The following is a 115,343-nucleotide window of genomic DNA, read 5'->3' on the forward strand; positions in this document are numbered from 1 at the left end:
TATTCATGAATTTATCAAACAGTGCCTGGTCATCCCCGTTGACTGTGGTGTAGGTCTGCGGCACAAACTGTATTTCGTCCACGTCGAAATCGATTTCGCCAAACGCGTCCAGCAGCGCCTGCTTGGCTTTGAAGTAGTCGGTGTGCGGTGCAAATACCGATAGCTTGCCGTCTTCATTTTCGATATCGGTGACATCGACATCGGCTTCCATCAGCGCTTCGAGCACCGCTTCTTCGTCATCGTGGTTGAAGACCAGGATGGCCAAGTGGTCGAACATATGGCTGACGCTGCCCTGGGTACCGATCTTGCAGTTGGTTTTGGTAAATGCCTGGCGCACATCACCAAAGGTGCGATTCGGGTTGTCCGTGAGGCAATCGATAATGGCCATGCTGCCGCCGGGGGCAAAACCCTCATAGCGCGCCCGAGCGAAATCTTCGCCGGCGCCGCCCTTGGCCTTGTCGATGGCCTTTTCGATCACATGGGAGGGGACCTGTTCTTTTTTGGCGCGCTCGATCAGGCTGCGCAGTGCCAGGTTGCCGTTGGGGTCGATGCCTCCAGATTTGGCGCAGACGTAGATTTCGCGGCCGTAGCGGCTGTAAATCCTGGCCTTCATATTCGAGGTCTTGGCCATTGAATCTTTGCGGTTCTGATAGGCTCTGCCCATGGGCTGGTGCTCCGAAAAAACTGGAAAGGGCGATTCTACTGGCAGGTGTCAGGGAAATAAAACATTTCGGCCCCGGTTCTTGTGACCGCTGAGGGTTTTACTGTGCGCGGCCGGCGCCCGTCGGTGTCCTCAGTGGGGCCATTGGTTAGGGAGAGAGGGGTGGTCAGTAGTGATGCGGGCAGCAGGCCCCGTGCCGGATGTCACGGGGCCTTGGTGAAGGGAGTAGGGTGGGGTCAGGCTTTGGCCGGAATGGCCTCGACCACTTTCAGGAAGTAGTCCCAGAAATTCCCCACGCTCTCGATATGAACCCGCTCTTCCGGTGAGTGCGCGCGGCGGATGGTGGGGCCGAAGGAAACCATGTCCCAGTTGGGGTAGGGCTTGGCCAGCAGACCGCATTCCAGGCCAGCATGGATGATTTTGACTTCCGGCTCCTTGCCTTCCATGTCTTTGTACACGGCCTTCATCAGTGCCAGCAGAGGGGACGCCATGTTTGGTGTCCAGCCGGGGTAGGCGTTATCCAGAGATGCCTGGGCGCCGGCCAGTTCGAAGGCGGCAGCAACGTTGCGGCCGTGCTGGTCGCGGGCGCTGTCGGAGAGACTGCGCACCAGGCACTGGATGCGCACCTGGTGCTGTCCGTCCACCTCTTCGGTGACGACGCGGGCCAGGTTGTTGGAGGTATCGGCGATGCCCTCCAGCGCCGTGCTCATGCGCTCGACGCCGCTGGGGCAGGCGCGGATCATGCGGATCACTTTCTGCTGAGTGTCGGAGTCCATTACCGAGGCTGGCGCATCAGCGGATTCCAGCGCGATATCGAGCTTGGCTTCGTTATCCAGCTCGCGGGCGATCAGGTCGCTCTCGCTGGCGACAATTTCTTTCAGTTGCGCTTCCGCGCCGGCGGGTACTGTGATGGTACTGAAGGATTCCCTCGGTATGGCGTTTCGCAGGGTGCCGCCGTCGAGGCCGGCGATACGGAGCTCGGGAATCGCCTGGTTGGCGGCATCGATGACGCGGTTGGCGATCTTGTTGGCGTTGCCGCGACCCTTGTCGATATCCAGGCCGGAATGTCCGCCGCGCAGCCCGCGCACCGTCAGTTTGAAGGCCTTGTGGTCCGCCGGCACCGCTTCCGCGGAATAGGGCAGCTGCGCATTGACGTCGACACCGCCGGCGCAGCCGACATACAGCTCGCCCTCGTCCTCGGTATCCAGGTTCAGCAGCAGATCGGCATCAAAGTAGCCCGGCTGCAGATTCTTGGCACCGGTCATGCCCGCTTCCTCGTCGATGGTCAGCAGCGCTTCCAGAGCGGGGTGGGGAATGTCTGTGCTCTCCAGCAGCGCGAGAATCGCGGCCACGCCGATGCCGTTGTCCGCGCCCAGGGTAGTGCCGGTGGCGGTGACCCACTCGCCGTCGATTTGCGGGCGGATCGGGTCGGTGAGGAAATCGTGGTCGGTGTCGGCATTCTTCTGCGGCACCATATCCACGTGGCTCTGCAGAGCGAGTATCTTGCGATCTTCCATACCGGCAGTCGCGGGCTTCTTGATGATGACGTTGCCGATATCGTCGAGCTGTACGTCGAGACCGCGCTGTTTGGCGAAGTCGACGATATATTCCACGACCTTCTGTTCGTGCTTGGACGGGCGGGGAATCTCGCACAGCCTGGCGAAGTGTTTCCACAGTGGAACGGGGTTCAATTCGGCAATATTGCTCATCGGGGGCCTCTAGTTGGTTATTGGCAGAGCTCGCACTGGCAGTGCGGTTTTGCCGCAGCGACAGTGCCGGCCGGAGGCCCAGGGATATCTGGGCTCCGACCTGTGCCGGAATGACGAGACTGTCTTTCCGGCGTCACCCCGGCGCGGGCCGGGGCATTGGGAGCAGAAGGCTCCCGGTAGATGAAGATTATTACGCTTTGGCGGCGTCAACCAGATCCTGTTCGCCGACCAGCTCCAGCGCAATGCGGCGCTTGTCCACGTCCACGGAGGCGACCTTGACGGTCACCGGCTGTTCCAGCTGGTAGCTCCGCTCGTTGTGGGTGAGGATCAGGTGCTTGCCATCGAATTCCGGCAGGTTCTTCTTGTTGCCATTCAGGCGTACAAATCCATCGATCCCGTTGTCGTCCAGGCGCACACCGAGGCCGGCACCATTGACGAGGGTAATCTTGCCCGTAAAAGTCTCGCCGACCTTGTTCTGCATGAACTGGGCGTAGAGCCACTGTTCCAGTGCGCGGTTGGCCTGGCGGCCGCGGATCAGGCTGTCCTGCAGCGCTGCGATCTGCTCGTCGCTGAGCGTATCGGGTTGCTGGCTTTCGCTGGCGGCGCGGAGTACGCGGTGGTTGTGCAGGTCGTTGTATTTGCGGATTGGCGAGGTGACGGTCGCATAAGCATCGAGGCCGAGCCCCAGGTGGGCGCCGGCGGTGTTGCTCAGCTGGCCAGGGCGCAGCATGCGCTTCAGCACTGCGAGCAGGTTGCGCATCGCCGGCTCGTCGTGGGTCTCGAGGTATTTCACCAGCGCCAGGTAGTTGTCCAGCTGCAGCAGGTCCTTGTCGGCGTGCTCGGCGAGTTTTTCCTTCAGCAGGCTTTTTACTTCGCCCATGCGTTCTTCGCGGAAACCCAGGTGTACCGAGAAACAGCCCTGATGCAATTCAGCCAGTTGGCGGCCGATGCAGATATTGGTGGCGAGCATGGCTTCCTCCACCATGCGCTGGGCGGCGTTGCGCTCTTGTTTCTCGATACTGGCAATCTTGCGCTGCTCGTCCAGGGTAATGGCGTAGTCGGGGCGGTCTTCCATGATCAGCGAGTGGCTGGCGCGGTAGGTGGTGCGGGCTTCACTCAGGGCGGCCAGGTTGCGCAGGCTTTCCTTTTGTTCGTCCGGTACGGCAGTCTCGTCGCCGTCAATAAAGCGGGATACCTGCTCGTAGCTCAGTTTATGCCGGGAACGGATGGCGCCGAACTCGTAGTTGCTCTCGCCGATTTTTCCGTCGCTGTCGATATCGACGTGCACCACTAATGCCGGGCGCAGCTCGTCGGCCACCAGGGAAAACAGGTTTTCGCACAGGTCGCGGGGCAGCATCGGCAGGGTCTCGCCGGGCAGGTACTGGCTGTGGGCGCGCTTGAATGCCTCTTTGTCCAGCGGGCTGCCGGGCTCGATCAGGCTGGAGGGGTCGGCGATGGCGATGTGCAGTCTCCAGCCGCCGTCGCGGGCGCTGACGGCGATGGCGTCGTCCATATCGCGGGTGCTTTCCGCGTCGATAGTGGCGAAACCGTATTCGGACAGGTCCTTGCGCTCGGCGGTGAGTGCGTCCAGCTTGCCTTTGATTTCTTCCGCCTGCTTGATGGCCGCGTCGCCGAACTGGTCGGAGAGCCGGTGCTGGGCGACCACAAAGGCGTGTTCGATACCCGGCATGTCCGGCTTGCCGATTACCCCGGTTACCTTGGCCTGGGCCTTGCCGTCCTTGAACGGGTGGCGATTGACGCTGGCAGCGATAAATTCGCCCGGCTGGGCTTTGCCGCGGGCCTTGGGCGGCAGAAAGATCCAGCGGGTGAGCCCCGGTTGGCTGGGCTGGATAAAGTGGCCCTGGCCACGCTGTACATATTGTCCCACCAGGTGCTTGAGATCGCTCTCGACCAGCGCATCCAGCTCGGCGGAGAGCTTCTTGCCCTTGTCTTCTTCACTCAGGCTTACGCGCACGCGGTCGCCGGGGAAGACGCGTTCCATTTCCGGCGGCGGCAGGAAGGCCTCGCGGCCGTCATCCAGCACGACGAAACCAAACTTGCCGTTGCTGCCGCGCACCCGGCCCTCTGCAAACTCCTTGGTGGAGCGGATATCTGATTTCAGTTGGTTGAGTTGTTTGAGCGCGTCGGCATTCAGCATCGGGGTTCTCTGTTGAGTTTACTGGCGGGTCAAATTTGGGCGCGGATTCTACCAGACCCGTGTTGCGCGGGGTAACGAACTTGCCCCCGATGTGATTATCGCCGCCTTCGGGAGTCGGCGGAAAGCCGTGGAGGATCGGAATGGCTGGTCACGGCCTGTCTGTCATCAAATCAATGACCGTACTGTCCTTGGAGTTCCTGGATGACCCGCTGTCCTAATATTTGGGAAATGATATGATGATTTAGCTGCTAATCGACAGAACCGTGCAAAAAATGCAAACCCCATATCCCAATGCTGGATATAATCTTATCTTTCGAATAATTAACAAGGGCTGTGGTTGTTCCCCAGCTGTAGAACCGGTCACCGGAGAGGAACAGTAAATGAGCATATTTTCCCATCCCGCCTACGATAAGCACGAACAAGTGGCTTTTTATCAGGATGCCAAAAGCGGACTGAAGGCGATTATTGCGGTGCACAACACCAATCTGGGACCCTCACTGGGCGGCTGCCGCATGTGGCCCTACGCGGATGACGGCGAGGCACTGAACGACGTACTGCGCCTGTCTCGCGGCATGACATACAAGTCCGCGATGGCCGGCCTGAAGCTGGGCGGAGGCAAGTCCGTGATTATCGGCGATCCGCGCAAAGAGAAGACTCCGGAACTGCTCCGCGCGATGGGAGACTTCCTCAATACTCTCGGCGGCCGCTATATCACTGCCGAGGACTCCGGTACCAGCGTTGCCGATATGCATATCATCGGCGAGCGCACCAAATTCGTTTCCGGCCTGAATGAGAGCTCCGAGCACGGTGGCGACCCGTCCCCGTCCACTGCTTATGGCGTATTTGTCGGCCTGAAAGCCGCTGTCGAACACCGCTGGGGCAAAACTGACCTGAATGGCCTGAAAGTGTCCATCCAGGGCGTGGGCAACGTCGGTTTCCGCCTGGCCAAGCTGCTGAAAGAGGCTGGTGCCGAGCTGTTTGTTACCGACATCTTCCAGGACAACGTCGATCGCGCCGTTACCGAGCTGGGCGCAACCGCCGTTGGCGCTGACGAAATTTTTGACCTGGATGTAGACCTGTTCGCGCCGTGCGCCATGGGAGCCATCCTGAATGATGACACCATCTCCCGCCTGAAAGTGGGCGCCATCGCCGGTGCTGCCAACAACCAGCTGGCGGAAGAGCGCCACGCGGCGGTACTGCGCGAGGAAGGCGTGCTGTATGCGCCGGACTACGTGATCAATGCCGGCGGCATCATCGACGTTTACTACCAGCAGCAAGAGGGCGAATACAGCCCGGCGCAGGTTAAAGAGCACATCGAATCCATCGGCACCACCCTGCAGGAAGTTTTCCAGCGTGCCGACGAGACCGGTGAGACTACCGCGCATGTAGCGGATCGTGTGGCGGAAGAGCGCTTCGGCCACGAGGATGCGCTAAAAAAAACTGACACCGCCGCTGCCTGAATCTTGAGTGGGGAGCCATTACCTCCCCGCGAGTCAGTTCTCTCCTAGTAACGATGGCATCGTCGTTATTCCTCTGTGATGTATAGTTTGGGGCACTTCGGTGCCCCTTTTTTTTGTCCGCAAATTGCCCCTGTGCCTCCCTTGTCTATTACGGCCTGATCGGTGGTCCGCTGCGCCGCTTCAAATGCCGTCGCAGCGCGCCACGCATTCGACGATTCCCGTGCATTCTCCGCGTCAATTTTGCCTACACTTCACCTTTTGGAACTGCGCATGGATATATATTCATGTCGCACATGTCCTATATAAGTACCCGCACAATCTCTGGAAATAACTATATGAAGTTGCGCCATGCCATTTTCAGTCTCTTTCTGCTCACGCTGTTTCTCAGCGGATGTGGCGAGGGTGAAGAGACGCACCGCGCCCTGTCCGTGGACAGGGAGGCGGCGGCCAGCAGCCGCGCGGCGGCCGCGGACAAGCAGGCCTATGTAGAGCCTCCCAAGCTCGAAATACCATTCCACAAGGAAAAGCTGGATAACGGCCTCACGGTGATCGTGCACGAGGATCACAAGGCTCCGGTGGTGGCGCTCAACATCTGGTACAAGGTGGGTTCCAAGGATGAAGTGGCCGGGAAAACCGGGTTTGCACACCTGTTTGAACACCTGATGTTCAACGGGACGGAGAATTACCCCGGCGAGTATTTCGAACCGTTCCAGCGGTCTGGTGCCACGAACATGAACGGGACGACCAATAACGACCGCACCAACTATTTCGAGACGGTACCCAAGGGCGCACTCGATATGGCCATGTGGATGGAGTCCGACCGCATGGGCCATTTCAGCGGTGCCATTACCCAGGATGTCCTGGACGAACAGCGTGGCGTGGTGAAAAACGAAAAGCGCCAGGGAGAGAATGCCCCCTACGGCCGCGCAATGGAGACCATCGCCGCAGGCACCTTTCCGCCGTACCACCCCTATTCATGGACACCGATCGGTTCCATGGCGGATCTCGACCAGGCCAGTCTCGCCGATGTCAAGAAGTGGTTTGCCGACTACTACCAGCCGGCCAATGCCATTCTGGTGATAGCCGGCGATATCACCGTCGAGGACGCCATGGCCATGGCGCGAAAGTACTTTGGTGATATTCCCAGCAGCGCGGTGCAGCCGCGGGTAAAAAACTGGGAACTGCCCGCCCAGGTCAACAAACGCGAAGTCATGTTCGACCAGGTGCCGCAGACGCGCATTTACAAGGTCTGGAATGTGCCGGCGATCGGCAGCGAAGAGGAGGATGCGCTTGACTTGATGACTTCGCTGCTGGCCAATCGCAAAAACTCGCTGCTGTATCGGCGACTGGTGCGCGAAGAAAAGGTCGCTACCAGTGTCAGCGCGTTTTATTACGGCCGCCAGCTGGCTGGCCAGGTGATGGTGATTGTCGACGTGAAGCCGGGCCAGCCTCTGGAAAAGGTGGAGGCCTTGCTGGACAAGGAACTGCGCCAGTTTGCCAAGCATGGCGTCAGTGCGGAGGAGTTGCGCCGGGTCAAGCAAAGTGAATTTGCCAGCCTGGTCAAGGGCCTGGAAAAAATCGGCGGTTCCGGCGGCAAGAGCGATATTCTCGCGCGGTCTGAATTCTACTACGGCGACCCCGGCGCCCTGATCAACGGGCTGGATCACTACGCCAAGGTGTCCGCATTGGATGTGCAGGAGGTCGCCAGTCGCTGGCTGACCCCCAACAGTTATACGCTGATTATCAAGCCGAAGGGCAAGTACTCGGTCACGGGAGCCGATGTCGATCGCAGCAAACTGCCGGCGGTGGACAAGAACGTGGAACTGGAACTGCCCAAGCAACAGGCGTTTACCCTCAACAATGGTCTGCGCGTGGTGCTGGCCGAGCGGCACGATACCCCTGTGGTGTTTATGAACCTGCAATTCCATAGCGGCGCAGCAGCCGACGGCAAAAAGCCGGGTCTGGCGTCAGTGGCGGCGCGAATGCTGAGCGAAGGCGCTGGGGATTACGACAGCCTGCAGTTCAGCTCCCGGGAGGAGGAGCTGGGAGCCAGCATTGGTGCCGGCAGCGGGCTGGATTACAACAATATTACGTTCAGTGCACTGAAGACTGAACTGCAGCCCTCACTGGAGCTGTTCGCCGATGTCATTACACAGCCGCGTTTTCCGGAGGAAGACCTGGCGCGGGTGAAATCCAACTGGATCGACAATATCGCCCAGGAAAAGGCGCAGCCGCAGGGGCTGGCGCTGCGCGCGTTGCCGCCGCTGCTGTTTGGCAAAGACCATCCCTATGGTTCACCGCTCACCGGTTCCGGCACCGTGGCAAGTATCGAGTCGATCACCCGCGATGATCTGGTCAAATTCCACGACACCTGGGTGCGTCCGGACAATGCGACCCTGACTATTGTCGGGGACGTTACCAAAGAAGAAATCCAGTCCCTGCTAAACAAGACGCTGGCCAACTGGAAGGCGCCGAAGGAAAAGCCGGATGTCGTCAAGATTCCGCCAGTAGAGCGTCCTAAATCGGCGAAAGTGTATCTGCTCGACCGTCCCGGCGCGCAGCAGAGTTTTATTATGGCCGGGTTGGTGATGCCGCCGTGGAAACCGGAAGGCGCCGAGGCCTACGATGCAATGGAAACCGTTATTGCGGGCAAGTTTACTTCCCGGGTCAATATGAACCTGCGTGAAGATAAACATTGGAGCTATGGTGCCAGTGCCATTTCCCTGGATACCGAGGGACAGCGGCCTTACATCCTCTTTGCACCAGTGCAGACCGACAAGACCGCGCCGGCAATGCAAGAGATCCTCAAGGAGTACCGGGATTTCCTCGGCAGCAAGCCGGTGAAGGAAAAAGAGCTGGCCGATTACCGCGACGATGAAGTGCTGAAACAGAGTGCGCGCTTCCAGACCAAGGGCCAGCTGCTTTCCAGCATTTCCTGGCAGGTGGAAAAAGGGCTGCCGCCAGAGTATATCGCCGAGTATCCGCAGCGGATCGCCGCGCTGACCAAGGATGAGGTGGAATCTGCCGCCCGGGCATTCCTTGCCCCGGACCAGTTCACCTGGGTTATCGTCGGAGACCTGGACAAGATCCAGAAGGATGTCGAAGCGCTGGATATCGGCCCGGTAACGGTGCTGCCGTCAAATAAATAGTGCGGTGTGATCCCGTTTTCCCCGTGGTTTGTGCTGCGGGGAGGGCTTCGGCTCGACCCGCAGCGGCGCCGAATTCCGCCACTGCGCTGGCGCTGAAACTGGTATTTTCACGGTATTCAGCTAGTCTTGTTCCCCAAATAAATGATTTTTGACGTCACCTCGCGGCAACTTGCCCGAAGATCTGCGATTCACTATTCAGGCAGGAAGCCCGGAATGCCGGTACAGGTTTGCACTGTCGGTCCGCCAGCACGATAACAAGGATAGCGCCATGAAACTTGCGATTCTCTCCCGCTCCCCGAAGTGTTACAGCACCTTGCGCCTCCTGGAGGCCGCGCAGAATCGCGGGCATGAAGTCAGGGTTCTGGATACGATCAAATTCGCCATCGACCTGCAGCGCGGTGCGCCGGATCTCTATTTTCGACAAAAGCAGATCGAGGATTTCGATGCGGTACTGCCGCGTATCGGCGCATCCATTACCTATTACGGCACGGCCGTAGTGCGGCAGTTCCAGGAGATGGACGTGTTCTGTGCAAATTCCGCACACGGTATCAATAACTCCCGGGACAAACTGCGCAGTCTGCAACATCTCAGTCGCCACCATATCGGTATTCCCCGCACCACGTTTGTACACAACAAGAAAGACGTGTTGCCGGCAATTGAGCGTGTGGGTGGCGCTCCGGTGGTGATCAAGCTGATCGAGGGGACGCAGGGCATCGGCGTTCTGTTGGCGGATACCGTGAAACAGGCGGAAGCCATTATCGAACTGTTGCAGGCGCAGAAACAGAATGTGCTGATCCAGAAATTTGTCGCCGAGAGCAAGGGGCGGGATATCCGCGCTTTCGTCGTTGGTGATCGAGTCGTAGCCGCGATGCGCCGCGTTGCGCAAGGGCAGGAATTTCGCAGCAATGTGCATCGCGGCGGGATTGCCGAGGCGGTCACGCTTTCGGATGAATATATCGAAACTGCGGTGCGCGCCACCCAGATTATGGGTTTACAGATTGCCGGCGTGGATATGCTGGAGGGTGCGAAAGGGCCGCAGATCATGGAGGTCAATTCCTCTCCGGGGCTCGAGGGCATTGAAACCTGTACTGGCCTGGATGTCGCCGGTGCCGTGGTGGAATACATTGCCGCGCAAGTGGATTTCCCCGAAATCGACGTGCGTCAGCGGCTGACGGTCAGCAAGGGGTATGGTGTCAGCGAAATCTATGTGCCGGAGGGATCCAAATTCGTCGGCCAGACCATCGCCGATATCCGCTCCGAGGAGCACGACATCAATGTGCTTACCCTATACCGGAACAGCAAGGCAATTCCCAATCCGAAGTCCTCGCGAGTACTCGAACCCAATGACAAGTTGCTCTGTTTTGGCAAGCTGGAGGTCATGCGCGGCATGATTCCGGTCAAAACCCGCCGCCGGCGCCAGCCGGATGTAGCCAGTCTGCCCACCGATGCCATATCCGCATCGGACGTGGAATCGGTGGAATAGGGCGGTCGGCGGCAATATCGCGGAGCGGGTTCCCGTGGTTTAATTGACGCGTATGGCGGGGAGCGGCTGCGGTCATCTGGCCAAGTCGTGTACCCCGTTAGCGTCGGGAATTATCCGGCGTGTCCGGGAGCTGGCTGGGAAAGGATATGAAGACCGAAGAATTACTGGAAAAGCTTTCTGGGCAGGCGAGAGAGCTGCTGGCGTCCACCAGCGAAGTCACGGTGCTGAGCCAGGTCGGTATCATCATCCTGATCTACGCGATTGCCTTTTTCGTTACCCTCCGATTACAGAAATTGATTCCCGCACTGGCAGAGCCTCCGGCGTCGCCGGAACTGCATCCGCTGCGCACGCTGGTTTACCGCTTTGGCAGATTGCTGTTCCCGCTGCTCGCGATTGTCCTGCTGAAAATTGCCGCGGCCTTTATTCCACAGTTCATCGGCGCAACCTGGGTAGTGCAGGCGGCGCTGGCAGTCGCCATTATCCTGCTGTTCAATTCCTTCGTGCGTGTGGTGGTTGCCAATCCTGCGGTAGCACAGGTCTTTCGCTGGGTGGGGATGCCGATCTTGTTTCTCTATGTAATCGGTGCTCTGGATGATGTGGTTCAGATTCTGGATTCCATGGCAGTACAGATAGGTAATATCCATCTATCCGCCTATGGGATTGCCCGCACGGTTATTTTTGGTTCCCTGCTGTTCTGGCTGGGCAGGGTGTCAAACTCCACTGCGCAGAACATTATCCGCAGGCAGGAAACCCTGGATTTCCGCACCCGCGAGGTAGCGGCCAAGCTGTTTGAGATCGCCCTGTTTGCCGTTGTTTTCCTGCTAATCCTGCAGTTGATGGGCATCAACCTGACGGCGCTGGCGGTATTTGGTGGCGCTGTCGGTGTCGGTGTTGGCTTTGGCCTGCAGACAATTGCGTCTAACTTTATTTCCGGGATCATCATTCTACTCGACCGTTCAGTGACGGTGGGGGACTACATCGAACTGGAAGACGGCCGCACCGGCTTGGTGACACGATTGAATATGCGCTCCACAACCCTGGAGACTTTCGACGGCAAGGATATCGTGGTTCCCAACGAAAAATTTGTCTCGAATTCTTTTATCAACTGGACCCACAAAAATAAGAAACAGCGCTATCGGGTCGATTTCTTGGTGAGCTACAGCACCAATATCCGCGCGATGGTAGAAATTATCAAAGAAGCAGTGGGCTCTCATCCGCAGGTATTGAGCGGAAGCGAGCTGCCCATCGAGGAGCGGCCGGATTGTGAAATCGACAGCTTTGGCGACAACGGCGTCAATATGTTTGTGGAGTTCTGGATGTTGGGCATTGACGATGGTCGCAATCGTGTCGGCGGTGACTTGCTACTGATTATTTTCGAGACGTTACAGAAGCACGGTATCGAGATTCCGTTTCCGCAGCGGGATGTCCGCCTCGTGGATGTCGGAGGGAGCAAGTCCACCAAAACCGAAGTTTTCGGCACTGAATTATGAGTGGTGGGGGGAAACCCTCGCGCAATGCTGCACGAGGGCCTTAGCTACAGGTCTTTATCGATAGGGCGTTGATCAGGCCTTGGCGCTTGGGCGCGCTTTCAGCTGTTCGCGCCAGCGGACCAGGTTGGGGTGTTTTTCCGCATCCGGGCGCAGGTTGACCACTTTGCCGAAGTCCATGCTACACAGCATGCCGATATCGGCCGCCGAAAAATAATCGCCCGCGAGGTATTCGTGATCCGACAGGTGCTGGTCGAGCACGTCGAAAAACTTCAGGGCTTTCCTGCCGGCGTCCTCGCCAAAATCTGCAAAGACATTCATGCGGTCCTTGAAAACGCCTGACGTGTGCTGAAAGCACATACCGACATTGAACATCATGTTGAAGTCTGCGCGGCGGGTCCACATTTCCACCACGGCCTTTTCCTTTGCATCGCGACCGAACAGGGCCGGTTCCGGGTGCAGTTCCTCGAAGTAGCGCTGGATCGCCACGGATTCGGCGATGCACTGGCCATCTTCCAGTTCCAGTACCGGCACCTTTGCATTGACGTCCTTGGTGCGGAACTCGGCGCTCAGGTTTTCACCCTTGGCGATATCCACCGGAACGTACTCTACTTCCAGTCCCTTTTCAGCCAGGAACATGCGCACACGGCGGCAATTGGGGGCACTGGCATACTCGTAGATTTTCATCAGGGCTTCCTCTCATCTCCGCGAATGGGGTAGATTGTGTAACTTTTATGGAGTTGCGGCTCTCTGCTTGCAGTATGTCAGTCGCACTGGGGAGAACAATGACAACAAATACCAAACGGCGCAACTTCTTCCGCGGGCGCATCGCCGGGCTATGGCTGGGTTTTATGGCCGCATTGGCCAGTACGTCGTCACTGGCGGAAGAGCTGGCAATCTACGCGGGGCACCTGTTCGACAGCGAGAGTGGCAGGTTGCTGGCCAACCACACCATACATGTGGTGGATGGCCGCGTAGATTCTGTGCAGGCCGGTTACGCCAAGCGCGATCGTGAGACCCTGGTGGACCTGCGCGATTACACGGTACTTCCGGGATTGATGGACATGCATACGCACCTGTCTTACGAATTCGGTCCGCGCACCTATATGGAGACGTTTACCTGGAACCCCGCCGACTACGCCCTGCGCGGGGTGGACACAGCCAAGCGGACCCTGGAGGCGGGGTTTACCACCGTGCGGGACCTCGGCGATACCGATAATGTAACCATCAGCCTGCGCAATGCCATCAACCGCGGCACGATAGAGGGCCCGCGTATCTACACCGCCGGCAAGGCCATTGCCACCACCGGCGGACATGCAGACCCCACCAACGGCTACCGCTATGACCTGATGGGCTCGCCGGGTCCGGCAGAGGGCGTGATCAATGGCGCGGACAGTGCGCGACAGGCCGTGCGCCAGCGCTATAAAGACGGCGCCGACCTGATCAAGATTACCGCCACCGGCGGCGTATTGAGCGTGGCCAAAAATGGCCAGAACCCCCAGTTTATGCCCGACGAGCTGGAGGCCATTGTCGCCACCGCCAGGGATTACGGTTTTACCGTGGCCGTGCACGCGCACGGTAAAGAGGGCATTGAGCGGGCGGTGCGCGCGGGTGTGGATTCCATCGAGCACGGCACCTATATGGACAGTGAAACCATGGACCTGATGCGTCGCCACAACACCTGGTATGTCCCGACCCTGATGGCAGGAGAGTGGGCTGCACAGAAAGCTCAGGTGGAGGGATTCTTTCCCGACATGGTGCGCACCAAAGCCGCGACCATCGGGCCTCTGCTGCAGAAGACCTTTGCTGAAGCCTACCGGCGCGGGGTGAAAATTGCCTTCGGGACCGACAGCGGGGTAAGTCGCCACGGGGATAATGCGCGGGAGTTCGCGCTGATGGTGGCCGCCGGCATGACACCGGCCGACGCGATCCGCAGCGCAACCTGGAACGCTGCCGACCTGCTCAACGTGCAGGACGAGCTGGGCAGCCTGAGTGAAGGCAAATGGGCAGACCTGATCGCCGTCTCCGGCAATCCGCTGGAGGATATCTCCGAGCTGCAGCGGGTCAAGTTCGTCATGAAAGGTGGCAAGATATTCAAGCAGCCGGCGGCGGTGAAAGCCGGCAATTGAATACGCGCAACCAAAAAGGGGCCCTCTGGGGCCCCTTTTTTTTACGGTGCTGTGGCGTATCAGTCTTCCAGTTCAAACACCAGGTCCAGGTTCACCGACAGGGTGGTTTCCCCCGGAGCGACCGGCGTTGCCGTATCCGCTTTGGCCATGGCCATTTCCGAGCGCATCATCGGGCGTGGTCCGCCGACGCTGCCGCTTTCGGAAATGCTGACAATGCGCCGCACTTTCATGCCCAGTGACTCGGCATAGGTCTTGGCGCGCGCCTGTGCCTTATCCAGTGCCTGCTGGCGCGCTTCGGCCATGGCCGGCTCCGGTTCGCCAATCTCCAGTGTGGGGCCGTTGATCTGGTTGGCGCCGGCAGCGGCCAGTGCATCGAGTACCTTGCCCAGCTCCTTGATCTCGCGCACCTTGATGCTGACGGTATTGCGGGCCACGTATCCGGTGATCTGTGGCTTCTGGTTCTGCTCGTAGTGATAGCGCGGCGACAGGCTGATACCGCTGGTCTGTACATCTTTCTTGTCGATGCCGGCCTTATCAATGGCTTTCATCAGCTTGTCCATCTGCTCGGCGTTATCGCGCATGGCCTTTTCGCTGTCTTCCGCCTCGGTGACCACACCGGCGGAGAGGTTGGCCGTATCCGGCACGCGACTGGCTTCGCCGGTGGCGGAAATGGAAACCAGTGTCCCCCGTTCGGCCGCGCTGTGCCCGCCGCCACAGGCAGTGACCAGCAGCGCGAGCATGGCGACCAGAGAAAACTTTGCAAACTTCATAACACTTTCCTTTGTTGTCTTTGATCCGGGAAGCCCGGCTTCGTCAGTGGCGGCCATATTAACCGCCGGAATCTGAACCGAAGCTGAGCGAAGCGATGGCTGTCGGCGTGTCAGCCGAACACCTGACGGTAATTTTCATCGGCCTTGTGGTAGATGGCAAAGCCCAGGCGCAGCAGTTGTTGACGCCGGTCACATAATACACCGCGGGAGCGCAATTCCTGTTGCAGCTGTTCCGATTGCGCAGCGGTGCCACAGCGGAAAGTGAAAAAGTGGCCGTGGCCGTTCTGCAGGTCGTGCTGAATCAGGTTGTCACGATTGAGCAATGGGTGGGCGGCGGTGTCCATCGTCCGCAGGAAGCGCTCTTGTGCGGCGAGCACATAGTTGTGGATCTTCTCCACGGTGATACCCTCGCGCTCGAACAGGTCGAACACGGCGAGCCCTTTGTACAGCGGACTGTAGTCCATAGTAGCGCCGGCGAAACGCAGCCAGTTGTCGGCAAAGCCCACACGGTCTGCGCGGTTTTCCAGTTCGGCGAGTTCAGCGAACCATCCGGTGTTCAGTGGCCGCAGGCTGCAGTTGGCGGGAATGCTCATGAAGCACATGCCTTCTCCGGCGCCGAGATACTTGTAGGAGCCGGCGGTGAAGAAAACCTTGTCCGCAACGGCGCCGAGATCCACTGGACGGGCGAAAAAGGCGTGATACCCGTCGATGACAAATTCTGTGCGTTTGGGTTTGCCCTCCGCGATCTCCAGCAGTCGCGGAAAGACCACACCGGAATCGAAAAATACCAGACTCGCATAGGCCAGTTGGTAGTCACCCCGGTGCAGTTCCTGTTCGAAACGTTCCGCCAGTGTTGCGTAGGGTTCCGTGGCAATGCGGGTGACTTCGACGTTGGGTTCTTCCTCGAGGCGATGCAGCTGACGGGCGAAACTGTAGAATTCGCCGTCCGTGGTGAGGATGCACAACGGCCGCGAGGGATCGAAGGCGCTCAGTAGGCGATAGACGAGTTCGTGGGTGTTGGGAGCAATCGCAATGCGATCGGCATCGGGCAGATTCAGTGTGCGCGCCACCGCGCGCTGCCAGGCGGGAATCTTTTCCTCGAAGATGGGGCCCCATTTGTCGTCCGCCAGGGTGGCGGATTCCCGCCAATACTGCTGCACCGCGTCCAGGGTGACGTCGGGCCAGTAGTGGTGTGAGTGGCACGCCATATGCAGCATGGAGGAGGGCGCGCCGCTGGGTGCCAGCAGGAATTGTGAATAATACTTTTGATACATTGTGTTCTGGTGTCTTCAGTCCGGATCTTTTATGTTGTCCGCGATTGTAGATGGTGACAAAAGGAAGGAATAGTACAGTGGAATATTTGCATACGATGGTGCGCGTAGCGGATCTAGAGGAGTCGCTGAAGTTTTATTGCGAAAAGCTGGGTCTGCAGCAGGTAAGCCGCAAGGATTACGACAAGGGGCGCTTCACACTGGTGTTTCTTGCCGCACCGGGCGACGCCGACAGCGCGCGAGAAAACATGACACCCTGCCTGGAGCTGACCCACAACTGGGATCCCGAGACCTATAGCGGCGGGCGCAATTTTGGTCATCTCGCCTACCGTGTGGATAATATCTACGCAACCTGCCAGCGCCTGATGGACGAAGGGGTCACCATCAACCGTCCCCCGCGCGACGGACATATGGCGTTTGTGCGCTCGCCGGACAACATTTCCATCGAACTGCTGCAGAAGGGCGACGCGCTGGAACCGCAGGAACCCTGGGCTTCCATGGAGAATACCGGCGAGTGGTAGCGGGTTCGCGCGGGGTGTGAGCGGTTCAGTGGCTGCCAGCAGGGCTGGTCACGCCGCCGGGTGACGGCCCGGTTTGTGGATCCGATTTGGCGGATCCGGTTTGGTTAAGAGTACAGCAGTGAAAAAATCGAATTGTGTGTTGCTGGCTGGTGCCGGCGCGGCGCGGCGCCTCCGCGACGAGGGCCTGGGCCAGGAACAGTTTTCCACCCTGGTGGGGGCTTCCGGTGGCCCCAAATGGCTGGTTATCAGTCAGCTGGACCGGGTGCTGATGGGCGAGTTCTTTCGCGACCGCGCGGCGCCGATCGCGACCCTCGGTTCCTCCATCGGCAGTTTCCGTAACATGTGTTACGCCATGGATGAGCCGCTGGGTGCGCTGGAGCGCCTCGAGTACGGTTACATCAACCAGACCTACGCGTCCGGTAAACCCACGCCGGCGGAGATTACCGATACCGCGGGGGATATCCTGACCAATGTGCTGGGCGAAGACGGTGCGCGCCAGGTGGCGGAAAACCCGGTGTGGCACAGTCATTTCGTCACCGTGCGCGGCCGCGGCCCGCTGGCCAGTGAGCGCCGGGCGCTGCTGGCCCCTTCGCTGTTCGCCTCGGCGCTGGCGAACGCTGTATCCCGCAGCTCCCTGAGCGCATTCTGGGATCGGGTGGTGTTCCATTCCGGCTCTGCCCCCGGCGTGCAGTTCAGCTCCCTGCACACTACCAACACGCCGCTGACGCCTGATAACGTGCGCGCTGCGGTGTTGGCCAGCGGCTCGATTCCACTGGTAATGGCCGGTGTACCCACGCCCCAAGGGGCTCCGGCCGGCAATTACCGGGATGGCGGCATCACCGATTACCACTTTGACCTGCGTTTCCAGCACCCGCAGGGGCTGGCGCTGTACCCCCACTTCTTCCCCTATATGGTGCCCGGTTGGTTCGACAAGAGCCTGACCTGGCGCTGGGTACGGGGCGGCGCCATGCAGAACACCCTCCTGGTGGCTCCGGCACCGGGCTTTGTCGCCGGGCTGCCCTATGGCAAGATTCCCGACCGCAATGACTTCTACAAGCTCAGCAACGATGAGCGCCTGAAGTACTGGAACACGGTAGTGGATATGAGCAAACGGGTGGCAGAGGACTTTTTCGAGATCTGGCAGACCGGCACGATCGCCGATCACCTGATCGAGGTGGGCGCGGACGATATTCCGCACAAGCTGCCGCGGGTGGCCGCTGCATGAGTGAATCGCAGGAATTCAATGCCCCCCAGGAAGAGTACCGCACGACCCAGGAACGGGTTTACTACCAGGTGCGCGATGCCATCCTGCGCGGAAAATTTCTGCCCGGGCACGCGATCACCATACGCGGGCTCGCCGCAGATCTGGACTGCAGCCCGATGCCGGTGCGTGAGGCATTGCGCCGGCTCACCTCGGAGAGGGCACTCGAACTCTCAGACACCCGGCGGGTAACCGTGCCCACCATGACGCCGGAGAAGCTGGCGGAAATTTGTGCCGCGCGGGTTGCGCTGGAATGTCAGGCCGCCGAGCAGGCGCTGCCCCGTGTGGGGCCGGAACAACTGGAGCAGTTACGCAAACTGGACGAGCGCGTGACCAGGGCGCTGGCAGACAAGGATATCGAGGAGTACGTCACCGCCAACCTGGAATTCCACTTTACTCTGTATCGCCTCGGCGATCCCCATATCATCCTGTCGCTGATCGAGAGCCTGTGGCTGCAGACGGCGCCGCTGCAGCACCTGGTCTTCCAGCGCTTTGGCGTGCAGGAATTGCCGGACCGTCACCAGGACCTGATCGACGCGATTGCCTCCGGCGAGCCGGATCGGGTGCGCACCGCCATCCGCCAGGATATCGAAGAGGGCCTCGGCTCCATTTCCGCAGAAGAATTACTTTAATGTTCAGTTATCTCCATATTGCATTGCACTTTATCGTGCCCGTGGCCATCGCTTGGTTTTTCTTTCGCTCGGACTGGAAGCGCGCCGCGCTGATCATGCTGGCGGCGAACCTGGTCGACCTGGATCACCTTTGGGCGGACCCGATTTACGATCCCAACCGCTGCAGTATCAATACCCATCCGCTGCACAAGATGCTGCCGATCTCCCTGTTCGGCGCCATGATGTTCCTGCCCTGGAAGCCGGTGCGCTACCTGGGCATTGGCCTTGTTGCCCATATGCTGCTGGATGCGGTGGACTGCGGTATCTGAATTGCTGTAGATTTTTTTGAGTTGGCTGCCGCACAGCTTCCCCGGCTGTGCGGCTGAGCTATAAATGTTTTGCGGTTTTTCCTGTTGCAAATAGCCGTGCCTTAAAGATATTTCGCTATTTGCTTGGGTTGCGACTTGAAAATCTTCTGTGCGCGATTTCCCGCGCGCAATAGCGAAAAAACTCTGGCAACCGAAACTGAAAGTTTCAGACCAATCACCGCTGTTTCGTTCATAAAGTTCTGCTGTCCCTAGCTCAGCTAGCTGTTACCATCCGCGGGTAATTTTACGGATGCCGCCCAGGTGCCCGTATTCCCTCCCCAATTTAAATTTTCGGAAACAGCCATGAGTGATTCCGCCCGTTTTCGCGTGGAAAAAGATCTGTTGGGCGAGCGCCGCGTGCCGGCGCAGGCCTATTACGGTGTGCAGACACTGCGCGCATTGGAGAACTTCAGTATCAGCGGTATTCCCGTCAGTCACTTCCCGGACCTGGTTATCTCGCTGGCGATGGTGAAGAAGGCCTGTGCCGAGGCCAACCGCAAGCTTGGCAAATTGCAGTCAAACCAAGCAGATGTAATCGCCGCGGCCTGTGATGAGGTCATTCGTGGCGAATGGCACGGTGAGTTCTGCGTCGACATGATTCAGGGTGGCGCGGGCACCTCTACCAACATGAATGCCAATGAGGTCATCGCCAACCGCGCGCTGGAGCTGCTCGGTCATGAGCGTGGCGACTACGAGCATCTGCACCCGAACATTCACGTGAACATGTCCCAGTCCACCAACGACGTCTACCCGACGGCGCTACGCCTGGCGATGATATTCGGCCTGCGCCAGCTGGCTGCGGCAACCGAGGCGCTACGCGGCGCGCTGGCGGAGAAGGGTGCTGAATTCCAGCCGATCCTGAAGATGGGGCGCACCCAGCTGCAGGATGCGGTGCCAATGTCTTTGGGGCAGGAGTTCAACGCTTTCGCCACGACGATCGGCGAAGAGGTGGCGCGCTTGCGTGAATTGGCTGCTCTGCTCAGTGAGGTCAACCTGGGCGGTACCGCCATCGGCACCGGACTAAATACCGAGAGCGAGTACCGCGATATCGCCCTTGAGCAGCTGCGCACCATTGCCGGTGTGCCGGTGACCGCAGCGGCGGACTTGGTGGAGGCGACCTCCGACATGGGCGGTTTCGTGCTGCTATCCGGCATGCTCAAACGCACGGCGATCAAACTGTCGAAAATCTGTAACGATCTGCGCCTGCTGTCCTCCGGCCCGCGCTGTGGCCTGAACGAAATCAACCTGCCGCAGAAACAGCCAGGTTCGTCGATTATGCCGGGCAAGGTAAATCCGGTAATCCCGGAGGCGGTCAACCAGGTCGCTTTCAATGTGATCGGCAACGACACGGCGGTGACCATGGCCGCGGAAGCGGGCCAGCTGCAGCTGAACGTTATGGAGCCGCTGATTGGCTTCAAGCTGCTGGAGTCTATCCGTTACCTGGGGGCGGCTATGGAGGCGCTGCGGCGCGACTGCATTGAGGGGATCACCGCCAACGAGGAGGTGTGCCGCTCGTATCTGCAGCGCAGTATCGGATTGGTGACCGCGCTGAACCCATATCTGGGCTACGGCAAAACGTCGCAGATAGCGCAGAAAGCGCTGCAGACCGGCCGCAGCGTTGCCGAGCTGGTGCTGGAGGAGAAACTGCTGTCGCCGGAAGAGCTGGAGCGGCTGCTGAGCCCTGAGTCCATGACGGCACCCCGTCCCGGCGGGCTCGACGCGGCGGTCTGACGGTTACCACGACTATAGTGGAAGCTCCGTGTGGCGATAGCTGTTGCACTTCGCCCCGAGTCGCCCCTAAAATGTGATCACAAATTTGCAGGAAGCAAGTTTGGGCGCTACAGGCGCCCGAAGGGTGAGTGCCACGGATGGCGCGAGCGACTAATTTGGAGAGGCAAATTCCCTGTTGCCGGTCCCGGCCGGGCGGAGGAATGGATCTCGATGTATTGAGCCAGGAGCGAGACCATGAACAAGAGTCAACTGCAACAACACGACCGCGAGCACCTGCTGCACCCCTTTACCGACTTCCACGACCTCGGCAAACAGGGCACCCGCGTGATCACCAGCGCTGAGGGCGCCTATATCTCGGACATCGATGGCAACCGGATGCTGGACGGCATGTCCGGCCTCTGGTGCTGTAACCTGGGTTATAGCCGCAAGGAAATTTCCGACGCCATCTACGAGCAGCTGAACAAACTGCCGTTCTACAACAGCTTCTTCCAGTGCACCACCGTGCCGTCTATCGAGCTGGCGGACGCGCTGGCGGAAGTGACCCCGGCGCACATGAATAACGTGTTCTTCACCGGTTCCGGCAGTGAAGCCAACGACACCAACCTGCGTATCATCCGCCGCTACTGGGATCTGAAAGAGCAGCCCGAGAAGCGCATCGTGATCTCCCGCAAGAACGCCTATCACGGCTCCACCATCGGCGGCGCCAGCCTCGGTGGCATGAGCGGCATGCACAAGCAGTTCCAGGCGCTGGACTATATCGAACACATCCAGCAGCCCTACTGGTTTGCCGAGGGCGGCGACATGTCCCCGGAGGAGTTCGGTGTCTACGCCGCGCGCTGCCTGGACGAGAAAATTCAGGAGCTGGGTCCGGAAAAAGTGGCTGCCTTTATTGCCGAACCGATTCAGGGTGCCGGTGGTGTGATCATCCCGCCGGAAACCTACTGGCCGGAAGTGAAAAAGGTACTGGATCAGTACGACATCCTGCTGGTGATGGACGAAGTGATTTTCGGCTTCGGTCGTACCGGCGAGTGGTTCGGCGCCGACTACTACGGCATGCAGCCGGATCTGATGACCTTTGCCAAGGCGGTTACCAATGGCTATTTCCCGCTCGGCGGCACCATGGTCAGCGACCGCGTAGCGGACGTCATGAAGTCCAAGGGCGGTGAGTTCACCCACGGTTACACCTATTCGGCTCACCCGGCCGCGTGTATGGCGGGCCTGGCGACCATCAACATCCTGCGCAACGAAAAGATCATCGAAAATGTGCGTGACAATACCGGTCCTTACCTGGCCAAGCGCTGGGCGGAGCTGGCGGAGCACCCGATCGTGGGTGAGGCGCGCAGCCTGGGTCTGGTAGGCGCGCTGGAACTGGTCAAGGACAAGGGCAGTCGCGCGCGCTTTGACGACAACTGCACTGCCGGCGGTATCTGCCGCGATATGAGCATCAAGAATGGCCTGGTCATGCGTGCCACCGGCGATACCATGATCATTGCGCCGCCGCTGATCATCAACACTGAGCAGGTGGACGAGCTGGTAGAAAAAGCCCGTCGCGCGCTGGACGACACCGCCAAAGCATTGGCGTAGTATCGCAGGCGACGTATACCGGAATTGCAGGAGCGGCCGCCGGCCGCTCCTGTCGGTAACCAAACTCAAACAGGCAAATTATGTCTTCAGAAAAAGAATACTCGGCGCCGCCTGAACTGCTGGAGCAGTCGCGGGAATTTCTGCGCAAGCACCCCGATCTCAAGTGGATCGAGGGCTTCATGTTCGATATCAACGGCATTCCCCGCGGTAAGTGGCTGCCGGCTGACTCGGCGGAGAAACTGCTCAAGGGCAGTCTGCAGATGCCGCGCAGCGCAGTCAGTCTGGATGTCTGGGGTCGGGATATCGAAAACAGCCCACTGGTGTTCGCCAGTGGCGACAGCGATGGTATCTGCCTGCCAGTGTCGCCGATCTGCCGCGCAGGCTGGCACCGGGAAGAGACGGCCCAGCTGCATATGCAATTGCACGAAGCAGACGGTTCGCCGCTCTACGCCGATCCGCGCACACAGTTGCAGCGCGTGGTCGCTCGCCTGAAAGAGCTGGGCTACACCGCAGTTTGCGCCACTGAGCTGGAATTCTACCTGCTGCGCGAAGAGGTGGATCATCTCGAGCGTCCGCGCCCGGTCAGCGACAACGACGCCGAGCTGGTGCCTTCCACCGATGTTTACGACCTGTCGGAGCTGGATGCACAGCGGCACTTTTTTGCCGATGTGCGCGCGGCCTGTGAGGAGCAGGGTATTCCGGCCGACTCGGTACTGTCCGAATGCGCGCCGGGGCAGTTTGAAATCAATCTGCTGCACAGCGCCGACCCGGTCGCAGTGGCGGACCAGACGCTGTTGTTCAAGCGCTTGCTCAAAGGCGTTGCGCGCAGCCACGGCCTGCGTGTCAGCACCATGGCCAAGCCGTTTGGCGACCAGGCTGGCAACGGCATGCATGTACACATGAGCCTGATCGACGACAGCGGCAAAAATGTTTTCGACAACGGCACAGATGAGGGCTCGGAGCTGTTGCGTCACGCGGCGGCGGGCATGCTGGCGACCGCCAATGATGCGATGGCCTTTTTTGCGCCGCACAGCAATTCCTACCGCCGTTTCCAGGAGAGCTCACACGCACCGCTGAACCTTTGCTGGGGTTACGACAACCGCACGACAACGCTGCGGGTCCCCGCCAGCGATCCGGCGGCGCGGCGTATCGAGCACCGCATTGCCGGAGCCGACGTCAATCCTTATCTGGTGTTGGCGGCTATCCTTGCGGGTGTCTGCCACGGACTGGAAAACCGCCTCGAGCCGCCGGCGCCGGTGGAAGGTGACGCCTATCAGGTAGAGAGCGAGCAATTGATCAATACCTGGGGCGCGGCATTGCAGCGCTTTGAGCAGAGCGAACTCTGGCAGTCCTATCTGGATCCCCGTTTCGTGGAGCTGTTCCTGTTGCTGAAACGCCAGGAGCTGGCGGAAATCGGCGCTCGCGTGACCGATGTGGAATACCAGAGCTATCTGCACCGCGTATAGCTTTTCCTCGGGAGGGAGTAGGGTCAGAGCAACTCGATGGCTTTGACGACAGTACAGACTGTCACGGGCAAACTTTTGCTATACCTAGTCTAAGCGCGCAGTGCGCTTTTACTCTCCTCCTGAAAGTGTGTTCGAGAAACCTGGCCCGCCAATTGGCGGGCATTTTTTTTGCGGCAAAAAAGAATGACGGAATATCTTCCCTATAAAGCCGTACAAATTAGGTAACCCTTACTGCAGGTTGATAAACCCCTCCTATACTGTGAAGTAACCGCGACTGCGGCGAAGGAGCTTTTCAGCGTTAAAAGGAGTTACCCATGAGATTTAAGCCCCTCCTCATTCCCCTGGCTGTGGCGGGTTGCGCCGGCCTCGCCGCGCAGTCGGCGGTTGCTGGTCCCTCCGGTTATCCGATTCAGGCCGCCCCGGTTTTCAACGGCGCTTTGATGATTCGCGTCGGTGCCGCGTATGTGGAACCGGATAGCAGTGCCTTGTCCACCGTGCAGAGATTCAGTGTGGATGATCCGACGATTGAGGACGACAATCCGATCCCGGTGGATGTGGGGGTGAAGCTGGATCTGGATAACGATACCACCTGGTATCTCAGCGCTGTGTATATGCCGATGGAGCACTGGGGTATTGAGTTGTACCACTACAACAGCGCCAGCCACGACGCCAAGCTGTTTTCCAACGCCTACACCCGCAGTACATTCATCGGGGATTTTCGCGAGGATATAGGTGATTTTGACAGTTACACCACCAGCTTGTTGGCCAACTGGTATCCACTGGGCGCCAACTGCCTGATCCAGCCCTACGTCGGACTCGGTGTGGCCTACGTGGATATCGAAGAGGATTTTCTGCGGCCAGTATTCAGAGATGGTCCCGCCAACCGCCACGGCCTGATCACTGTCGGCAGTGATTTCAGCTGGACGGCCCAGATTGGGGTCGATTTCAATTTCGGCCCGGGCAGCGCCTGGCAGGTTAACGCGTCGGCGATGTATGTGGATGCCAGCCCGCATATCAACCTCGGCTTCGATACCGATACCTTGCCCCCGGGCTTTGGCGCGCCGGTAACGCTGCCAGTGCGTGTGCGCGATGACTTTGATCTGGATCCCTGGATGTTCAATCTGGGTATCGGATACAAGTTCAGTTTTTAATCGGCAACTATTCAATCTCGAGGCGGGTCGGCGCTCTTGGTAGTGCTCACCCGCCTCGTGTTTTTCTATCCCGGCTATCCTTTCCATATCGCCACGAAAGTGGACAGTTTCTGTCTGGCGGTCATTTCCATGCCAGTGTATTCTTCGCTTTCACTCCGGTAGTAGAACAACGTAAATGGGGAAGCCATGACCGCCTTGGGGCATTGTGCAGACGGTCCATCGCGCGCGCAGCCGCGGCCACTCAAAATTTGCCTGCTGGGGTACCGGAGCCATCCGTACTGTGGCGGGCAGGGGGTTTACCTGCACTACCTGAGCAAGGCACTGGTAGAAGCCGGTCACTCCGTGGATGTTATTTCCGGCCAGCCCTATCCCGATCTGGATCCCCGGGTCAAACTGATCAAGATGCCAGGGCTCAACCTCTTTGAATCCGAGAATCCGACCCGGGCCCTGCGGTTCCGCCACCTGCTGTCGTGGACGGACTTTTTCGAGTGGTGGGGTAAACTCAGTGGCGGCTTTGTAGAACCCTATACGTTTGGCCGTCGCGCGGCCCGGTACCTGCGTCAGCACGGGCAGCACTACGACATAGTGCATGACAACCAGTCCCTCTGTTACGGATTACTGGATATCGAAAAATCCGGGATCCCGGTAGTGGCGACGATTCATCACCCCATTACCCGTGACCGCCAACTGGCGCTGGATGCTGCGCCCGACTGGCGCTTCAGGCTGCTGGTGCGCCGCTGGCACAGTTTCCTGCGAATGCAGATCAAGGTGGCGCGACGGCTGCGGCATATCGTTACCGTATCGCGCCAGTCAGAGCGGGATATTGTCGAACAGTTTGGCGTTGCGCCGGAGCAGATCCGGCTGATTTACAACGGTATCGACACCGGCGTTTTTCGACCAATGCCCCAGATAGCGCGCAATCCACTGCGCATCATGACCACGGCTTCCGCCGATCAGCCCCTCAAGGGTTTGCGATTCCTGTTGCATGCGCTGGCGCAGCTGCGGCCACAGTATCCGCAGCTGGAACTGCTGGTCGTGGGCTCGTTGCAGGAGGGTGGTGCCACCGAGCAGTTGCTCAATGAGCTGGACCTGCAGTCCTCGGTGCACTTTGTCTCCGGAATTTCCAACGACGAGCTGGTTGCCCACTACGCAAGCGCCGGTGTTGTGGTCTGTCCCTCTCTCTATGAAGGCTTCGGATTGCCGGCGGGCGAGGCTATGGCCTGTGGCGTACCGGTGATTTCCAGCGATGGTGGCGCGCTGCCGGAAGTGGTCGGTGATGCCGGTATTGTTGTGCCGGCCGGCGACAGCGCGGCCCTGGCCTTGGCCCTCGGTGCGCTTCTGGCCGATCCTTCACAATGCGCGACGCTCAGTGCAACAGGGCGCGCGCGGATAGAGCAGGCATTTTCCTGGCAGCTGGCCGCCGAACGGCTGGTCGAATATTACCGAGAGATCCTGGGCGAAACCGCAGAACGACCAACGACTATGGAGGCTCAGCTGGAAGCTCAGATCGACAAAAGTGCGGAGGCGGCCTGATGATTACCGTAGATCCGCAAACATTAAATCTGCAGCCTGGACAGAAGGTGCTCGACCTTGGGTGTGGTGAGGGGCGTCACGCCATCCATTTTGCGATTACCGACAATGTCGATGTTGTCGGCGTCGATTTGAATCCCGCGGATATCTGCACCGCACAGGAGCGCGCGCAGCCGTTTGTCGAGCAGGAGCAGCTCTCCGGCAGGTTGCTGTTGAGTGTTGCCGACGGGCAGCGGCTGCCATTCGCCGATCAAACTTTTGACGTGGTGATCTGCTCGGAAGTGCTTGAGCATATCGAGGATTACGCCGGTGTACTGGCAGAAATCGATCGCGTGCTGAAGCCATCCGGTATTTTCGCAGCGAGCGTGCCGGCGTTTTTTCCGGAGTGGATCTGCTGGAAACTCAGCGATGAGTATCACCAGGTCGAAGGTGGCCATATCCGGATTTTCCGCGAGCGCCAGCTGCGCCGCAGTATCGAGCAGCTCGGGCACAGGTATTTTTCCCGTCACAAGGCTCACGCACTGCACGCGCCCTATTGGTGGCTGAAGTGTTTTCTGTGGCACAGGCCGGAGTCGCGGATTTTATCGGGATATCACCGCCTGCTGGTCTGGGACATGATGCGCAAACCATGGTTGACGCGCTGGTTGGAAAAACTGCTGAATCCGCTGCTGGGAAAAAGTATCGTGCTGTATTTTGTAAAGCCTCCCCGGGCGAATGTTGTTGAGAGCGTTGAGGCCGGCAGTCCCGCAGTGGAGGTTTCGGTTTGAGCGAAAGTGCAGCAGCGATTTCAAGCCCGGTTGTCCCGGAGGGTTTTCTCCGTGCCAGTGCCGACTATATTCTCGGCCGTCAACGGCCAGATGGGGCTATTCCCTGGTTTGATGGTGGTTACGCCGATCCCTGGGATCATGTGGAAGCTGCCATGGGGCTCAGCATAGCGGGTGAGTTTGCCGCGGCGGAGAGCGCCTATCGCTGGCTGGCCGATATACAGTTGGACGATGGCAGCTGGTGGGCCGCATACAAAGACGGGGAAGTGCACAATGGTGAGCGGCGCGAAAGCAATTTCGTGGCCTACTTTGCCACCGGCATCTGGCATCATTTTCTGATTACTGGCAATACCGCGTTTCTCCGCGACTACTGGCCGGCGGTTGAACGCGCAGTGGAGTTTGTGCTGGCGCTGCAGTCGGAATACGGCGAGATCCAGTGGGCGGTCGCAGCGGATGGATCGGTAATGAATGACGCGCTGATTACCGGGTGTTCCTCGATTTTCAAAAGCCTGGAGTGCGCGAGCAATATCGCCCACACCCTGGGGCATGCACGACCGCATTGGGCTGCGGCGCGGAATGAATTGGGCCGTGCATTGCGGGACAGACCCGAGCGATTCGATCGTACCTGGGAGAGCAAGGCGCGTTTCTCGATGGACTGGTTTTACCCGGTGCTGACCGGTGTATTCAGTGGTGCGGCCGCGCGCGCGCGATTGCAGCAGAAATGGGGTGAGTTTGTCGTGGCGGGGCTCGGTTGCCGCTGCGTCAATGATGAGCCCTGGGTGACGGTTGCGGAATCCTGCGAGCTGACCATGGCGTTAATCGCCGCTGGCGACCGCGGTCGAGCGGAAAAGCTCTATCGGGGTTTGCACCGCTGGCAGGACAGCGACGGCGGCTACTGGACCGGATACGTCTACCGGGACAGTGCCATCTGGCCCGAAGAAAAAACCACCTGGACCGTCGGTGCCATGCTGCTCGCTGCCGATGCGCTCGCCAAGCTGACACCGGCCAGCGACCTGTTTACTTCAGTTGATTTGCGCTCAGAGGCGGCGCAGAACCCCGAGGGTATCGACCATCTCGACCAGCTCGAATTGGCCGGAAGCCAGGGCTAGCTTGTAGATATCGTAGGGCGCCTGCCCGCCGTCGGCGGGATCGGGGAAAATATCGTGAATGGCCAGATAGCCACCGGGCACAATGTGCCGTGTCCAGCTGCGGTAATCGGTTGTGGCGGCTTCCAGGGAGTGGCCGCCGTCGATAAAGACAAGCCCCAGTGGCGTGTTCCAGTGGCGCGCCGCAACCGCTGACGGCGCGACGACCGGTACCACCCAGTTCTCCAATTCCGCAGCGCGGATATTGCGACGGAAGGTGCGGAAACTGTCCATCAACTGCGCGCCGTCATCATACAGTTCGGGATCGTGATACTCCTCGCCCGGTTGGTGCTCTTCCGATCCGCGGTGATGATCGACGGCAAAAAGGACGCTGTCGACCAGTTTGCAGGCAGCGGCGAGGTAAACAGAGGATTTACCGCAATAACTGCCCACTTCGAGAACCGGGCCGAGGGTGCTGGCCTCTGCGGCCAGGTGGTAAAGTGCTTCGCCCTCGTGAGGCGCGAGAAATCCTTTGACGTTGCGAATGTCGATGGGCAGTTTGATGGACATGGAATATCACTGTTTTTTACTGTGGCGGAAACAGTAAACCGGCGATTGTCGAAAAGCAATTGAAGATGTTTTTTTTCGCAGTGGTTTCCACGGCTAATTCCGCACGGATAAATTGAATACAATTAATGCGCAAAGATCACCGACCCTATTGGCTCAAACACTGGCTGCTGCGTCTGCGCAGGTGGCGTTGCCGCCATTTTTTACTGCCGCAGTTCGATGGTGTCGGACGCGATCCGGAAATCATGCACCCACCATCTGTCCAGGTATTCGGTCGCAATATCCGCCTGGGGGATTTCCCGCACCTGATTTCCACACCGGATAACTGCATCCGCTTTACAACGCTCGGCCATCGCGGTGGCGATGCGTTTATCAACGTCGGCAACTATGTATTGATTTCACCGGGTGTGCGTATTTCCGCGGCGGAGTCGATCACAATTGGCAATGCCTGCATGATTGCCGCGAATGTCTATATCTCGGACTCGGACTGGCACGGCCTGTACAATCGCACCCGGCCTTTTCGCTGCACCGCGCCGATCACCCTGGGCAACAATGTCTGGATCGGTGACAGTGCCATCATCTGTAAAGGTGTCAGCATCGGCGATAACTCCGTCGTCGGGGCGGGTAGTGTGGTGACCAGGGATGTGCCGGAAAATACCGTGGTGGCCGGCAATCCGGCCCGGGAAATCAAAAAGATTAATCCTGCGCGCCGCATGATTACCCGTGAAGCACTGTTTGCCGATGCCTTTCGCCAGGCACACAATATGGACGCGCTGGATAGGATGTTGCTGCAGGGGAACAGTCTCCGCGGGTGGCTGCGTTCGCTGATTTTCCCGCGACAGGGGGATTAGGTTGCGGATTGGAGTTGGCGGAGCTGAGAGAGATTGCGAGTGAGCGGTTTTGGGGAATAGTGATTTACAATGAAAAAATATAAAAGCGTTGTCCTGATCGGGATGCCGGGGGCGGGCAAGAGCACGCTGGGAGTATTGCTGGCCAAAGAGCTGGCCTTGGATTTTGTCGATACCGATGTGCTGATTCAGTTGCGGGAAGGGAAAACCCTGCAGGAAATCATGAACGAAAGTGATTATTTGAATCTGCGCCGGATCGAGGGCGAGGTGATCGCCGCTGCGGACCTGCCCAATCACGTGATTGCCACCGGTGGCAGCGCCGTTTACAGCGAGGAAGGCATGGCGAACCTGCGACGGTTCGGCCCCGTGGTATTCCTGAACTGTTCCGCGGATGAATTGCGCCGGCGCATACACAACTATGAAAGTCGCGGCATAGCCAAGGCGCCGGGACAGTCATTTGCGGAACTGTTTGCGGAGCGCCAGGCGTTGTACCGCCAGTATGCAGATATCAGCGTGGATTGCGACGGCCGCAATCTGCAGCAGGTGCTGGACCAGGTGTTGGGTCAGCTCCCTAACAGCTAGCGCGGCCAGTTGCCGGGGCGAACTCTGTGTTTCGCCCCGGCAACTGGCCGGAAATACCCGCTGGCTTACAGCGGCAGCTGCGTGGTGTACTTCACCTGTTTCAGTGCAAAGGTGGAATTCACCGAGGCCACGTTGGGCAGGTGCACCAGCGAGCGTTTTAACAGCTGCTCGTAGTGCTCCACGCTGTCGACCACTACACGCAGGACATAGTCTTTATCGCCACTGGTGGAGTAACATTCCACAACTTCCTGCACATCCTGAACCGCTGATTCGAAACTATTCAGTGAATCCTCGTCGTGGTTGTGTATAGTGACATAGCAGTATACTGTGACTCCCAGGTCGAGTTTTCGGGGGTCGAGTAGGGTCACGCGTCCGCGGATAATGCCTTCGGCCTCGAGGCGTTTGATGCGGCGCCAGCAGGGGGTGTGGGATAATCCCACTTTGTCTCCGAGTTCCGCCATGGAATAATCGGCGTTCTCCTGCAGCGCTCGCAGAATCTTGCGGTCAAAATCGTCCAGGTCTGTCGAACGCTTCATATAAACTCCTATCCTACAAAAATTGTTCCAGTCGAGATAACTATCATAATTTTATGCGCAATTGCGTTAATAAAGCAATGCTCTATTGCGCTTAACGCACTAGTATGACCTGACCAGTTCGTCGCGGAACAAATGAATTTTGTGATTGCCCGCCACACCCACTTCTAATTGGGTGAATGGCGCGCCGGCGAACGGTGGCAGTGACGCCGGAACAATAATGACCAATTGCACGAATCGAGCCCTCTCAGGGGCCCGGTTTGAACTGGAACGATAACCGGAAGTAGGTGTATGAGTGAGCAAGTGACCCGTCCGCAGCAAGCGGCCGCATCCCCGCAGAAAGTCCAGGCCAAACAGATTTCCCTGGACGACCGTTACACCACCCTGAAGGGGCGCGTGTTGCTGTCCGGGATTCAGGCGCTGGTGCGGTTACCCATCGACCAGATGCGCATGGACCGCGAACGTGGACTCAATACAGCTACCTTTATTTCCGGTTACCGCGGCTCCCCCCTGGGCGGTTACGACCAGCAGTTGACCCGCGCGAAAAAACACCTCGACGAATACAAGATCCGTTTTCTCCCCGGCGTCAACGAAGAATTGGCCGCGACATCCGTTTGGGGCTCCCAGCAGGTGGGCCTGTTTGACGGTGCCGAAGTGGATGGCGTCTGCGGTATCTGGTACGGCAAGACCCCGGGTGTCGACCGTTGTGGCGACGCCTTCCGCCACGCCAACGCCGCCGGTTCCTCGCCGAAGGGCGGGGCGCTGATCATTGCCGGCGACGATCACGGCTGTAAATCCTCCTCCTATCCCGGCCAGTCCGAATTCGCCTTCGTCGACATGCACATCCCGGTCCTGAACCCGGCCACGGTGCAGGAAGTACTGGACTACGGCCACTACGGACTGGAGCTTTCCCGTTTCAGCGGTTGCTGGGTGGCAATGATCACGCTGGCGGAAAATATGGACAGCTCGGCTACCGTTGAGGTGGATCCGCAGCGCGTGCAGTTTTCTTACCCGGAAGTGGAGCGCCCCGAGGGCGGCCTGAATATCCGCAAGCAGGACAATCCGCTGGAGCAGGAAGAGCGCCTGTGGCGTTACAAGCGTCCGGCGGCGCTGGCGTTTGCCCGCGCCAACAAACTGAACAAAGTGGTGCTGGAAAACCCCGAGGCAACCCTCGGGATTGTCAGTACCGGTAAGGCCCACCTCGACCTGATGCAGGCCTTTGAGGATATGGGCATCGACGAGGCGCAGGCGAAGGCCCTGGGCATCCGTATCCTCAAGGTGGGCATGACCTATCCGCTCGACGTCCCGGGTATCCAGGAATTTGCCCGCGGCCTCGACTATCTCCTCGTGCTTGAGGAGAAGCGCAGCCTGATGGAGGTACAGCTGAAAGAGGAGCTGTACAACGTCCACCTGAAAGATCCGCACTTCCCGCGTATTATCGGTAAGGTCGATGAAAATGACCGCCCGCTGATGCCCATGTACGGCGAACTGTCGCCGGCGATTGTGGCGCAGGTGCTGGGCAAGGTCCTGTCGGACAAGGCCTACAACGGCCGCCAGCTTGGCGAGCGCGCCGAGCACCGCCTGATGCGCCTGAGCGCACTGGCGGAACGTATTTCCCAGCAGGCCGGCTCCAGCGTTTCGCGACTGCCGATGTTCTGTGCGGGCTGCCCGCACAACCGCTCTACCAAGGTGCCTGAAGGCAGCCGCGCACTCGCCGGGATCGGTTGTCACTATATGGCCCAGTGGCTCGATCGCGAGACTTATACCTTTACCCAGATGGGTGCCGAGGGTGTGAACTGGGTCGGCCAGGCGCCATTCACCAGTGAAAAGCACGTATTCGTGAACCTCGGTGACGGTACCTATTTCCACTCCGGTATCCTCGCCATTCGCGCCTCTGTGGCCGCGAAGGTGAATATCACTTACAAGATCCTGTTTAACGACGCCGTCGCCATGACCGGCGGTCAGCCCCACGACGGCGAACTGGCACCGGACATGATCTGCCGCCAGGTACTGTCCGAGGGCGTGCAGAAAGTCGTGCTGGTGATGGACAACCCGGACAAGTACAAGGGCGCGCTGACCTTCCCGAGCGAAGTGGAAATCCGCCACCGCGACCATATGCCGGTGGTGATGGAAGAGCTCCGCGAGACCGAAGGCTGCACCGTCATCATCTACGACCAGACCTGCGCCACCGAGCTGCGCCGCAAGCGCAAGCGCGGCCTGTTGCCGAAAGCGGAAGGGCGCCCGTTTATCAACGAGCTGGTGTGCGAAGGCTGTGGCGACTGTGTGAAGCAGTCCAGCTGTATCGCCGTGGAGAAAGTCGATACGGCCCTGGGCGACAAGCGCCGGATCAACCAGACTGGCTGTAACCAGGATATGTCCTGTGTGAATGGCTTCTGTCCGTCTTTTGTCACCATCAAGGGCGGCAAGCTGGCCAAGCGCGCCGGTGTCGGCGATGTGCTGCGCACCGAGGCCGCAAAGCTGCCGGATCCGCAATTGCCGCAACTGGATGAACCTTACAACCTGCTGGTGACCGGTGTCGGCGGCACCGGCGTGGTGACGATCGGCGCGCTGCTGGCGATGGCTGCGCACATTGAAGGCAAGGCCAGCAGCACCCTGGATCAGACCGGTCTGGCGCAGAAGGGCGGGGCGGTCTATTCCCATGTGCGCTTTGCGCAGCAGCCGGAGGCGCTGCAGGCAGTACGCATCTCCGACGGCCGCGCCGACGCCCTGGTGGCCTGCGACCTGATCGCTGCAGGTAACTTGGCCGCCTGTCTGGCCAAGCTGGATGAAACCCACAGCCGCGCAGTGGTCAACACGCACCTGAGCCCTACGGCTGCGTCGGTACTGGGCCGCGAGGATACCCACTCGCCGCAGGCGGTGCTGGATACCATCAACAGCGCGGTCAAAGAGCTGGACTCTGTCGAGGGGCACAAGCTCACCAGTGCGGCCCTGGGGGATACCCTGGCTGCCAATATCTTCATGCTCGGCTTTGCCTGGCAGAAAGGCCTGTTGCCGCTGGGGCAGGACTCACTGTTGCAGGCCATCGAGCTGAATGGCGTGGCGGTAGAGGGCAACCTGCAAGGCTTTGCCGCCGGTCGACTGGCCGCCGCCAATCGCAGCGGCCTGGACGCCTTGCTGAAAGGTGGTATCGAGGAAAAATCCCTGCCGCGCACACTGGCAGAGATCGTTGCCCACCGCAGCGAACACCTGACCGGATACCAGAATGCCGAATTGGCGCAGCGCTATCGTGCACTGGTGGACAAGGTGAAGGCGGCCGAGAGCCTCAAGGTTCCCGGCAGCGAAGCGCTGGCGGAAGTGGTTGCGCGCAACTACGCGAAACTGCTGGCGTACAAAGATGAGTACGAGGTTGCGCGTCTGTACACCGATGGACGCTTCGTCAAAGCTCTGGAAGAAAACTTCGCCGGCGACTTCGAGCTGGAATTCAATCTGGCTCCGCCGCTGATCGCACCGTTCGACAAGGCGCTGGGCCGTCCGCGCAAACTCAAGTTCGGCGGCTGGATGTACAAGGCGTTTGGCCTGCTGGCCAAACTGAAGGGACTGCGCGGCACCGCGTTTGACGTATTTGGCTACACCACCGAGCGGAAAATGGAGCGCGCCCTGATCGGCGAATACGAACAGGCGGTGAACAAGGCGATCGACGAACTCAAGGCCGAGAACCACGCCGCGGCCATCGAGTTGCTGAGCTACCCGGATGCAATCCGCGGATACGGCCTGGTAAAAGAGGCCAGCCTGGAAAAGGCACAGCAACTGCGGGAGGCCGCGCTGGAGCGCTTCCGCAATCCGCGCGCGGACCTGGACGGTAAGGCGACGCGGGTCGAGGTCTTCGATCCGTCCAAGGCGCAGCAGGTCGGCTGATCTGCCAGAATAAAAAAACCGGGGCCAGTCCCCGGTTTTTTTTGCCCTGAATTTTGCCGCCGGCCGGTTACCAGCTCATCTGTGCGCGAATCCCGAACTGGTTGGTTCCATCACCGGTAAAGTCGTCGTCCCCGAAGCGATAATTGAACATAAAACGCACCTTGGGATTGTGGTAGTAATTGACGCCCACGATCCAGCTGTCCGCTTTCAGGTGAGAGATATCATCGTTTTTGAAGGATTCGTAGCGCGCGGTTAGCTCCCAGGCGCCCCAGGGACTGTTGGGTTTGGCTGACTTGAATACACCCTTTTTGCTGTTGTAGGGCTTGTGCTCACCGGTGATCAGCCAGCTTCCCTGGATATACCATGCGCGGACATCCTGGTCGCCAATGAAACAGCCGAAATCGGGGTCACAATCGAAGGTGGGCGGGGCGTCGAAGAAGTCTTCGAAGACTTGTTCGGAGACATAGTAATCGCCGTCATAGTTCCCGTAGGCGTATTCCATCTGCGCATAGAGCGGTCCCCAGCTGCCCGCCAATTCCAGGTCGGCAACGCCGACAGAGCCGCCCTGGCGTCCGAGGAAAAAGTCTTCATCACCGAATTCGCCGAAGAAAAACTCTTCGTCGCCCGGGGTCAAGGCGATCAGCTGGCTGGGTCCGCGACGTCCGGCGTAGTCTGCATCGGCTTCCAGTGGTTCGGAATTCCGGTTGGCGTCCTCATAGCTGTAAGAGATGCCGAAATGAATGGTGCTGAGATCGTTATTGATCGGCGCCCAGGTAAATCGCGCTGCAGTACCGACCCCTTCGTTGCGCGGAGTTTCAGCGTTGCGCAGGTTGAACGCCATAACGCCGGCGGTATAGCAGCCCCAGTGGTTGTTCCAGCCGATGCCCTGCTGAAACTGCCGCCCGTCATAGATACCTGTGGCGGTAGTGAAGGGACGCTCCAGCATGAGAATTTCATTGGAGCTGGTCAGCTCTTCCATCGCGCGGGGAGGCTTGAACTGCCCGATCTTGATACTGCCACCCCAAAATTCGTGGCCGATCCAGACCTCCCTGAACCCCGCCAGGGTGCTGCCGGCGGCGAAGTCCTGCTCCAGTTTGTACTCCCAGGTGTAGGCTTCTCCCTCAAGCGTGATGCGAGCGCGCCGGAATTCCGTCGTACTGACCGGATCTTCGATATCTCCGTCAAACAGGTAGGTGTCAAAGTGAATGCGCCCGCCAAGCTCGGCGGAAAAGTTTCCGTCATCGGAAGTAATTTTCAGCCCGCCCTTGGTTTCTGCCTGGTCGGCCAAAGCGGGAAAGGCCAGTATGGCGCCCGCCAGTACCCCAACTGTCGCCAGCCTACTCATCGATACCTCCGTGTATTTAATCTGCGTACCAATTTCCGTATTGGACGCTTTCGAGCATAGCAGGGACTAGCGAACTCTTTTTATGGGGGAGCTGATTTCAGAGAGAATTCATTATTCGCCCAGAGATTAATTGTGTTCTCCGGGCGTTTTTATTGTTCGGTGAAGGCTATTTCCATCGTCGGCGTTAAAGTTGTTGCACGCTGAAGCCCTTCGATTTCAATTCCCGCAGTACGCTTTCGTCGCCCACCAGGTGGCCGGCGCCGACAATGACAAAGAGGGATTTGCTGGAAGTGCTCGCCTTGAGGATGCCCGAGGCCATTTCGGCGTTGCGGCTGAAGAACAGCTTGTCGTAGAGAGGCCGGTATTCCGGGTGCTCTGCCAGGTCGTCGGCGATGATCAGCCGGTAGAGGGAGTTGCTGTCGCCGGATTTCCAGGCGCCGGTCAGCCTGGGAATGAAGGTGTCGATATCCTGCAGCTGTTCGAGCGTCTGCTCTAGCAGCAGGTTCGGGTTGTCGAGCTCGTTGAGCATCTTCAGCTGTTCGAGGATGCCCTCCAGTTCCACAATCCGTTTGCCGTCGCCTTTGGCCTGCTTCAGGAAGTGGCGGTCGATACCCAGGCTTGGGTCCAGGCCGTGGGCTTTCATTTCCACCATGCTCAGCGTGATCATGGCAAATGCAGGGCGCTGGCGGATAAACAGCGGTTCCGGTAATTGGCGTTGCTGCAGCCACTGCTGCAGCTTCTGGTAGACTGCGGGGGATAGGTCGTCGCGCAGGCTGCGCCCGCCGGTGTAGAGCGATTCCTGCATGACTTTTTTCTGCAGGTCCATATCGCCTTCTGCGGCCATGACATCGGCTTCAACTACCAGCGTGTCGGCATTTTGATAGGCCTGCTGAATGGTGTCGCGCAGGGGGTAGAAGTCGGCGGTCGCCATATGTACGGAGCCGAGTAGATAAATCTCGTGCCCACCTTTCTCGGCTTTCCAGAACAGCCCCTTGTCTCCCGCCGCATTGGCGGCCGCGCATAACAGCAGGAGTAGTGCGGCAATTCCGCCGCTCAAATAACGTGAAAACCTGAAGAAAGACATGCTGGTCTCCGGCAATTGGATCGGCCGCTGATGGTAGCACGGGATTTTCGCGGAGGGGCTAATTGGCTATGTGCTTCGGCTGTGCGACCAGTCACGGAATATTTCCGGCATTGTTCACGTTTTTCGCTGGAGCGGTGAACAGAAGCCGCACGACGATATTCCGTCGTAAAAAGTGGTGGTTCGCGCGGCAGAAAAAGTGTCACAATTCTCAACATTGAATATGTACCAATTGGCACTTGGCTGGAACTATGCGGATCGTACAAATTTTGCCCGAGCTGAATGGCGGCGCGGTAGAAAAGGGCGTTTTGGACTTTGCTCACGAACTAGTGCGCAATGGGCATGAATCCGTTGTGATTTCCAATGGCGGTGAGCTGGTATCACGCCTGACCCTGCGAGGTAGCCGCCATATTCAGCTGCCAGTGCACAAAAAGCCGTTTTGGTCGTTGCGACTGGTACGGCGCCTGCGTCGGGTGCTGCTTGAGTTGCAGCCGGACATCATTCAAGTCGGAGCGCGGGTGCCGGCCCGGCTCACCTGGCTCGCCTGGCGTGGGCTGTCGGAGCAGCAGAGGCCGCGACTGGTCACCACTGTACACAATACCAGCGGCGTAGGTTTTTACGCCGGTCTGGCGGCTTCAGTAGAGCAGGTGATTGCCGCCTCCCGGCCGGTGGCAGATTATCTGCAATCGCAATTCGGTAAAAAGCTGCGTCGTCCGCCTCTGGTTATTCACCGCGGCGTCAATACACGTGAGTTCGATCGCAGTGCGCCGATTTCAGGGCACTGGCAGTTGCGCCTGCTGAATGACTATCCGCAACTGGAAGGAAAAAACTGGTTGCTGATGCCGGCGCGTCTCACCCCCGCGCAAGGGCAGCGCACTTTCCTGCAGATGTTGGCGGCGCTGGCGCAGGAGCGCCAGGACGTCTTCGGCCTGATTGTCGGTAGTGGCGATCCGGGACGTGAGAAGTACGCGCGGCAGCTTGAGCAGCTGGCGCTGGATCTGGGGTTGTCGGACAAGGTACTGTTTCTCGGCGAGCGGCGCGATATGCGCGAACTCTATGCGAGTGCGCAGATTACCTATCACCTGGCAGAAGCGGCAGAACCCGGCGGGGATACGGTCGCCGAGGCGCTGGCAATGAACTGCCCCGCCATCGCCTATCGGGATAGCGCGCCGGCGGAAGTTCTGCAGCAATGTTTTCCGCAGGGACTGGTGGAGCGCGACGGTATCGACGCGCTGCTGGCTGCCAGCCTGGAGATATTGCAGCGTCCCCGGGCCATCGACTTCACCGGCTTCAGTCTCGAGGAGACAACAGCACAGACGCTGACTGTCTACGAGGATTTGTGTCAGTCGGCATGACGGACACATCCGACTGCCTTTCCGCTTGCCTCTCGACCAGATCTGCATACACCCGCCAGGTCTCTTTGGCCATATGCTCGAGGGTCAGTTCGCGGGTCGCACGGGCGAAGACAGGTTCGAAATCCGTTTGCAGCCGAGCCCGGTTTTCCAGTATCTGATCAAGTCTTTCCGCCATATGCGATGGTTCAGTACTGTGGAGCAGGTAGTCGGCTGGCAGGTAGTCGCCGATATCACCGATGGGACCGGACAGCACCGGGCAACCCTGCAACAGCGCTTCCACCGCCGTATACCAGCTTCCATCGGCGTGTGAACAGCTGATCAACAGGTCGGCGCTGCGCATCAGGGCTCTGCGCCGTTCCGGCGCCAGGTTACCGGCGATCTGCACCCGTTGAACCAGCTGCAGTGCCTCCGCGGTTTTTTGTAGATTCTCTTTCTCCGGGCCGTCACCGATCACAGTCAACTGGGTATCCGGCAGCAATTGCATCGCCTGCAGGAGCCGATCCAGGCACTCGACTTTTACCAGGCGCGCAACGACCAGTATCTGTGGCGGACGGTTCATATACTTCGCTGCCGGGGACGGTATCGTCGCGGCGTCGACGCCATTGGGAATGATGTGCCAGTTCAGGCGGGAGTTGGCCACGGCAGCGCGACTGATCGCGATGCGCGCATCAAATGCGCTGGCGAGCTTGTCGCGGGGATGACGTACATTGTGGCGAGTAATGATCTGCAGGGTATCGGTATATTGCTGGACTGCTGCCAGCAATTGCGCCGACTTGCTACCGTGCCCGTGCACCAGCTGGAAAGCACCGGCACGGATCTGGTTGGCTAGCCGCCAGGTCAGGTTGGGGTGGTGACGATTGCGATCGGTATTGAGCGGGATAAACCGCACCGCTTCATCCAGGGTGGTCTGGAAACGCGGATGGCCGATCACGGAGACGCGTGCGCCGCTATGGTGCGCCTGCCAGCGCGATAGATCGGCAACATGCTTTTCCAGGTCGCCGTGCTCGCGGCTGGCCATCAGGTGGCAAATATTTTGAATCATAGAACCGTTGCAACCCTGCCTGTCCTTTGGCGGCTGGCAGTTGCCTGTCAGAGTTTGCGTGACGCCGGGGTGGCTGCGACAAAATCCGCTTTGCGCACTACCCGTCTTTTTATTGGGATTATTCTGTGGGGTGGGTGTTACAGAATTTTGATCGAATTGTGAAGGTTGCCGGGGCGCAGGAAGAAAGCAGCATTACTGGAAATTGAAATTCCAGTTGACCGAGGCGAAATCGAAACCCGGATTCGGGGTGTTGGTATAGGCGTTGGAAAAATGGCTGTAGCGCAGTGACAGCACATTGCCCGTACCGAGGCGATAACCAGCGGCAAAGTGCAGAGCGAAATTCGGCTTGGTGGTGAGTTCGATATCGCCGAAGTTCTTCCGGGTTAGATAGGCGCCACCGACACCGAATTCGCCGAACAGCCCGCGGGCCACATTACACGGATACCAGCGCACGACTGGCTTCAGTTCGAAGATGTTCTGGTCCTGTTGTTCATCGCGATGATCTAGAGTCAGATGGGAATAACTGGCCTGTCCCCACCACTGCCAGAGACCCGTGGCCGTGGGGTATTCCACAAAGCGGTAGCTGTAACTGATGCCGGCCATTTTGGCGCTGGAAATGGATTTCTGCTGTATGAGCGCGTCACCAAGCCCTTTACCCGCACCAATAATTACTTCCTGTTCGGCCTGCACTGCGGGTGTTGTAAATAGGCAACACAGTAGCGGGACAGCGGACAATCGGCGCATGGCTTATCACTATTGACTTGGTTATTCGGTGGTCAAAAGACTAGACGGATCTCCGTCATTGGCAAGGTGTATGGCCTTCCCGGTACCGGAGTTTAACCGCTGAGTATGACGATAAGAATATCCGCGCGGCTCCGCTAATCAATTGGAACCGCGCGGACAGGAGGTCGGATACGGTGTCAGCGCCACTGCCGTTTGAGTTGACGCAGCGCGTCGGAGTGCAACTGGCGCGCCCGTTCCTGGCTGAGCCCCAGCTGTTCGCCGATGACACGAAACGAGCAGTCGCGATCGGAAATCAGCCCGTAACGCAGACTCAACACCGTGCGCTGACGCGGAGGTAGCCGCGCTACGGCTTCGCGCAGGCGCTCCGCGAGTTCCTGGTTGGTGACCAGCTCATCGGTGTTGTAGACCTCGTCCGCCGGCGCGTAATCCAGTCGCGTGCTGCTCTGGTCGTCCGCCACCGGGTCGTCGAGGGATCCAGTGGGGCCGGGCAGTTTGAGCAGGCTCTGGATACGCTCCAGGTCGAGGCCGGTGTGCTTGGCCAGGTTCTCGTCAGAGGCCGGCAAGCCCGCGGCGCGCACTTCACTGATTGCACGGTAGATTGCCCGCAGATCATCCTGCACATTGGCGGGCTGGCGCACGAGATCGTCATTGCGACGCAAAGCCAGCTGTATCTCCTGTTGAATCCACCAGTAGGCATAGGTGGAAAAACGGTAACCCATCTGCGGCTTGAAACGCTCGATGGCTTTCATCAGGCCGACATTACCCTCCTGGATCAGGTCGATAAAGGGCACCGCCGGGTTGCGGAAGCGTTTGGCAATTGCGATGACCAGCCGCAGGTTACACTGGATCAATTTTTTGCGCTGTGCGCGGAAACGCCGCAGCAGGCTTTGCATCGCACTGCGGTCACGTTTTGAAAGCTTGCCTTCGGCGAGCAACTCTTCAGCCCGGGCGATAATCAGTCCGTGATCATAGGCACCGGTACTGCCCCGCTGTTCCACGCCCTCACTGCGCAGTTCCACCAGTTCCAGGCCGCGTTTCTGCAGCAGTGCGATCAGTTTATCTTCCAGTTCCCGCAACATGCAGGTGGTCGTGTGCTCTTCCTCCGGAGACAGCAGTTCCAGTCGATACAGATGCTTGAGGTAGTTCTGCATCGGCGTACTGCTGCTTTCTGCCGACTCCGCTGCTGCCGAAACATCCTCGGGTTCAGTTTCGGGGTCAGTCGTGGGCGGGCTCTCGGCGGCATCTTCGGCGGGTATTGCCGCGGAGAGCGGTTCGTCTGTGTCCTTCAGCCATGCATCATCCCTTGAGTAAAAGTTTTCTCGGGACAAGTGTCTAAACCTTCTGTTGGCTGTGTGGCTCTGCGCCGGGTGGTTAGGCGTAAATGCTGCAACTGCCCGACGCGTGATGTGGCGCCTGATTCCTTCTTGAATATAGATGAGTGTGGAAAAGTGCGCCGCATAATTGCTGACTATCGGGTCTTGCTACTTCGTTCGGCATGCAGCGTTGGAGCGCCATTACGGCGTGGAGACGTTCGTCGATCTGTGCGGTCGTTGCGCTGAGGGCGCCATATAGGCAAGCCTGCGGAGAGATCGCCGCGGAAATAGTCTTTCTCTATTTAAATTGCCGGTGTTGGGGGCGGTTCGCCGCGGGAAGCGCCAGCCGTTCGCGAATCACCGCGACTTATCTATTCTGAAGTAAAGCAGACGCCAGCGGCCGCAGACTCGCGAGCGGCTGATATCTGCAATTTTGGAATGACACCGGAACGCAGTATTTCACCGGGTTATCAGCGCCCCGATTACTGGCGGAAGCCACGCCCCTCATTGTGTATCCGGCAAAGTCTGCGTGTTATCCCGGCGGGTATTTATGACAATTGACTGGAAACAGTATGACCCAGACGATTTTTATGACGAACTGATCTCAGGGCCGGGCGAAGCGAGGGCACCGGCGCGGCGCCTGGTGCGCTACCTGGGGTCGCTGTCGGTGGAGGAGATCGAAGCCCGGCGCATTACCGCCGAGGCAACGATTCAGGAAATGGGGGTGAGTTTTACCGTCTACACGGACGAGGGCAATATCGATCGCTCCTGGCCATTCGACATAGTGCCGCGGGTGATCGACAAAAAACTCTGGGATGTGACCGCGGCCGGGCTCAAGCAGCGCCTGCAGGCGCTCAACCTTTTTATTGACGATATTTACCACGATCAAAAAATTCTGCGCGACCGGGTGGTGCCCCGGCATATTTTAGAAGCATCGCAGAACTTCCGCCCTGAGTGTGTGGGCTTCTCGCCGCCCTGTGGCGTATGGGCGCATATCTGTGGAACCGATCTGATACGGGACCGGGACGGCCGCTTCTATGTGCTCGAAGACAATCTGCGCGTGCCATCCGGCGTGTCCTATATGCTGGAGAATCGCGCGGTTACCAAGCGCGTGTTGCCGGAGCTGTTCGACTCCTATCGAATCCTGCCGGTGGATGATTATCCGGATATCCTTTACGACACCCTTGCCGAACTCTCGCCGCGGCGCCACCGCGAACCCGTAATCGCGTTGCTGACACCGGGTATCTACAACTCCGCCTATTTCGAACATGCGTTCCTCGCGCAACAGCTCGGTGCCGAGCTGGTGGAGGGCAGCGACCTCGTCGTCGGTGACGATGACGGTGTCTATATGCGTACGATCGACGGCCTCGAGCAGGTGGATGTAATTTATCGCCGCATTGATGACCTTTTTCTCGACCCGGAGGTTTTTCGCGAGGACTCGGTACTCGGTGTACCCGGATTGATGCGGTCCTGGAAGGCCGGTCGCGTGGCGCTGGCCAATGCACCCGGCGCCGGCGTCGCCGATGACAAGGTGGTCTACGCTTTTGTGCCGGCCATTATCCGCTACTACCTCGACCAGGATCCGATTCTGGACAATGTCGAAACCTACCTGTGTGACGATCCCAAACAGCGTGAATACGTGCTCAAAAATCTTGAGCACCTGGTAGTCAAACCGGCCAACGAGTCCGGTGGCTATGGCATGTTGATCGGGCCACACGCCACGGAAGTACAGCGCGAGGAATTTGCCGAGCGGATCGAGAATAATCCGCGTAACTATATCGCCCAACCCACCATCAGCCTGTCCACGGCGCCGACGATGGTCGGGGATGGCCGCGTAGAGCCGCGCCATCTGGACCTGCGGCCATTCGTGCTGCAGGGCAGGGAATTGCGGGTGACTACCGGTGGGCTTACGCGAGTAGCGATGCGGCAGGGCTCACTGGTGGTGAACTCCTCCCAGGGTGGCGGCAGCAAGGATACCTGGATCGTCGACCGGGGAGACGATTGATGCTGTCCCGGGTCGCGGAACGAATTTACTGGAGTGCGCGCTACCTGGAGCGGGCAGAAAATACCGCGCGCATGATCAACGTCTATTCGAAGATGCTGCTGGATCTGCCGGATGGCGTCGACATCGGCTGGTACAACCTGGTGGCACTGAACAGCGCGCAGCAACTGTTCGAGCGCAAGTTTGAAAGTCGCGATGAGCACAGTGTGATCCGCTTTCTGATCGCCGACCGCGATTACAGTGGTTCGGTTCTGTCCTCGCTGCAGATGATCCGCGAAAACATCCGTACCACACGCGACGCGCTGCCTTCCGAGGCTTGGGAACAGGTTAATGAATCGGCCATTTATGCCACCAGCCATCTCGAGGAGGGATTGTGCCGCAGCCATCGTTACGACTACCTCGACGGTATCGTGCGCTGTTGCCAGCAGCTGGGCGGTATGCTTGATACCACCATGCGCCGCGATGCCGGGTGGGAATTTTTCCGGCTGGGGCGCAACCTCGAACGGGCCGACATGACCACGCGCATTCTCGACGCGGGCGCCTCGATGCTACAGGGACACCCGGGACGGGAGGAACCACTCAACCTCGTGCAGATCGTCTGTGGCAATGTGCTGCGCTCGGCCAGTGCCTACCAACCGTACCGGCGCGTGATCAAGGGTCCGGTGCGCAGCCGGCAGGTGGTGCGCTTTCTGCTCGAAGACGAACTTTTTCCAAGATCGGTGGCACACTGCATTGACCAGATGATCGACGCGGTCGGCGCGCTGCCGCGCCAGCGCCGCGTGCTGAAAATGCTGAAGTGCGAGCGCCGCCACCTGTTTGTTGCACTGGACGAGGACAACCTCGACGAGACGCTGCGCGACCACCTGAATACGCTGCAGGTACAGATTGCAGAGTTTCACGAGGCTTTCACGCACAACTGGTTTTCGCTGGAGCGCCCGGAAGCACAATGAGCATCCGCGTCGCCATTCGCCACACCACCGAATACCGCTTCGACCGGATGGTGACCATTGCCCCGCATATCATCCGCCTGCGACCCACAGCGCACTCGCGCACGGCGGTGCGCGCATACAGCCTGAAAATCGAACCGGCGGATCATCGGATCAACTGGCAGGAGGACCCGTTCGGCAATTACCAGGCGCGAGTGGTGTTTCCGCACCGGGCCGAAGTACTGAAAGTGGATGTGGAGCTGATTGCCGAAATTGATGCGATCAATCCCTTTGATTTCTTTATCGAGCCGTACGCCGAACATTTTCCGTTTACCTACCCGGCTGCGCTGGCACAGGATCTGGCCCCCTATCTGGCGCTGGAACCGCAGGGCCCGGAAATGGCCGCCTTCCTGCGCGAGACCGATTGTGGACCGCAGCCGCTGGTGGAGTTTCTCGTCGGCCTGAATCAACGCCTGCAGCGCGATATCCGCTACCAGATGCGAGAAGATGCGGGCGTACAGGACGGCGAGGAAACACTGCGCCTGCGCAGCGGTTCCTGTCGCGACAGCGCCTGGCTGCTGGTACAGCTTTTGCGCCACCTCGGGCTGGCTGCGCGATTTGCATCGGGTTACCTGGTTCAGCTGGCGTTCGACGGGCAGCCCCTCGAAGGGCCGCCGGGGCCGGAGGCGGACTTTACTGACCTGCACGCCTGGTGCGAGGTGTTCATACCTGGCGCGGGCTGGGTCGGCCTGGATCCCACTTCCGGACTGCTCGCCGGCGAGGCGCATATTCCCCTGGCCTGCACCCCTTCACCGGAGTCCGCTGCACCGGTTGCCGGCACTACGGAGCCCTGTGGGGTGGAGCTGCACTACCGCAACCATATCGAGCGGTTACGCGAATCGCCGCGACCGGCGCGCCCCTATACCGAGCACCAGTGGCTCACCATCGATGCGCTGGGAGAGCTGGTGGAAGAACAGCTGCAGGACATGGATGTGCGCCTGACGATGGGCGGCGAACCCACTTTTGTGGCGGCCGACAGTCGGGATGCGCCCGAGTGGAACACCGAGGCTGACGGTGCGGAAAAGCGCGCGCTGGGACGGGCACTTCTGTCGCGCCTGCAGCGGTATTACGCCCCCGGAGGCGTGCGGCAATTCGGGCTCGGCAAAAGCTATCCCGGCGAGGATTCGCCGCGCTGGGCCCTGGGACTTTTCTGGCGTACCGATGGCGAGCCCCTTTGGCGTGATCAGAACTATCTCGCCGATACGCTGGCCGGAACGGGGCAGGGCGCGGGAGCCTCCCATGTCGGCAATCGCGACGCGGAGCTGTTTCTGCGCGCGCTGGCGGAGGCATTGCAGCTGGAACCAGAATATGTCGTGCCGGCCCATGAAGACCGTGCACTGCTCGACTGGAAATTGGCGCAGTTGCCCGAAGGGGACGATCTCGCGTCTTTGGCGGCCAGTGATCATGCGGAGCATCGCCTGCTGGCGCGGCTCGCGACAATGGATCCGGACGTGCCGGCCGGATATGCGTTGCCGCTGGCCGAGGATGCTCCCGGTAGTTGGTACAGTGGCCACTGGCCACTGCGCGGCGAGCGTCTGTTCTTGCTATTGGGGCCGGCATCCCCGGGGTTGCGCTTGCCCCTGGCCTCATTGCCTGGCGGGCGCGCGGCCGGTGGAGAAAAGATCCCCCGCACCGCGCTGACGGCAGATGTCCGCGATGGACAGCTGCACCTGTTCCTGCCACCGCTGCAATATGTTGAAAACTGGATTGCGCTAGTTGCCGCGATCGAACAGGTAGCCGCGGCGGAGGACCTGCCGATCGTGCTGGAGGGCTATGCTCCGCCGCGCGATCCGCGCCTGCAGCGCTTGCTGATTACGCCGGATCCCGGCGTGCTTGAAATCAATGTGCAGCCGGCGGCGCGCTGGCGGGAGCTGGTCGAGCATACGGAAACCCTGTTTCGCGAAGCTCGCAAGTTACGCCTCGATGCACAGAAGTTTCTGCCGGACGGGCGCGAAGTCGGCACCGGTGGCGGCAACCATATTACCCTCGGTGGCTTCGCTGCAGCCGACAGTCCGCTGCTGCGTCGACCGGACCTGCTGCGCAGCCTGATTACCTGCTGGCAGCGCCACCCGTCACTGTCCTATCTGTTCTCCAGCCTGTTTGTGGGCCCCACCTCCCAGGCACCGCGGGTGGATGAAGGCCGGCACGAAACCCTCTACGAACTGGAAATTGCCTTCGGGGAAATGGAGCGCGGCGCTGCCGATTCGCCGAAAAAGCTGCACCGACTGCTGTGCAACCTGTTGGTGGATATCACCGGTAACTGCCACCGCGCGGAATTGAGCGTGGACAAGCTGTATCCCCCCGATAACCGTGAGGGCCGCCTGGGGATTCTCGAGTTTCGCGGCTTTGAAATGCCGCCGCACCCGCGCATGCTGCTGGTGCAGCAACTGTTGTTGCGCTGCCTGGTGGCGAGCTACTGGCGCACTCCGCTGCGCGGGCGGCTGGTGCGCTGGGGTAGCCAGCTTCACGACCGGTTTATGCTGCCGCATTTCGTGTGGCGGGACCTGCTCGATCTGTGCATCGAACTGGAGGAGCAGGGTTGTCCATTCGATCCGGTCTGGCTGCAGCCGTTTTTTGAGCGGCGCTTTCCCGTCTACGGCGGGGTGCAGTATGGGGACATCACGCTGGAGCTGCGGGGAGCGCTGGAACCGTGGAATGTGCTCGGCGAGGCGGTACACAGCGGCGCGGCCACGCGCCCGGTGGACTCGTCCACCGAGCGGTTGCAGGTGCGTCTGCGCGGCGCCGTAGGCGAGCGCTATGTACTGGCCTGTAACGGCCGTCGCGTCCCGTTGCACAACACTGGCCGCGGCGATGAATGGGTGGCGGGCGTGCGCTTCCGGGTATGCTGCCTGGCAAATGCGCTGCACCCGACCATCGGTGCGCATGCGCCGCTGGTGTTTGACCTGATCGATACCTGGAGCGGTCGCGCCATCGGTGGCTGTACCTTCCATGTCTGCTATCCATCCGGGCGCGAGTTTGCCGCGCCGCCGGTCAATGGTCTGGAGGCCGAGGCGCGCCGCGCCCAGCGCTTTCAGGGTTTTGGCCACACACCGGGCAGCTTTGCCACCGACGATTTCGTGCCGCCGCTGCTGCGCGAGATGGTGCGGCGTGTCCAGCCGCACGAGTATCCGCCGCGTCCCATGGCGCCGCCGCCGGTTGAGCCCGCCGGCGAATATCCCCATACCCTCGATCTGCGGTTTACGCCATGAGCGTCGACGATCGACTGGCTGCTTTCCTGTCCGGATATCACTGCCCACAGCGCGTATTCGATGAACTCTGCGGTAAGGAGCGCGCGGTCAACCCGCATTGGCGAGAACTGATCGGGCAATTCGCCGAGATGACCCCGGAGGAATTGTCGGAGCGGTTGCGCAAGCTGGAGCGCGTCCTGCGCGATGACGGTGCCAGTTACACAGAAATTGGCGCGAAGGGCGCACCTGCGGCGCGCACCTGGGCGCTGGATCCAGTGCCGCACCTGATCGACGAAAAGGAATGGCAACAGCTGCAGGCAGGGCTGACCGAACGCGCACAGATTGTCGATCTGCTGCTGCGGGATATTTATGGATCCCAGCAGCTGATTCGCGAGGGCGTTCTGCCGCCGGAACTGCTTTATGCCAATGCCGCATTTCTACGTCCGTGCCACGGGGTATTGCCGCAGGATAAACAGCAATTGATTTTCTATGCCGTGGATCTGATGCGCAGCGGCGACGGCCAATTGCGTGTTATCGGTGACCGCACTCAGGCGCCGGTCGGCGTCGGTTTTGCATTGGAGAATCGCGCCTCAATGGCTCGGGTGATGCCGGAATTGTTCCGGCCACAGCGGGTGCACCGCCTGGGCGATTTCTTTCGTGATCTGCGTGCGGCTCTCGAGGCACTGTCTCCGCTGGATACACCGCCGCAGATAGCACTGCTGACTACAGGCCCGCGGGATATCAATTACTTTGAGCACGCCTACCTGGCCAACTTCCAGGGTTTTCCCCTTGTGCGTGGCGGTGACCTGACGCTGCGCGACGGCAATCTCTGGATGAAAGGGGTAGAAGGGCTCGACCGCGTCGATGTATTGCTGCGCTATGTGGAAGATTACCAGTGCGATCCGGTGGAACTGAACGATGAATCGGTGCTCGGGGTGGCTGGCCTGCTGGATGCAGCGCGCCGCGGGCGCGTATCGATTGCCAACCCGCTCGGCAGTGGCGTGCTGGAAAACCCGGCCATGCTGAAATATTTCGAGCGGGTGGCGAGGCATTTTCTCGGCCGCGCGCCGCTACTGCAATCGGTGCCTAGTTACTGGTGCGGCGATCCCGGCGACCTGCAGCAGGTGCTCGAGCGACTGCCGGACCTGGTTATCAAGCGAATGTTTCGCAAAGTGCAGCGGGATCGCTACTACGGTCACCTGCTGAGCGAAGAGGAGCGAGAGAATTTGCGTCGGCAGATCCGCGCCGCACCGCACCATTTCTGTGCTCAGGAGTTGCAGACACCTGCGCGCCTGCCGGCACTGGTGGACGGCGGTTTGGTAGCCCGGCCGTCGGCGCTGCGCTGCTTCGCGGTGGCCGACGGCGACGGCAGTTATCGCGCGATGCCCGGTGGCCTGTCGCGGATAGGTGCCAGCGACAGCCCCTATGTGATGGCTAGCGCGCCGGGCATGCGCAGCAAGGATACCTGGGTGCTGGGCGGTGAGCCCTGGTCGCGTAGCGCGCGGGATTACAATCGGCCCCTGGCGATTCTTGCCCAGCGGCACCGGACCTACACGCCGAGCCGAGTAGTGGAAAACCTGTTCTGGATGGGACGTTACAGCGAGCGCACGGAGATGACGGCGCGCCTGCTGCGTACCGTGTACGCGCAGTGCAACAGTGCCGACGGCGATAGCGATGGCATGCGCCAGTTGCTGGTTGCCCTCAGTCACACCACAGGTTGCCTGCCCGGGTTCGATGACGGCGGCAATCTGTGGCGTGCGCCCGCGGCAGAATTGGAGGCTCTGGCGGTGGATCTCAGCAGACCCGGTAGTGTCAGCGCGTCGCTGCAGGCAATGTTGAGCGCCGCGGAGGAAGTGAAAGAACTGCTCAGTGCGGACAGCCAGCGCATCGCCAACACACTCTGCGATCAGCTGGGGGGACTGCCGGTCGCCATGGCTGCAACACCGGAAGAAACATTGCAGGAACTGGTGACCGGCCTGCTGGGGTTCTCCGGGCTGTTGCAGGAGAGTGTCATACGGGATATCGGCTGGTATTTCATTGATATCGGCAAGCGCCTGGAGCGGGCGCAGCAGATGCTCACGCTGCTCCAGTACACCTGCGTCGAGCCGGCGGGGTATCTGGATCGCGCCTTGTTGCTGGAGTCGGTGCTGTTAAGTGTCGAGGCCCTGATTACCTACCGCCAGCACTACAGCACCCAGCTGTGTCTGGCCGATACCCTCGAATTGTTGCTGGTGGATCCGGAAAACCCCCGCGGTCTTATTTACCAGCTAAATTGCCTGCAGGTGGATATGGATAAGTTGCCCGGACAGGCCTCCACGCGGCGCCCGACGCGGGCACGCCGCGCACTACTGGAAGCCGTGGCGCGGGTGCAGTTGTGCAGCGTGGCGCAACTGTCGCGTAATCCGGAGCGTGGCCTGCGTCACGACGATCTCGACCATTTTATACGCGAGGTGCGCGAGCTGCTGATCCGGCTCGCCACTGCCATCAGCGATCAGTACTTCGAGCACCTGGCGGAGCGGCAACTTCTCGGCCACCAGGACACGGATGAGGAGTACTGGCGGTGATCTATCGAGTGCGGCACACGACCCGCTACCGCTATGACAGTCCGGTGTCCCAGTGTTACAACCTGGCCCACCTGTTGCCGCGCGACAGCGACCACCAGCAATGCCTGTCATCCTCGATTTCGGTGGTGCCCCAGCCGGAAGCTGAGGGCGAGCGCCGCGATTATTTTGGCAATCGCAGCTACCAGTTTGCGATCCAGATGCCGCATCGCGAGATGGACGTGAGCGTGGTCAGCGAAGTGCGGGTCAATCCGCGCGCGCCAATGGATCTGCGCCGCGGGCCGACCTGTGAGGAAGTGCGTGTAGGTTTACAGCGGGCAGAGGATGGAGAAGTGCGGCGGGCGCGGGAGTTCACTCTCGATTCGCCCATGATCAAGATCCGCGACTCGCTGCGGGACTTCGCCGTCGAACACTTTGTCGCTGGTGACCCGTTTCCCCAAGCGGTGCTGGATCTCAGTTGCCGGATTCACCGCGAATTCAATTACGACCCCGCGGCCACCACGGTAGCCACGCCCTTGCACGAGGTGCTCGAGCGACGCAGCGGCGTGTGCCAGGACTTTGCCCACCTGGCGATCGGCTGCCTGCGTTCGCTCGGTTTCGCCGCGCGCTATATCAGTGGCTATCTGGAGACGCTGCCGCCGCCGGGGCAGGTAAAGCTGGTGGGCGCCGATGCGAGCCACGCCTGGTTTGCGGTGTATGTCCCCGGCTCCGGCTGGTTGGAATTCGATCCCACCAACGACCAGATGGCCAACGAGCAATATATTGCCACGGCTTGGGGACGGGACTATTCCGATGTGACGCCACTGAAGGGCATTCTCTACGGTGGCAGCAGCGGTGAGCCCCAGGTGGCCGTGGATGTGAACCGTATGGCGTGATTGGTCGCCGGTCGTGTCGCGACGGTATAGCCGGTTATTGCCTGTGCGCCTGCGTGAGCATCGAAGTTAACTATATTGAAAATCTAGTGTGGGTGCGCGTTTCAAAACATTTGCTGTAAGTAGACGACAGACAGGGTGGAAAGACGGTGGGCTTGCTCGATATGTCGTATGGCGAACTGCAACCAGTTTTTTACGTCGTTCAATTTGCCTTGTTCAATCGCGAACAAATAATAACGCGAGGACGATGTAATGGGGGCGTAGCCTGACTGCCAGTGTTGAATCTGTTCGATTTTTGAGGGAACAGGATGAGTAAAGTCCGCGTTCGCGAAAGCCAGATGTTTCCAGTACTGAGTGCTGCGCAGATCGAGATTATGCGGCGCTTTGCCAGTGGACCGGAGAGATATTTTGCGCCAGAGGAGAGTGTATATGCCATTGGCGCGCGGGACGTACCGTCGTGGTTGGTGTTGCAGGGATCGATTGAAGTGATGCGTCACGTTGGCCTCAACAGGGAAGAGCCCATCACCACGCATCGTGTCGGCCAGTTTAGCGGTGAGGTCAATCAACTCGCCGGGCGGCCCGCCATTGCTGGTGGACACGCGGGACCGGAAGGCTGCACCGCAATTCCATTTGACGCCGCACATCTACGTGCGTTGATGATCGGTTCGGTGGATGTAGGCGAAATCGTGATGCGCGCTTTGATACTGCGCCGCGTTGAGCTGATTGAAGAAGGGGCTGCCGGCACGATTCTGATCGGGGTTCCGGACAGCCCAGATATTGTGCGGCTACAGGGCTTTCTGACGCGCAATGGTTATCCGAACATGGTTCTCGACGCAGGGGCGGACGAAGAGGGCCGCATGCTGGTGGAACGGACCGGCGTGCTTCCCAAGGATCTCCCCCTGGTGGTGTGCCCGAGCGGGCAGCTTCTCAGGTGTCCCAGCAACGAAGAAATCGCCGCTTGGCTGGGGATCAGTCCGACCATGGATCCGGATGCCGTTTACGATGTCGCCATCGTCGGTGCCGGCCCAGCTGGTCTCGCTGCGGCAGTTTATGCCGCGTCCGAGGGCTTTTCTGTGATCGTGCTCGATGCCCAGGCGGTGGGCGGACAGGCGGGTGCTTCGGCCCGGATCGAGAATTATCTTGGATTCCCGACCGGAATTTCAGGCCAGGCGCTGGCGGCGCGCGCGTTCAACCAAGCGTTGAAATTCGGGGCGGAAATCGCTATTCCGGTAGAGGTCGAACGGCTTGAATGTATCGAAAGCCGGTTCACGTTGAGGTTGAGCGGGGCTCGCACCCTTTGCGCGAGGACCGTTGTCATCGCTTCCGGTGCGCGCTATCGCCGGCCGGACATCCCTGATCTCGCAACCTTTGAAGGGGCGGGTGTCTCTTACTGGGCTTCGCCGATTGAGGCTCGGATATGTAAAGGAGCGGAAGTAGCGCTGGTCGGTGGCGGAAATTCAGCGGGTCAGGCGGTGGTATTTCTATCGCCGTACGTAAATAAACTGCATCTCGTCGTCCGTCGAGATCTCGCGGAGACGATGTCCCGGTATTTGGTTGAGCGTATTTCCGCACTGCCCAACGTGGAATTGCACATCGGTGCCGAGCTTGTGCGTTTGGAGGGGACGCGGGCGACGGGGCTCACCGCTGCCACCTTCCGCTACCGACACGATGGATCGCTGTATCATCGGGAGTTACGCCACCTGTTTCTGTTTATCGGTGCTGAGCCCAACGCTGACTGGACGCGTGACTGTGTAGAAACAGATGAAAATGGTTTCATTTTGACCGGTCAGCGGGCGCTATCGCTCGAAACCAGTGTGCCTGGCGTATTTGCAATCGGTGATGTCCGCGCCGGTTCCACGAAGCGTGTCGCAGCTGCGGTTGGGGAGGGAGCCGCGGTTGTTGCACAAATCCATTCTATGATCGCCGCGCAGTCGGCTGCGGAGGACGCATGACATCCTGCCCCCATACTGACAGTATCAAAGAGGTTACACCCAGTGCACGTGGATGTGAGGAGTGCCTGAAAATAGGTAGCCCCTGGGTTCACCTGCGTATTTGCAGAAGTTGTGGCCATGTGGGCTGCTGCGATGATTCCCCCCACCGTCACGCCACTGCGCATTACCAGAAAACGGGTCATCCGATCATCGAAGGCTATGACCCGCCGGAAGGTTGGGGCTGGTGTTATATCGATGAGACGGAGGTCGACCTGCCAAACCAGACCGCCCAGTTGGGACCAATCCCGAAGTACGTCTGACATCGAAGTCCCAGACATATTTGGGCTGGCCCTGCAATCAGTCACCCAGTGCAACCCCTGACGGCCGGTTGAAACTTTGATGTGGCAAGGGCAGTGAGCCGCGGGTTGCTGTGGGGCGCGCGGCTGGAATAGGGCCGCTGCCGCCGTTACTTGATTCGTTTGACCCGGATCTTGCGACCGCCACTCTCGAGTTTCATGAAGAAAGAGCCGAACGCGCCGCGTTCCACCAGGACCTGTTCACCGCTGTCCCAGTGCACGCGGACGCTGTCGTTCTGGCGCCAGACCTGGCCGTTGTCCAGGGTGATGATCAGCTTGCCGTAGGCGCCCGATTGAATGGTGGCGATCTTGACGCTGATGGAGTCCGGTGCCTCCTCGCTGATCTGGGTCTGCTCGCGGCCAAAATTCTGTTTTGCGCGCTTGTCGAGACTTCCGCTGAGATCGTCGTAGCAAGCCAGGCGCTCGCTGTCCTGCTTGATCGCGGCGCAATCGCGCAACTGGTCGGTCAGGGAATCTGCGCTGGCGTGGCTCGCCAGGAGTAGTAGGGCGGTCAGGTACAGATTGCGCATAATGTCACTTTTGCTGGTTGGGGCGAGTCGCGATTCTGCCCGAGAGTTGTATCCGGGGACAAGGGCGGTTTATTTTCATGCCATTGCTTGTCGGTTTTTCCTTCGCTGCGGACTGACGGCGACCGCCTTCTGTGGCAGAGTGGGCTGTCCCGGCTGTGATCCATTCGACCGGCGGAAACGTGCTGCTAGTCACATCCTGTCGCGTCATGACATGGAACAATAGTCGGGGCTTATAACCATAAATTAACACTGTCAGGGGGTGGAAAATGAAGAAACTCATTATTCCCGCAATCGTCATCGCCGCTATCGGTGGCTATTTCTACTACCAGAACATGCAACCGGTAACGACGGAGTCCAGTATCGCTCAGGAAGTGGATTCCGCGGTCCAGGAAGCTGGCGCAGCGATGGAAGAAACTGCAGACAAGGGCGTGGTTGCAGCCAATGATGTGGCCGGGGCGGATGGCGATGTATTTGCCGATGCACCGGAGCAGATGGCGGAAGCCGCGGAAGAAGCGGCCGATGAAACCATGGATGCTGCGGAAGAAGCTGCGGACGAAACCATGGATGCCGCCGAAGAAGCGATGGACACTGTGTCCGACAAGGCCGAAGAAATGGCCGAAGAGGTCGATCACGCGAACGAATAATCCGGTTGCGTGGAATAAAAATACCCGGGCATGCCCGGGTATTTTTTTGCCTGAAAAAAGCGGTCACTTCCGCTCCTGGGGTTCAGCCCTGGGCGTTGAACTGTTTGCCGCTCACGCCGCGGCTGTCGTCGCCCATCAGGTAGAGATACGTCGGCATGATGTCTTCCGGAGCCGCGACGGTTTGCGGATCTTCGCCTGGATATGCGGTCGCGCGCATATTGGTGCGGGTGGCGCCGGGGTTGATACTGTTGACGCGGATATTGGAGACACCGTCCATTTCATCGGCGAGCACCTGCATCAGGCCCTCGGTGGCGAATTTGGACACGGCGTAGGCACCCCAGAAGGCACGGCCCTTCAGGCCAACGCCGGAGCCGGTAAAAATCACCGAACCGGCTTCGGAGTTCTCCAGCATCGGCAGCAGCGTCTTGGTGAGGCCGAAGGCGGCATTGACGTTGACCTGCATCACCTGCTGCCAGGTGCCGTAGTGATAGTTGGCGATGGGGGTGCGCTGGCCGAGCAGGCCGGCATTGTGGAGCAGGCCATCCAGGCGGCCAAACTCCTGGTCGACGGCTTCGGCAAAGTGCTCGAAGGTTTCAATGCGGGCCTCGTTCAGGTCCATCGGGAAAATGGCCGGCTGTGGGCCGCCCGCGGCTTCGATTTCGTCGTAGACCATTTCCAGCTTGGCGGTGGTGCGTCCAAGCAGGATGATCGTGGCGCCGTGGTCGGCAAATGTTTTGGCGGCGACCCTGCCAATTCCGTCACCGGCACCGGTGACAAGAATGACTTTGTCCTTGAGCAGATCTTTGCGTGGCTGGTAGTCAGTGATGGTCTCAGACATGGAAATTCCGTTTGTGGGGGTTGCGCGTGGAGGCAGTCGCAGGCGACTGCCCTTGCCTGGCCGTTCAGGCCGATTTTTGCAGGTAGTGCTTCTGTAGCAGCGGCCAGATTTCGTCGGCGGTGTCGACAAGGTGATCAGCACCCCAGTTGGCGGGGTCGTCGCCTTCATCAATATAGCCGTAGCGACAGGCGATGGTGGGCATGCCGGCATTGCGGCCGGCCATGATGTCCCGTTCGTGGTCGCCCACGTAAACTGCCTCTTTCGGTTCGCAACCGATCTGGCTGCAGGCGAGCAGCACGGGTTCGGGATCCGGTTTGCGCTTGGTGACATCGTCCGGGCAGATGACGGCGCCGGGGGCGGGCAGGTAGTCGAATGCCTGCATCAGCGGCACGGTGTAGGCGGCCGGTTTGTTGGTCACCACACCCCAGGCAATACCCTGCCCGGCGAGGGTGTTGAGCAGGGTTTCCATGCCGGGAAACAGTACAGTTTCCACGGCCAGGTGGGCGAGGTACAAATCGAGAAAGCGCTGGCGCAGGCCGTCGAAATTCGGGTCGCCCTCATCGCGGCCGAAGCCGAGGGAAACCATGGCCCGCGCGCCATTGGAGACCACTGCGCGGATATCTTCCGCCGGCAGTGGCGGCAATTGCTCCTGGTGGCGCAATTGGTTCAGCACGACAATAAAGTCCGGTGCGGTATCGAACAGGGTGCCGTCGAGATCGAAAAGAACTGCTTTCATTCGGTACTGCCCCTGCCTATTCCGGTTTACTCGCGTGCATCAGGTAATTGACGTCCACGTCGCGCGGATTCAATTTGTAGCTGCGGGTAATGGGGTTATAGGTCATTCCGGTCATATCGCGTAGCTCGAGCCCGGCTTCCCGCAGCCAGGCGCCCATTTCCGACGGGCGAATGAACTTGCCGTACTCGTGGGTGCCCTTGGGCAGCATTTTCAAAACGTACTCCGCGCCTACCACAGCGAACAGCCAGCCCTTGGCGGTGCGGTTGATAGTGGAGAAGAACAGCTGGCCACCGGGTTTGACCAGCGCCGCGCAGGCTTTGATGACCGATGCCGGGTCTGGTACATGCTCGAGCATTTCCAGACAGGTGACGATATCGAAGCTGCCAGGCTGTTCTGCGGCCAGTTCCTCGACCTGCACGCGGCGGTAATCGACGTCCACGCCGCTCTCCAGTGCGTGCAGGCGGGCCACCTTGAGTGGCGCCTCACCCATGTCGATACCGGTGACGTGGGCGCCGCGCTGCGCCATGGCTTCGGTCAGGATGCCGCCGCCGCAACCCACATCGAGCAGTTGCTTGCCGGCCACCGGTGCCCGCTGGTCAATATAGTTGGCGCGCAGCGGATTGATTTCGTGCAGCGGCTTGAATTCGCCTGCGCGATCCCACCAGCGGCTGGCGAGCTGTTCAAATTTGGCGATTTCCGCCGGATCGACATTACTCATGGAATTTCCGTCACTTCTTGCAGGCCGGCAGCCAACAGGAGCTGGTGGGCGGCGCTGCTGCCGGAAGCCGCGCCTGCTGGCACCGCCCTCCGGGATCAATCGTTTATTGTGAGTGGCCGGCGATTCTATCACGCCACATTTGCGCCCGCTGAATCACCTCCGCTTCGTTCAGCGTCTGCAGCTGGCGATTTTTCAGCAGCGGTTTGCCGGCCACCCACACATCGGTGACATTCTGGCCGCTGGCGGTGTAAATCAGTTGCGAAACCGGGTCGTGCAGTGGTTGCTGCTCCAGGCCGCTCAGGTCGATGGCGGTGAGATCGGCGCTCTTGCCTGGTTCCAGGCTGCCGGTCACATTGTCGATACCCAGCGCGCGGGCGCCGTTGATGGTTGCCATGGCCAGTGCCTGGTGGGCGGGCAGGGCGGAGGCGTCGCCACTCACCGCCTTGGCCAGCAACGCGGCGGTACCGGCTTCAGACAGCAGGTCCAGGCCGTTGTTGCTGGCGGCGCCATCGGTGCCGAGGGCGACATTGATCCCTGCATCGAGAAGTCTCGCCGCCGGGCAGAAGCCAGAGGCGAGTTTCAGGTTGGATTTAGGACAGTGGACTACGTGGGCACCGCTCTGTTGCAGCAGTTCCATATCCCGGTCGTTCACCGCTGTCATGTGCACGCACAGGGTCTGGGGGCCGAGCAGGCCCAGGCGCAGCAGGCGCTCGGTAGGGCGCTCACCGGTCTCTGCGAGGGCGCGTTCCACCTCGCCGGCGGTTTCGTGCAAGTGCATCTGCACCGGAACCTGGGCCTCGGCGGCGTAAACGGCAATCTTCTCCAGCGTCTCATCCCCCACGGTATAGGGGGCGTGCGGGGCGAATACCACGTCGATACGCTCGTGGGCCTTGTAGCTGTCGCGCAGTGCCAGGCCTTTCTGCACGGCGTCTTCGCCGCTGCGGCTCCACGGCGTCGGGAAATCGATTACCGGGAAGGCTATCTGTGCGCGAATACCGGTTTCGCGGGCGACGGCGGCCGTTGCATCGGGGAAAAAGTACTGGTCCGAAAACGTCGTGGTGCCGCTGCGCAGCATTTCTGCGATAGCCAGGCGGCTGCCGTCAGTGGCGAACTCCTGGTCGACCCACTGTTGCTCCGCAGGCCAGATATGCTCCTCGAGCCATTCCATCAGTGGCCGGTCGTCGGCGAAGCCGCGCAACAGGGTCATGGCGGCGTGATTGTGGGTGTTGATCAGGCCCGGAATCAGTGCCTGGCGGTCCAGGTGCACCTCCTCCCGCGGCGCGTAGCGCGCATTAGCCTCTGCCGATGGCAGCAGGGCGGCGATCTTGCCGTCGGCGATTGCCAGTGCACAATTTTCGTACACTTTTTGTTCGGGAATGACCGGGATGATCCAGCGGGCGTGAATCAGGATATCGATGGCTTGGCGCATGGGTGCGGAGACTTGTCGCTGAGAATGTGGCCGTAGACTTTAGCGATGCGCTCAGGTGTGAACAAGTGTATCGCCAGCCGTCCTCCCAGACGCCATTTGTGGTAACATTGCGCGCTTGATCGAATCCCGGAGTGGTATCCGGTGTTAGCCGGCACGGGGGCGATGGTAGATGGCCGGGTCGGCAGAGTCCGATCGGCCGGCCAGGCTGGGCTATATGGTCCGCGGCGGCGGTAATAACTATTTAAGGAATGCCGGAAACTTATGGGCGAGTTAGCCAAAGAAATCTCTCCGATTAATATCGAAGAAGAACTCAAGCAGTCCTATCTCGACTATGCGATGAGCGTCATTGTGGGCCGCGCGCTGCCGGATGTGCGCGACGGTCTCAAGCCGGTGCACCGTCGGGTGCTCTTCGCGATGAACGAACTGAAAAACGACTGGAACAAGCCGTACAAAAAATCGGCACGTGTCGTCGGTGACGTCATTGGTAAATACCACCCGCACGGCGATTCCGCGGTTTACGACACCATCGTGCGTATGGCGCAGCCTTTCTCCCTGCGCTACACGCTGGTGGATGGCCAGGGCAACTTCGGCTCCATCGATGGCGACAGCCCGGCGGCGATGCGTTACACCGAGATCCGCATGGACAAGCTGGCCCACGAGCTGCTGTCCGATCTCGACAAGGAAACCGTCAACTACATCGACAACTACGACGGTTCCGAGCAGATGCCGGAAGTGCTGCCGTCGCGGGTGCCCAACCTGCTGGTGAACGGCTCCTCCGGTATCGCCGTGGGTATGGCCACCAATATACCGCCGCACAATATGACTGAGGTGGTGAGTGCCTGCCTGGCACTGATCGACAACCCGGAACTGTCCATCGACGACCTGATGGAATATATCCCGGGTCCGGACTTCCCAACCGGGGCCACCATCAATGGCCGCGCCGGCATCCTGCTGGCTTACCGCACTGGCCGTGGCCGTATCTACGTGCGCGCCAAGGCCGACGTGGTTCGCGATGACAAGACCAATCGCGAAACCATCATCATTACCGAGATTCCCTTCCAGTTGAACAAGGCGCGCCTGATCGAGCGCATCGCCGAGCTGGTGAAAGAGAAGAAGATCGAAGGTATCTCCGAACTGCGCGACGAGTCGGACAAGGACGGCCTGCGCGTGGTGATCGAACTGAAGCGCGGCGAACTGGGCGATGTGGTTTTGAACAACCTCTATTCCCAGACCCAGCTGGAAAGCGTGTTTGGTATCAACATGGTGGCGCTGGTGGACGGCCAGCCCAAGGTACTGAACCTCAAGCAGCTGCTCGAGTATTTCATTCGCCACCGCCAGGAAGTGGTGACCCGCCGTACCGTATATCTGCTGCGCAAGGCGCGCGAGCGCGGCCATATCCTCGAAGGCCTGGCGATCGCCATTGCCAATATCGATCCGGTGATCGAGCTGATCAAAGCTTCCCCCACGCCTGCGGATGCCCGCGAGGCGCTGCTGGCCAAGGGCTGGCCGGTGGGCGACGTGCAGCAGTTCCTGGAGCGCGCCGGCGCCGATGCGTGCCGCCCGGACGATCTGCCGAAAGAATACGGTCTGCGCGATGGCGGCTATTACCTGTCACCGGCCCAGGCCCAGGCGATCCTGGAGTTGCGCCTGCACCGCCTGACCGGTATGGAGCACGACAAGCTGCTCGCCGAATACAGCGAGCGCCTGGAGCAGATTGCCGAGTACCTGCATATCCTCGGCAGCTTCGAGCGCCTGATGGAAGTGATTCGCGAAGAGCTGGAAGCCCTGAACAAGGAATTTGGCGATGAGCGTCGCACCGACATCGTGGCTTCACGCCAGGATCTCACCGTCGAGGACCTGATCACGCCGGAAGACAAGGTGGTGACCATTTCCCATGGTGGCTACGCGAAGAGCCAGCCGTTGGCGGATTACCAGGCCCAGCGTCGCGGTGGTATGGGCAAGTCGGCTACCCAGGTGAAAGACGAAGATTTCGTCGAGCACCTGCTGATCGCCAACTCCCACGACACCATCCTGTGCTTCTCCAACAAGGGTAAGGTGTACTGGCTGAAAGTCTACGAAGTGCCGACCGCCGGTCGCGCCTCCCGCGGCCGACCCATGGTCAATATGCTGCCGCTGGAAGAAGATGAGCGTATCAGCAGCATGCTGCCGGTATCCGAGTACGACGAGAATTACTTTATCTTCTTTGCTACCGCCAATGGCACCGTGAAGAAGACCCCACTCTCCGCTTTTGCACGCCCGCGCAGTGTGGGCCTGAAAGCCATCGAGCTGGACGAGGGCGACCGCCTGGTGGCCACCGCCATTACCGACGGTAGCCGCGACGTGCTACTGCTCACCAGCGCTGGCAAGGCGGCGCGCTTCGCCGAGGAAAATGTGCGCTCCATGGGACGCGTCTCCCGTGGTGTGCGCGGTATCCGCATGGCGGAGGGTAAGCAGGTCATCGCCATGGTGATCCCGGAAGAGGGCGGATCCGTGATGATGGTGACCGAAAACGGCTACGGCAAGCGCACCGCCACCGCGGATTTCCCCACCAAGGGTCGCGGTACCCAGGGTGTGATCGCCATTGCCGAGAGCGAGCGCAACGGCGAGCTGGTTGGGGCCTGTCAGGTGCACCCGGGTGAGGAGATCATGCTGATCTCCGATCAGGGTACGCTGGTGCGGACCCGCGTGGATGAAGTTTCAGTGCTTGGCCGCAACACCCAGGGTGTTCGTGTGATACGTCTGAAGACCGGTGAGAAGCTGGTGGGCCTGGCGCGGATTCAGGAAAGTGAAGACGAGGATCAGGACGAGGGTGGGGAAGAGTGATTTCCCGCTAAGGTAAATAAAAAGGCTGCGAATTTCGCGGCCTTTTTTGACCCTGTCGCACTAAAAAAACAGCTTTCGCGGGATATGTCTTTCCCGTTTTCGCTTTTTTGTGTTGTTTTATCTAGTTTTGCATGTAACCAATTCTTTGTGCTCTCTGGAAGTTGATTCATGAGGAAGTTTAATTTCTGCGCTGGTCCCGCCGCGTTGCCCGAACCGGTCTTGTTGCAGGCGCAACAGGAATTGCTCGACTGGCGTGGTCTCGGTTGTTCTGTCATGGAGATCAGTCACCGCTCGCCGGAATTCGTTGAGGTGGCGGAGCGCGCCGAGCAGGACCTGCGCGACCTGCTGTCGATCCCCGACAATTACAAAGTGCTGTTCCTGCAGGGCGGTGCCACTGGACAGTTCAGTGCAGTGCCGTGGAATCTATTCGGTGCCGGCGAGAAAGTCGCGGACTATATCCACACCGGCCAGTGGGCCGAGAAAGCGATCAAGGAGGCGCGTCGCTACGGCCAGGTGAATATCGTGGCTTCCAGCGAGGACCGCAACTTTACCTATGCACCGGCCGCGGACAGCTGGCAGCAGAGTAAAAATGCCGCCTATTTTCATTACACGCCCAACGAGACCATTGGCGGTGTGGAATTTGATTACGTGCCGGACGTCAGTTGCCCGCTGGTGGCGGACATGTCGTCGAATATATTGTCGCACCCGATAGCGGTAGAGAAATACGGCATGATCTACGCCGGTGCGCAAAAAAATATTGGTCCGTCCGGTATTGCCGTGGCCATTGTGCGCGACGACCTGCTCGACCGCGCGCTGCCGGAGATTCCGCGCAGCCTCAACTGGAAGGTGGCGGCGGACGCGGGCTCCATGGATAACACCCCGCCGACGTTTGCCTGGTACCTGTCCGGCCTGGTGTTCCAGTGGCTCAAGGCGCAGGGCGGTGTCGAGGCTATGGCCGAACTGAGCCTGCGCAAGTCCGGGATGCTGTACGACTTTATCGATGGCAGCGATTTTTATTCCAGCCCGGTGGAAAAGCACTGCCGCTCGCGCATGAACGTACCGTTTGTGCTGGCGGACGATGCGCTCGACAAAGTGTTCCTGCAGAAGGCCGAAGAGGCCGGATTGCTGAACCTGAAAGGACATCGATCCGTCGGCGGAATGCGCGCATCTCTGTACAACGCGGTACCAGTGGAGGCCGTCGAGGCGCTGGTGTCCTTTATGGCGGACTTTGAACAGCGCCAGGCGTAAGTATTTAAAGGTTGGGAAATAGGTAAGTGGATAGGCAAACGGATGTCTGAGCAAACGACCAACAGTGATCCGCAGCTGCTCGAGTTGCGCGACAGGATAGATGAAATCGACGGGCAGATTGCCCGGTTGATCAGCGAGCGCGCCGAGTGCGCGCTCAAAGTGGCGGAAATCAAGAAAGCTGCCGGGGAAAATGCCCTTTACTACCGTCCCGAGCGCGAAGCCCAGGTGCTGCGCCGGGCGATGGAGCGCAACCAGGGGCCGCTGACCGACGAGGAAATGGCGCGGCTGTTCCGCGAAATCATGTCGGCGTGTCTGGCGCTCGAAGAACCGCTCAAGGTCGCCTATCTCGGTCCGGAGGGTACCTTTACCCAGCAGGCGGCGCTGAAGCACTTTGGCAATTCCGCCCAGAGCCGCCCGCTCGCAGCCATCGATGAGGTGTTCCGCGAAGTGGAAGCCGGTGCGGTCAACTACGGTGTAGTGCCGGTGGAAAATTCCACCGAGGGTGTGATCAACCATACGCTCGACAATTTCATGACCTCCAACCTGCAGATCTGCGGCGAGGTGGAGTTGCGCATTCACCACCACCTGATGATCTCCGATATCACCAAGGCGGATGCCATTACGCGCATTTACTCCCATGCGCAGAGCCTGGCCCAGTGCCGCAAGTGGCTCGATTCCCACTACCCGAATGTGGAGCGCATTGCCGTGGCCAGTAACGCGGAGGCGGCCAAGCGGGTCAAGGGTGAATGGAATGCGGCGGCCATTGCCGGCGATATGGCTGCGGAGCTTTACGGCTTGAAAATCCTGGCGGAAAAAATCGAGGACCGCCCGGACAACTCGACCCGCTTCCTGATCATCGGCTCACAGGCGGTGCCGGCAAGCGGTGATGACAAGACCTCGCTGATGGTGTCCATGCGCAATGAACCCGGCGCGCTACACGACCTGCTGGAGCCGTTCCGCCGCCACAGTGTGGACCTGACCCGTGTAGAGACGCGTCCGTCCCAGTCCGGCAACTGGACCTATGTGTTCTTTATCGATTTCAAGGGCCATCGCGACACGCCCAATATTGCCGAGGCGCTGAAAGAAGTGAGTGCCTGCGCGTCGGATATCAAAGTGCTGGGTTCCTACCCGCGCGGCGTGCTTTAAGCGGGAGCATAGACAGATGGGGGGAGCGGTAGTCGGCCGCCTGGTCGTCGTTGGCCTGGGTCTTATAGGCGGCAGTCTGGCACTGGCGTTGAAAACTGCGGGGGCCTGTCGCGAAGTGGTCGGGGTGGCGCGGCGCCGTCAAACCTGCGAACAGGCGCTGGAGCTGGGTATCGTCGATCGGGCGGTAACGGAATTGGCGGATATCCTGCAGGAACTCGAAGCGGGCGATGTGATTTTTGTCGCCGTGCCAACCCTGGCCGTGGAGCAGGTGTTCGAAGCGCTGCGGGATTTGCCGGAGGGTGTCACCATCACCGATGGTGCCAGTGTAAAAGGCAGTGTGATCGAGGCGGCGCGCAATGTCTGGGGCGAAGTCCCGGACTTCCTGGTGCCCGGCCACCCGATCGCCGGATCGGAAAAGAGTGGCGTTACTGCCGCGCGCGACGACCTTTATATCGCCCACCGGGTCATTCTGACGCCGCTGGAAAATACCTCGCCCGAACACCGGCAGAGAGTCGAGTCGATGTGGCAGGCCGCCGGTGCGGAAGTGCTGCAGATGCCGGTGGGTGAACACGATGAAGTACTTGCCGCCACCAGTCACCTGCCGCATGTCATTGCCTATGGCCTGGTGGATACCCTGGCGCACGACGCGGAAAATGAAAATATTTTCCGCTACGCCGCCGGTGGCTTTCGCGACTTCACCCGCATCGCTTCCAGCGATCCAGTGATGTGGCGGGACATCATGCTGGCAAATCGCGACGCCATTCTCCAGGCAATCGATCTCTACAGCGCCAATCTGGAATCCCTGCGCGCGGCCATTGCCGCCGGTGACAGCGATCGCCTGATGGGTGTCTTTACCCGGGCCAAGGCGGCGCGGGATCACTTTACAAAAATGTTGGCCAGAAAAGCGTACACAGAACCTATGCAAGCACAGGAAGTTACTTTTATTGCTCAGCCCGGCGGGGCCGTCAGCGGCGAGCTGCGAGTGCCCGGCGACAAGTCCATGTCCCACCGCTCCATCATGCTCGGCTCTCTGGCCGAGGGCGTTACCGAGATCGAGGGATTTCTCGAGGGCGAAGACGCCCTGGCGACATTGCAGGCGTTTCGCGATATGGGGGTTGTGATCGAGGGGCCGGTGAATGGTCGCGTCACCATTCACGGCGTCGGTCTGCACGGCCTGCAGGCGCCGCCGGGGCCGCTGTATCTGGGCAATTCCGGTACTTCCATGCGCCTGCTGGCAGGGCTGCTGGCGGGGCAGGAATTCGACGTGACGCTGACTGGCGATGAATCCCTGTCGAAGCGTCCGATGAACCGCGTGGCGGACCCACTGCGTGAAATGGGCGCAGAAATCGAAACGGGCCCCGATGGGCGGCCGCCGATGGTGATCAAGGGGGCGCGAAAGTTACACGGCATCGATTACCGCTTGCCGATGGCCAGTGCCCAGGTGAAGTCTTGCGTATTGCTCGCAGGGCTCTATGCCGACGGTCAGACTAGTACCACCGAGCCTGCACCGACGCGCGACCACACCGAGCGAATGCTGGCCGGTTTCGGCTATGAAGTTCGGCGCGATGGCCCCTGTGCGACTGTACGCGGTGGCGGCAAGCTGACAGCGGGCAAGATCGATGTGCCGGCGGACATCTCGTCAGCCACCTTTTTTATGGTCGCTGCGGCTATTGCGCCGGGCTCCGACGTACTGCTCGAGCATGTGGGTATCAATCCGACCCGCGACGGCGTGATCAATATCTTGCGCGCCATGGGCGCCGATATCGAATTACAGAACCGCCGCGAAGTGGGCGGTGAGCCGGTGGCGGATATTCGCGTGCGTTACGCGCCGCTGAAGGGCATCCGTATCCCGGAAGACCAGGTACCGCTGGCGATTGACGAATTTCCCGCGCTGTTCGTTGCTGCCAGTTGCGCCGAGGGTGAAACCGTCCTGACCGGCGCGGAGGAGCTGCGGGTCAAGGAAAGCGACCGAATCCAGGCGATGGCAGACGGCCTGGCGGTACTCGGTGTCGACGCTGAGCCAACGCCGGATGGCATCGTCATTCAGGGGGCGGGCGAGGGCGCCGCTTTTGGCGGCGGCACTGTCGACAGTCTCGGCGATCACCGCATTGCCATGGCTTTCGCCGTGGCATCCCTGCGCGCGCGCGATACAATTCGCATCCTGCACTGCGCCAATGTGGCGACGTCATTCCCGAATTTTGCCGAACTGGCGATGCGCGCCGGGCTGAAACTGCAGGCGGCCTGATTCGCCGCCGGGTGAAGTCCCGGCATCGGCGTCTTGTGGAAAGGCGGTTGCCGCGTCGCTGCTGGGAAGCCTATCTGGACTTTGCAGCGACGTTGCCAAAATTCACTTCAGAAGTATGTAAATCACATTATGAGCGAACCTGACAACTTGCCGCCGGTCATTGCCATCGACGGTCCCAGCGGCTCCGGTAAGGGCACCATCGCCAAGCTGGTGGCGGAAAAGCTGAACTTTTCGCTGTTGGACTCCGGTGCCCTCTATCGCCTGACCGCACTGGCCGCGTTGAACCGCGATGTGGACCTGACCGACGAGGCCACCCTGACGGAAATTGCGGCCAACCTGGATATCCGCTTCGAGCTGCGTGACGATGCAGTCGCAGCCCTTTTGGATGGCGCGGATGTCTCGCGTGATATCCGCATGGAGCGGGTGAGCATGGCAGCTTCCAAAGTGGCGGCGATGCCGGGTGTGCGGGCTGCGCTGCTGCAGCGCCAGCGGGATTTCCGCCAGGCGCCTGGCTTGGTGGCCGACGGGCGGGATATGGGAACCACGGTCTTTCCTGACGCGCCAGTCAAGGTGTTCCTGACCGCCAGCGCCGAAGAGCGCGCCCGTCGTCGCTTCGAGCAGTTGCGGGGGAAGGGGGTTTCTGTTAGCCTCCGCGACCTGCTGGAGGACATCCGCGCCCGCGATGCGCGCGATATGAACCGCGAAGCCTCCCCGCTGGCTCCCGCTGAAGATGCGGTAGAGCTCGACAGTACCGGGGTGGATATCGACGGTGTCCTCAATACCGTGTTGCAGCTGGTGCGCGACCGAATCCACGTTCGGGGCGCCTGATACCGGCGGGCGACACGCTACAATCAGATTTCTAAACGACAGCGGCCGGGATCAGCCAGAATCGCCCGGCCGTTGTTGTAATCCGACCCGCGTGCTGGCAGCGCGGTGGGGTCACGGCTGGCGGTTGACTACACTGAATAGTTACCAACGGCTGGGCCCATGACTATAGGTAATGTAATGAGCGAGAGCTTTGCTGAACTATTTGAAGAGAGCCTGAAAAGCGTAGAGATGGCCCCCGGTTCCATCGTGACCGGTGTGGTGATCGACGTTGATAAAGACTGGGTAACCGTTCACGCGGGCCTGAAGTCTGAGGGCGTTATCCCCGCTGCCCAATTCCTGAACGAAAAGGGTGAAGTGGAACTGCAGGTGGGCGACGAAGTACAGGTAGCCCTGGAAGCAGTAGAAGACGGTTTCGGTGAAACCCGTCTGTCCCGTGAAAAAGCCAAGCGCGCTGAAGCCTGGAAGATCCTCGACGCGGCTCACGCTGCCGACGAAGTGGTTAAAGGCGTTATTAGCGGCAAGGTTAAAGGTGGCTTTACTGTCGACGTGGCCAACATCCGCGCATTCCTGCCGGGTTCTCTGGTAGACGTTCGCCCGGTTCGCGACACCGCGCACCTGGAAGGCAAAGAGCTCGAATTCAAGGTCATCAAGCTGGATGCCAAGCGCAACAACGTTGTGGTTTCCCGCCGCGCCGTTATGGAAGCTGCGACTTCCGAAGAGCGTGAAGCCCTGCTGGCCAGCCTGCAGGAAGGCATGACCATCAAAGGTATCGTGAAGAACCTGACCGACTACGGCGCGTTCGTAGATCTGGGTGGTATCGACGGCCTGCTGCACATCACCGATATGGCTTGGAAGCGCATCAAGCACCCGAGCGAGATCGTGAACGTTGGCGACGAGATCGAAGTCAAGGTACTGAAGTTCGACCGCGAGCGCAGCCGCGTATCCCTGGGTCTGAAGCAACTGGGCGAAGATCCGTGGGTATCCATCAAGCAGCGTTACCCGGAAAACAGCCGCGTGAAGGCTGTTGTAACCAACCTGACCGACTACGGCTGCTTCGCGGAGCTGGAAGAAGGTGTGGAAGGCCTGGTACACGTTTCCGAAATGGATTGGACCAACAAGAACATCCACCCGTCCAAAGTTGTCAACGTCGGCGACGAGGTAGAGGTGATGATTCTGGATATCGACGAAGAGCGTCGTCGTATCTCCCTGGGTATCAAGCAGTGCCAGGAAAATCCGTGGGATGCCTTCGCGCGTAAATTCGCCAAAGGCGACAAGATCTCCGGCAAGATCAAGTCCATCACAGACTTCGGTATCTTCATCGGTCTGGACGGCAGCATCGACGGTCTGGTTCACCTGTCCGACATCTCCTGGAACGAAGCTGGCGAAGAAGCCGTGCGCAAGTTCAAGAAGGGCGATGAAATCGAGACTGTTATCCTGGGTATCGACTCCGACCGCGAGCGTATCTCCCTGGGTATCAAGCAGCTCGAATCCGATCCGTTCACTGACTACGTAGCGACCAACGACCGCGGTACCATCGTAACCGGTACCATCAAGGAAGTTGACGCCAAGCAGGCTGTCATCACCCTGGCGGACGAAGTCGAAGGCGTTCTGCGCGCTTCCGAAATCAGCCGCGACAAGGTGGAAGATGCTCGCAATGTCCTGAAAGAAGGCGAAGAGGTTGAGGCCAAGATCACCAGCGTGGATCGCAAGAACCGCGTGATCAGCCTGTCCATCAAAGCCAAGGATCAGGAAGACGAGAAGCAGGCCATCAAGGATCACAGCAAGAAGCAGGCTGAACAGGTTCAGCCGGCGACTATCGGTGACCTGATCAAGGCGCAGATGAACAACAAGGACTAATAGTTCCTGGTTGTTAAATGCTTTGGACTGATTGTCTGAAGTAATATGAAAGCCGGACTGGGGTTGCCCAGTCCGGCTTTCTGTTACATGATTGCCGCTCTAATCTAGAATAATCAATGACTTACACAAGGTTACGGGGCGCATGACCAAATCCGAACTGATCGAAAGGATTGCGTTGAGGTTGGATCAGCTGCCGGTCAAAGATGTAGAACTGGCGGTCAAGGTGATGTTGGATTCAATGTCCGATGTTCTCTCACGGGGGGAGCGTATCGAGATTCGCGGTTTCGGGAGTTTTTCCCTGCACTACCGCGCGCCGCGCACTGGGCGCAATCCCAAAACCGGTGATGCCGTGTCGCTTGCGGGCAAATACGTGCCGCACTTCAAGCCTGGCAAGGAGCTCCGCGACAGGGTCAATCGGAGTATGCAGGACGAGACGGTGACGGAATATGATTAACCGGTCGGGCCGGTTGATCGGGTCGATAGCGAAGGCCGAGACGTGGATGCTGCGGGCTGTCGATCTATGAACGATGTTGATTTAATCACCCCCTGAGGGCGGAGGTTCCCTTGTCATTCTTGCGCTGGCTGTTGCGTCTCTTCTATGGGCTGCTGGCTCTGTTATGTATAGCCATCGGCGTCTACTTCGCGGTGGACAACCCCGATACCATCGCTCCAAAACTAGCCGGTAATACACTCCCCAGTGGCAGTGTCGGTTTCTGGTTAATCGGTTTTTTGCTCTTCGGTCTTTTGCTGGGTTTTATCGTCAGCCTGTTGCCCTATTATGCTGAGCGTCGGCGTGCCAGCGGACTGGAGCGACAATTGCAGCGATTGGAACGGGAACTGCACTCGGTGCGCCGCCAGGTGTCCGGAGACTAACTTGGTCGACCTTACCTTTTTCTTCTTCCTGCTCGCAGCCATTGCTATCGGCTGGCTTCTGGGGCGCAAAAGCGTCAAAAAGAAGGTGCGCGGCAATGACCAGCAGAGAGCGCTGGCGCGATCCTACGCGCAGGGACTCAATTACCTGCTGAATGAGCGCCACGATGACGCCATCGACAAGTTTATCGATGCGCTCGAAGTCAGCAGTGAGACTTTCGATACCCACCTGGCCCTGGGCAACCTATTGCGCAAGCGCGGTGAGCACGATCAGGCGATCCGTGTGCACCAGAATCTACTGGCACGCCCCAGTCTGGCGCGACCGAATCAGCAGAAGGCGCAGCTTGAGCTGGCGCGGGACTATATTGCCGCGGGTTGGCTGGACCGGGCGGAACGCCTGCTGCAGGAACTCGTTGAAAACTCTTCAGATCTGCGCAATGTCAGCCTCGAGCACCTCGTGGAGGTGTATCGGGATGAGCGCGAATGGGGCAAGGCCATTCACGCGGTGAACTTGCTGCACGGGCGCCGCTTCAAGCGGCTGTCTGCGGAGTGGGCACCAATTCAGGCGCACTTCTGTTGCGAGCTGGCAGAAGAAGCCATCAGCAGCAAGGATTACCTGAGTGCGCGCAAGCATATCGATGCGGCACTGGGATACGACCGCAATTCCGTGCGCGCCAATCTGCTCTGGGGGCGTCTGGAATACCTGTTGTCGCGTCCGCGCGAGGCAATCAAGGTATTGCAGCGCATTCCCCGGCAGAATCCGGACTATATCCCGGAAATTCTCGAACTACTGATCACCTGTTATGAAGCAATTGACGACGAGTCCGGTCTCGATCGCTATCTCGAATCCCTGCAGCGCGAGCACCCTTCAAACAGCGTGCTGATTGCATTGACCGATCGTATTGAACAGCAGCAGAACGAAGCCGCCGCTGCCGCGTTTATGGGTAAGCAGCTCGCTCTGCGCCCGTCGCTGCGGGGTCTGGGTCATTTTATCGACCTGCACATCGACAGCACCCAGGGCCGCGCGCGGGAAAACCTGTCATTGTTGAAAACCCTAATTGATCAATTGATCGCCAGTCGCCCGCACTACCGCTGCAGCAATTGCGGATTTTCCGGTAACCAGCTGCACTGGCTCTGCCCCAGTTGTAAGCATTGGGATTCAGTGCGTTCGGTCAAAGGGGTCGAAGGGGAGTGATTCCGATCTCCCGGTCTCAGAGGCTTCTCCGGCCCGAGTGAATAGAAGAGAACACCACGGTGTGGTGTTACAGAGAGGTATAACTTTGCAAGCACAGAATACATCTGCGGTTTCATCGCCAATTATCGTTGCCCTGGATTATGACAATGCCGAAGCCGCACTGGCGATGGCGGATCAGCTCAACCCCGCGCTGTGTCGGGTCAAAGTGGGCAAGGAATTGTTTACTGCCGGTGGGCCGGAACTGGTCCGCGCGCTGGTTGCCCGTGGATTTCAGGTGTTCCTGGATCTCAAATTTCACGATATTCCCAATACCGTCGCCAAGGCTGTCCGGGCGGCTGCTGAGCTGGGTGTGTGGATGGTCAATGTGCATGCCAGTGGCGGCTCGCGGATGATGGAGGCTGCGGTAGAGGCGCTGCAGCCGTATGGCGCAGAGCGGCCGCTGTTGATCGGGGTGACGGTATTGACCAGCACTGCGCCTGAAGAGCTAGCAGCCATTGGTGTTAGCCGTCCTCTGGAAGAGCAGGTATTGGCTCTGGCAAGCCTGGCACAGAGCGCCGGCCTGGATGGTGTGGTCTGCTCCGCACGTGAAGCTGAGGCTTTGCGCCGACAGTTTGGCGCGGATTTTGCTCTAGTCACACCGGGTATTCGTCCGGCGGGAGCGGCGGCAGATGACCAGCGCCGGATCGTGACGCCGGAACAGGCGCTGGCATGGGGCGCCGACTATCTGGTGATCGGTCGCCCGATTACCGCATCGACGGCGCCAACCGAGGCCTTGGCTGGAATCCTGGCGGATATTGGGAACTAGTTGCCGTGTAATATCGTGTAATCAATTGGTGGACAAAGCGAATTACCGAGCTGGTACAGTGAGGCGGCTAGGGGAAGTAACAGCAGTCCCGGCATGAAAAATCAAAGACTTCACAGGGAGATAAGTCAATGAATACTATTCGTGCACCTTTTGCCGCCTTGTTTGCTGTACTGCTGCTGGTTTGTGGATCGACGTTTGCCATGGCGGAAGAGTCGTCCATGGACAATACACAGGTGGCTGTGGCTGCTGTTAATCTAAACAGCGCGTCCGCTGAGGAGCTGGCGGAGAAACTTGAGGGCGTCGGCGCCGCACGTGCGGAAATGATAGTAAAATACCGCGACGAGCACGGTCCCTTCACTTCAGTTGAGCAACTGCTTGAAATCAAGGGCATTGGGACTGCGACGCTGGAGAAAAATCGTACAAAGATTTCACTCTAGCCTGGTTAGTCCGTATACAGCCGGCAGCGAATAATCATGCTGCCGGCTCTTGGAACGACACAAAAACAAATATTGGATCTCATTACAGATGGCGCGTTGGGTTGTAGTCGGCGGCACTGGATATATTGGCGAAGCGCTCTGTCTCCGCCTGCAATCGGATGGGCAGCAAGTGCTGTCAGTATCCCGCGCGCTCGACGGTCCCGTCGGCTGCGAACACCACACCTTGGAGCTGTCGCTCGACAGTGACTTTCCCCAGATTTTCCAAGCCGGAGATCGTGTTATCTACGCGGCAGGTCTCGCAAGCCGCGCGGAATGTGAGCGCCACCCGGATCTCGCACGCTGGCTCAACAGTGACTGTCCGGTAGAGCTGTTGCGCCGAGCCGATGCGGCGGGAGTGGAGTCCTTTACCTATCTGTCCAGTGTCAAGGCAATGTGTCCCCCCCGCGGTGTTCTCGCGAATGAAGATGTCGGTGCCCCTGCGACTGACCACTACGGTCGCAGCAAGTGGCAGGGTGAACAGCAGTTGCTGTTGGCCGACAGCCGCTGTCGCCTGAATATTATCCGTCCCGCCTCCGTATATGGGGAGGGGCCGGGAGGGGCAGAGTCTGCCGGGCGAGCCCGGCGCTGGCAGGCGGTGCTGGGGACCATCGGGCGCCTGGCGCCATTGCTGCCGGCGAGCGGCCGGCGCAGCTTTATCTGTCTCCACGACCTGCTGGAAGCTATTTGCCTGCTGGCGCAGTCTACGGATTGCAATCGACAGGTATTAATCGCTGCGGAACCCACTTTTTACGACCTGGCCGGTATCGTATCGGCGATCAGCGGTGCTCCAGCCCGTGGCAGCCGACGCCTGACCCGCTGGATGTTGGCGCCGCTGCGCCCGCTGCGACAGCTGGGCGGTGTTCGCAAGCTGCTGGAGCTGGAGCAGAGCGAACTGTATAGTGCTGCGCGACTGCGAGCACTTTTACCCTGGCGGGCGCAAGGGCGATACAGCGAGTTTTTGCGGGGGGCAGGTTGATGGATTCCTGGGGGCAGTGGCTGCCGCCGCTGATGGTAGTTGCGCTGGTCGGTTACGGCGTTATGACTTTGCTCCTGTCAAACATGCGCGAATTGGCCCTGGACCTGCCCAACCATCGCTCCATGCACGAGACGCCGGTGCCGCGGACTGGCGGTTGGGCGCTGATGGCCGGCCTGGTACCGGCAGTCTTGATCAGCCCTGCGCAGTTGCCGCTTACCGCAATTTTGGGGTTTGCGCTCCTGTTGGTTGTGTCCGCGATCGATGATTTGCGCCATGTGTCGGCCAGGATCCGTTTTCCGGTACACATGGCTGCGGCGGCTTTGTTGCTGGCCGGATTGCCTGAAGGGTTGGCCTGGTGGTGGTACCCGCTGTTGCTGGTGGGCGGCATATGGATGATCAATCTATACAACTTTATGGACGGCATGGATGGCCTGGCTGGCAGTATGACCGCAATCGGTTTCTCTGCGCTCGGTCTGATTTCCGCCTGGCGGGGAGATGGGGAGCTGACCGGTCTCTGTGCGTTAGTGGTCGTAGGTGCACTGGTTTTTCTGCGCTTCAACTGGCCTTCAGCAAGCATATTTCTCGGGGATGCGGGTTCTACGGTTTTGGGGCTGACTGTGGTGGCTGTAAGTTTGATGGGCTGGCAGCGCGGCGCCTTTGGGTTGGTGGTGCCCGTTTTGGTATTTGCCCCCTTCTGGCTGGATGCGACAGTGACGCTGTTGCGTCGGGTGTTGACCGGGCAGCGCTGGTGGGAGGCCCACCGCGATCATTTTTATCAGCGCAGTGCAATGCGAATTGGGGTTAAAAAAACGTTGTACTGGCAGCAGGGGGGGATGTTGGTGATGTCTATACTGGCATGCGTGCTGGTTGGACTTGATCTAGCATAATTCGGCCGCTTTGGATTGAGCGGTCAGGGGTATATTTGGGGGTTGAGTGAAACGCATCTGGCGCACCACACAAAAACACTACAAGCCGGCGTTAATGCTGTCATACGACCTGCTGATGCTCTCGGTCGCGTTCATGGTGGCAATGACCATTCGTGTCAATGACTTGTCGCCGGCGCTTGAAGCCAATATGTTGATCTGCCTCGCTCTCACACTGGGGTCGAGCAGTTTTATTTTCCTGCGCCTGGGGCTTTACCGCACCGTCATCCGCTATATGGGATCGCAGGCGATCGTCGCAGTATTGCAGGGGGTTACCGCGTCGGCCGTGGTGTTGGCGGTGGCGTCCTACCTGACTTATGCCGGTGTGCCCCGTTCCGTTCCGATAATCTACTGGTGTTTTGCGCTGATCACGGTGGGTGGTTCCCGCTGGCTGGTGCGCATCTACTATCAGATGGCGCTGGAAATTCACAAGACCCGCGTCGCTATCTATGGTGCCGGGACCGCAGGTCTGCAGATGTACAAGGCGTTAGTCCACGGTGAAGTCTACAAGCCTGTCGCGTTTTTTGACGACAACGCGTCAAAGCAAAATACCCTGATTGACGGTGTCCTGGTCTACAACCCGGCCAATATCCTCGATGTTGTTGCCGAGCGTGACATCGCGGAGGTCCTGCTGGCAATGCCCGGGGTTCCCAAGCGTCGCCGCCGTGAAATTACCCGCGGTCTGCGGGAGCGCGGACTGGTGGTGAAGGTTATACCGGGCGTGGAAGAGCTCGTTGATGGCGCCGGACGAATTGCAGATATTTCACAAATTTATGAAAACGTCCTGGGCCGTGCTCCGGTAGAACCGGAAAAGGCGCTAATCGCCCACTCCATCAGCGGCAAGGTAGTGTTGGTGACGGGGGCAGGTGGCTCTATCGGATCGGAACTGTGCCGACAGATTGCCCACTGGGAGCCGGCGCATCTGATTATGGTGGAGTCGTCTGAGTACGCGCTCTACCAGATTGAGCGTGAGCTCTACCAGCAGCAGCAGGATGAAGGGCTTCAGCTCAAAGTGACAGCGCTGTTGGGTGATGTGCGCGACCGCGCTCGTATGGCGGAGATTATCAAGAGCTTTTCTATCGATACCATTTATCACGCCGCCGCCTACAAGCATGTTCCGCTGGTCGAGCAGAATGTGGTGCTGGGCGCGGATAACAATGTACTTGGCACACTGTCGGTTCTCGAGGCCGCAGAGGCCTATGGTGTCGAACAATTTGTGCTGATCTCTACCGACAAGGCGGTGCGCCCGACCAATGTTATGGGAGCCACCAAGCGCTTTGCTGAATTAATCTGCCAGGATTTCGGGCGTCGCTTTGGTCGCACCCGGGTCTGTATGGTGCGCTTTGGCAACGTACTGGGATCATCCGGTTCGGTAATCCCGCTATTCAGTGACCAGATCAATGCCGGCGGGCCGGTGACGGTGACGCATCCCAAGGTAACCCGTTATTTCATGACAATTCCCGAGGCCGCACAGCTGGTTTTGCAGGCGGGAAGTATGGGGCGCAACGGCGAAGTATTTGTGCTCGACATGGGCGAGCCAGTGCGGATTTATGATCTGGCGCGGCGCCTGATCCGCATCATGGGGCACACGGTCCGCGATGAGGAGAATCCCGAAGGGGATATCGAGATCCAGATTTCCGGGCTGCGCCCCGGGGAAAAGCTCTACGAGGAGCTGCTCCTGGGTGACAATGTTTCTGGAACGGATCATCCGATGATCATGCGTGCCGAAGAAGAGCGCCTGTCCAGCGAGCGGCTGCAATTGCTGGTGGGGGAGCTTCGGGATGCCTGCGGCCGCCACGACTGCGAGGCAGTGCATCAGCTATTGCAGGAAGCGGTCAAAGACTACAATCCGCGGCAGAGTCTTGTAGACGTGGTTTGGACGCAACAGAGGGAGTGCCCGGTTGCTCCGAAAGTGGGGCAGGTGGAGAGGTTGCCGCTTCCGCACGACGCGGGTGGCCAGCGCTAGAGGCGTACCACATATGATTGATGAAGGGTCCCGCTTTGCCGGGGCCCTTTTTCGTTTTGGGGGCTGCGAAGTAAGCGAGGTATGGAGGGTAGGACGACGGGCAAGCCCGCTGTAGTGGGGCCGTAAAACGAAAAAAGCCCCTAGCTTTCGCTAGGGGCTTTTGTGTTTGGCTCCTCCGGTCGGCAATCACAGATTGCCGCCGCTTAGCTGCGCGCGACGTATACGTCGCAAACGCTTGCTTCGCCCAACTGGGCTCTTCTCACCCAAGGCCAAATACTAAAAAGGCCCCTCGACTTGCGCCGAGGGGCCTTTTTAGTATTTGGCTCCGCCTGCTGGGCTCGAACCAGCGACCCAATGATTAACAGTCATTTGCTCTACCAACTGAGCTAAGGCGGAATTTCTTAGCGGCTGTGCCGTTCAGATGGCGCGTATATTATATAGGGCCCCTGGGGAGGTCAACCCTTTTTTTGCACTTTAACTTATTGATTTGTCAGCAAATACTTTTGGGTGGGCAGTTGTGTAAAAAGGCGGCAGTGGCGAAAGTCTGGCGCCTGCGGCAACGCAGCAATAAGGGGCATTTGTGGCAGCCGTGACCAGGATCTACAATCCCGGATTGCCTTTCATGACGATTTTGGCGGTAGGTTTATGGAGTCGCGTCCTATTCAGGTGGTGTGTAAGTACAGTCCGGCGGGTGATCAGCCGGCGGCGATCGAGGCCCTGGTTGAGGGGGTGGGGGATGGTCTCAGTCACCAGACCCTGCTCGGGGTAACCGGGTCGGGCAAGACGTTTACCATGGCCAATATCGTCGAGCGGCTGCAGCGTCCGGCGATTGTGATGGCGCACAACAAGACGCTCGCGGCGCAGCTGTATGGCGAATTTAAGGAGTTCTTCCCCAAAAACGCCGTGGAGTATTTCGTCTCCTATTACGACTACTACCAGCCAGAAGCTTATGTGCCGTCCTCGGACACCTTTATCGAGAAGGACGCCTCGGTCAACGAGCATATTGAGCAGATGCGCCTGTCGGCGACCAAGGCGCTGATCGAGCGCCGGGATGTCATCGTGGTGGCGACGGTATCCGCTATCTACGGTCTGGGTGATCCGGATAAATACCTGAAGATGGTGCTGCACCTGGATCGGGGCGACCTGGTGGATCAGCGCACCATCCTGCGCCGCCTGGCGGAGCTGCAGTACACCCGCAACGATACCGACTTCCGCCGCGCCACCTACCGGGTGCGCGGTGATGTCATCGACATCTACCCGGCGGATTCCGACCTGGAGGCAGTGCGCCTGTCGCTGTTTGATGAGGAAATCGAAGAGATCACGATGTTCGATCCCTTGACCGGGGAGGTCCTGAAAAAAGTCCCTCGCGTCACTATTTTCCCGAAATCCCATTACGTGACCCCGAGGGAAACCATTGTCAGTGCCATCGACCATATCAAGGACGAGCTGCACGAGCGGCTGAAGCAGCTGCGCGACAATGGCAAGTTGGTGGAGGCCCAGCGCCTGGAGCAGCGGACCAAGTACGATCTGGAAATGATGCAGGAGCTGGGTTACTGCAACGGCGTGGAAAACTATTCCCGCTACCTGTCGGGGCGTGGTCCCGGCCAGCCGCCGCCCACGCTGTTCGACTACCTGCCGGCCGACGCCATGCTGTTTATCGATGAGAGCCACGTTACCGTGCCCCAGATTGGCGGCATGTACCGCGGTGATCGCTCGCGCAAGGAGACGCTGGTGGAATACGGATTCCGCCTGCCGTCGGCGCTGGACAACCGGCCGCTGAAATTTGAGGAGTGGGAGGGCCTGGCGCCGCAAACTATCTTCGTGTCCGCGACGCCCGGGCCCTATGAGGCCGAGCATGCGGGGCAGGTGGTCGAGCAGGTCGTGCGACCCACGGGACTGGTGGATCCGGAGGTGGAAATCCGGCCGGCTTCTACGCAAGTGGATGATGCGCTGTCGGAAATCCACCGCTGTGTTGAATTAGACCAGCGGGTTCTGATCACGGTGCTGACCAAGCGCATGGCCGAAGACCTGACCGAATACCTCAGCGACAGCGGGGTGCGGGTGCGCTACCTGCACTCGGATATCGACACCGTGGAGCGGGTGGAGATCATCCGCGACCTGCGGATTGGCGAGTTCGACGTGTTGGTGGGGATCAACCTGCTGCGGGAAGGGCTGGATATGCCTGAGGTAGCACTGGTGGCCATTTTTGATGCGGATAAAGAAGGTTTCCTGCGCTCCGACCGGTCCCTGATCCAGACAATCGGCCGCGCCGCACGGAACCTGCACGGGCGGGCGATTCTCTATGCCGACAAAGTGACGAATTCCATGCAGCGCGCCCTGGATGAAACCCAGCGCCGGCGCGACAAGCAGCTGGCATTCAACGCCGAACACGGGATTACCCCCAAGGGCATTCGCAAAAGTGTCGCGGACATCATGGAGGGCGCCATTGCGCCCGGCGTGCCCGCCCGGGGGCGCCGCAAGGTGGCGGAAGGCAAGGGCGCCTATGCGGTCGACAAGAAACCGCTGTCCGACAAACAGCGCTGGGCGCGGATCGAAGAGCTCGAGCAGCAAATGTATGAGAGTGCCAAGAACCTGGAATTCGAGACGGCGGCCAAGCTGCGCGATGAAATTACCCGGTTGAAGGAGGGCGCCTGATCGCCGGTGATCGTACCGCTCTTATCGAGACTGCCGCCCCCGCGACCGGTTGCGGGGCGGCGCGACAATAGCCTCGTCGCGACAGCAAAATAATTCTGCGCGAGTGTGTTGAAAACGCCGAATGCTGGTGCTAAAGTTCGCGTCCTCTGCAGCACGGGGCTCCCCGGTTGCAACTCTACAGACCCGTAGCTCAGTTGGTTAGAGCGCTGCCTTGACATGGCAGAGGTCAGCAGTTCAAATCTGCTCGGGTCTACCATTTTTCTCTCCGATGCGTCGCATCGGTTCTTGTGACCCAACGATCGGGTCGACTGCCCTGGAAATAGTGCAGGGTAGGTGTTCATGCGGTCTTTGGTAGGGATCGCCACTGACTAGAAGGAAGTACAATGCCTGTTGTCACTCTCCCCGACGGTTCCCGTCGAGAATTCTCCAATCCTGTTTCCGTCCATGACGTCGCTGCCGATATCGGTCCCGGACTGGCCAAAGCTGCCCTTGCCGGTGTGGTCGATGGCAAAGAAGTCGATACCAGCTTTGTGATCGAGCGCGATGCGGAACTGGCGATTGTTACCGATCGCCAGCCGGAAGGTTTGGAAGTCATCCGTCACTCGACTGCGCACCTGCTGGCGCAGGCCGTGAAGCAGCTGTATCCCGGCGCTCAGGTGACCATCGGTCCGGTGATCGAAGACGGTTTCTATTACGATTTTGCCTACGAGCGTCAGTTCACGCCGGAAGATCTCGAGAAGATCGAACGGCGTATGGAAGAGCTGGCTCAGGAAGATATCCCGGTCAGCCGCCGCCTGATACCGCGCGATGAAGCCGTGAAGTACTTCCGTGAACTGGGCGAGGAATACAAGGCGGAGATCATCGCCAGTATCCCCACCAATGAAGATATCTCGCTGTACCGCCAGGGCGACTTCGAAGACCTGTGCCGCGGGCCGCACGTGCCGTCTACGGGCAAGCTGAAGGCATTCAAGCTGACCAAGGTGGCCGGTGCGTACTGGCGTGGTGACGCCAACAACGAGATGCTGACCCGCGTCTACGGTACCGCCTGGGCCAACAAGAAAGAGCTCAAGGCCTACCTGCACCGCATCGAAGAAGCGGAAAAGCGCGATCACCGCAAACTGGCGAAGAAATACGATCTCTTCCATATTCAGGAAGAGGCGCCGGGTATGGTGTTCTGGCACCCCAACGGCTGGACCATCTACAGCACCATCGAGCAGTACATGCGCCGCCGCCAGCGGGAATACAGCTATAAAGAAATCAAGACCCCGCAGCTGGTCGACTTCAGCCTGTGGCGTAAATCCGGTCATGCGGACAAGTTTGCCGACGACATGTTCACCCTCACCAGTGAGGAGCGTCAGTTCGCCATCAAGCCGATGAACTGCCCGTGTCACGTGCAGGTGTTCAATCAGGGCCTGCGCAGCTACCGCGACCTGCCTCTGCGTCTGGCGGAGTTCGGTTCCTGTCACCGCAGCGAGCCGTCCGGCTCCCTGCACGGCCTGATGCGTGTGCGTGGATTTGTGCAGGACGACGGTCACATTTTCTGTGGCGAGGACCAGATTCAGTCGGAAGTGTCCGATTTCATGGATCTGCTGCACTCGGTGTACAAAGATTTCGGCTTCGACGAGGTCATCTACCGCCTGTCCACTCGTCCGGAGCAGCGCGTCGGCTCCGATGAGAGCTGGGACAAGGCCGAGAAGGCCCTGGCCGATGCCCTGAACGCTGCCGGCCTGCCGTGGGAAGAGCTGCCGGGCGAGGGTGCCTTCTACGGGCCCAAGATCGAATTCTCCCTGAAGGATTGCCTCGGCCGGGTCTGGCAGTGCGGCACCATTCAGGTGGATTTCTCCATGCCGGGCCGCCTGGACGCCCAGTATGTGGCGGAAGATGGCTCCCGTCAGACCCCGGTCATGCTGCACCGCGCGGCGCTGGGATCCTTCGAGCGCTTCATCGGAATCCTGATTGAGAACTACGAAGGGGCCTTCCCGACCTGGCTGGCGCCGCAGCAGGTGGCGATCCTGAATATCACTGACCGCCAGGCCGAATACTGTCGCGATCTGGAGTCCCGCCTCGGCGATCTGCAGTATCGGGCTGCGGCCGACTTGAGAAACGAGAAGATCGGCTTTAAAATCCGCGAGCACACGCTCCAGCGTGTTCCTTATCTGCTGGTGATCGGCGATAAGGAAGTGGAAAGCCAGACGGTCGCCGTGCGAACACGCAGCGGTGAGGATCTCGGAACCATGACTTTTGAGTCATTCCTTGAGATTCTCGGCCAGGACGTGGATCGCCGCGGCCGTTTGTCTATTTCTGAAAATTAACGGAGACGATAGCTATTAAACGAGAGAGCAAGGGACGGTCCAAAAAGGCCCGCATTAATGATCAGATTGAGGCGTCACAACTGCGCCTGATTGGAGCCGACGGCGAACAGGTGGGGATTGTTACCCTGGATGAGGCGCTGGAGGCTGCGCAACAGGCCAATCTGGATCTCGTTGAAATTGCGCCGGATTCCGATCCGATAGTCTGTAAGATCATGGACTACGGTAAGCACATTTTTGAGGCCAAAAAGGCCAAAAATGCGGCTAAGAAGAAACAGAAGCAGCAGCAGATCAAGGAAATGAAGTTCCGCCCCGGTACTGATATCGGGGACTACCAGATCAAGCTGCGCAACCTGACTCGCTTCCTCGAGGCGGGTGACAAGGCCAAGATTTCCCTGCGCTTCCGCGGGCGGGAAATGGCGCACCAGGAACTGGGTATGGAAATGATGCAGCGCATCGAGAAAGACCTGGAAGATATTGGTGTTGTGGAGCAGCGGCCGAAAATGGAAGGCCGCCAGATGATCATGGTGATTGCTCCCAGCAAAAAGAAAAAGTGAGACCCGGGTAGCAATACCGGGGTTTCCTTTAGAGAAGCGGTTGGGCGACGGCTGCCTCCCCGCTCTCAAGAACGCCACCATTAACCGGTGGCACAACGTTGTAGGAGCCTGCGTGCAGGCGACCTTTTATATTTGGAGTAGAAAATGCCGAAAGCAAAAACGCATAGTGGCGCCGCCAAGCGCTTCAAGAAGACGGCTGCGGGCTACAAGCACAAGCACGCCAACAAGAGCCACATCCTCACCAAGATGACCACCAAGCGTAAGCGTCAGCTGCGCGGCACTCAGACCATGAACAAGTCTGACGCCACCCTGGTCGATCGTATGTTGCGCGCCAAGTAATTGGCCCTTCGCTAAAGGTTTAAGAGGATAGAGTTATGGCCCGTGTTAAACGTGGTGTAGAGGCGCGTCGTCGTCACAAGAAAATTCTGAAGCAGGCTAAAGGTTACTACGGAGCGCGTTCGCGCATCTTCCGCGTAGCCAAGCAGGCGGTGATCAAAGCCGGCCAGTACGCTTACCGCGACCGTCGTGTCAAGAAGCGTAACTTCCGCGCTCTGTGGATCACTCGTATCAACGCCCAGTCCCGCGCTGAAGGCATGAGCTACAGCCGCCTGATCGCCGGTCTGAAAAAGGCCGACATCGCCCTGGACCGTCGCGTCCTGGCCGACCTGGCTGTATACGACAAAGCCGCTTTTGCTGCCGTAGTGGAAAAAGCCAAGGCAGCCCTGGCAGCTTAAGTTGCGTCTCAGTTGAAAGACTGAACTTAAAAATAGGGAAGGGCTGTAATGGCCCTTCCCTATTTTTTTATGCAGGAGATCACCGGGCTGAACCCTGCGACAAGTTAAAATCGCCCTAGCGTCCTATTCTTCTCGGACGCGGGTTAGAGACCCTCGAAGAAAAATTGAAGTCATACGGGAACGATTCAATGCAAGATTTGCAATCCCTCACCGAGCAGGCGCTGGAGCTGGTGGAAAAGGCCGATGGCCTGGCAGCGCTGGATCAGGTGCGCGTGGATTACCTCGGCAAGAAAGGGCAGATCACCGCACTGCTGAAAGGCCTGGGCAAGCTGTCCGCCGAAGAGCGCCCGGCTGCAGGCGCCAAAATCAATGAAGCCAAGCAGCAGGTGCAGGACAAGATCAACGCCCGCCGCAACGCGCTCGAGCAGGCCGCGATCAATGCCAAGCTGGCGGAAGAGACGATCGACGTCACCCTGCCGGGTCGCGGTGAAGAGCAGGGCAATATGCACCCGATCACCCGCACCCTGCGCCGCGTTGAAGAGTTCTTCGTCCGTATCGGTTTCTCCGTAGAGAAAGGCCCGGAAGTCGAGCAGGACTACTACAACTTCGAGGCGCTCAACATTCCCGCGCACCACCCGGCGCGCGCGATGCACGACACCTTTTACATCGACCCGACCACGGTGCTGCGCACGCACACCTCCTCGGTGCAGATCCGCACCATGGAGAAGAAGGCACCGCCGCTGCGCATTATCTGCCCGGGCCGCGTTTACCGCTGCGATTCCGACGTCACCCACTCACCGATGTTCCACCAGATCGAAGGCCTGGTGGTGGGCGAGAACGTCAGCTTCGCGCACCTGAAGGGCTGCATCGACCAGTTCCTGCGCGCCTTCTTCGAGGCCGACGTGCCGGTGCGTTTCCGCCCGTCCTATTTCCCCTTTACCGAGCCCTCGGCGGAAGCGGATATCCAGTGCACCGCCTGTGGCGGTGAGGGCTGCCGCGTGTGTTCCGGCACCGGCTGGCTGGAAATCCTCGGCTGCGGCATGGTGCACCCGAACGTGTTTGCCGCCTGTGATATCGACAGCGAAAAATACTCCGGCTTCGCCTTTGGTATCGGTATCGAGCGTCTCGCCATGCTGCGCTATGGCGTGAATGACCTGCGCCTGTTTTTCGACAACGACCTGCGCTTCCTGAAGCAGTTTTAACCCGGGAAGAAAGTCCCGGCAGGAGCGGCCCCGGGCCGCACCCGCCAAGCGAAAAGCAACAGCGCAAAACAGAATTCGAAAAGAGATAGCACTATGAAATTCAGCAACGCCTGGCTGCGGGAATGGGTAAACCCGCAACTGTCCGCACAGGAACTGGCCGACCAGATCACCATGGCCGGACTGGAAGTGGACGGCGTGGAAAAGGTCGCCGGCGATTTTTCCGGTGTCGTGGTCGGAGAGATCATTGGCTGTGAACAGCACCCGGACGCCGACAAACTGCGCGTCTGCAAGGTGGCCGGTCACCCGGACGGCGAAATGCAGGTGGTCTGCGGCGCACCGAACGCCCGCACCGGCATCAAGATCCCGTTTGCCCTGGTGGGCGCCAAGCTGCCGGGCGATTTCAAGATCAAGAAAGCCAAGCTGCGCGGTGTCGAGAGTTTCGGCATGCTCTGCGCCCAGACCGAACTGGACCTGGGTGACGACAGCGACGGTATCTGGGAACTGCCCGCCGACGCGCCCACCGGCACCGATCTGCGCGAATACCTGCAGCTGGACGACGTGGCCATCGAAGTGGACCTCACCCCGAACCGTTCCGACTGCCTCGGCGTGGCCGGCATTGCCCGCGAAGTGGGCGTGCTGAACCGCTGCCCGGTAGCCGGCCCGGAAATCCCCCCGGTGGCCGCCAAAATCGACGACAGCGTGCCGGTGACCCTGGCCGCAGAAGATGCCTGCCCGCGCTACGTGGGCCGCGTGATCCGCAATATCGATATCACCGCCACCACACCGCTGTGGATGCAGGAGCGCCTGCGCCGCAGCGGCCTGCGCTCCATCGATCCGGTCGTGGACGTCACCAACTATGTGCTGCTCGAGCTGGGCCAGCCGATGCACGCCTTCGACCTGAACAAGCTCAACGGCGGTATCAAGGTGCGTCTGGCGGAAGAGGGCGAGGAACTGACCCTGCTGGACGGCCAGGAAGTGAAGCTGAACGCCGGCACACTGCTGATCGCCGACGAAAAACAGCCGCTGGCCATCGCCGGCATCATGGGTGGCCTGGATTCCTCCGTGACCGACAGCACCCGCGACATCTTCCTCGAGAGCGCCTTCTTCAGCCCGCTGGCGATTGCCGGCAAGGCGCGTTCCTACGGCCTGCACACCGACTCCTCGCACCGCTTCGAGCGCGGCGTGGACTATCGCCTGCAGGAGACCGCGGTCGAGCGCGCGACCCAGCTATTGGTAGAAATCGTCGGCGGTGAACCGGGCCCGGTACACCTGCGCGAGCTGGAAGAGGTCATGCCCACCGAGCGCCATATCAAACTGCGCCGCGCCCGCGTTGCCAACGGCCTGGGTATCACCATGGCCGATGACGAGATCGTCGACATCCTCACCCGCCTGGGTCTCGAGAAGATCGACAGCGACGCCGATGGCTGGACCTTCCTGGTGCCCAGCTTCCGCTTCGACATCGCCATCGAATCCGACCTGCTGGAAGAGCTGGCGCGGGTATACGGCTACAACCGTATTCCCAGTGTGAGCTTTACCGCAGAGCTGGATATCGAGCCCCGCGCCGAGAGCAAGATCGCTACCAGTGCGCTGGAGCAGACCCTGCTCGCGCGCGGCTACAACGAGGCGATCACCTTCAGCTTCATCGACAGGGAATCCGCCGCACTGTTTGATCCGCAAGCGGAGCCGGTGGCCCTGCAGAACCCCATCAGCGCCGATCTGGCGGTCATGCGCACGTCGCTGATTCCGGGCCTGTGCAAGGCGCTGCAGTACAATCTCAACCGCCAGCAGGGCCGTGTGCGCCTATTCGAGACCGGTCTGCGTTTCGTTCCGGCCGGTGAACAGCTGCAGCAGGAGCCGATGATCGCCGGCCTGGCCTACGGCCCGCGTTTCGCGGAAAACTGGACCGGCGGCAAGGACTGGGTGGATTTCTACGACGTCAAAGCGGATGTCGAGGCGCTGCTGGACAATCTGGGTGCCGGCGATGCCTTCCGCTTCGCCGCCGGCCAGCATCCGGCCCTGCACCCGGGGCAGTGCGCCACCATTTTCCGCGGCGATGTGGAAGTAGGCGTCATCGGTGCCCTACATCCGCAGCTGCAGAAGCAGCTCGACCTGCCCAAGACCGCCTTCGTGTTCGAGCTGAGCCTGGAAGGCCTCGGCGAGGCCCGCGTGCCGGCCTTCAAGCCGCTGTCGAAATTTCCGGAAGTGCGCCGCGACCTGGCCCTGCTGATCGACGCGGACGTTCCGGCCGCCAGTGTGATGGACTGTGTGGTCGAAGCCGCCGGCGAAACCTTGACGGACCTCAACATTTTTGACGTTTATCAGGGCAAAGGTATTGATTTCAATAGAAAAAGTGTCGCTTTGGGGTTGACCTTTCAGCATCCGTCGCGCACCCTTAATGATGACGAAATCAATGCCGCTGTAGATGCGGTGGTCGGTTTACTAGAACAAAAATACAACGCCAGCCTGCGCTGACCGAGTGAGATGCTCTCGGGGTGCAGGTTGACTGGCACCCCGAGAGCGTCTGCTACCGGGTTGAAAGCCGCCGCGGTTTGGGCCGCTTCCGATCTGGAGTCGACGTCTCTGAATCTGTTGGTAGGAACCAATGACAGAGGCACTGACCAAGGCCGGGCTCGCCGAAAAGCTGTATGAAGAGCTGGGCTTTAATAAACGCGAAGCTAAAGAGATCGTCGAATTTTTTTTCGAGGAAATCCGCAACGCGCTGGAAAATAACGAGCAGGTAAAGCTGTCCGGTTTCGGCAATTTTGACCTGCGGGATAAAAGTCAGCGCCCGGGCCGCAACCCGAAAACCGGCGAGGAAATCCCGATTTCCGCGCGCAGGGTAGTGACCTTTAAACCGGGACAAAAACTCAAGGCACGAGTAGAAGAAGATGCTGGAAGCGAGCAATAATAGCGAACTGCCCGTAATCCCGGGTAAACGCTATTTCACCATCGGTGAAGTCAGCGAGCTGTGCGCGGTCAAACCCCATGTACTGCGCTACTGGGAACAGGAATTCCCCCAACTGAGCCCCGTCAAGCGCCGCGGCAACCGCCGCTACTATCAGCACCAGGACGTCATCCTGATCCGCCAGATCCGCGCGCTCCTGTACGAGGAGGGCTACACCATCGGCGGCGCCCGCCTGCAGATGGAGAGCGGCAGCGACAAGGCCGAAACCGTGCAGGTGCAGCAGATCATCCCGCAGGTGATCGCCGAGCTGGAAAGCGTATTGACCCTGCTGGAGGTCTAAACTCCAGCTATCTTTCAAGGCGCAAATCCGGGCTTGCATTCCCGCTCCAAACAGGTATGATTTGCGCCTCATCGCAATGCGATGCCCCTTACAAATCAAGGACTTAGCTCATTTTTCAACAAGAGTTAGGCACCTGATTTGCTCTCCGTCGGAGTGTAGCGCAGCCTGGTAGCGCACCACACTGGGGGTGTGGTGGTCGTCGGTTCAAATCCGGCCACTCCGACCATTATTTGATCAAAAAAGCCCGCTTTTAGCGGGCTTTTTTGTGCCTTGAATTTATATCTACATCGGGATATGCAAGATATCCTGCCGATAGGCGTAGAACACACGGTAAGTTGCAGTAGGCATTTATCGGCAATGTTCTTCCCTAGTGGCACTTGCTCCAATTGCCACCATTGGTTTCGCTTCAATAGCCGGCCCCGGTAAACAATCTGGTCGTTTCAGACAGCTATAAAGTCTCGCCTATTCTTAAGAGCTATGATCTCCGCACAATGAAACATAGATTGAGGCGAGTCTGTCTGTGTGTCTCATAAAATGTACATTTTGATATTCTACGTGAGTCTCCGTTCCTAGGTGGGGCTAGTCTGGTTCGAGATTGAATAGGATGCATGCTCTTGTGCGAAAGCAAACCCTGAAAGGAGGCTAGTTGTAGGTGTTTTTTATGAGCCTCAAAAGGGGGGCGGGGGGAGTTCGATCATACGCATGGTCGAGTTGTGCTCAAAGATTTTTGGGCCTAATTCCGCTTTTGAGGTCAGATGATTACAGGGATTGGATGAGTTGGCATATGTAGCGAAGATCTGCACTAACTAACCAGGTGGTTTGCCGCGGTTTGTGTTCTCGCCCGGATATGCTGGCTAGGTAGGTCGCTTAGGGAAGCTGCGCTTACGCTTAAAATCGTGCAAATGAGTTTTGCGCTAAGTGACTGAAAGCAGTAGAGTTTCTAATGTTTGGCAAGAATAAATCTGCGAGTTGCTGATCAAGTTGCTCGGGGAACTCTTACTCAGCAACTGATAGCGCGTTATAGAGCTGCTTGGATATAGGGAAATAAGAATGAATCACGTTGGCGCGAGATGGTGGAAATTTGATTTTCATACGCATAGCCCTGCCTCCTTCGACTATGGTAAGGGCGATGAGGAATTGAGATCTAGCCAGTCTCCTAGAGATTGGTTGCTTGATTATATAAATGCCGGCATCGAATGTGTCGCACTGACCGATCATAATACTGGTGAGTGGGTTGATGGGGTAAAAGATGCTGCGGAAAGTCTGAGAAATGAAGGCCATTCTATTTACGTTTTTCCAGGCGTAGAAATCACGGCTAACTCAAATATTCATGTTTTAGGTATCTTTGATCCAAGCGCGACTTCCGCAGATGTTAATGGTGTGGTTGGTGCATCTAAATTTCGTGGCACGAAAGGTGATAGTGACTCCGTCGCTGAAGAAAGTGCTGAAAACGTAATTAAAGAAATATCGGCGGCAGGGGGTGTTGCGATCCCCGCCCATATCGATATGGGGGCGGGGCTTTGCCAGCAGACGTCAGCCTACACTATTCAGCAGGTATGCGAGTCCGCAAATGCCGTGGAGATAATATTTCCCGATGAAGAGAGGGCTGCTGCTCCTTTATCGAGGTATAGAAATTTAGGAATTGATCTGCCCTCAGTTATTGGCTCAGATTCACATCTTCCTAGCCAAGTTGGAAGAGCGTATACATGGGTCAAGATGGCAACTCCTTCGATAGAGGGCTTAAAGCTAGCTCTAGTCGATGGTTCGTCTTCACTTATTAGGTCTGACCAAGAAGGTTCTGATCCTAATCACGCCTCAAGTACACTTCTCCGCTCAATAACCATAGAGAATGCAAAGTATGCGGGTCGCGCGTCGCCATTAACCGTCGACTTCAATCCTTGGTTAAATTCAATAATTGGTGGGCGAGGAAGCGGTAAGTCTTCTGTCCTTGAGTTTATACGAATAGGGATGGACAGAAGCAGAGATTTGCTTAGCTTAAATAGTGAGAATGAAATACGCCGTTCCTTTGAAAGTTTCATAAAAGTGTCTGAGTCGAGAGACTCTGACGGCGTGATGTTGCCTGACACAAAAATAAGCTGTGTTTACACAAGGGATGATGATCACTACTTGCTCGTTTGGGAGAGGGGGAGCAATGCTGTTGCAATTTCTCGCTACGATGGAACAGGTTGGGTTAGTGAAGAAGGCGATGCTCACTCTAGGTTTCCAATAAAAATATTTAGCCAAAAACAAATTTTTGACATGGCTAAGAATCCAAACACTCTTCTAAGGCTAATTGACGAGTCATCGACTGTAAGTTTTCAACAGTGGAAGATGGAGTGGGAAGAAAAGTGCAGTCACTTCCTTACCCTGTGTAGTCAGAAAAGGGAATTACAGACTAGGCTATCGAATAAAAATACTCTACTTGGTCAGCTGTCTGATGTTGAGCAAAAAATAAAGACCATAGAAAATTCAGGCCATACAGAAATTTTACATGCTTACCAAGCATTTAGGGTGAAGAAGTTAAATGTTGAGCAATTTGAATCGGACTTTGAAAGGCTAAAAAATCAAGTTGAATCAATAGTTGATGCAATATCTGCCCCAAATTTAGATCTGTCAGTTTTTGACCCCGCTTCTAGTAGTGAGAAAGAATTGATTAAGAGGCTGGAGGGGTTGGCAGCATCTGTCGCATCGTTCAAAGCGGATGTGAAGACATCAATTGATTCTGCTGGTGCTGGGTTAGCCGAATTTAGAGGTTGGTATTCCGGGTCTGATTTTAATCATTCTCATGTTGCGGTAAATGAGCAATACGAGAAGCTAATTGAAGACTTGGCCGCTCAGGGTATAGGTAGCCCCTCCGATTATTCGAGGTTGATTAGTGATAGAGAGACTATTGATCAGTCTCTTAGAGGTATAAGCCAAATCGAGGAGCAGGTGGGTGAACTTGATTCCCAGATTGCTGCTGCGTATCAAGATATTATCGAAAGCAGGAAACGATTAACTCAGAATCGCATAGGTTTTTTGCAGCAGTATCTGACAGGCAACTCGTCTATTCAAGTGGAGCTTTCCCCTTATGCTGATCTTGACAATTTGGAAGAATCGTTCAGAAAGATTATCGGTCGTTCCGATGGTGCATATTCGGCAGAGCTCTTTGATTTGGAGAGGGAGAGTGGATTCCTCTTCCGCTTGAATAAAATGCTATCAGAAGCTACAAGCTCAGCGGAGCCAAATAACCTTGACTCGGGTTTGTCCGTAATTCACTCATTTAAAGAAGAGTTGCTTAATTTTTCCTCGGGCGAGGTGCTTGGCACTAGGCTGGGAAAAAGATTTATTGACTATGTGTCACAACTTCAGGCCCATAGCTTCGATGAGATGAAGACTTGGTTCCCAGGGGACAAGCTAACTATAAAATTTAATGACGGGAACAGGTTCAAGGACGTTTTGCAAGGATCTGCCGGTCAAAAAGCGTCAGCTATACTTTCGTTCTTATTGTCTTATGGGACGGAGCCTCTCATCCTAGATCAGCCTGAGGACGATCTTGATAATGGGTTGATCACAAATTTGATCGTATCCAAATTGCACGAAAATAAGAGTAATCGGCAAATAATTGTAGTAACGCACAATCCCAACATTGTTGTAAATGGCGATTCTGAATACGTGGTAGCTCTAGAAGATCGTGGGCAAATTAATGCTGTCGCTTCAGGTGCATTGCAGGAGGCAAGTGTCAGGAAAAATGTATGCGAGATTATGGAAGGCGGAGAAATTGCTCTCCAGCAGAGATACAGGCGAATGTTCAATGTTTAGCCTGTAATTAGAGGGGTCAGATCAATTTTATGGCGCTTTTTATTTGAGTGCATTTCGCGCCAAGACATTGAACTGACTCTCCTCAACTCCATCTGCAGTAATTTCCGCTCAATTTACCAACTTACGAGAGTCGTTATTGTTAGTCCTGCTGTCCAGTGCGTTCGATGGTTGCTTTGAGGCGGTCTGCTCGCTTGAACAGATCCATTCCAGAATCTATCTGTCCCAGGCGCACTAGCCCCCGCGCATGCTCAAAGTCACTGTAGAAGATCGCCAGGTTGCCCCAGGGGGCGTAATAGGTGATATCGCCCGCTGAGGGGCTGTAGCCGCTGGGGGCGTCTTCGGTGGACAGGCGGCCGGGCAGGTCGCTGATCTTTTCGATCCCGTGAAAGTCCTCCAAATCCAGGGTCAATGGTAGTAATGCGATAAAGTCCCGGGACGTTGCACTGTCTTCGAGAGAAGCCGTGACCGTCTTGCCGTCGATTGTGATCTGGATTTTTGTCAATGTGGCGATCTTGCGTGCGGAGTTGATTTTACTGAAGGGTGGGGTGCTGGCATTACCGGACAGGTTGCACAGGGCAGGTCCGGCAATGGCCAGCATTGCACTCAATAATGCCGGGGGCGGGAGGCGTGCTCCCTTTCCCGGTACTCCCAGCAGCTGATTCGCCCGGGCAGCCCGGACTATGCCTTAATCGAGGTACTGTTCATCCGTGACGGGCTCTAGCCATTCAACGTTTTTTCCATCCAGTGCTTCCTGAACGGCAATATGGCTCATACCTGTGCTGCTGGTGGCCCCGTGCCAGTGCTTGTGGCCGGGCGGGCACCAGATGCTGTCTCCGGCGTTGACCTCGACGCGGGGTTCGCCCTCGCATTGTGTCCAACCTTTCCCCGAAGTCACGATCAGCAGCTGGCCGAGGGGGTGGGTATGCCAGTTGGTGCGAGCGCCCGGCTCGAAAGTGACGAGTGCGGACGTAATTCGTGAGGGCTCCTGAGCCTCCAGGTGAATCGGGTCGATGCGGACATCGCCGGTAAACCAATCAGCCGGACCCTTGATGGAGTCCTGTGAGCCGTTTTTACGTAAGATCATTCCAACCTCCTTGGTGTTGGCTTTCGTTTCTGCAGCGGCGGATGGGACTGCTGTCAGCGCGCCAGCGAGGAGACAGACCGCGGCAAAGCCGATGACCGGGGTCTTTATCTGGCTGCGTGCAAAAACAGATGTGTTGTGAACCATACTCCCTCTCCATTGACATTGAGGTGCAGGTGATCAGAGCCTGAAATCCCGGGGGAAGGTCCCCGGGATTCAGCGGGCTTCCCCAATCAGATCGGTTGGGCCGTCGGACGGAACAGGATTTCGTTCACGTCCACGTTTTCCGGCTCATTGATCGCAAATGCCACCATGCGCGCAAAGCTATCGGCGGGAATGGCGATCTGGGCGACGAAATCCTTTGTCTGCGCCTGGATCTCCTTATCACTGATATGCTCGAGCAGTTCCGTTGCCACTGCCCCGGGGGAGATGATGGTGGTGCGGATATTGTAGGGCTTGACCTCCTGGCGGAGCCCCTCGGAAAGCGTCCGCACGGCGTGCTTGGTTGCGCAGTAGACGGTGGCGTCCGGCCCGAGCTTATGTCCGTAGACGGATGACACGTTGATGATATGTCCGGACTTTTGCTTCGCCATATGTGGCAGCGCGGCGGCGATGCCGTACAGTGTGCCCTTGAGATTCACATCGATCATCTGGTCCCACTCGTCGGTTTTGAGCTGCTCGAGTGGGGCCAGGGGCATAACGCCGGCGTTATTGATCAGGACGTCGACCTTGCCGAAAGTCTCCACCGTTGTGTCGAGCAGCTTTTTGACCTGCTCTTTATCGGCGACATCGGTCACAATCGCTTTCGCCTGGTGTCCGGCAGATACCAGTTCTTTTTCCAGCGCTTCGATGCGGTCCTGGCGGCGTGCCGCGAGGACAACGGTTGCGCCGCGCTCCGCAAGGTGGCGTGCAGCGGCTTCGCCGTTGCCACTGCTGGCGCCGGTAATCACAATTACTTTGCCTTTTACGTTATCCATCATGGAAGCCTCCTCATGACATGGGTTTCGGAATTGCATGGCTGTTCAGTTGGTTCGGGCAAGACCAGTAGCGGTTTTGCCTGGGCTGCCGGGCAGGAACGGTCGTTGTCGCCAGCGACCTTTCCGGCGTCGGGTTCCTGCCGCCGAGGGATCGATCTGACCGGTTGGCTCGAGATGCCTCCGGTCGTTGTCCCGCTGGCTTTGGGTCCGCCGGTAGGGGCTGTCCGGCCCTCCTGCTGTGGAAGCTATTCTCCCGCGCCATCCCGCCAGGTCGTTAGAGCGATACGCTTGCCTTTTTGCCTGATCCTATGGTGGCCCATCGTCTTTGCTGGTGGGTGCGTTTGGTCCTGAGTTATAGTGCATCCTGAAGAGGTAGGGACCTTTTATGGTGAAAGCTTTCGATTACAGCGCACAGATTCGCCCATTTCAGCGGGAAATGGCGCAAATAATCGCTGATTGGGCGCCAAGCACCGGGGACTGGGCGACGCCGATCCCGGACCTGCTGTTCTTCCGGCGCGACAGGCCGACGGAACCGGACTTTTGCCTGATTGAACCGAGCATTGTGCTGGTAGTGCAGGGCACCAAACAGATGCTGATCGGGGGTGAGGCGTATCCCTACGATACGACCAACTTCCTGATTACCTCCCTTGACCTGCCGGGCAGCACCCAGGTACTGGATGCCAGCCCGGAGCAGCCCTGCCTGGGGCTGGTCATGAAACTCGATATCCGGATGCTGGCGGAGTTGATTGCGCAGGGCGGTTTGCCGCGCCTCAGTGAACGGCCGGAAGGAACCAGTGCCGGACTGGGTGACATGACGCCCGCGATCATGGAGCCTTTACGGCGCTTGCTGAAATTGCTCGGGGAGCCCGATGCCATTCATGTCCTCGCGCCACTGATCCAGCGGGAAATTCACTATCGATTGTTGTTGAGCGACCAGTCCGCCCTGTTGCGTCAAATCGCCTCAGTAGACAGCCAGGGGTATCGCATTGCGAAGGCAATCGATTGGCTGAAGGAGAATTACACTTCGCCCTTGCGGATCGAAAGCCTGGCCGCCTTGGTACAGATGAGCGCACCGACTTTCCACCATCATTTTCGCCAGCTCACGGCCATGAGCCCGCTGCAGTACCAGAAGTGGTTGCGGCTGAGCGAGGCGAAAAGGCTGATGCTCAACGAACACCTGGATGCTTCCACGGCCTCGTACAGGGTGGGATACGAAAGCCCATCACAATTCAGTCGGGAGTACAGCCGCCTGTTCGGCGCGCCACCAAAGCGCGATATTGAAAAGTTGCGCGCGGGGACGAAGGCCGGGAGCGGTTAACGGAAAGTACCAATAGGAATTGGCTCTCTGGAAGCGGGTAGGGGGCACCTGCTATGAAATCGTGATCTCCAGCCCCAGTTCATATCCCTCGGCCAACTTTAGGCTTCGCCGGGATGAAAAATCCATTGGAGTGTATTCATTGGATGGGAGTCCATGCGGATACTCGGGCAGCAAGCCCATCGCCTGGTAGGCTTCTGCAACCAATTCGGAGCAGAACAGGCTCGACAGGTCCTCGCCGCTACTGGCGCCGCCTATGCCATCATAGGCGGCTTTGAGGAGTTCGATCTCGCTCCTTTCGTAGGGGCGCCTGGAAAGCTGCTTGCGACACTCCGCAAGCTTGTTCTGCATCTTTTGGCCAATGACTTTGTTGAGCTGCCTGACCTTGATCTCCCCCTCGTAGGTAACAACCCGCTGGCTGAGTGGCACCAGTTGTACGCCTTTTGTTGCGGCGAGGGTTTCGATATCGGGAATGTTGTTCAGTTTGGTGGACTCCCAGAGAAGCACGGCGTTATCGAATTCTTTCAGGCGCAACACCATACCGACATGAGACCACTTGCCGCCGGAGAATAACTTGATGATATTGGAGATCGCGCTTTTCCCTGAAAAGATCACAATGTCGCCTGTCTTCAGGGTTTCCCGTAATGAGTTGTAACTTGGCATAAAAACCTTCCCTTGCTATTAGTTGGTCCGGATTGCCAACGGGTAGCCTTTCCTTTTTCAACCGCTGCTGATGCCATTCTGAATTTGTCGAGGCAAAGATCTGTAGAATGTTAGCACTGCAAAGATTGCCTGCCTTAATTTGCTATTAATTGAAATTTTTCGTGTTGCCGGGGTTGCTAATGTGCGGCAATCATTGGGAGCGGTGCTTCTGTTCGGAAGTGTTTTTATCTCTGGTTGCCAGGGAGGTCGGCACCATAAAGGTCGAAAACTGGTATGGGAACTTTGTGGCGGCGGTTACATGGTGCGCAGGATAAATGCCAGATCAAATTTACTTTCTCAGAAATGAATAAGGCCAGATCAACTTTTGGCATCGAAATCCTGTAGCGCGTAGCGAAAACGGGCGTTCGCGCAAGAGTGCTCATTATTATTTGCAGCGGCTTTTCCCGTCGGCCTTTTAAAAAATGCTAAATAAATGTGGTCAGATCAGTCTTTTGACACCTATTTGATTGTCCGATTTCGACTGGCTATTCCCGATTTTGAATGATCCTAAAGTTACTGAAGCGGGCTGGTAGCTAGGTCTTCTCGGATCTCGATACCTGTTAGCCCGTGCTCTCTTACTAGATCCTTGAAGCGCTGGTCACAGTAGAGTGAGCGGAATAGGTCAAAGTCTGTTTTGAACACCGGTGCATCGGCAATATCGGCTGGATCGAAGTCCAGGCTGATAAGGCCTTCTTGAAGTCCATCAACAAGCTTCTTTTGGCTTTTTGAGTCGTCGGCGGGTTTGGTGGTGCGGCAATTGAATATTCGGTATTCCTCGCCTTCACTGGGTGCGCTTAGAAACTCGCCATAGGGAGCTAGTAATGGTTTCAGAACACTAAATGCCTTCTCGTTTAATACCAGATGGCAGCCACCTCCCCAGGTCGTGAGGTCAGGGCGAATGCTGACAACGACTTCGCCATCTGGCGGTTCAAAGCGTGCTTCAAAATTGTCCCATTTGTCCGCTATGGATGCATCGGTTTCGGTAAACTTGCTGAAAGTTTTCCGCCCCAATGTCTTTAGCATCTTTTCATAATCAAGCTCGAACCAACCATAGGTGTCGAGATCGGGTTTTATTCTGTAGTAAGTCATAGTCCTAAACGCTTTCTACTCTTTTGAGTCAGGGTGCCAATCAGATCTAGGTCATCGAGTCCATTGAGGAGTCTTGTGCGCATTCTGTTCAGGGCCATTCTTGCTGTGCTTTCATTGTGGGCGGCTCTTACGCTGTTGTTTGCCCACATTTCATATTTTTTGGTATGAAGTGGGCCGTGTGGTAGTGCACGCCTCAACGAGCGTATGAAATGGGGTACATGTTGTATTTCGGCCGGTAACCATACGCCGTTGGCGGGATCATTGATTCCAACATTGCAATCGTGCAACTTAAGCCGTGCAGCGATCTGCTGCATAGACCGCCAGCCTTTACCTGGAATAATATGATGAGCTTGGCAATTATCCGCTGGCTTTACGTCCCCCTCACTCTCCATAAACTGGACCAGCTGGCCGGTAGGGTGGTGCTCTTCATCGTAAATCCATTCATTATCTTCAAGGCGCGCGCCTTCGCGATACTTATGTAATCCTTCCTGGACTTGTGCCTGAGTGAGTAAATCGCGTCTCCGGCTGTCAAGAAATTCCCGCCGCTGCGCCAGCTTTTCGTCATTGGCGAAGCGCTCCTCATCAGTGGCACAGGCTTTGGCTTTATCCTGGTGGTATTGTTCGACTTGGCGCTGGTACTCCAAAATTCCCGCCTCTAGAGCCGTCATTTCGTGAGCCAACGGGGTTACACGAACACCATGATCGTATTCCATCCATGAATCTCCCTTTCTGGACAGTGATGATGGTAAACGAACTGAAGATATTTTTCAGGGAAAGGGGTGGGTACGATCGTACTTTTTGGGTATTTTTTCTTGCTCAAAAATTAAAAAAAACCACGAAGTAGAAACTATGCAATAAATGGGCTCAGATCAACGTTATGACATCGAAATCCTGTAGCGCGTAGCGAAAACAGGGGCTCGCACAAGAGTCCTGATTCTTATTTACAGTGTCTTTTCCCGCCGGTCTTTTACCCAATGCTCAATATCCTGTTGAGCTGCATATCCAATCTGTAATCACCTGATCCAGGGACTGGTACGTCCGTATGCGCGCGTTTTGTGCGCTGCTTCTCAGGGGACGTACGGTCACTTTTTTGCGGTTTACAGTGTTTTATTTTCGTGACTAGAATCCGCTCGCCAGCCATTTTTTGGTTTTCGATGGCTGCGGTGTCAAAACAATGCATTTTTAAAATAATAAAATTTTTTCCAATAAAAACAGCGACAACACGCCAAATCATCATCAATCGCCGGCAAATAGCCGTGTGTCCAAAGTATCGTATTGCCGTAGTCTGCTTCTGGATTGGCCGGCCTGCTTCAAAGGAATGCTGTTCCCCCTTTAAGTGATCGTTGACGTGTTGCCAAATCAAGTTCACAGAGAGAATGAGGTTCGGCGCATGATGAAGAGACTTACTCCCGTTTATCTCGGGATAATTTCCCTATTTCTTCTGCAGTTACCCGTGGCCGCCCACGCAGCCAATTTACCTGCTGACAAGTACACACTGACACTGGCCCACAGCGGCAAATGCGTCAATGTGCCCGGCGGCAGTACATCCAATAACGTCCAGCTGGAACAGAGTAATTGCTCGGGTTCGGCCGTGCAGGATTTCGATATCAGCCCGGTGGGTGACGGCTATTACAAAATCATCAATCTAAACAGCGGCAAAGCCATGCGCGTGCAGGGCGGCTCCCAGTCGGACGGCGCGGCGGTGGTCCAGTACAGCTGGTACGACTACGGCTCCCAGCACTTCCTGCCACAGAGGAACGGCAGCGGCTATATCCTACGCAACCGGAACTCGGGCAAGTGCGTTGAGCTCTCGGGCGCATCGCAGGGGGAGGGGAGCGTGCTGGTGCAGATGGCCTGTAGCGGCTCACCCCAGCAGACTTTTGCTATCGACCCGACCATCGACGGCGAGCGCACCCTGGCGCCCGGCCGATATACGGCCAGGGCAGTGCACTCAGGGCTTTGCCTCGACGTGCCTTCGTCCAGCACTGCCAACAGCAAGCAGCTGCAGCAGTGGAGCTGCAATGCCACCGCCGCACAGCAGTTCGATTTCGTCTACGCGGGCTCGGGCCAGTACGAGATTATCAACGTCAACAGCGGCAAGTGCGTCGACATCTACTGGAGCCAAACCGGCAATGGCACCCCTGTCCAGCAGTACAGCTGCAACCAGGGTAGCAACCAGCGCTTCCTCGTTGAGGGTACCGGTGACGGGGAGTTTTTTATAAAAACCGCCCTGTCGGGCAACAAGCCGATCGACGTCTCTGATGTCTCTCTGGACGACGGGGCCAAAATCCACCTCTGGGATGAGCATGGCGGTGACAACCAGAAGTGGACGCTCGAGCCGGTAGTCTACGAGGCCGCGGTGCAGGACGGTATCTACAACATTGTTGCTACCCACAGCGGCAAGTGCCTGGACGTGCCGGGATCGAGCACCTCCACGGGCACCCAGCTCCAGCAGTACTCCTGTAACGGCACCAGTGCGCAGACGTTCGAGCTGGTCCACCAGGCCGACGGCTACTACCAGATCCGCAACACCAGCAGTGACCTGTCGCTGTCGGTGCGGGACTTTGCCGACGCCGCCGGTACGGCAATCGAGCAGGGCGAGGGCTTCGGCAGCGACAACCAGTTGTTCCGCTTCGTGCCCTACGGCTCCGGTTATGTAATACGGCCGAAATCCAGCTACCAGTGCCTGGATGTGAACGACAGCCCGTTCAGTTCCGGCTACCAGGAGTTGATGCAGTACACCTGTAATTACGACAACAACCAGGTCTTTGCGCTGCAGGCTTTATCAACCTCCGCCAGTTACGCTGCCGCCCCGGCCGCAAACAATGACACGATTGTCCTGCTGCACGGCTTTACCGGTTGGGGCCGCGATGAATTGTTCGGCTTAAAGTACTGGGGTGGTGGCTGGACGGGCAAGAGGGACCTGCAGGAGTATTTGAAATCCCAGGGGCATAACACTGTCACCCTGGCAGTGGGGCCGCTCAGTTCCAACTGGGACCGCGCCGTGGAGGCCTACTACCAGCTTAAGGGCGGCTGTGTGAACTACGGTGCAACCCATGCCGCGACCCATGGGCACGCGCAATTTGGCCGCTGTTTCGCGGGGCTGCTGCCCGACTGGGATGCGGCCCACAAGATTCACATCATTGCCCACAGCCAGGGCGGCCAGACAGCCCGGGTGCTGCTCAAGCTGTTGCGGGATGGTTCTCCGGAAGAGCACTACGAGGCCGGCACCGTGTTCGAGGGCGGCAGGAACTGGGTGCACAGTATCACCACCGTTTCCACGCCCCACAACGGCACCACGCTGACCGAGTTTTTCAACCCGCTGGATATTACCGAGCAACTGGTAACCTCCATCTACCGGGCGGCGGGCCTGGTCAGTGGCGAGAACGTGATCTACGACCTGAAGCTCGACCAGTGGGCGCTGAAGCGCCAATCCGGGGAAAGCTGGGATGACTATTTCCACCGCGTCAAGGACGACCGCCTGTGGGCCGAATCGACGGATACCTCACTGTACGACCTGAGCGTGGAGGGTGCGCCGTATATCTACGGCGGTGCCATTACCTACCCGGACGTCTATTACTTCACGTATTCAACCCAGTCCACCTTCAAAGGATTGTTTACGCAAAAACAGTATCCCAGTGCTTCCACCTTCCTGCCGTTTATGCCGCAGTCGCTGTTCATGGGGCAGTACAAGAACAGCAACCTGGGTGTGGATGCCGGCTGGTTCGCCAACGACAGCGTGGTGAACACCAACAGTATGATGGCTCCCACGGGCGCGCCCTACCAGGAGTACAACGGATTGCCGGTGCCCGGTGTGTGGCAGTACATGGGCAACAAGTCCGGCTGGGACCATGTGGATGTCATTGGACTGTTTACCCTGAAGGATATCAACCCGATGTACCTGAACCAGGCGGAGATCCTGGAATCCCTGGATTGACCGGCCCCTCCCTGGTCGGGGAGGGAATGGGAAAGAGGTCCCCGTAAGCGGCGGGGGCCGCGCCAAGGTCAGCCTTATGTCGGGCTGGCCTTTTTTATTGCCGATCCTGGCAGGTTCAACACTCCGGCTCGCCCGTTCGCAGCGCTCCGCCCACGGCAACCTTTGGTTAATACGGGCTCGCCTGCCTTGTTGGAAGGCTATTGCGATTTATTGACAATCGTTTTCAGTGTCTCCCGTCTCATTCGCCCGGTATCACCCTGTAGCGGCACCTGTCCGCTACCGCGAGAAACGAAGACCATGTCTGTCACCTCGATATCGGGTGGCCTTCATTTACAGTGACCCCGGGCCTACGGGTACGATACCGCTTGGATTTAGCGCCGTGATTGAATAATACCCGGCCTTGATATGATCCAGATTCACTACCTCGGCAATGCCTTCAATCGCCAGGATTCTGCGCATGTAGTCATAAAGGTGAGGCATTTCCCTGAGCGTATTGCGATTGCATTTAAAAATGCCGTGATAGGCAGCATCGAAACGCACCAGAGTAACAAACAAACGGATATCCGTTTCAGTCAACAGGTCACCAAAGAGGTAGTCGCGCCCATCTGCAAGGCGGGACTCCATCGCATCGAGTGCTGTGAAAACCTTTGAATATGCCTCTTCATAGGCCAATTGTGTGGTGGCAAAACCGGCCTGATAAACGCCATTATTCAAGTCGCTATACAGATACGTGTTCAATTCGTCTATTTCGCTGGCCAGCTCTTGCGGGTACAGATCCGGCCCCGGGCGCCCGAGGTGGGAAAAGGCACTGTTCAACATGCGCAGTATGTCGGCAGACTCATTGTTAACAATCGTTTTGCTGTGCTTGTCCCACAAAACCGGTACGGTCGCTCTACCGGTAAAGCCGGGGTCGGCGCTGGTGTATATTTCATGCATATAGCGTGCGCCCGTAAGCGCATCTTCATCGCTGCCGGGGTAACCACCGAATTGCCAACCCTGTTCCGCTAGGCGAGGGTTGACTACGGAAACACTGATAACATCGCTCAACCCTTTAAGCTGTCGGGCCATTAGGGCGCGGCTTGCCCAGGGGCAAATGTAGGCCACATACAGGTGGTAGCGACCTTTTTCCGCTTTAAAACCACCCTTTCCTGTGATGCCCGGTGAACCATCGGGAGTGATCCAGTTGCGAAATGAAGAGGTTTGCCGAATAAAACGTCCCTGTTCGTCTTTGTTCTGGACGGGTTGCCAGCTTTCCTTCCAAACTCCATTAACTAACATGGTAATTACCTCATTGCTCCTTCCCGCCCCCAGATAGCTCTGAGGGCAGGGTGCATTCTTTTTACAATTTAAGCTCTGGCGCCTGCGGTTGTTACACCCTGGGGTTGCTGCTTGTCGATAACGCTTCCAAGCAGTTGTTTATCCAGGGAAAGGGCACCGCCACCTTGAATCGCCAGAGCAACGGTTGCGGCAAATAATGCCAGCGCATATTCATAACCGTTGTTGCTCAGGAACAAACCGTGACTAAAGTGAACGCCGAAAATAGCCACGAGCATGGTGAACGCACTTACCGCGGCGGCAGGGCGTGTAAGCAGGCCTAGTACCAGTGCCAGCCCGCCAAAGAACTCCGCGCTGCCCGCCAGGAGCGCCATCAAATAGCCGGGTTCGAGGCCGATGCTGGACATCCACTGACCCGTGCCCTCAAGTCCATAGCCTCCGAACCAGCCAAACAGCTTTTGCGCACCGTGAGCGGCCAAGGTAATACCTACCGGTACTCGAAGTACCAACGCTGCCAATCCAGCATTCGAGTTCATTACTGCTTTCAATGTTTTCTTGCTCATCCGTTTTATCTCCAATCAGTTGCTGCGGGATAACCCTTAAACTGCCTTAATCAGGCTCAAATACACCTTAATAGCAACGTAAAACCCTATAAATAGCCTTTCTGTTGGAGGATTATCAACATATCATTGATAGTGAATGTGTGATCTTACGGGAGGCCGGGATGGACCGCATTGATGCCATGAAAGCCTTCGTTGCCGTTGCCAACGAAGGTGGCTTCACCAGAGCTGCAGATAAACTGAATATATCTAACCAACTGGTCAGCAAATACGTATCGCAGCTGGAAGAGCACCTGGGAGTACGTTTGTTGAATCGCACTACGCGCAGGGTTCACCTGACCGAAGAGGGGGCACAATGCCTCCAATATGCGCAGCAGATTCTGGAGAGTATTCAAGACATGGAGGGCCAGCTGGGTTATCTCCAAAGTGAGGCGCAGGGACTCTTGCACATCAGCGCGCCAGTCTCGTTTTCCACACTCCACCTGGCACCTTTAATCAGTGACTTTCTGCAAGCACACCCAGCGGTTCGGGTAGATCTCGAGCTGAATGATCGTAAAGTAGATGTTGTCGAAGAGAATTATGATGTCGCGCTGCGCATCGGCCGCTTGCAAAGTTCTTCACTTATTGCAAAACACATTGCACCCATAAGGTTGGTGGCTTGTGCTGCTCCGAAGTATCTGGAGCAACACGGTACTCCCCAAACCCCTGAGGATTTATCGCCGGACCACTACTTGGGCTACAGCTACATGGAGTACGACAAACACAAGTCACCCTTAATGGAAGCGCTCAAAGCCAGTAGTCGCAGCCAGAAGACAAGTTTTATGTGTAATAACGGCGAGGTGTTGGCTAAGGCTGCAATTGCGGGCGACGGATTTGCTTTGCAGCCAACGTTTATGGTCGGGGAGGCGATTAAACAGGGTAAGTTGAAAGTGATTTTGCCAGAATACGAACCTGAACCCATGGCGCTTTATGCCGTGTATCCACACCGGAAATTACTGGCGACCAAGCTGCGTTCGTTTATTGATTTCATGGAAAGCTATTTTGGCAGTCCACCCTATTGGGATGAATTTGACCAGGTGAAATAGCACAGCTATCTGATTCACTCGCGGCAAATGCGTGGTGCAGCTGCTGATCAAACCCCTTTTTTCGATGCCGGGTCTCGCTCCAGCATCTGCCCCCTCAGCGGCGCCAGAGCGTGGGGCACATGACATTCCGTCGCCCCGGCATCCTGGGTATTAAGGGCTCAATTTAATAAATTTACACTTTTTTACGTTCGTCCTGCCGACTCGTCGCGGGAGGGTGCCGGGCTGTGCAATATTTGTTCGTTGTGAATTGGCGAGGTGGGTTCTCAGTCGAAACCGCGCGACGCGTGCGGCGTCTGGCTCCGATACCGCACAGTTGCCTTTACCTTGCCCTGACGTCGTTTGGGCTGAAGTCGACTCGTGAGCTGGTACTAGTCATGAGTGCGTACGGTTTCACATTTGCAAAATCATACGTTTTGCATACATTGGTGCCCACTAGCCGCTGGCGCCAAAAAGCAGACCAATGAGTCACAGCGGCAAAATACAACAATGATTAGGCAGTACCCAGCATGACGACACAAGTCCAACCCTATTCGCAAACGCGATCGTTTACCACCGTCACCCTCATTGAGCTCTGGGAGCGCTTCGGCTATTACGGCATGCAGGCGCTGATCGTTTACTTCATGGTGCAGCGCCTCGGCTTTGACGACAGCCGCGCAAACCTGGTCTGGTCCGCCGCCGCGGCCCTGATCTACGTGGCCCCCGCCATCGGCGGCTGGGTGGGCGACAAGGTGCTCGGCACCAAGCGCACCATGTTCATCGGCGCCGGCATCCTGTCCCTCGGCTATATGCTGATGGCAGTGCCGACAGAAAACGCTACCTTCCTGTTTGCCGCACTGGGTGTGGTCGTGGTCGGTAACGGTATGTTCAAGCCGAACGCCGGCAACCTGGTCCGCAAGATTTACGAGGGCGATGATTCAAAAATCGACAGCGCCTTCACCATCTATTACATGGCGGTCAACGTGGGGTCTACCTTCTCCATGCTGTTGACCCCGTGGATCAAGGACTACGTCAATCAGTCCTGGGGGCACGAGCTGGGATGGCACGCGGCCTTTGGTGTATGTGCTGTGGGCCTGGTGGTTGGTCTCGCAAACTACCTGCTGATGCGCGTAACCCTGTCCCATTACGGTTCCGAGCCCGATGAGCAGCCGGTGGACAAGAAGAAGCTGATGGCGGTGCTGGGCTGCTCCCTGCTGGCCATTATCGGTTCCACCATCGTGCTGGAATACCAGTCGGTAGCGCGCCTGTTCGTGTATGTGGCCGGCTTCGTAGTGCTGGGTATTTTTGTACACCTGATTCGCAGCAGTGTGGAAAGTGAGCGCGCCGGCCTGATCGCCGCGCTGGTGCTGACCCTGCAGACCGTATTCTTCTTTATCTTCTACCAGCAGATGTCCACCTCACTGGCGCTGTTCGCGCTGCGCAATGTGGACTGGAACTTCCAGGTGTTTGGCGCCCATCTGTGGACCTGGTCTCCGGCGCAGTTCCAGGCGCTGAACCCCATCTGGATCATGCTGCTGAGCCCGGTACTGGCATGGCTATATAGCTGGGCGGGCCGTCGCAACAAGGATATTTCCATTGCGGCAAAATTTGCCCTGGGCTTCTCCGTGGTGGCGCTGGGCTTCTTCACCTACGGCATTGCCGGCCAGTTTGCCGTCGACGGCAAGACTTCCTCCTGGGTAATGATCGTCGGTTACGGCTTCTACTCCCTGGGTGAATTACTGGTGAGTGGTCTCGGCCTGGCAATGATCGCCCGCTACGTGCCGGCGCGTATGGGCGGCTTTATGATGGGCGCCTACTTTGTGGCAGTGGGTATTTCCCAGTACCTGGGCGGCGTGGTGGCCAACATGGCCAGCATTCCGAAGGGCATCACCGATCCGCTGGAATCCCTGCCGATTTACACCGACCTGTTCAACAAGCTGGGCGTGGCCGGCTTGGTGGCCACAGCTATCGCACTGGCAGCACTTCCGCTGATGCGCAAGCTGACGACGAAGCATCACGAGCACAACGGTGCTGCTGTAGAGCTGGCACCCGCTGAAGCGGCGTCTTAAGCGGACGGATAGCTGAATCAAGCCAGACTGCCCGCAGCCTGCGGCGGACAGTCAGCTAGGCGAAGAGGGGAGCTTCTATTGAAGCTCCCTTTTTTATTTTTCGGTCTTAATTTCAAAGGCGGGAAGGGCAGGCAGAGGGATGTGCTTTGCTGAAGGAGTATCCGCTTAGCGATCAGCTCCGTCAGGCGAGAAAGTCCGTATCAGCTCATACACCCCCGGTTCGAACTGCGCTACCGCCAGGGCTTTACATTTTCAGTGCGTGAGTGATCCCCAGCAGGATGGCGGCCATTGCGGGTATCCAGAATAGAGGCGACTGGAGGAGTGGTAATTGCCGGGACTTGCCAAGATTCCGTTTTTCGGACGTCCACCAAAACAGAAATACGCAGGTTACGCCAAATACAACAGTCATCGATGTCAGTGTCAATTTTGCGATAAACGCCAGGTTTTCAGTGTTCTCACCGCCAAAGTGGGCTGCGGTCAGTCGACCGAGACCCACAGCCACTGGAATGAGCGCAAAGGGAATTGCACGTTTGAAAATGTTTCTTTTCATCTTGGCGCCTCTCGTTTGATTTATCAGTAAGTGGCACTTGTTGTGGCTAATGGTGCTTCAGGCTTGCGCCCGTTGAGCGCTGCGCACTAAATAGAAATAGCACGCCAACAGCAGTAGAAGATGCGGCAGTGTTGCAGCCAGTAGATGTATAGATAGGCCGGGCGCCAGCAGGGAAAAGTAAAGCCTCAGCAGGATCAGCGGCGCCAATAGCAGGGTGTAAAAAACAGCATCGGGTTCCCGGGTGAGAAACTTGCTGCCATAGGCCAGGAGTAGAAATGCAGCAGAGAGTGGCAGACCGAGTGTTGCCAGGTCTATCAGCGCCAACGCCAGTAAGCCGGATATCTCGCTTACCGGTTCCGCTAGTTCCGCCGGTATAGCGACGGCGGTAGCTACCCCGATCAGGTAGATTGAACACAACGCAAATCCAGCGCCGAGCAGTAGGCCTAATAGCCGATTCGCTAGCTTTCCCAATACGTGACTCCCTGTAAGGCTGATATTGTCTTCTTAATTACCTCTAAATTTGACCTCTAAAGCGCTACTGCAATTTTCCCCAAAATATTTGCTTTGCTATTTCTGCACCTGGTAAGTGGGCGTGCCCAGGGGGCAGGGGCTTGTGTCCAACAATACTACCGGATATCTCAGCGACGAGTGAAATGGCAATACTGAGCGGCTGAGTAAAACTATGACGCTCGGGCTTTACTCTGTGCGGATAAGTTTCGTCAGTGAGACAGCGATGCAGGTTTACAGAGGTTGCAGTTCTGGTTGATGGCGGAAGGTGCGGAAGGATTTAGAACGGTTAGGGGGCAGGGCGCTTTTGAACCTGCCGGCTCGTGATGCTTGCTCTTAACTCGCTGGCGCGGGTTGATCGAGCAGGGGCAGTTTTATCCACCCTCGAAAGGCGTTGTTTGTATGGCGCGCTCGGGAGGATTCGAACCTCCGACCGCCTGGTTCGTAGCCAGGTACTCTATCCAGCTGAGCTACGAGCGCGTCGAGGTGGCGAACTGTAGTGAATTGTCGTGCCACGGTCAATAGTCGTTTCTAAAAAATACTTTGAAAATCATTGAGTTAGTTGACTGGCCCGGGCGCCGATTGCCGGTGTTTCCGGCGGATCTTCATTCGAGTAAACGCGCGGAGGCTGGCACGCGCGCTGCCTCTGGCGGCTAATCCATTATCCAGCTTGACCAACTCATAACCAGGTGGTTATGCTTTAATTGATAACCAGATAGTTATGGATTTCAGATGCCGGACACCCGTGATGTGCTTTTCAAGACTCTTGCCGACCCGACACGACGAGCGCTGTTTGAGCAGTTGTGCCAGCAGGGAGAGCAGACCGTTGGGGCGCTGACGGAGCAGGCGGGCGTGTCGCAGCCGGCGGTTTCCAAGCATCTCGGTGTGTTAAAGCGGGCCGGATTGGTATTTGATCGCCACGAGGGGCGCCAGACGCACTATAGCGCACAGCCCGCTGCACTGACGCCGCTACTCGACTGGACCAGTGAAATGAAGGCCTTCTGGGAGCAGCGATTCGACGCGCTGGAGGATCTGCTGAAGAGAATGGATCAGTAAAAGAAACAGGGATGGACAAATGAACGAAATTTCAACCGAAGCATCGCGCGAAACACGCTCCGTTGTGGTCGAACGCGAGTTGCCCCATCCACCCGAAAAGCTGTGGCGCGCGCTGACGGTGCCGCATCTGGTGGAAGAGTGGTTGATGAAAAACGATTTTCAGCCGGTCCAGGGGCATCGCTTTAATCTCCGCGCGGACTGGGGCGGTGTGTTGGACTGCGAAGTCCTGGTCGTCCAGCCGCACAGAACGCTTTCCTACACCTGGAATTTCCCAAATGAGGATGCGGCCTTCAACGTGCAGAGTGTGGTGACTTTCACACTGACGCCAACCGCGGACGGTACGCACCTGCGTATGGAGCAGGTCGGCTTCCGGCCGGAGCAGAAGCAGGCGTACGGTGGCGCCAAACAGGGCTGGAGAAACTTCTTTACGGCCCTGGAAACAGTATTGGCGAGCATGGATTGAAATCCTGGGTGCGCCCAAGGGTACTGTGCGAATAGATCTTGGGTCCGCGAAGCGTTCAGTTTCCGACAGCTGGATTGATAAGCAATTTAAACCGACGTTTATTTAAGGAAGAAAGCGATGAATATTTTTTTGTGGGTTCTGCAAATTCTACTGGCGCTTCATACGGCCATGGGTGCGGTGTGGAAATTTTCCAATGCCGAGCAAACTGTGCCGTCCCTGAACGCAATTCCCCACAGTGCCTGGCTGGCAATGGGGGTGTTGGAGCTGTTTTTAAGCCTGTGTCTGGTTGTGCCACTGCTCTACAAACCGCTGGGTTACCTGGTTCCAATTGCAGCGGTTGTAATCGCGCTGGAAATGCTGCTCTTTTGCGTGCTGCACCTGTCTTCCGGGGCAGCGAGCTACAGCTCTGTCATTTACTGGCTTGTCGTGGCGGCTATCTGTGCGTTTATTGCGTATGGCAGGCTGATACTGAATCCCATTGCCCCGGGACTGGCAAGCTGATCGCAGTCTTTCTGCGCCGGCAGCGCTGTCTGGATTCGCGAGACTAGCTGCCGGCGTTCCGGGAGTTATACATGGGCACTTGCAAGGTTAATGGCCGATCGATGCCAGAAACTCCGCAATTTTTCCGTTCACCCATTCCGGCTTTTCCTGCCCCAGCCAGTGCCCCGCCTCGATCACTTCATTGATGCGTAAATCGCTGCACTGCGTGTGCATGTCCAGGCCGATGCCCTGGGCATAGAGATTGGTCCAGTCTTTACTGCCGGTCAGGTACATGGCTGGAACGGTGATGGTGTTGTCCGTTTGCGCGGCGGTGCGCTGCCAGGTGCGTGCAAAGTTGCGGTACCAGTTCAGTGGTGGCTCGAAGCCATGGCGCTGGTAGCGGCTGATGATGTAATCGAGGAAATCCCGCGGCATGTATTCCGGGGGCTCGTCTGGCAGGGTGATCCGCTCCAGCAGTCCGCGGTCATCCGCTTCTTGCCCCAGCAGTTCGAAGCGGCCAGTGAGAATGCCCTCGAGTGAGCGGGTTTTGTCGCGGTTCAGGGCCTCGTGGGCGGCGGCGTTCTGGAAATCGATGATGTAAAAGTAGTTGTCGCCCATCTGCCGTTTCAGCGCGCTCAGGGTATCGGTCTGGCCGCGGCCGAACCAGGGCACGCTCAGTCCGCCGACGCCCTTGATACGCTCCGGGTGAAGCCAGGCGGTGTGCCAGGCAACGATACAGCCCCAATCGTGGCCGATGATCACGCCTTGCTCCTGGTCATAGGCATCCAGCAGGCCGATTACATCGGCTGCCAGCTCCACCGTGTCGTAGGCGGCGATATCTTCCGGCGCATCGCTGTCGCCGTAGCCGCGCATTTCCGGCGCAACAACCTTGTAGCCCCTGTCGACCAGGAACTTGATCTGCGGCCCCCAGCTGGCCCAGCACTCGGGAAAACCGTGTAGCAGGAACACCAGCGGGCCTGCGCCGGCCTCGGCCACATTTAGGTGGATACCATTGGTCGCGACGGTGCGGAACTGGATTCCGTACTGTTCCAGTCCGTAGGGCAATTTGTGGCTCATCGCTGCTCCTGCTTCGTTGTTGTGTCCTGGTGCTTTGGCTCAGAGTAATGGTTTGCACCGATCTGCAACAGTGTGTCTCGGCGAAAAAATCGCGGTGCCGCGCGCCCCGGGTTCCCTCGCTAGGAGCAGCAGGTGGGAGTGAGGCGGCTGTAAATCCGGCGCCAAAACCACCCCGTGGGGAGTCCTGACCCCGCCTAACATTCGACAAGCTCGCCCAGGCTGCAGCGAAATATTCTTCACCTGGTTCGGCGGAGCTGGCTTGAAGGTGAATAATATTCGTAATAATGTTGACTTTGCCTAATTTAAATCCGTAAAGGTCGCCTAATGTTAAACTCAGTTTCGTCGCTGGATCGTACCGATATTGCCATTCTGCGGGTCCTTCAGGCCGAGGGGCGGATTAGTAATGTGGAACTGTCGGATCGCGTGCACCTGTCGCCTCCGGCCACGCTGGCCCGGGTCAGGCGGCTGGAGGAAGAGGGGTATATCAGCGGCTATGCCGCGATGCTCAATCGGGAAAAGCTGGGCCACGACAACCTGGCCCTGATCGAGATTGCGCTGGAGCTGCACCAGCACGAACGCATCGCCGAGGTACTGGATCGCCTGGTGGCCATGCCGGAAGTCCTTGAGTGCTATCACGTTACCGGTGAGTACGACTACATGATCAAGGTCTCCACCGTGAACAACCGGGCACTCGACCGCTTCATCGCTACACGGCTCATACCTTTACCGGGCATTGCCCGGATCCATACCAGCATCGTGTTGAAGGCGCTCAAGCAGACGACACAACTGGAATTGCCGGAACCCTAGACGGGTCGCATCTGTGTGGCCCGCCGATTTATAACGATAAAAGAGGCACACATGTGGGAATCTAAGAACATAGAAACCAATACCATCCACGGTGGTAAGAAGTCCCAGGGCGAGCACGGACCCTTGTCAACGCCGATTTACCAGACGTCGACCTTTGTCTTCGAGGATGTGCAGCAGGGCGCGGATCGTTTCGCCGGCGAAGCCCAGGGGCATATCTACTCCAGGCTGGGCAACCCCACCGTCGATGAGCTGGAAGCCCGCATGGCAGTGCTGGAAGAAACCGAAAGCGCAGCCGCTTTCGGTTCCGGGATGGGTGCGGTATCCGCGGCAATTTTTGCTTTACTGAAGGCCGGTGATCACCTGATCACTTCCCATCGTCTCTACGGCTGCACCTTCGCGCTATTCAATCATCAGCTGCCGGCACTGGGCATTCAGGTCAGCTTCGTGGATCTCGCCGATGCGCAGGCGGTACGTGCCGCCATCCAGCCGAATACCAAAGTGATTTACGGTGAGACGCCGATCAACCCCTGCCTGACGGTTATCAACCTGGATAGCATCGCCGCGATCGGGCAGGAGCACGGTATTATCACCGTCATTGACAACACTTTTATGTCGCCGATCCTGCAGCGCCCGGCAACCCATGGCATCGACCTGGTGTTGCACTCTGCAACCAAGTACCTGAACGGACACGGCGATGTGGTGGCCGGTATCCTGTGTGGCCCCAGTGCGCTGATCGATCATATCAAGATGACTACGCGCAAGGACATGGGTGCGGTGATGAGCCCCCACGACGCATGGTTGGTCATTCGCGGCCTGAAAACATTGCATCTGCGCGTGCAGCGACACAGCGAAAATGCGCAGCTGGTGGCCGAACACCTGCAGGACCACAGTGCCATCGAAAAGGTCTATTACCCGGGTCTCCCGGATCACCCCGGATACCGCTTGCTCAGCACGCAGATGCACGGCGCCGGTGGCGTGATGGCATTTGAGCTGAAGTGCAGCTTCGAGCAGGCCGTGGCGTTTATCAATCAGCTAAAGATGTGCAAACGTGCGGTCAGCCTCGGCGATGCGGAGACCCTGATCCAGCACCCGGCATCCATGACACACTCCACCTACGCGCCCGAGGAACTGGCGGAAGCGGGGATTTCCCGCACGCTGATCCGGCTTGCGGTGGGCCTGGAGAATGCCGAAGACATTATGGCGGATCTGGATCAGGCCCTTGCCAGTATCCTCTGATCACCTGTCGGTTAACGTCCGAGAATAATAATATCGCCATCGCAAAACCGCGTCCGGGCAGGTGTGAGCAGGGGTTCATTGTTGCCCGGCCGTCGACTGCGATCCGGCTTTTCCCATAAAAACTGAACCGGAAATTGCGCATCGTGAATATGCAAGTCAATCCGCACGACTTCATTGGGGAGCAGGATTTAGAGCTGCAGGAATGGCTGGAATCGCTCGATGATATCCTGCGCCACCAGGGCGCTGATCGCGCACAGGAAATCTTGCGGGTGCTGCAGGAGCGCCTTGTCAGCCGCGGTGTGCAACTGGACGGGGCTCCACTGAACACTCCCTATCGCAACACGATACCCCTATCCGAGCAGCCGGCTTATCCCGGTAATCTCGAGGTGGAGCAGCGGATTGAAAATATGATCCGCTGGAATGCCATCGCCATGGTCTTGCAGGGCGCCGATAGTGGTACCGGTGTGGGCGGCCATATCGCCACTTACGCTTCCGCCGCTACCCTGCTCGAGGTGGGCTTCAATCATTTCTTTCGATGTCGAGACGCGGACTACGGTGGTGACCTGGTCAACGTACAGGCCCACGCCGCACCCGGTATTTATGCGCGCGCCTTTCTGGAGGGGCGGCTCACCGAACGGCAGCTGCGTAATTTCCGGCGCCAGTTACAGCCCGGTGGCGGTCTCCCGTCTTACCCGCACCCGCGCCAGCTGCCGGAATTCTGGCAGGCGCCAACCGCTTCCATGGGCCTTTCAACGCCCTCAGCCATTTATCAAGCCCGTTTTACCAAATATCTGGAAGCCCGGGGGTTGAAACCAGCTAACGGCGGCAAGATCTGGAATTTTATCGGTGATGGCGAGGCGGATGAGCCGGAAGTACTGGGTACCATCAATATCGCCGCACGGGAAAAACTCGACAACCTGGTACTGGTAGTGAACTGCAACCTGCAGCGCCTCGATGGCCCGGTACGCGGCAACGGCAAGATCATTCAGGAACTGGAGCGCAGTTTCCGCGGTGCCGACTGGCAAGTGATCAAAGTGGTCTGGGGCAGTGGCTGGGATACCTTGCTGCAAAATGATCACAGCGGCGTGCTACAAAGACGCATGGAAGAAACCCTGGATGGCGATTACCAGATGTATTCAACCAGGCCCGGCGGTGCACAGCGCGAGCACTGGGTGGAGAACTCCCCCGAACTGCAGGCACTGATGAGTAGCCTGACCGATGAAGAGGTCAGGGAGATCAAACGCGGCGGCCAGGATGCGAAAAAGATCTTTGCCGCTTTTGCCCGGGCGGCGCAAAGCTCCGGCAAGCCCACCGTGATACTGGTCAAAACGGTAAAAGGGGACGGCCTGGGTGATTCGACCCAGGGTAAAAATACCGCGCACCAAAAGAAACAGTTTTCCGCCCAGGAGCGCATCGCTATCGGCAGGAAACTCGGCATTCCGCTCGCGGAGGAGGAGTTGGCGCGCGCCGATTTCTATTCTCCGGAAGAGGGCTCCGAGGAGCTACGCTATCTGCGGGATAGGCGCCGCGCGCTCGGCGGTGGTATGCCGTACCGACGGGTAGAGGGGGCAGCGCTGAAGGCGCCGGACCGCGCACTGTTTGACGAGTTCTATAACGGCAGCGGAGAGCGCGCCCTGTCGACCACCATGGCGGTGGTGCGCATTATGGCCAAGCTGATCAAAGACAAGCAGGTCGGCAAGTACATAGTACCCATCGTTCCGGATGAGGCGCGCACTTTTGGCATGGAGGCGCTGTTCCGTGAGGCCGGCATCTATGCCCCCGGTGGGCAAAAGTACCTGCCGGTGGATGCCGACAGCCTGCTGCCGTATCGCGAGGCGGCGGACGGGCAGGTTCTGCAGGAGGGGATCTGCGAGGCGGGTGCCATGGCGTCTTTTCTGGCCGCCGGTACCGCTTATGCCAACCACGGCGTACCGACGATACCGCTGTATATCTTCTACAGTATGTTCGGCTTCCAGCGGGTGGGCGACATGATCTGGGGCTGTGCCGACAGCATGTGTCGTGGTTTCCTGCTCGGCGGCACCGCCGGTCGTACCACCCTGAACGGCGAGGGGCTGCAGCATCAGGATGGCCACTCCCACATACTGGCATCGACGGTGCCGAACCTGCGCAGCTACGATCCCGCATTTGCCTACGAACTGGCAATACTGCTGCGCGACGGTATCGAGGTGATGTACGAGCGGGGTGAGCAGGTCTTTTACTATATTACCGTTTACAACGAGAACTACCCGATGCCGGCGATCCCCGACGCTGCGCAGCAGCGAATCGAGGAGGGGGTGAAAAAGGGTCTTTATCTTTTCCATCCGGCGGACAGTGGAGGGCGAGAGCAGCCATCGGTGCAGCTTTTCGGTAGCGGCAGCATTATGCAGCAGGTACTCGAAGCGCAGACTTTACTGGCTGAGCGCGGTATCGCGGCGCATGTGTGGAGCGTGACCAGTTACACGGAGCTGGCGCGGGATGCTGAGCGGGTAGAGCGCCTGAACCGGATGGCGCCCGGTAAAAAACGCCAATCCTACCTGGAGCAGGTACTCGGTTCGGTGGATGGCCCGATAGTGGCGTGTAGCGACTATATGCGCGCGCTGCCCGCCAGCATTGCGCGCTGGGTTCCGGGACAGTACGTGACACTGGGCACCGACGGCTTCGGAGTGTGTGAATCACGGCAGCACCTACGCAAGTATTTCGAAGTGGATGCCTCCAGTATTGCCTATGCCGCGCTGGCGGCACTCTGTGACCGAGGGGAGATCAGTGCTGACAGGCTCAGCTCACTGGGTGAAGAACTCGACATTTTTGGTGAATTTCCCCGCGCAGCAGAACGCGAATTTCTCGGCGAGCCATTTGTGTGAGCGAGGATTGAGCCCCCAACCGGTTTCATTTTGGCATCCGGTAGGGGACTCTATCAGAAAGCCCTCAGTATTCCGTCAGTACCGGGTACTTCAGATAGGCCTGATCATAGTAGGGGCTTCGCTGGTAGAAGAAGTCCATGCGCGCGCGGGGATCGTCGGCGAACGCCTTATCCTGCAGGCGCTTTTCAAATTCCTTTTTCAGTGCAGGGTCCTGTTGCAGCATCTTCTCCGCCAGCGGGATCAGTGCATAGGGCTCGGCGTATTCAGTGCGCTGGAAAATCTGGTTGAAGAATCCCCACTGGAATAAAGAATCCGGCCCGCGCGGATCCAGTAGCGCGACCGCCAGGCTTCCCAGCGGCTGGTCGGTACTGATTTTGACGAAGTCATTCAGTGAGACCTGCACCGGCTTTTCGGAAAAAGTACCGGAAACGCGGAAGTGCCCCTCGAAGGGACTCTCGGCAAACTCGTGGCCGTCGACAGTCAGCTGCGTCAGTTTGGCGGATTTCCGCTGCGGCTCGCTGACCTGTATTCCGTGTGCCTTCAGGCGGGCCAGCACCAGTGCGTCTTTTTTCGGCAGGTAATACGCCCTGGGCACGCGCACTTCCACCGCCTTGACGTTGTCGGCGAAGACCGGCAATTCAGGGTAATCCTTGGCCTTGCCCAGCCACACGACCTGTTCGGTACCGGTAATCGGGTTCATGGCTTTCTTGTAGGCCATGCCCTTGAACGGCTGCTTGGCAAAAACCGTCAGGTCCGGCTTCTTGTTGGTATCCCAGGCGAGCACCTGGGTTTCGGGGCGACGTTTCTGGTCGCTGGCGATGGCCTTCTCTAGAGACTGCCTATCCTCTCCCAGCGCTTGCAGGGCTGCTTCGAGAAACACATAGGTGCCCAGCACCCGCTGCCGGAACGGTTTGAGGGAGTGGTTTTCGATCAGTACTGTCGGTGTGTGGCGCAGGTCGCCGAGGCCGTTGGAAAAACGAGGCAGGGCGGTCCAGTGGGTGATGCCGTCAGAAAATTCCTGCGGGTTCACGCCGAACACCAGCGGTCCCGGGATATGGCCGGCGTCGGTCAGCGCCTTGTCTAGCCTGCCGCGCAAGCTGTTGTCCAGCCAGTGGGCGATGTCGGGGGAATCGCTGGCAAATGCAGCGGTATAGCCGTAGGTAATATCGTACTGGTAGTCCTCACCATCGGTGACGTGAATGTCGAGATAGAGATCCGGCTTGTAGCTGTTGATGACATCCATCACCGCGCGCAGCTCCGGCGTGTCGAGCTTGGTGTAATCGCGATTGATATTCAGGTTGTTGCCGTTGCTGCGCCAGCCGGCGTTTTCCGGGCCGCGCTGGTTCATGCGGTTGTAGGGACCGGTGCGCTCGTGGCCATCGACATTCAGGATCGGCACGATCAGCAAGTTGGCGCGCTCTACCAGCTGGCGCAGTTTGCGGTTACCGGTGACGTAATCCCGCAGCAGCATCAGGCTGGCATCCTTGCCGTCGATTTCACCGGAATGGATACCCGCCTGCGCCAGCAGGGTGGGCTTGCCGTTGGTCTTGGGGTCGCTGCCGCCGGCGGTCAGGGTGACCAGCTGTACTTTGCGCCCACCGGAGGAGGTGCCGATATCCATGGTCCTGATGTCCGGGCTCGCCGCTGCCAGGCGATCGATAAACGCGCGGGTTTCCCGGTAATTCGGCGTGGTGCGAAAAGCGCTGGCCTCGGCGGGTGTGACCCAATCGCCCTTGTTCACGATCAGCTGTTCCGAAGCGCCGTGCCAGGGTAGGAGTTTCGGCAGTGGTGCGCTCACTGGCGCTTCACTGTGGGCGGTACAGGGTGCAATAACGGCGGCCGTTACAAGGCAGCGGGCGAGCAGGGAAGTGCTTGCCCGGGTAATGGAAGTAAACATGAACAATCGATCCCCAAAAGCAGTCGATAACCGGTTTTATTGGTTTGATGCGTCCA

At 58.4% G+C, this 115,343-nt stretch carries 92 protein-coding genes, 4 tRNA genes and 1 pseudogene; 65 read left to right on the plus strand and 32 right to left on the minus strand.

Annotated elements, in window-relative coordinates; translation table 11 throughout:
• The 3 genes from IG168_RS12115 to IG168_RS12125 form a co-directional block, all read right to left on the minus strand.
• The coding region (locus IG168_RS12115) for a YebC/PmpR family DNA-binding transcriptional regulator (protein ID WP_193164668.1) at positions 1-664 on the minus strand (664 nt) is incomplete at its 3' end.
• A 233-nt stretch (positions 665-897) separates the two neighbouring features.
• Positions 898-2,370, minus strand: a complete 1,473-nt coding sequence (locus IG168_RS12120) for an aminoacyl-histidine dipeptidase (protein ID WP_193164669.1) — start codon at positions 2,368-2,370, stop codon at positions 898-900.
• A gap of 190 nt (positions 2,371-2,560) precedes the next feature.
• Positions 2,561-4,528 (minus strand): VacB/RNase II family 3'-5' exoribonuclease, encoded by a 1,968-nt coding sequence (locus IG168_RS12125; RefSeq protein WP_193164670.1) that lies wholly within the window; start codon positions 4,526-4,528, stop codon positions 2,561-2,563.
• A gap of 380 nt (positions 4,529-4,908) precedes the next feature.
• Between IG168_RS12125 and IG168_RS12130 the strand changes: the two genes are divergently transcribed.
• The 5 genes and pseudogenes from IG168_RS12130 (at position 4,909) to IG168_RS12145 (ending at position 12,110) form a co-directional block, all read left to right on the plus strand.
• A complete protein-coding gene (locus tag IG168_RS12130) occupies positions 4,909-5,988 on the plus strand; it encodes a Glu/Leu/Phe/Val dehydrogenase (RefSeq protein WP_193164671.1) in 1,080 nt (359 codons plus the stop codon).
• A 335-nt stretch (positions 5,989-6,323) separates the two neighbouring features.
• Entirely contained in the window at positions 6,324-9,137 is a 2,814-nt protein-coding gene (locus IG168_RS12135) for a M16 family metallopeptidase (protein WP_226876926.1), read from the plus strand.
• 268 nt (positions 9,138-9,405) lie between these two features.
• A pseudogene (locus IG168_RS12140) lies at positions 9,406-10,329 on the plus strand (ATP-grasp domain-containing protein); the annotation flags it as partial.
• Between the two features lie 15 nt (positions 10,330-10,344).
• Entirely contained in the window at positions 10,345-10,620 is a 276-nt protein-coding gene (locus IG168_RS20675) for a cation:proton antiporter regulatory subunit (protein ID WP_404932000.1), read from the plus strand.
• Positions 10,621-10,766: 146 nt separating this feature from the next.
• Entirely contained in the window at positions 10,767-12,110 is a 1,344-nt protein-coding gene (locus IG168_RS12145) for a mechanosensitive ion channel family protein (protein WP_193164674.1), read from the plus strand.
• A 72-nt stretch (positions 12,111-12,182) separates the two neighbouring features.
• Here the strand turns inward: IG168_RS12145 and IG168_RS12150 are convergent, their stop codons facing one another.
• On the minus strand, positions 12,183-12,794 hold the full coding sequence (locus tag IG168_RS12150) for a glutathione S-transferase family protein (protein WP_193164675.1): 612 nt from the start codon (positions 12,792-12,794) through the stop codon (positions 12,183-12,185).
• A 98-nt stretch (positions 12,795-12,892) separates the two neighbouring features.
• Here IG168_RS12150 and IG168_RS12155 point away from each other — a divergent pair, with 98 nt between their 5' ends.
• Positions 12,893-14,236 (plus strand): metal-dependent hydrolase family protein, encoded by a 1,344-nt coding sequence (locus tag IG168_RS12155; RefSeq protein ID WP_193164676.1) that lies wholly within the window; start codon positions 12,893-12,895, stop codon positions 14,234-14,236.
• A gap of 59 nt (positions 14,237-14,295) precedes the next feature.
• Here the strand turns inward: IG168_RS12155 and IG168_RS12160 are convergent, their stop codons facing one another.
• Positions 14,296-15,006 carry an SIMPL domain-containing protein gene (locus IG168_RS12160; protein WP_193164677.1) on the minus strand — a complete coding sequence of 237 codons (711 nt, stop codon included), beginning with the start codon at positions 15,004-15,006 and terminating at the stop codon, positions 14,296-14,298.
• Positions 15,007-15,116: 110 nt separating this feature from the next.
• Positions 15,117-16,280, minus strand: a complete 1,164-nt coding sequence (locus IG168_RS12165) for a hypothetical protein (protein ID WP_193164678.1) — start codon at positions 16,278-16,280, stop codon at positions 15,117-15,119.
• Between the two features lie 77 nt (positions 16,281-16,357).
• Between IG168_RS12165 and IG168_RS12170 the strand changes: the two genes are divergently transcribed.
• From IG168_RS12170 to IG168_RS12220, 11 genes are all read left to right on the plus strand, one after another.
• Positions 16,358-16,798 carry a VOC family protein gene (locus IG168_RS12170; RefSeq protein WP_193164679.1) on the plus strand — a complete coding sequence of 147 codons (441 nt, stop codon included), beginning with the start codon at positions 16,358-16,360 and terminating at the stop codon, positions 16,796-16,798.
• Between the two features lie 118 nt (positions 16,799-16,916).
• On the plus strand, positions 16,917-18,023 hold the full coding sequence (locus tag IG168_RS12175) for a hypothetical protein (protein ID WP_193164680.1): 1,107 nt from the start codon (positions 16,917-16,919) through the stop codon (positions 18,021-18,023).
• Entirely contained in the window at positions 18,020-18,691 is a 672-nt protein-coding gene (locus tag IG168_RS12180; RefSeq protein WP_193164681.1) for a GntR family transcriptional regulator, read from the plus strand. Before IG168_RS12175 ends, IG168_RS12180 begins: the two co-directional genes overlap by 4 nt.
• The gene (locus IG168_RS12185; RefSeq protein WP_193164682.1) at positions 18,691-18,999 is read left to right on the plus strand and encodes a DUF6122 family protein; all 309 of its coding nucleotides are present in this window, start codon (positions 18,691-18,693) and stop codon (positions 18,997-18,999) included. Before IG168_RS12180 ends, IG168_RS12185 begins: the two co-directional genes overlap by 1 nt.
• Positions 19,000-19,341: 342 nt before the next feature.
• On the plus strand, positions 19,342-20,769 hold the full coding sequence (aspA, locus tag IG168_RS12190; protein ID WP_193164683.1) for an aspartate ammonia-lyase: 1,428 nt from the start codon (positions 19,342-19,344) through the stop codon (positions 20,767-20,769).
• A gap of 234 nt (positions 20,770-21,003) precedes the next feature.
• Entirely contained in the window at positions 21,004-22,353 is a 1,350-nt protein-coding gene (locus IG168_RS12195; protein ID WP_193164684.1) for an aspartate aminotransferase family protein, read from the plus strand.
• Positions 22,354-22,433: 80 nt separating this feature from the next.
• On the plus strand, positions 22,434-23,819 hold the full coding sequence (locus IG168_RS12200) for a glutamine synthetase family protein (protein ID WP_193164685.1): 1,386 nt from the start codon (positions 22,434-22,436) through the stop codon (positions 23,817-23,819).
• A gap of 314 nt (positions 23,820-24,133) precedes the next feature.
• The gene (locus IG168_RS12205) at positions 24,134-24,970 is read left to right on the plus strand and encodes an OmpW/AlkL family protein (protein ID WP_193164686.1); all 837 of its coding nucleotides are present in this window, start codon (positions 24,134-24,136) and stop codon (positions 24,968-24,970) included.
• A 186-nt stretch (positions 24,971-25,156) separates the two neighbouring features.
• Positions 25,157-26,503, plus strand: coding sequence for a glycosyltransferase family 4 protein (locus IG168_RS12210; protein WP_193164687.1), 1,347 nt, complete (start codon positions 25,157-25,159; stop codon positions 26,501-26,503).
• On the plus strand, positions 26,503-27,267 hold the full coding sequence (locus tag IG168_RS12215; RefSeq protein ID WP_193164688.1) for a class I SAM-dependent methyltransferase: 765 nt from the start codon (positions 26,503-26,505) through the stop codon (positions 27,265-27,267). The genes IG168_RS12210 and IG168_RS12215 overlap by 1 nt, the downstream gene beginning before the upstream one ends.
• A complete protein-coding gene (locus IG168_RS12220; RefSeq protein ID WP_226876928.1) occupies positions 27,264-28,373 on the plus strand; it encodes a prenyltransferase/squalene oxidase repeat-containing protein in 1,110 nt (369 codons plus the stop codon). Before IG168_RS12215 ends, IG168_RS12220 begins: the two co-directional genes overlap by 4 nt.
• Here IG168_RS12220 and IG168_RS12225 read toward each other — a convergent pair.
• On the minus strand, positions 28,302-28,919 hold the full coding sequence (locus IG168_RS12225; protein WP_193164689.1) for a class I SAM-dependent methyltransferase: 618 nt from the start codon (positions 28,917-28,919) through the stop codon (positions 28,302-28,304). The two genes, IG168_RS12220 and IG168_RS12225, sit on opposite strands and share 72 nt — an antisense overlap.
• 125 nt (positions 28,920-29,044) lie before the next feature.
• Here IG168_RS12225 and IG168_RS12230 point away from each other — a divergent pair, with 125 nt between their 5' ends.
• Together IG168_RS12230 and IG168_RS12235 are read left to right on the plus strand one after the other, a co-directional pair.
• The gene (locus tag IG168_RS12230) at positions 29,045-29,767 is read left to right on the plus strand and encodes an acyltransferase (protein WP_193164690.1); all 723 of its coding nucleotides are present in this window, start codon (positions 29,045-29,047) and stop codon (positions 29,765-29,767) included.
• 69 nt (positions 29,768-29,836) lie between these two features.
• Positions 29,837-30,346 (plus strand): shikimate kinase, encoded by a 510-nt coding sequence (locus tag IG168_RS12235; RefSeq protein WP_193164691.1) that lies wholly within the window; start codon positions 29,837-29,839, stop codon positions 30,344-30,346.
• A 65-nt stretch (positions 30,347-30,411) separates the two neighbouring features.
• Here the strand turns inward: IG168_RS12235 and IG168_RS12240 are convergent, their stop codons facing one another.
• Positions 30,412-30,882, minus strand: coding sequence for an Lrp/AsnC family transcriptional regulator (locus IG168_RS12240; RefSeq protein ID WP_193164692.1), 471 nt, complete (start codon positions 30,880-30,882; stop codon positions 30,412-30,414).
• 288 nt (positions 30,883-31,170) lie between these two features.
• Here IG168_RS12240 and IG168_RS12245 point away from each other — a divergent pair, with 288 nt between their 5' ends.
• Positions 31,171-34,755: an indolepyruvate ferredoxin oxidoreductase family protein gene (locus IG168_RS12245; RefSeq protein ID WP_193164693.1), complete on the plus strand. Its 3,585-nt coding sequence runs from the start codon at positions 31,171-31,173 to the stop codon at positions 34,753-34,755.
• 67 nt (positions 34,756-34,822) lie between these two features.
• Here IG168_RS12245 and IG168_RS12250 read toward each other — a convergent pair whose 3' ends face one another.
• The gene (locus IG168_RS12250; RefSeq protein WP_193164694.1) at positions 34,823-36,100 is read right to left on the minus strand and encodes an OprO/OprP family phosphate-selective porin; all 1,278 of its coding nucleotides are present in this window, start codon (positions 36,098-36,100) and stop codon (positions 34,823-34,825) included.
• 184 nt (positions 36,101-36,284) lie between these two features.
• Complete coding sequence (locus IG168_RS12255) at positions 36,285-37,184, minus strand: TraB/GumN family protein (protein WP_193164695.1); 900 nt, start codon at positions 37,182-37,184, stop codon at positions 36,285-36,287.
• Positions 37,185-37,432: 248 nt separating this feature from the next.
• On the opposite strand from IG168_RS12255, the gene IG168_RS12260 reads away from it, so the two are divergent.
• The gene (locus IG168_RS12260) at positions 37,433-38,536 is read left to right on the plus strand and encodes a glycosyltransferase (RefSeq protein ID WP_193164696.1); all 1,104 of its coding nucleotides are present in this window, start codon (positions 37,433-37,435) and stop codon (positions 38,534-38,536) included.
• Here the strand turns inward: IG168_RS12260 and IG168_RS12265 are convergent.
• The 3 genes from IG168_RS12265 to IG168_RS12275 all read right to left on the minus strand — a co-directional run bounded on the left by IG168_RS12265 (position 38,472) and on the right by IG168_RS12275 (position 41,650).
• The gene (locus IG168_RS12265) at positions 38,472-39,578 is read right to left on the minus strand and encodes a glycosyltransferase family 4 protein (protein ID WP_193164697.1); all 1,107 of its coding nucleotides are present in this window, start codon (positions 39,576-39,578) and stop codon (positions 38,472-38,474) included. The two genes, IG168_RS12260 and IG168_RS12265, sit on opposite strands and share 65 nt — an antisense overlap.
• 192 nt (positions 39,579-39,770) lie before the next feature.
• Entirely contained in the window at positions 39,771-40,322 is a 552-nt protein-coding gene (locus tag IG168_RS12270; protein ID WP_193164698.1) for an acyloxyacyl hydrolase, read from the minus strand.
• A gap of 176 nt (positions 40,323-40,498) precedes the next feature.
• Positions 40,499-41,650 (minus strand): sigma-70 family RNA polymerase sigma factor, encoded by a 1,152-nt coding sequence (locus IG168_RS12275; RefSeq protein ID WP_193164699.1) that lies wholly within the window; start codon positions 41,648-41,650, stop codon positions 40,499-40,501.
• Between the two features lie 535 nt (positions 41,651-42,185).
• Between IG168_RS12275 and IG168_RS12280 the strand changes: the two genes are divergently transcribed.
• The 7 genes from IG168_RS12280 to IG168_RS12310 all read left to right on the plus strand — a co-directional run bounded on the left by IG168_RS12280 (position 42,186) and on the right by IG168_RS12310 (position 53,495).
• Positions 42,186-43,640 (plus strand): circularly permuted type 2 ATP-grasp protein, encoded by a 1,455-nt coding sequence (locus IG168_RS12280; protein WP_193164700.1) that lies wholly within the window; start codon positions 42,186-42,188, stop codon positions 43,638-43,640.
• Entirely contained in the window at positions 43,640-44,587 is a 948-nt protein-coding gene (locus IG168_RS12285) for an alpha-E domain-containing protein (protein WP_226876929.1), read from the plus strand. The genes IG168_RS12280 and IG168_RS12285 overlap by 1 nt, the downstream gene beginning before the upstream one ends.
• Positions 44,584-47,832, plus strand: coding sequence for a transglutaminase family protein (locus IG168_RS12290; protein WP_193164702.1), 3,249 nt, complete (start codon positions 44,584-44,586; stop codon positions 47,830-47,832). The genes IG168_RS12285 and IG168_RS12290 overlap by 4 nt, the downstream gene beginning before the upstream one ends.
• Entirely contained in the window at positions 47,829-50,375 is a 2,547-nt protein-coding gene (locus tag IG168_RS12295) for a circularly permuted type 2 ATP-grasp protein (protein ID WP_193164703.1), read from the plus strand. The genes IG168_RS12290 and IG168_RS12295 overlap by 4 nt, the downstream gene beginning before the upstream one ends.
• Positions 50,372-51,247: a transglutaminase family protein gene (locus tag IG168_RS12300; protein WP_193164704.1), complete on the plus strand. Its 876-nt coding sequence runs from the start codon at positions 50,372-50,374 to the stop codon at positions 51,245-51,247. The genes IG168_RS12295 and IG168_RS12300 overlap by 4 nt, the downstream gene beginning before the upstream one ends.
• 305 nt (positions 51,248-51,552) lie before the next feature.
• Positions 51,553-53,196, plus strand: coding sequence for an NAD(P)/FAD-dependent oxidoreductase (locus IG168_RS12305; protein WP_193164705.1), 1,644 nt, complete (start codon positions 51,553-51,555; stop codon positions 53,194-53,196).
• On the plus strand, positions 53,193-53,495 hold the full coding sequence (locus IG168_RS12310) for a UBP-type zinc finger domain-containing protein (protein ID WP_193164706.1): 303 nt from the start codon (positions 53,193-53,195) through the stop codon (positions 53,493-53,495). The genes IG168_RS12305 and IG168_RS12310 overlap by 4 nt, the downstream gene beginning before the upstream one ends.
• A gap of 146 nt (positions 53,496-53,641) precedes the next feature.
• Here the strand turns inward: IG168_RS12310 and IG168_RS12315 are convergent, their stop codons facing one another.
• Positions 53,642-54,061, minus strand: coding sequence for a hypothetical protein (locus IG168_RS12315; protein WP_193164707.1), 420 nt, complete (start codon positions 54,059-54,061; stop codon positions 53,642-53,644).
• A 266-nt stretch (positions 54,062-54,327) separates the two neighbouring features.
• On the opposite strand from IG168_RS12315, the gene IG168_RS12320 reads away from it, so the two are divergent.
• A complete protein-coding gene (locus IG168_RS12320) occupies positions 54,328-54,705 on the plus strand; it encodes a hypothetical protein (RefSeq protein WP_193164708.1) in 378 nt (125 codons plus the stop codon).
• A gap of 82 nt (positions 54,706-54,787) precedes the next feature.
• Here the strand turns inward: IG168_RS12320 and IG168_RS12325 are convergent, their stop codons facing one another.
• The 4 genes from IG168_RS12325 to IG168_RS12340 form a co-directional block, all read right to left on the minus strand.
• On the minus strand, positions 54,788-55,543 hold the full coding sequence (locus IG168_RS12325; RefSeq protein WP_193164709.1) for a YciK family oxidoreductase: 756 nt from the start codon (positions 55,541-55,543) through the stop codon (positions 54,788-54,790).
• Positions 55,544-55,607: 64 nt separating this feature from the next.
• Complete coding sequence (locus IG168_RS12330; RefSeq protein ID WP_193164710.1) at positions 55,608-56,279, minus strand: HAD family hydrolase; 672 nt, start codon at positions 56,277-56,279, stop codon at positions 55,608-55,610.
• 16 nt (positions 56,280-56,295) lie between these two features.
• Complete coding sequence (gene ubiG, locus IG168_RS12335; RefSeq protein ID WP_193164711.1) at positions 56,296-56,997, minus strand: bifunctional 2-polyprenyl-6-hydroxyphenol methylase/3-demethylubiquinol 3-O-methyltransferase UbiG; 702 nt, start codon at positions 56,995-56,997, stop codon at positions 56,296-56,298.
• Between the two features lie 103 nt (positions 56,998-57,100).
• Positions 57,101-58,426, minus strand: a complete 1,326-nt coding sequence (locus IG168_RS12340; RefSeq protein WP_193164712.1) for a TRZ/ATZ family hydrolase — start codon at positions 58,424-58,426, stop codon at positions 57,101-57,103.
• 261 nt (positions 58,427-58,687) lie between these two features.
• Between IG168_RS12340 and gyrA the strand changes: the two genes are divergently transcribed.
• The 14 genes from gyrA (at position 58,688) to IG168_RS12410 (ending at position 75,784) form a co-directional block, all read left to right on the plus strand.
• On the plus strand, positions 58,688-61,249 hold the full coding sequence (gene gyrA / locus IG168_RS12345; RefSeq protein WP_193164713.1) for a DNA gyrase subunit A: 2,562 nt from the start codon (positions 58,688-58,690) through the stop codon (positions 61,247-61,249).
• Between the two features lie 168 nt (positions 61,250-61,417).
• Positions 61,418-62,497 (plus strand): 3-phosphoserine/phosphohydroxythreonine transaminase, encoded by a 1,080-nt coding sequence (gene serC / locus IG168_RS12350; protein WP_193164714.1) that lies wholly within the window; start codon positions 61,418-61,420, stop codon positions 62,495-62,497.
• A gap of 42 nt (positions 62,498-62,539) precedes the next feature.
• Positions 62,540-63,643, plus strand: coding sequence for a prephenate dehydratase (gene pheA / locus IG168_RS12355; protein WP_193164715.1), 1,104 nt, complete (start codon positions 62,540-62,542; stop codon positions 63,641-63,643).
• A 16-nt stretch (positions 63,644-63,659) separates the two neighbouring features.
• Entirely contained in the window at positions 63,660-65,888 is a 2,229-nt protein-coding gene (locus IG168_RS12360; RefSeq protein WP_193164716.1) for a bifunctional prephenate dehydrogenase/3-phosphoshikimate 1-carboxyvinyltransferase, read from the plus strand.
• Between the two features lie 129 nt (positions 65,889-66,017).
• Entirely contained in the window at positions 66,018-66,716 is a 699-nt protein-coding gene (gene cmk / locus IG168_RS12365) for a (d)CMP kinase (protein ID WP_193164717.1), read from the plus strand.
• A gap of 177 nt (positions 66,717-66,893) precedes the next feature.
• Positions 66,894-68,573, plus strand: coding sequence for a 30S ribosomal protein S1 (gene rpsA, locus IG168_RS12370; RefSeq protein ID WP_193164718.1), 1,680 nt, complete (start codon positions 66,894-66,896; stop codon positions 68,571-68,573).
• 142 nt (positions 68,574-68,715) lie between these two features.
• Positions 68,716-69,027: an integration host factor subunit beta gene (gene ihfB, locus IG168_RS12375; protein ID WP_193164719.1), complete on the plus strand. Its 312-nt coding sequence runs from the start codon at positions 68,716-68,718 to the stop codon at positions 69,025-69,027.
• A 110-nt stretch (positions 69,028-69,137) separates the two neighbouring features.
• On the plus strand, positions 69,138-69,446 hold the full coding sequence (locus IG168_RS12380; RefSeq protein ID WP_226876931.1) for a lipopolysaccharide assembly protein LapA domain-containing protein: 309 nt from the start codon (positions 69,138-69,140) through the stop codon (positions 69,444-69,446).
• 1 nt (position 69,447) lies between these two features.
• On the plus strand, positions 69,448-70,638 hold the full coding sequence (gene lapB, locus IG168_RS12385; RefSeq protein WP_193164720.1) for a lipopolysaccharide assembly protein LapB: 1,191 nt from the start codon (positions 69,448-69,450) through the stop codon (positions 70,636-70,638).
• Between the two features lie 85 nt (positions 70,639-70,723).
• Positions 70,724-71,443 carry an orotidine-5'-phosphate decarboxylase gene (pyrF, locus tag IG168_RS12390; protein ID WP_226876933.1) on the plus strand — a complete coding sequence of 240 codons (720 nt, stop codon included), beginning with the start codon at positions 70,724-70,726 and terminating at the stop codon, positions 71,441-71,443.
• Between the two features lie 128 nt (positions 71,444-71,571).
• Complete coding sequence (locus tag IG168_RS12395; RefSeq protein WP_193164721.1) at positions 71,572-71,880, plus strand: ComEA family DNA-binding protein; 309 nt, start codon at positions 71,572-71,574, stop codon at positions 71,878-71,880.
• An 88-nt stretch (positions 71,881-71,968) separates the two neighbouring features.
• Positions 71,969-72,895 carry an NAD-dependent epimerase/dehydratase family protein gene (locus IG168_RS12400; RefSeq protein WP_193164722.1) on the plus strand — a complete coding sequence of 309 codons (927 nt, stop codon included), beginning with the start codon at positions 71,969-71,971 and terminating at the stop codon, positions 72,893-72,895.
• Positions 72,895-73,782: an MraY family glycosyltransferase gene (locus tag IG168_RS12405; protein WP_193164723.1), complete on the plus strand. Its 888-nt coding sequence runs from the start codon at positions 72,895-72,897 to the stop codon at positions 73,780-73,782. The genes IG168_RS12400 and IG168_RS12405 overlap by 1 nt, the downstream gene beginning before the upstream one ends.
• Positions 73,783-73,828: 46 nt before the next feature.
• Complete coding sequence (locus IG168_RS12410; protein ID WP_193164724.1) at positions 73,829-75,784, plus strand: polysaccharide biosynthesis protein; 1,956 nt, start codon at positions 73,829-73,831, stop codon at positions 75,782-75,784.
• Between the two features lie 320 nt (positions 75,785-76,104).
• Here IG168_RS12410 and IG168_RS12415 read toward each other — a convergent pair.
• A tRNA-Asn gene (locus IG168_RS12415) sits at positions 76,105-76,180 on the minus strand.
• Between the two features lie 249 nt (positions 76,181-76,429).
• On the opposite strand from IG168_RS12415, the gene uvrB reads away from it, so the two are divergent.
• The 12 genes from uvrB (at position 76,430) to IG168_RS12475 (ending at position 90,287) form a co-directional block, all read left to right on the plus strand.
• Positions 76,430-78,439 (plus strand): excinuclease ABC subunit UvrB, encoded by a 2,010-nt coding sequence (uvrB, locus tag IG168_RS12420; RefSeq protein WP_193164725.1) that lies wholly within the window; start codon positions 76,430-76,432, stop codon positions 78,437-78,439.
• 179 nt (positions 78,440-78,618) lie between these two features.
• Positions 78,619-78,695 (plus strand) — tRNA-Val (locus tag IG168_RS12425).
• A 127-nt stretch (positions 78,696-78,822) separates the two neighbouring features.
• The gene (gene thrS / locus IG168_RS12430) at positions 78,823-80,751 is read left to right on the plus strand and encodes a threonine--tRNA ligase (RefSeq protein WP_193164726.1); all 1,929 of its coding nucleotides are present in this window, start codon (positions 78,823-78,825) and stop codon (positions 80,749-80,751) included.
• A 14-nt stretch (positions 80,752-80,765) separates the two neighbouring features.
• Positions 80,766-81,305, plus strand: coding sequence for a translation initiation factor IF-3 (gene infC, locus IG168_RS12435; protein ID WP_193164878.1), 540 nt, complete (start codon positions 80,766-80,768; stop codon positions 81,303-81,305).
• Between the two features lie 144 nt (positions 81,306-81,449).
• Positions 81,450-81,644 (plus strand): 50S ribosomal protein L35, encoded by a 195-nt coding sequence (rpmI, locus tag IG168_RS12440; RefSeq protein WP_073271300.1) that lies wholly within the window; start codon positions 81,450-81,452, stop codon positions 81,642-81,644.
• A gap of 35 nt (positions 81,645-81,679) precedes the next feature.
• Complete coding sequence (gene rplT / locus IG168_RS12445) at positions 81,680-82,039, plus strand: 50S ribosomal protein L20 (protein ID WP_193164727.1); 360 nt, start codon at positions 81,680-81,682, stop codon at positions 82,037-82,039.
• A gap of 188 nt (positions 82,040-82,227) precedes the next feature.
• Positions 82,228-83,241: a phenylalanine--tRNA ligase subunit alpha gene (pheS, locus tag IG168_RS12450; RefSeq protein ID WP_193164728.1), complete on the plus strand. Its 1,014-nt coding sequence runs from the start codon at positions 82,228-82,230 to the stop codon at positions 83,239-83,241.
• Positions 83,242-83,334: 93 nt separating this feature from the next.
• Positions 83,335-85,713 carry a phenylalanine--tRNA ligase subunit beta gene (gene pheT, locus IG168_RS12455; protein ID WP_193164729.1) on the plus strand — a complete coding sequence of 793 codons (2,379 nt, stop codon included), beginning with the start codon at positions 83,335-83,337 and terminating at the stop codon, positions 85,711-85,713.
• Positions 85,714-85,843: 130 nt separating this feature from the next.
• Positions 85,844-86,149, plus strand: coding sequence for an integration host factor subunit alpha (gene ihfA, locus IG168_RS12460; protein ID WP_193164730.1), 306 nt, complete (start codon positions 85,844-85,846; stop codon positions 86,147-86,149).
• Positions 86,130-86,486: a MerR family transcriptional regulator gene (locus IG168_RS12465; protein WP_193164731.1), complete on the plus strand. Its 357-nt coding sequence runs from the start codon at positions 86,130-86,132 to the stop codon at positions 86,484-86,486. Before ihfA ends, IG168_RS12465 begins: the two co-directional genes overlap by 20 nt.
• 149 nt (positions 86,487-86,635) lie before the next feature.
• A tRNA-Pro gene (locus tag IG168_RS12470) sits at positions 86,636-86,712 on the plus strand.
• Positions 86,713-87,536: 824 nt separating this feature from the next.
• Positions 87,537-90,287: a TrlF family AAA-like ATPase gene (locus tag IG168_RS12475; protein ID WP_193164732.1), complete on the plus strand. Its 2,751-nt coding sequence runs from the start codon at positions 87,537-87,539 to the stop codon at positions 90,285-90,287.
• 139 nt (positions 90,288-90,426) lie between these two features.
• Here the strand turns inward: IG168_RS12475 and IG168_RS12480 are convergent, their stop codons facing one another.
• The 3 genes from IG168_RS12480 to IG168_RS12490 all read right to left on the minus strand — a co-directional run bounded on the left by IG168_RS12480 (position 90,427) and on the right by IG168_RS12490 (position 92,348).
• Entirely contained in the window at positions 90,427-90,885 is a 459-nt protein-coding gene (locus tag IG168_RS12480) for a cyclophilin-like fold protein (protein WP_193164733.1), read from the minus strand.
• 87 nt (positions 90,886-90,972) lie between these two features.
• On the minus strand, positions 90,973-91,371 hold the full coding sequence (locus IG168_RS12485) for a (R)-mandelonitrile lyase (protein WP_193164734.1): 399 nt from the start codon (positions 91,369-91,371) through the stop codon (positions 90,973-90,975).
• A gap of 230 nt (positions 91,372-91,601) precedes the next feature.
• On the minus strand, positions 91,602-92,348 hold the full coding sequence (locus IG168_RS12490) for an SDR family oxidoreductase (protein ID WP_193164735.1): 747 nt from the start codon (positions 92,346-92,348) through the stop codon (positions 91,602-91,604).
• A gap of 382 nt (positions 92,349-92,730) precedes the next feature.
• On the opposite strand from IG168_RS12490, the gene IG168_RS12495 reads away from it, so the two are divergent.
• A complete protein-coding gene (locus IG168_RS12495; RefSeq protein ID WP_193164736.1) occupies positions 92,731-93,663 on the plus strand; it encodes an AraC family transcriptional regulator in 933 nt (310 codons plus the stop codon).
• Between the two features lie 51 nt (positions 93,664-93,714).
• Here IG168_RS12495 and IG168_RS12500 read toward each other — a convergent pair whose 3' ends face one another.
• The 3 genes from IG168_RS12500 to IG168_RS12510 form a co-directional block, all read right to left on the minus strand.
• Positions 93,715-94,323: a YiiX/YebB-like N1pC/P60 family cysteine hydrolase gene (locus IG168_RS12500; RefSeq protein ID WP_193164737.1), complete on the minus strand. Its 609-nt coding sequence runs from the start codon at positions 94,321-94,323 to the stop codon at positions 93,715-93,717.
• 552 nt (positions 94,324-94,875) lie between these two features.
• Positions 94,876-95,451 carry a hypothetical protein gene (locus IG168_RS12505; protein ID WP_193164738.1) on the minus strand — a complete coding sequence of 192 codons (576 nt, stop codon included), beginning with the start codon at positions 95,449-95,451 and terminating at the stop codon, positions 94,876-94,878.
• The gene (locus IG168_RS12510) at positions 95,448-96,164 is read right to left on the minus strand and encodes an AHH domain-containing protein (protein ID WP_193164739.1); all 717 of its coding nucleotides are present in this window, start codon (positions 96,162-96,164) and stop codon (positions 95,448-95,450) included. Before IG168_RS12510 ends, IG168_RS12505 begins: the two co-directional genes overlap by 4 nt.
• Positions 96,165-96,904: 740 nt before the next feature.
• On the opposite strand from IG168_RS12510, the gene IG168_RS12515 reads away from it, so the two are divergent.
• A complete protein-coding gene (locus IG168_RS12515; protein ID WP_193164740.1) occupies positions 96,905-99,388 on the plus strand; it encodes a lipase-like domain-containing protein in 2,484 nt (827 codons plus the stop codon).
• A 330-nt stretch (positions 99,389-99,718) separates the two neighbouring features.
• Here the strand turns inward: IG168_RS12515 and IG168_RS12520 are convergent, their stop codons facing one another.
• Both IG168_RS12520 and IG168_RS12525 read right to left on the minus strand, forming a co-directional pair.
• Entirely contained in the window at positions 99,719-100,666 is a 948-nt protein-coding gene (locus tag IG168_RS12520) for a glutathione S-transferase family protein (RefSeq protein WP_193164741.1), read from the minus strand.
• 68 nt (positions 100,667-100,734) lie between these two features.
• Positions 100,735-101,226 (minus strand): DoxX family protein, encoded by a 492-nt coding sequence (locus tag IG168_RS12525; protein ID WP_193164742.1) that lies wholly within the window; start codon positions 101,224-101,226, stop codon positions 100,735-100,737.
• A gap of 161 nt (positions 101,227-101,387) precedes the next feature.
• Between IG168_RS12525 and IG168_RS12530 the strand changes: the two genes are divergently transcribed.
• Positions 101,388-102,308 (plus strand): LysR family transcriptional regulator, encoded by a 921-nt coding sequence (locus tag IG168_RS12530; protein WP_193164743.1) that lies wholly within the window; start codon positions 101,388-101,390, stop codon positions 102,306-102,308.
• A 506-nt stretch (positions 102,309-102,814) separates the two neighbouring features.
• Positions 102,815-104,353 (plus strand): peptide MFS transporter, encoded by a 1,539-nt coding sequence (locus IG168_RS12535; protein ID WP_193164744.1) that lies wholly within the window; start codon positions 102,815-102,817, stop codon positions 104,351-104,353.
• 244 nt (positions 104,354-104,597) lie between these two features.
• Here IG168_RS12535 and IG168_RS12540 read toward each other — a convergent pair whose 3' ends face one another.
• From IG168_RS12540 to IG168_RS12550, 3 genes are all read right to left on the minus strand, one after another.
• Complete coding sequence (locus IG168_RS12540; RefSeq protein ID WP_193164745.1) at positions 104,598-104,903, minus strand: hypothetical protein; 306 nt, start codon at positions 104,901-104,903, stop codon at positions 104,598-104,600.
• A gap of 57 nt (positions 104,904-104,960) precedes the next feature.
• The gene (locus tag IG168_RS12545) at positions 104,961-105,320 is read right to left on the minus strand and encodes a hypothetical protein (protein WP_193164746.1); all 360 of its coding nucleotides are present in this window, start codon (positions 105,318-105,320) and stop codon (positions 104,961-104,963) included.
• A gap of 493 nt (positions 105,321-105,813) precedes the next feature.
• A tRNA-Arg gene (locus IG168_RS12550) sits at positions 105,814-105,890 on the minus strand.
• Between the two features lie 252 nt (positions 105,891-106,142).
• On the opposite strand from IG168_RS12550, the gene IG168_RS12555 reads away from it, so the two are divergent.
• From IG168_RS12555 to IG168_RS12565, 3 genes are all read left to right on the plus strand, one after another.
• Entirely contained in the window at positions 106,143-106,466 is a 324-nt protein-coding gene (locus IG168_RS12555; RefSeq protein ID WP_193164747.1) for an ArsR/SmtB family transcription factor, read from the plus strand.
• Between the two features lie 19 nt (positions 106,467-106,485).
• Positions 106,486-106,929, plus strand: coding sequence for an SRPBCC family protein (locus IG168_RS12560; protein ID WP_193164748.1), 444 nt, complete (start codon positions 106,486-106,488; stop codon positions 106,927-106,929).
• A gap of 117 nt (positions 106,930-107,046) precedes the next feature.
• Entirely contained in the window at positions 107,047-107,430 is a 384-nt protein-coding gene (locus IG168_RS12565; RefSeq protein WP_193164749.1) for a DoxX family protein, read from the plus strand.
• 87 nt (positions 107,431-107,517) lie between these two features.
• On the opposite strand, the gene IG168_RS12570 is transcribed toward IG168_RS12565, so the two are convergent.
• Entirely contained in the window at positions 107,518-108,486 is a 969-nt protein-coding gene (locus IG168_RS12570; RefSeq protein ID WP_193164750.1) for an alpha/beta fold hydrolase, read from the minus strand.
• 324 nt (positions 108,487-108,810) lie between these two features.
• On the opposite strand from IG168_RS12570, the gene IG168_RS12575 reads away from it, so the two are divergent.
• The 3 genes from IG168_RS12575 to aceE all read left to right on the plus strand — a co-directional run bounded on the left by IG168_RS12575 (position 108,811) and on the right by aceE (position 113,390).
• Positions 108,811-109,293 (plus strand): Lrp/AsnC family transcriptional regulator, encoded by a 483-nt coding sequence (locus tag IG168_RS12575; RefSeq protein WP_193164751.1) that lies wholly within the window; start codon positions 108,811-108,813, stop codon positions 109,291-109,293.
• 51 nt (positions 109,294-109,344) lie between these two features.
• A complete protein-coding gene (gene megL, locus IG168_RS12580) occupies positions 109,345-110,529 on the plus strand; it encodes a methionine gamma-lyase (protein ID WP_193164752.1) in 1,185 nt (394 codons plus the stop codon).
• Positions 110,530-110,678: 149 nt separating this feature from the next.
• On the plus strand, positions 110,679-113,390 hold the full coding sequence (gene aceE, locus IG168_RS12585) for a pyruvate dehydrogenase (acetyl-transferring), homodimeric type (RefSeq protein ID WP_193164879.1): 2,712 nt from the start codon (positions 110,679-110,681) through the stop codon (positions 113,388-113,390).
• Between the two features lie 64 nt (positions 113,391-113,454).
• On the opposite strand, the gene IG168_RS12590 is transcribed toward aceE, so the two are convergent.
• On the minus strand, positions 113,455-115,287 hold the full coding sequence (locus IG168_RS12590; protein ID WP_193164753.1) for a M14 family metallopeptidase: 1,833 nt from the start codon (positions 115,285-115,287) through the stop codon (positions 113,455-113,457).
• Positions 115,288-115,343: the final 56 nt, after the last annotated feature.

The sequence above is a fragment of the Microbulbifer hainanensis genome (assembly GCF_014904735.1).
GTDB classification, from domain to species: Bacteria; Pseudomonadota; Gammaproteobacteria; order Pseudomonadales; family Cellvibrionaceae; genus Microbulbifer; species Microbulbifer hainanensis.

Excerpts from the sequence above, each read along its gene's own strand:
- IG168_RS12325 (WP_193164709.1), bottom strand. The coding sequence starts at position 55,543 with ATGTCTGAGACCATCACTGACTACCAGCCACGCAAAGATCTGCTCAAG.
- IG168_RS12285 (WP_226876929.1), top strand. The coding sequence starts at position 43,640 with ATGCTGTCCCGGGTCGCGGAACGAATTTACTGGAGTGCGCGCTACCTG.
- IG168_RS12255 (WP_193164695.1), bottom strand. The coding sequence starts at position 37,184 with ATGTCTTTCTTCAGGTTTTCACGTTATTTGAGCGGCGGAATTGCCGCA.
- IG168_RS12395 (WP_193164721.1), top strand. The coding sequence starts at position 71,572 with ATGAATACTATTCGTGCACCTTTTGCCGCCTTGTTTGCTGTACTGCTG.
- IG168_RS12215 (WP_193164688.1), top strand. The coding sequence starts at position 26,503 with ATGATTACCGTAGATCCGCAAACATTAAATCTGCAGCCTGGACAGAAG.
- IG168_RS12360 (WP_193164716.1), top strand. The coding sequence starts at position 63,660 with ATGGGGGGAGCGGTAGTCGGCCGCCTGGTCGTCGTTGGCCTGGGTCTT.
- IG168_RS12535 (WP_193164744.1), top strand. The coding sequence starts at position 102,815 with ATGACGACACAAGTCCAACCCTATTCGCAAACGCGATCGTTTACCACC.
- gyrA (WP_193164713.1), top strand. The coding sequence starts at position 58,688 with ATGGGCGAGTTAGCCAAAGAAATCTCTCCGATTAATATCGAAGAAGAA.
- IG168_RS12250 (WP_193164694.1), bottom strand. The coding sequence starts at position 36,100 with ATGAGTAGGCTGGCGACAGTTGGGGTACTGGCGGGCGCCATACTGGCC.
- cmk (WP_193164717.1), top strand. The coding sequence starts at position 66,018 with ATGAGCGAACCTGACAACTTGCCGCCGGTCATTGCCATCGACGGTCCC.
- aspA (WP_193164683.1), top strand. The coding sequence starts at position 19,342 with ATGAGTGATTCCGCCCGTTTTCGCGTGGAAAAAGATCTGTTGGGCGAG.
- IG168_RS12495 (WP_193164736.1), top strand. The coding sequence starts at position 92,731 with ATGGTGAAAGCTTTCGATTACAGCGCACAGATTCGCCCATTTCAGCGG.
- IG168_RS12305 (WP_193164705.1), top strand. The coding sequence starts at position 51,553 with ATGAGTAAAGTCCGCGTTCGCGAAAGCCAGATGTTTCCAGTACTGAGT.
- pheT (WP_193164729.1), top strand. The coding sequence starts at position 83,335 with ATGAAATTCAGCAACGCCTGGCTGCGGGAATGGGTAAACCCGCAACTG.
- IG168_RS12530 (WP_193164743.1), top strand. The coding sequence starts at position 101,388 with ATGGACCGCATTGATGCCATGAAAGCCTTCGTTGCCGTTGCCAACGAA.
- IG168_RS12310 (WP_193164706.1), top strand. The coding sequence starts at position 53,193 with ATGACATCCTGCCCCCATACTGACAGTATCAAAGAGGTTACACCCAGT.
- IG168_RS12240 (WP_193164692.1), bottom strand. The coding sequence starts at position 30,882 with ATGAAGCGTTCGACAGACCTGGACGATTTTGACCGCAAGATTCTGCGA.
- ihfA (WP_193164730.1), top strand. The coding sequence starts at position 85,844 with ATGACAGAGGCACTGACCAAGGCCGGGCTCGCCGAAAAGCTGTATGAA.
- pheA (WP_193164715.1), top strand. The coding sequence starts at position 62,540 with ATGTCTGAGCAAACGACCAACAGTGATCCGCAGCTGCTCGAGTTGCGC.
- IG168_RS12230 (WP_193164690.1), top strand. The coding sequence starts at position 29,045 with ATGCGCAAAGATCACCGACCCTATTGGCTCAAACACTGGCTGCTGCGT.
- IG168_RS12125 (WP_193164670.1), bottom strand. The coding sequence starts at position 4,528 with ATGCTGAATGCCGACGCGCTCAAACAACTCAACCAACTGAAATCAGAT.
- IG168_RS12135 (WP_226876926.1), top strand. The coding sequence starts at position 6,324 with ATGAAGTTGCGCCATGCCATTTTCAGTCTCTTTCTGCTCACGCTGTTT.
- IG168_RS12500 (WP_193164737.1), bottom strand. The coding sequence starts at position 94,323 with ATGCCAAGTTACAACTCATTACGGGAAACCCTGAAGACAGGCGACATT.
- IG168_RS12165 (WP_193164678.1), bottom strand. The coding sequence starts at position 16,280 with ATGTATCAAAAGTATTATTCACAATTCCTGCTGGCACCCAGCGGCGCG.
- IG168_RS12590 (WP_193164753.1), bottom strand. The coding sequence starts at position 115,287 with ATGTTTACTTCCATTACCCGGGCAAGCACTTCCCTGCTCGCCCGCTGC.
- aceE (WP_193164879.1), top strand. The coding sequence starts at position 110,679 with ATGCAAGTCAATCCGCACGACTTCATTGGGGAGCAGGATTTAGAGCTG.
- IG168_RS12145 (WP_193164674.1), top strand. The coding sequence starts at position 10,767 with ATGAAGACCGAAGAATTACTGGAAAAGCTTTCTGGGCAGGCGAGAGAG.
- IG168_RS12400 (WP_193164722.1), top strand. The coding sequence starts at position 71,969 with ATGGCGCGTTGGGTTGTAGTCGGCGGCACTGGATATATTGGCGAAGCG.
- IG168_RS12510 (WP_193164739.1), bottom strand. The coding sequence starts at position 96,164 with ATGGAATACGATCATGGTGTTCGTGTAACCCCGTTGGCTCACGAAATG.
- IG168_RS12130 (WP_193164671.1), top strand. The coding sequence starts at position 4,909 with ATGAGCATATTTTCCCATCCCGCCTACGATAAGCACGAACAAGTGGCT.
- IG168_RS12160 (WP_193164677.1), bottom strand. The coding sequence starts at position 15,006 with ATGAAGTTTGCAAAGTTTTCTCTGGTCGCCATGCTCGCGCTGCTGGTC.
- IG168_RS12295 (WP_193164703.1), top strand. The coding sequence starts at position 47,829 with ATGAGCGTCGACGATCGACTGGCTGCTTTCCTGTCCGGATATCACTGC.
- IG168_RS12260 (WP_193164696.1), top strand. The coding sequence starts at position 37,433 with ATGCGGATCGTACAAATTTTGCCCGAGCTGAATGGCGGCGCGGTAGAA.
- IG168_RS12520 (WP_193164741.1), bottom strand. The coding sequence starts at position 100,666 with ATGTTAGTTAATGGAGTTTGGAAGGAAAGCTGGCAACCCGTCCAGAAC.
- IG168_RS12485 (WP_193164734.1), bottom strand. The coding sequence starts at position 91,371 with ATGATCTTACGTAAAAACGGCTCACAGGACTCCATCAAGGGTCCGGCT.
- IG168_RS12120 (WP_193164669.1), bottom strand. The coding sequence starts at position 2,370 with ATGAGCAATATTGCCGAATTGAACCCCGTTCCACTGTGGAAACACTTC.
- IG168_RS12475 (WP_193164732.1), top strand. The coding sequence starts at position 87,537 with ATGAATCACGTTGGCGCGAGATGGTGGAAATTTGATTTTCATACGCAT.
- IG168_RS12210 (WP_193164687.1), top strand. The coding sequence starts at position 25,157 with ATGACCGCCTTGGGGCATTGTGCAGACGGTCCATCGCGCGCGCAGCCG.
- IG168_RS12490 (WP_193164735.1), bottom strand. The coding sequence starts at position 92,348 with ATGATGGATAACGTAAAAGGCAAAGTAATTGTGATTACCGGCGCCAGC.
- IG168_RS12150 (WP_193164675.1), bottom strand. The coding sequence starts at position 12,794 with ATGAAAATCTACGAGTATGCCAGTGCCCCCAATTGCCGCCGTGTGCGC.
- IG168_RS12555 (WP_193164747.1), top strand. The coding sequence starts at position 106,143 with ATGCCGGACACCCGTGATGTGCTTTTCAAGACTCTTGCCGACCCGACA.
- rpmI (WP_073271300.1), top strand. The coding sequence starts at position 81,450 with ATGCCGAAAGCAAAAACGCATAGTGGCGCCGCCAAGCGCTTCAAGAAG.
- IG168_RS12205 (WP_193164686.1), top strand. The coding sequence starts at position 24,134 with ATGAGATTTAAGCCCCTCCTCATTCCCCTGGCTGTGGCGGGTTGCGCC.
- ubiG (WP_193164711.1), bottom strand. The coding sequence starts at position 56,997 with ATGAGTAATGTCGATCCGGCGGAAATCGCCAAATTTGAACAGCTCGCC.
- IG168_RS12465 (WP_193164731.1), top strand. The coding sequence starts at position 86,130 with ATGCTGGAAGCGAGCAATAATAGCGAACTGCCCGTAATCCCGGGTAAA.
- IG168_RS12200 (WP_193164685.1), top strand. The coding sequence starts at position 22,434 with ATGTCTTCAGAAAAAGAATACTCGGCGCCGCCTGAACTGCTGGAGCAG.
- IG168_RS12320 (WP_193164708.1), top strand. The coding sequence starts at position 54,328 with ATGAAGAAACTCATTATTCCCGCAATCGTCATCGCCGCTATCGGTGGC.
- pheS (WP_193164728.1), top strand. The coding sequence starts at position 82,228 with ATGCAAGATTTGCAATCCCTCACCGAGCAGGCGCTGGAGCTGGTGGAA.
- IG168_RS12525 (WP_193164742.1), bottom strand. The coding sequence starts at position 101,226 with ATGAGCAAGAAAACATTGAAAGCAGTAATGAACTCGAATGCTGGATTG.
- IG168_RS12540 (WP_193164745.1), bottom strand. The coding sequence starts at position 104,903 with ATGAAAAGAAACATTTTCAAACGTGCAATTCCCTTTGCGCTCATTCCA.
- serC (WP_193164714.1), top strand. The coding sequence starts at position 61,418 with ATGAGGAAGTTTAATTTCTGCGCTGGTCCCGCCGCGTTGCCCGAACCG.
- thrS (WP_193164726.1), top strand. The coding sequence starts at position 78,823 with ATGCCTGTTGTCACTCTCCCCGACGGTTCCCGTCGAGAATTCTCCAAT.
- IG168_RS12280 (WP_193164700.1), top strand. The coding sequence starts at position 42,186 with ATGACAATTGACTGGAAACAGTATGACCCAGACGATTTTTATGACGAA.
- IG168_RS12265 (WP_193164697.1), bottom strand. The coding sequence starts at position 39,578 with ATGATTCAAAATATTTGCCACCTGATGGCCAGCCGCGAGCACGGCGAC.
- IG168_RS12290 (WP_193164702.1), top strand. The coding sequence starts at position 44,584 with ATGAGCATCCGCGTCGCCATTCGCCACACCACCGAATACCGCTTCGAC.
- IG168_RS12245 (WP_193164693.1), top strand. The coding sequence starts at position 31,171 with ATGAGTGAGCAAGTGACCCGTCCGCAGCAAGCGGCCGCATCCCCGCAG.
- IG168_RS12180 (WP_193164681.1), top strand. The coding sequence starts at position 18,020 with ATGAGTGAATCGCAGGAATTCAATGCCCCCCAGGAAGAGTACCGCACG.
- IG168_RS12270 (WP_193164698.1), bottom strand. The coding sequence starts at position 40,322 with ATGCGCCGATTGTCCGCTGTCCCGCTACTGTGTTGCCTATTTACAACA.
- IG168_RS12575 (WP_193164751.1), top strand. The coding sequence starts at position 108,811 with ATGTTAAACTCAGTTTCGTCGCTGGATCGTACCGATATTGCCATTCTG.
- IG168_RS12565 (WP_193164749.1), top strand. The coding sequence starts at position 107,047 with ATGAATATTTTTTTGTGGGTTCTGCAAATTCTACTGGCGCTTCATACG.
- megL (WP_193164752.1), top strand. The coding sequence starts at position 109,345 with ATGTGGGAATCTAAGAACATAGAAACCAATACCATCCACGGTGGTAAG.
- IG168_RS12560 (WP_193164748.1), top strand. The coding sequence starts at position 106,486 with ATGAACGAAATTTCAACCGAAGCATCGCGCGAAACACGCTCCGTTGTG.
- rpsA (WP_193164718.1), top strand. The coding sequence starts at position 66,894 with ATGAGCGAGAGCTTTGCTGAACTATTTGAAGAGAGCCTGAAAAGCGTA.
- uvrB (WP_193164725.1), top strand. The coding sequence starts at position 76,430 with ATGGAGTCGCGTCCTATTCAGGTGGTGTGTAAGTACAGTCCGGCGGGT.
- IG168_RS12330 (WP_193164710.1), bottom strand. The coding sequence starts at position 56,279 with ATGAAAGCAGTTCTTTTCGATCTCGACGGCACCCTGTTCGATACCGCA.
- IG168_RS12480 (WP_193164733.1), bottom strand. The coding sequence starts at position 90,885 with ATGCTGGCCATTGCCGGACCTGCCCTGTGCAACCTGTCCGGTAATGCC.
- IG168_RS12235 (WP_193164691.1), top strand. The coding sequence starts at position 29,837 with ATGAAAAAATATAAAAGCGTTGTCCTGATCGGGATGCCGGGGGCGGGC.
- IG168_RS12405 (WP_193164723.1), top strand. The coding sequence starts at position 72,895 with ATGGATTCCTGGGGGCAGTGGCTGCCGCCGCTGATGGTAGTTGCGCTG.
- IG168_RS12505 (WP_193164738.1), bottom strand. The coding sequence starts at position 95,451 with ATGACTTACTACAGAATAAAACCCGATCTCGACACCTATGGTTGGTTC.
- IG168_RS12155 (WP_193164676.1), top strand. The coding sequence starts at position 12,893 with ATGACAACAAATACCAAACGGCGCAACTTCTTCCGCGGGCGCATCGCC.
- IG168_RS12225 (WP_193164689.1), bottom strand. The coding sequence starts at position 28,919 with ATGTCCATCAAACTGCCCATCGACATTCGCAACGTCAAAGGATTTCTC.
- IG168_RS12570 (WP_193164750.1), bottom strand. The coding sequence starts at position 108,486 with ATGAGCCACAAATTGCCCTACGGACTGGAACAGTACGGAATCCAGTTC.
- ihfB (WP_193164719.1), top strand. The coding sequence starts at position 68,716 with ATGACCAAATCCGAACTGATCGAAAGGATTGCGTTGAGGTTGGATCAG.
- IG168_RS12195 (WP_193164684.1), top strand. The coding sequence starts at position 21,004 with ATGAACAAGAGTCAACTGCAACAACACGACCGCGAGCACCTGCTGCAC.
- IG168_RS12340 (WP_193164712.1), bottom strand. The coding sequence starts at position 58,426 with ATGCGCCAAGCCATCGATATCCTGATTCACGCCCGCTGGATCATCCCG.
- IG168_RS12185 (WP_193164682.1), top strand. The coding sequence starts at position 18,691 with ATGTTCAGTTATCTCCATATTGCATTGCACTTTATCGTGCCCGTGGCC.
- IG168_RS12315 (WP_193164707.1), bottom strand. The coding sequence starts at position 54,061 with ATGCGCAATCTGTACCTGACCGCCCTACTACTCCTGGCGAGCCACGCC.
- rplT (WP_193164727.1), top strand. The coding sequence starts at position 81,680 with ATGGCCCGTGTTAAACGTGGTGTAGAGGCGCGTCGTCGTCACAAGAAA.